116 protein-coding genes (2 of these 116 only partly in view) are annotated in these 114358 nt (G+C 45.6%); 62 read left to right on the forward strand and 54 right to left on the reverse strand.

Annotated elements, in window-relative coordinates; all coding sequences use genetic code 11:
• The 3 genes from HMPREF1222_RS08195 to HMPREF1222_RS08205 form a co-directional block, all read right to left on the reverse strand.
• A protein-coding gene (locus tag HMPREF1222_RS08195; RefSeq protein WP_016519019.1) for a hypothetical protein crosses the window boundary here: on the reverse strand, positions 1-676 show its 5' portion. The gene continues 206 nt to the left of window position 1, outside the view; only the first 676 of its 882 coding nucleotides appear in the window; its start codon is at positions 674-676; its stop codon lies beyond the left edge, outside the window.
• A 2-nt stretch (positions 677-678) separates the two neighbouring features.
• On the reverse strand, positions 679-1467 hold the full coding sequence (locus HMPREF1222_RS08200) for a hypothetical protein (protein ID WP_016519020.1): 789 nt from the start codon (positions 1465-1467) through the stop codon (positions 679-681).
• A 99-nt stretch (positions 1468-1566) separates the two neighbouring features.
• Entirely contained in the window at positions 1567-3567 is a 2001-nt protein-coding gene (locus tag HMPREF1222_RS08205; protein WP_016519021.1) for a DUF4139 domain-containing protein, read from the reverse strand.
• Positions 3568-4154: 587 nt separating this feature from the next.
• Here HMPREF1222_RS08205 and tuf point away from each other — a divergent pair.
• The 34 genes from tuf (at position 4155) to HMPREF1222_RS08370 (ending at position 22568) form a co-directional block, all read left to right on the forward strand.
• A complete protein-coding gene (gene tuf / locus HMPREF1222_RS08210) occupies positions 4155-5342 on the forward strand; it encodes an elongation factor Tu (RefSeq protein WP_016519022.1) in 1188 nt (395 codons plus the stop codon).
• A 59-nt stretch (positions 5343-5401) separates the two neighbouring features.
• The gene (gene rpsJ / locus HMPREF1222_RS08215) at positions 5402-5710 is read left to right on the forward strand and encodes a 30S ribosomal protein S10 (RefSeq protein ID WP_016519023.1); all 309 of its coding nucleotides are present in this window, start codon (positions 5402-5404) and stop codon (positions 5708-5710) included.
• 73 nt (positions 5711-5783) lie between these two features.
• Positions 5784-6410 carry a 50S ribosomal protein L3 gene (gene rplC, locus HMPREF1222_RS08220; RefSeq protein ID WP_006188370.1) on the forward strand — a complete coding sequence of 209 codons (627 nt, stop codon included), beginning with the start codon at positions 5784-5786 and terminating at the stop codon, positions 6408-6410.
• 15 nt (positions 6411-6425) lie between these two features.
• Positions 6426-7061 (forward strand): 50S ribosomal protein L4, encoded by a 636-nt coding sequence (gene rplD / locus HMPREF1222_RS08225; protein WP_006188371.1) that lies wholly within the window; start codon positions 6426-6428, stop codon positions 7059-7061.
• On the forward strand, positions 7061-7345 hold the full coding sequence (locus HMPREF1222_RS08230; protein ID WP_006188372.1) for a 50S ribosomal protein L23: 285 nt from the start codon (positions 7061-7063) through the stop codon (positions 7343-7345). The genes rplD and HMPREF1222_RS08230 overlap by 1 nt, the downstream gene beginning before the upstream one ends.
• A 33-nt stretch (positions 7346-7378) precedes the next feature.
• The gene (gene rplB, locus HMPREF1222_RS08235; RefSeq protein WP_016519024.1) at positions 7379-8200 is read left to right on the forward strand and encodes a 50S ribosomal protein L2; all 822 of its coding nucleotides are present in this window, start codon (positions 7379-7381) and stop codon (positions 8198-8200) included.
• 10 nt (positions 8201-8210) lie between these two features.
• On the forward strand, positions 8211-8501 hold the full coding sequence (rpsS, locus tag HMPREF1222_RS08240) for a 30S ribosomal protein S19 (RefSeq protein WP_006188374.1): 291 nt from the start codon (positions 8211-8213) through the stop codon (positions 8499-8501).
• Between the two features lie 9 nt (positions 8502-8510).
• On the forward strand, positions 8511-8876 hold the full coding sequence (rplV, locus tag HMPREF1222_RS08245; protein WP_006188375.1) for a 50S ribosomal protein L22: 366 nt from the start codon (positions 8511-8513) through the stop codon (positions 8874-8876).
• A gap of 2 nt (positions 8877-8878) precedes the next feature.
• Positions 8879-9619 (forward strand): 30S ribosomal protein S3, encoded by a 741-nt coding sequence (rpsC, locus tag HMPREF1222_RS08250; protein ID WP_006188376.1) that lies wholly within the window; start codon positions 8879-8881, stop codon positions 9617-9619.
• Positions 9620-9622: 3 nt separating this feature from the next.
• Positions 9623-10042 (forward strand): 50S ribosomal protein L16, encoded by a 420-nt coding sequence (rplP, locus tag HMPREF1222_RS08255; RefSeq protein WP_006188377.1) that lies wholly within the window; start codon positions 9623-9625, stop codon positions 10040-10042.
• Between the two features lie 15 nt (positions 10043-10057).
• On the forward strand, positions 10058-10264 hold the full coding sequence (gene rpmC / locus HMPREF1222_RS08260; RefSeq protein ID WP_006188378.1) for a 50S ribosomal protein L29: 207 nt from the start codon (positions 10058-10060) through the stop codon (positions 10262-10264).
• A 10-nt stretch (positions 10265-10274) separates the two neighbouring features.
• A complete protein-coding gene (gene rpsQ, locus HMPREF1222_RS08265) occupies positions 10275-10547 on the forward strand; it encodes a 30S ribosomal protein S17 (RefSeq protein ID WP_006188379.1) in 273 nt (90 codons plus the stop codon).
• Between the two features lie 21 nt (positions 10548-10568).
• Entirely contained in the window at positions 10569-10937 is a 369-nt protein-coding gene (rplN, locus tag HMPREF1222_RS08270; RefSeq protein ID WP_006188380.1) for a 50S ribosomal protein L14, read from the forward strand.
• A 13-nt stretch (positions 10938-10950) separates the two neighbouring features.
• Positions 10951-11265, forward strand: a complete 315-nt coding sequence (rplX, locus tag HMPREF1222_RS08275; RefSeq protein ID WP_006188381.1) for a 50S ribosomal protein L24 — start codon at positions 10951-10953, stop codon at positions 11263-11265.
• On the forward strand, positions 11265-11816 hold the full coding sequence (rplE, locus tag HMPREF1222_RS08280) for a 50S ribosomal protein L5 (protein ID WP_006188382.1): 552 nt from the start codon (positions 11265-11267) through the stop codon (positions 11814-11816). The genes rplX and rplE overlap by 1 nt, the downstream gene beginning before the upstream one ends.
• An 11-nt stretch (positions 11817-11827) precedes the next feature.
• Positions 11828-12013, forward strand: a complete 186-nt coding sequence (locus HMPREF1222_RS12555) for a type Z 30S ribosomal protein S14 (protein ID WP_039925666.1) — start codon at positions 11828-11830, stop codon at positions 12011-12013.
• A 10-nt stretch (positions 12014-12023) separates the two neighbouring features.
• The gene (gene rpsH / locus HMPREF1222_RS08285) at positions 12024-12422 is read left to right on the forward strand and encodes a 30S ribosomal protein S8 (protein WP_006188384.1); all 399 of its coding nucleotides are present in this window, start codon (positions 12024-12026) and stop codon (positions 12420-12422) included.
• A 9-nt stretch (positions 12423-12431) separates the two neighbouring features.
• Positions 12432-12974 carry a 50S ribosomal protein L6 gene (gene rplF / locus HMPREF1222_RS08290; RefSeq protein ID WP_006188385.1) on the forward strand — a complete coding sequence of 181 codons (543 nt, stop codon included), beginning with the start codon at positions 12432-12434 and terminating at the stop codon, positions 12972-12974.
• A gap of 11 nt (positions 12975-12985) precedes the next feature.
• The gene (gene rplR / locus HMPREF1222_RS08295) at positions 12986-13348 is read left to right on the forward strand and encodes a 50S ribosomal protein L18 (RefSeq protein ID WP_006188386.1); all 363 of its coding nucleotides are present in this window, start codon (positions 12986-12988) and stop codon (positions 13346-13348) included.
• Between the two features lie 8 nt (positions 13349-13356).
• Positions 13357-13878: a 30S ribosomal protein S5 gene (gene rpsE / locus HMPREF1222_RS08300; RefSeq protein ID WP_006188387.1), complete on the forward strand. Its 522-nt coding sequence runs from the start codon at positions 13357-13359 to the stop codon at positions 13876-13878.
• 3 nt (positions 13879-13881) lie between these two features.
• Entirely contained in the window at positions 13882-14067 is a 186-nt protein-coding gene (rpmD, locus tag HMPREF1222_RS08305; RefSeq protein WP_006188388.1) for a 50S ribosomal protein L30, read from the forward strand.
• The gene (gene rplO, locus HMPREF1222_RS08310) at positions 14067-14519 is read left to right on the forward strand and encodes a 50S ribosomal protein L15 (protein ID WP_006188389.1); all 453 of its coding nucleotides are present in this window, start codon (positions 14067-14069) and stop codon (positions 14517-14519) included. The genes rpmD and rplO overlap by 1 nt, the downstream gene beginning before the upstream one ends.
• Positions 14520-14536: 17 nt before the next feature.
• Positions 14537-15856, forward strand: a complete 1320-nt coding sequence (gene secY, locus HMPREF1222_RS08315) for a preprotein translocase subunit SecY (protein WP_016519025.1) — start codon at positions 14537-14539, stop codon at positions 15854-15856.
• Positions 15857-15898: 42 nt separating this feature from the next.
• Positions 15899-16012, forward strand: a complete 114-nt coding sequence (gene rpmJ / locus HMPREF1222_RS08320) for a 50S ribosomal protein L36 (protein WP_002672206.1) — start codon at positions 15899-15901, stop codon at positions 16010-16012.
• A 16-nt stretch (positions 16013-16028) separates the two neighbouring features.
• A complete protein-coding gene (rpsM, locus tag HMPREF1222_RS08325) occupies positions 16029-16394 on the forward strand; it encodes a 30S ribosomal protein S13 (protein ID WP_016519026.1) in 366 nt (121 codons plus the stop codon).
• A 16-nt stretch (positions 16395-16410) separates the two neighbouring features.
• The gene (rpsK, locus tag HMPREF1222_RS08330; RefSeq protein WP_006188392.1) at positions 16411-16794 is read left to right on the forward strand and encodes a 30S ribosomal protein S11; all 384 of its coding nucleotides are present in this window, start codon (positions 16411-16413) and stop codon (positions 16792-16794) included.
• A gap of 15 nt (positions 16795-16809) precedes the next feature.
• A complete protein-coding gene (locus HMPREF1222_RS08335) occupies positions 16810-17865 on the forward strand; it encodes a DNA-directed RNA polymerase subunit alpha (RefSeq protein WP_016519027.1) in 1056 nt (351 codons plus the stop codon).
• Entirely contained in the window at positions 17855-18298 is a 444-nt protein-coding gene (gene rplQ / locus HMPREF1222_RS08340) for a 50S ribosomal protein L17 (RefSeq protein ID WP_006188394.1), read from the forward strand. The genes HMPREF1222_RS08335 and rplQ overlap by 11 nt, the downstream gene beginning before the upstream one ends.
• A gap of 3 nt (positions 18299-18301) precedes the next feature.
• The gene (locus HMPREF1222_RS08345) at positions 18302-18490 is read left to right on the forward strand and encodes a hypothetical protein (RefSeq protein ID WP_006188395.1); all 189 of its coding nucleotides are present in this window, start codon (positions 18302-18304) and stop codon (positions 18488-18490) included.
• 204 nt (positions 18491-18694) lie between these two features.
• Positions 18695-18976 (forward strand): type II toxin-antitoxin system RelE/ParE family toxin, encoded by a 282-nt coding sequence (locus HMPREF1222_RS08350; protein ID WP_016519028.1) that lies wholly within the window; start codon positions 18695-18697, stop codon positions 18974-18976.
• A gap of 13 nt (positions 18977-18989) precedes the next feature.
• Complete coding sequence (locus HMPREF1222_RS08355) at positions 18990-19289, forward strand: HigA family addiction module antitoxin (RefSeq protein ID WP_016519029.1); 300 nt, start codon at positions 18990-18992, stop codon at positions 19287-19289.
• Between the two features lie 90 nt (positions 19290-19379).
• Complete coding sequence (locus HMPREF1222_RS08360; RefSeq protein ID WP_016519030.1) at positions 19380-20522, forward strand: SAM-dependent methyltransferase; 1143 nt, start codon at positions 19380-19382, stop codon at positions 20520-20522.
• A gap of 45 nt (positions 20523-20567) precedes the next feature.
• On the forward strand, positions 20568-21917 hold the full coding sequence (mgtE, locus tag HMPREF1222_RS08365) for a magnesium transporter (protein WP_006188398.1): 1350 nt from the start codon (positions 20568-20570) through the stop codon (positions 21915-21917).
• A 24-nt stretch (positions 21918-21941) separates the two neighbouring features.
• The gene (locus HMPREF1222_RS08370) at positions 21942-22568 is read left to right on the forward strand and encodes a diacylglycerol/polyprenol kinase family protein (RefSeq protein ID WP_006188399.1); all 627 of its coding nucleotides are present in this window, start codon (positions 21942-21944) and stop codon (positions 22566-22568) included.
• A gap of 20 nt (positions 22569-22588) precedes the next feature.
• Here HMPREF1222_RS08370 and HMPREF1222_RS08375 read toward each other — a convergent pair whose 3' ends face one another.
• Complete coding sequence (locus HMPREF1222_RS08375; RefSeq protein WP_232502075.1) at positions 22589-23371, reverse strand: hypothetical protein; 783 nt, start codon at positions 23369-23371, stop codon at positions 22589-22591.
• Between the two features lie 607 nt (positions 23372-23978).
• Between HMPREF1222_RS08375 and HMPREF1222_RS08380 the strand changes: the two genes are divergently transcribed.
• The gene (locus HMPREF1222_RS08380) at positions 23979-25277 is read left to right on the forward strand and encodes an NCS2 family permease (protein WP_006188402.1); all 1299 of its coding nucleotides are present in this window, start codon (positions 23979-23981) and stop codon (positions 25275-25277) included.
• 138 nt (positions 25278-25415) lie between these two features.
• Positions 25416-26351 (forward strand): NYN domain-containing protein, encoded by a 936-nt coding sequence (locus HMPREF1222_RS08385; RefSeq protein WP_006188404.1) that lies wholly within the window; start codon positions 25416-25418, stop codon positions 26349-26351.
• A 154-nt stretch (positions 26352-26505) separates the two neighbouring features.
• On the opposite strand, the gene HMPREF1222_RS13295 is transcribed toward HMPREF1222_RS08385, so the two are convergent.
• Positions 26506-26790 (reverse strand): CC/Se motif family (seleno)protein, encoded by a 285-nt coding sequence (locus tag HMPREF1222_RS13295; protein ID WP_264175339.1) that lies wholly within the window; start codon positions 26788-26790, stop codon positions 26506-26508.
• Positions 26791-26970: 180 nt separating this feature from the next.
• Between HMPREF1222_RS13295 and HMPREF1222_RS08390 the strand changes: the two genes are divergently transcribed.
• Complete coding sequence (locus HMPREF1222_RS08390; RefSeq protein WP_016519033.1) at positions 26971-27783, forward strand: hypothetical protein; 813 nt, start codon at positions 26971-26973, stop codon at positions 27781-27783.
• 5 nt (positions 27784-27788) lie between these two features.
• On the opposite strand, the gene HMPREF1222_RS08395 is transcribed toward HMPREF1222_RS08390, so the two are convergent.
• From HMPREF1222_RS08395 to HMPREF1222_RS08410, 4 genes are all read right to left on the reverse strand, one after another.
• Positions 27789-29144, reverse strand: a complete 1356-nt coding sequence (locus tag HMPREF1222_RS08395) for a glycoside hydrolase family 3 N-terminal domain-containing protein (protein ID WP_016519034.1) — start codon at positions 29142-29144, stop codon at positions 27789-27791.
• Positions 29145-29183: 39 nt separating this feature from the next.
• Positions 29184-31058: a sodium-extruding oxaloacetate decarboxylase subunit alpha gene (gene oadA / locus HMPREF1222_RS08400; RefSeq protein ID WP_016519035.1), complete on the reverse strand. Its 1875-nt coding sequence runs from the start codon at positions 31056-31058 to the stop codon at positions 29184-29186.
• Between the two features lie 184 nt (positions 31059-31242).
• On the reverse strand, positions 31243-32754 hold the full coding sequence (gene gltA / locus HMPREF1222_RS08405; RefSeq protein ID WP_006188412.1) for an NADPH-dependent glutamate synthase: 1512 nt from the start codon (positions 32752-32754) through the stop codon (positions 31243-31245).
• Between the two features lie 55 nt (positions 32755-32809).
• On the reverse strand, positions 32810-33655 hold the full coding sequence (locus HMPREF1222_RS08410; RefSeq protein WP_196799957.1) for a sulfide/dihydroorotate dehydrogenase-like FAD/NAD-binding protein: 846 nt from the start codon (positions 33653-33655) through the stop codon (positions 32810-32812).
• A gap of 138 nt (positions 33656-33793) precedes the next feature.
• Between HMPREF1222_RS08410 and HMPREF1222_RS08415 the strand changes: the two genes are divergently transcribed.
• Positions 33794-35281 carry an HDOD domain-containing protein gene (locus HMPREF1222_RS08415; protein WP_196799931.1) on the forward strand — a complete coding sequence of 496 codons (1488 nt, stop codon included), beginning with the start codon at positions 33794-33796 and terminating at the stop codon, positions 35279-35281.
• An 87-nt stretch (positions 35282-35368) separates the two neighbouring features.
• On the forward strand, positions 35369-36031 hold the full coding sequence (locus tag HMPREF1222_RS08420) for a metal ABC transporter ATP-binding protein (RefSeq protein ID WP_196799958.1): 663 nt from the start codon (positions 35369-35371) through the stop codon (positions 36029-36031).
• 43 nt (positions 36032-36074) lie between these two features.
• Here HMPREF1222_RS08420 and HMPREF1222_RS08425 read toward each other — a convergent pair whose 3' ends face one another.
• The 19 genes from HMPREF1222_RS08425 to HMPREF1222_RS08525 all read right to left on the reverse strand — a co-directional run bounded on the left by HMPREF1222_RS08425 (position 36075) and on the right by HMPREF1222_RS08525 (position 63517).
• Positions 36075-36617, reverse strand: a complete 543-nt coding sequence (locus HMPREF1222_RS08425) for a 4'-phosphopantetheinyl transferase family protein (protein ID WP_016519037.1) — start codon at positions 36615-36617, stop codon at positions 36075-36077.
• Between the two features lie 220 nt (positions 36618-36837).
• Positions 36838-37104, reverse strand: a complete 267-nt coding sequence (locus tag HMPREF1222_RS08430; protein WP_016519038.1) for an RNA recognition motif domain-containing protein — start codon at positions 37102-37104, stop codon at positions 36838-36840.
• Positions 37105-37388: 284 nt separating this feature from the next.
• Positions 37389-39020 (reverse strand): hydroxylamine reductase, encoded by a 1632-nt coding sequence (hcp, locus tag HMPREF1222_RS08435; RefSeq protein WP_016519039.1) that lies wholly within the window; start codon positions 39018-39020, stop codon positions 37389-37391.
• A 304-nt stretch (positions 39021-39324) separates the two neighbouring features.
• Positions 39325-40959 carry a chaperonin GroEL gene (gene groL / locus HMPREF1222_RS08440; RefSeq protein WP_016519040.1) on the reverse strand — a complete coding sequence of 545 codons (1635 nt, stop codon included), beginning with the start codon at positions 40957-40959 and terminating at the stop codon, positions 39325-39327.
• 325 nt (positions 40960-41284) lie between these two features.
• Positions 41285-42706, reverse strand: coding sequence for an alanine/glycine:cation symporter family protein (locus tag HMPREF1222_RS08445; protein WP_016519041.1), 1422 nt, complete (start codon positions 42704-42706; stop codon positions 41285-41287).
• A 175-nt stretch (positions 42707-42881) separates the two neighbouring features.
• Positions 42882-44615 (reverse strand): AMP-binding protein, encoded by a 1734-nt coding sequence (locus HMPREF1222_RS08450; RefSeq protein WP_016519042.1) that lies wholly within the window; start codon positions 44613-44615, stop codon positions 42882-42884.
• Between the two features lie 100 nt (positions 44616-44715).
• Positions 44716-46644 (reverse strand): DNA topoisomerase IV subunit A, encoded by a 1929-nt coding sequence (locus HMPREF1222_RS08455; RefSeq protein ID WP_016519043.1) that lies wholly within the window; start codon positions 46642-46644, stop codon positions 44716-44718.
• Positions 46645-47116: 472 nt separating this feature from the next.
• Positions 47117-48112 (reverse strand): LacI family DNA-binding transcriptional regulator, encoded by a 996-nt coding sequence (locus HMPREF1222_RS08460; RefSeq protein ID WP_016519044.1) that lies wholly within the window; start codon positions 48110-48112, stop codon positions 47117-47119.
• Positions 48112-48993, reverse strand: a complete 882-nt coding sequence (locus tag HMPREF1222_RS08465; RefSeq protein WP_016519045.1) for a DMT family transporter — start codon at positions 48991-48993, stop codon at positions 48112-48114. Before HMPREF1222_RS08465 ends, HMPREF1222_RS08460 begins: the two co-directional genes overlap by 1 nt.
• A 70-nt stretch (positions 48994-49063) precedes the next feature.
• Positions 49064-50353, reverse strand: a complete 1290-nt coding sequence (locus HMPREF1222_RS08470; protein ID WP_016519046.1) for an ABC transporter substrate-binding protein — start codon at positions 50351-50353, stop codon at positions 49064-49066.
• 41 nt (positions 50354-50394) lie between these two features.
• Entirely contained in the window at positions 50395-51222 is an 828-nt protein-coding gene (locus HMPREF1222_RS08475) for a carbohydrate ABC transporter permease (RefSeq protein ID WP_016519047.1), read from the reverse strand.
• Positions 51219-52094: a carbohydrate ABC transporter permease gene (locus HMPREF1222_RS08480; RefSeq protein ID WP_016519048.1), complete on the reverse strand. Its 876-nt coding sequence runs from the start codon at positions 52092-52094 to the stop codon at positions 51219-51221. Before HMPREF1222_RS08480 ends, HMPREF1222_RS08475 begins: the two co-directional genes overlap by 4 nt.
• On the reverse strand, positions 52087-55188 hold the full coding sequence (locus HMPREF1222_RS08485) for a glycoside hydrolase family 2 TIM barrel-domain containing protein (RefSeq protein WP_016519049.1): 3102 nt from the start codon (positions 55186-55188) through the stop codon (positions 52087-52089). The genes HMPREF1222_RS08480 and HMPREF1222_RS08485 overlap by 8 nt, the downstream gene beginning before the upstream one ends.
• A 251-nt stretch (positions 55189-55439) precedes the next feature.
• Entirely contained in the window at positions 55440-57143 is a 1704-nt protein-coding gene (locus tag HMPREF1222_RS08495; protein WP_016519050.1) for an amylo-alpha-1,6-glucosidase, read from the reverse strand.
• Complete coding sequence (locus HMPREF1222_RS08500) at positions 57140-57961, reverse strand: carbohydrate ABC transporter permease (RefSeq protein WP_016519051.1); 822 nt, start codon at positions 57959-57961, stop codon at positions 57140-57142. Before HMPREF1222_RS08500 ends, HMPREF1222_RS08495 begins: the two co-directional genes overlap by 4 nt.
• A gap of 171 nt (positions 57962-58132) precedes the next feature.
• Complete coding sequence (locus HMPREF1222_RS08510; RefSeq protein ID WP_016519052.1) at positions 58133-59041, reverse strand: carbohydrate ABC transporter permease; 909 nt, start codon at positions 59039-59041, stop codon at positions 58133-58135.
• 16 nt (positions 59042-59057) lie between these two features.
• Positions 59058-60287, reverse strand: coding sequence for an ABC transporter substrate-binding protein (locus HMPREF1222_RS08515; RefSeq protein ID WP_016519053.1), 1230 nt, complete (start codon positions 60285-60287; stop codon positions 59058-59060).
• 224 nt (positions 60288-60511) lie between these two features.
• The gene (pepT, locus tag HMPREF1222_RS08520) at positions 60512-61720 is read right to left on the reverse strand and encodes a peptidase T (RefSeq protein WP_016519054.1); all 1209 of its coding nucleotides are present in this window, start codon (positions 61718-61720) and stop codon (positions 60512-60514) included.
• Positions 61721-61735: 15 nt separating this feature from the next.
• A complete protein-coding gene (locus HMPREF1222_RS08525) occupies positions 61736-63517 on the reverse strand; it encodes a DEAD/DEAH box helicase (RefSeq protein ID WP_016519055.1) in 1782 nt (593 codons plus the stop codon).
• 243 nt (positions 63518-63760) lie between these two features.
• Between HMPREF1222_RS08525 and HMPREF1222_RS08530 the strand changes: the two genes are divergently transcribed.
• Complete coding sequence (locus HMPREF1222_RS08530) at positions 63761-66160, forward strand: adenylate/guanylate cyclase domain-containing protein (protein ID WP_016519056.1); 2400 nt, start codon at positions 63761-63763, stop codon at positions 66158-66160.
• A 174-nt stretch (positions 66161-66334) separates the two neighbouring features.
• Here the strand turns inward: HMPREF1222_RS08530 and HMPREF1222_RS08535 are convergent, their stop codons facing one another.
• Positions 66335-67837 (reverse strand): Do family serine endopeptidase, encoded by a 1503-nt coding sequence (locus HMPREF1222_RS08535; protein ID WP_016519057.1) that lies wholly within the window; start codon positions 67835-67837, stop codon positions 66335-66337.
• Between the two features lie 205 nt (positions 67838-68042).
• On the opposite strand from HMPREF1222_RS08535, the gene HMPREF1222_RS08540 reads away from it, so the two are divergent.
• Together HMPREF1222_RS08540 and HMPREF1222_RS08545 are read left to right on the forward strand one after the other, a co-directional pair.
• Complete coding sequence (locus HMPREF1222_RS08540) at positions 68043-69044, forward strand: methionine ABC transporter ATP-binding protein (protein ID WP_016519058.1); 1002 nt, start codon at positions 68043-68045, stop codon at positions 69042-69044.
• Complete coding sequence (locus tag HMPREF1222_RS08545) at positions 69041-69703, forward strand: methionine ABC transporter permease (RefSeq protein ID WP_006188441.1); 663 nt, start codon at positions 69041-69043, stop codon at positions 69701-69703. Before HMPREF1222_RS08540 ends, HMPREF1222_RS08545 begins: the two co-directional genes overlap by 4 nt.
• Before the next feature lie 62 nt (positions 69704-69765).
• Here HMPREF1222_RS08545 and HMPREF1222_RS08550 read toward each other — a convergent pair whose 3' ends face one another.
• Positions 69766-70947 (reverse strand): coproporphyrinogen-III oxidase family protein, encoded by a 1182-nt coding sequence (locus HMPREF1222_RS08550; protein WP_016519059.1) that lies wholly within the window; start codon positions 70945-70947, stop codon positions 69766-69768.
• Between the two features lie 15 nt (positions 70948-70962).
• Positions 70963-71676, reverse strand: a complete 714-nt coding sequence (lepB, locus tag HMPREF1222_RS08555) for a signal peptidase I (protein WP_006188443.1) — start codon at positions 71674-71676, stop codon at positions 70963-70965.
• Positions 71677-71802: 126 nt separating this feature from the next.
• Between lepB and smpB the strand changes: the two genes are divergently transcribed.
• Genes smpB through HMPREF1222_RS08575 form a run of 4 tightly spaced genes read left to right on the forward strand, consistent with a single transcriptional unit; the run spans position 71803 to position 76017 of the window.
• A complete protein-coding gene (gene smpB, locus HMPREF1222_RS08560) occupies positions 71803-72267 on the forward strand; it encodes an SsrA-binding protein SmpB (RefSeq protein ID WP_016519060.1) in 465 nt (154 codons plus the stop codon).
• An 8-nt stretch (positions 72268-72275) separates the two neighbouring features.
• Positions 72276-73127 carry a TP0183 family DNA metabolism protein gene (locus tag HMPREF1222_RS08565; protein WP_016519061.1) on the forward strand — a complete coding sequence of 284 codons (852 nt, stop codon included), beginning with the start codon at positions 72276-72278 and terminating at the stop codon, positions 73125-73127.
• A 6-nt stretch (positions 73128-73133) separates the two neighbouring features.
• The gene (locus HMPREF1222_RS08570; protein ID WP_016519062.1) at positions 73134-75254 is read left to right on the forward strand and encodes an ATP-dependent DNA helicase; all 2121 of its coding nucleotides are present in this window, start codon (positions 73134-73136) and stop codon (positions 75252-75254) included.
• A 10-nt stretch (positions 75255-75264) separates the two neighbouring features.
• Entirely contained in the window at positions 75265-76017 is a 753-nt protein-coding gene (locus tag HMPREF1222_RS08575; RefSeq protein ID WP_006188448.1) for a lysophospholipid acyltransferase family protein, read from the forward strand.
• A gap of 29 nt (positions 76018-76046) precedes the next feature.
• Here HMPREF1222_RS08575 and HMPREF1222_RS08580 read toward each other — a convergent pair whose 3' ends face one another.
• Positions 76047-78032: an ATP-dependent helicase gene (locus HMPREF1222_RS08580; RefSeq protein WP_038076625.1), complete on the reverse strand. Its 1986-nt coding sequence runs from the start codon at positions 78030-78032 to the stop codon at positions 76047-76049.
• Positions 78033-78579: 547 nt separating this feature from the next.
• On the opposite strand from HMPREF1222_RS08580, the gene HMPREF1222_RS08585 reads away from it, so the two are divergent.
• Together HMPREF1222_RS08585 and HMPREF1222_RS08590 are read left to right on the forward strand one after the other, a co-directional pair.
• Positions 78580-78807 (forward strand): hypothetical protein, encoded by a 228-nt coding sequence (locus HMPREF1222_RS08585; RefSeq protein WP_016519064.1) that lies wholly within the window; start codon positions 78580-78582, stop codon positions 78805-78807.
• A complete protein-coding gene (locus tag HMPREF1222_RS08590; protein WP_016519065.1) occupies positions 78804-79190 on the forward strand; it encodes a PIN domain-containing protein in 387 nt (128 codons plus the stop codon). Before HMPREF1222_RS08585 ends, HMPREF1222_RS08590 begins: the two co-directional genes overlap by 4 nt.
• A 149-nt stretch (positions 79191-79339) precedes the next feature.
• Here HMPREF1222_RS08590 and HMPREF1222_RS08595 read toward each other — a convergent pair whose 3' ends face one another.
• Together HMPREF1222_RS08595 and HMPREF1222_RS08600 are read right to left on the reverse strand one after the other, a co-directional pair.
• On the reverse strand, positions 79340-79792 hold the full coding sequence (locus tag HMPREF1222_RS08595) for a hypothetical protein (RefSeq protein ID WP_244870139.1): 453 nt from the start codon (positions 79790-79792) through the stop codon (positions 79340-79342).
• Positions 79779-80243, reverse strand: coding sequence for a DUF3990 domain-containing protein (locus HMPREF1222_RS08600; RefSeq protein WP_016519067.1), 465 nt, complete (start codon positions 80241-80243; stop codon positions 79779-79781). The genes HMPREF1222_RS08595 and HMPREF1222_RS08600 overlap by 14 nt, the downstream gene beginning before the upstream one ends.
• Positions 80244-80648: 405 nt before the next feature.
• Here HMPREF1222_RS08600 and HMPREF1222_RS08605 point away from each other — a divergent pair, with 405 nt between their 5' ends.
• Complete coding sequence (locus HMPREF1222_RS08605) at positions 80649-81101, forward strand: hypothetical protein (protein WP_016519068.1); 453 nt, start codon at positions 80649-80651, stop codon at positions 81099-81101.
• Between the two features lie 172 nt (positions 81102-81273).
• Here the strand turns inward: HMPREF1222_RS08605 and HMPREF1222_RS08610 are convergent, their stop codons facing one another.
• Both HMPREF1222_RS08610 and HMPREF1222_RS08615 read right to left on the reverse strand, forming a co-directional pair.
• Entirely contained in the window at positions 81274-81657 is a 384-nt protein-coding gene (locus HMPREF1222_RS08610; protein WP_016519069.1) for a type II toxin-antitoxin system HicB family antitoxin, read from the reverse strand.
• Positions 81658-81660: 3 nt separating this feature from the next.
• Positions 81661-81954 (reverse strand): LysE family translocator, encoded by a 294-nt coding sequence (locus tag HMPREF1222_RS08615; protein WP_016519070.1) that lies wholly within the window; start codon positions 81952-81954, stop codon positions 81661-81663.
• A 434-nt stretch (positions 81955-82388) separates the two neighbouring features.
• Between HMPREF1222_RS08615 and HMPREF1222_RS08620 the strand changes: the two genes are divergently transcribed.
• Entirely contained in the window at positions 82389-82613 is a 225-nt protein-coding gene (locus HMPREF1222_RS08620) for a YdbC family protein (RefSeq protein ID WP_016519071.1), read from the forward strand.
• A gap of 75 nt (positions 82614-82688) precedes the next feature.
• Here HMPREF1222_RS08620 and HMPREF1222_RS08625 read toward each other — a convergent pair whose 3' ends face one another.
• Complete coding sequence (locus tag HMPREF1222_RS08625; protein ID WP_038076628.1) at positions 82689-84287, reverse strand: methyl-accepting chemotaxis protein; 1599 nt, start codon at positions 84285-84287, stop codon at positions 82689-82691.
• Positions 84181-84912, reverse strand: coding sequence for a hypothetical protein (locus HMPREF1222_RS08630; protein ID WP_016519073.1), 732 nt, complete (start codon positions 84910-84912; stop codon positions 84181-84183). The genes HMPREF1222_RS08625 and HMPREF1222_RS08630 overlap by 107 nt, the downstream gene beginning before the upstream one ends.
• A gap of 69 nt (positions 84913-84981) precedes the next feature.
• On the opposite strand from HMPREF1222_RS08630, the gene HMPREF1222_RS08635 reads away from it, so the two are divergent.
• Both HMPREF1222_RS08635 and HMPREF1222_RS08640 read left to right on the forward strand, forming a co-directional pair.
• Positions 84982-86793: a hypothetical protein gene (locus HMPREF1222_RS08635; protein ID WP_016519074.1), complete on the forward strand. Its 1812-nt coding sequence runs from the start codon at positions 84982-84984 to the stop codon at positions 86791-86793.
• A gap of 88 nt (positions 86794-86881) precedes the next feature.
• Positions 86882-88939 (forward strand): hypothetical protein, encoded by a 2058-nt coding sequence (locus HMPREF1222_RS08640; RefSeq protein WP_016519075.1) that lies wholly within the window; start codon positions 86882-86884, stop codon positions 88937-88939.
• A gap of 91 nt (positions 88940-89030) precedes the next feature.
• Here the strand turns inward: HMPREF1222_RS08640 and HMPREF1222_RS08645 are convergent, their stop codons facing one another.
• Positions 89031-90470, reverse strand: coding sequence for an aminoacyl-histidine dipeptidase (locus HMPREF1222_RS08645; RefSeq protein ID WP_016519076.1), 1440 nt, complete (start codon positions 90468-90470; stop codon positions 89031-89033).
• A gap of 220 nt (positions 90471-90690) precedes the next feature.
• Between HMPREF1222_RS08645 and HMPREF1222_RS08650 the strand changes: the two genes are divergently transcribed.
• Positions 90691-91974 (forward strand): GAF and HD-GYP domain-containing protein, encoded by a 1284-nt coding sequence (locus HMPREF1222_RS08650; protein WP_016519077.1) that lies wholly within the window; start codon positions 90691-90693, stop codon positions 91972-91974.
• Here the strand turns inward: HMPREF1222_RS08650 and HMPREF1222_RS08655 are convergent.
• The 7 genes from HMPREF1222_RS08655 to HMPREF1222_RS08685 all read right to left on the reverse strand — a co-directional run bounded on the left by HMPREF1222_RS08655 (position 91913) and on the right by HMPREF1222_RS08685 (position 95544).
• Positions 91913-92371: a YaiI/YqxD family protein gene (locus tag HMPREF1222_RS08655; protein WP_016519078.1), complete on the reverse strand. Its 459-nt coding sequence runs from the start codon at positions 92369-92371 to the stop codon at positions 91913-91915. The genes HMPREF1222_RS08650 and HMPREF1222_RS08655 overlap by 62 nt on opposite strands.
• Positions 92368-92706 carry a cell division protein ZapA gene (locus tag HMPREF1222_RS08660; protein ID WP_006188470.1) on the reverse strand — a complete coding sequence of 113 codons (339 nt, stop codon included), beginning with the start codon at positions 92704-92706 and terminating at the stop codon, positions 92368-92370. Before HMPREF1222_RS08660 ends, HMPREF1222_RS08655 begins: the two co-directional genes overlap by 4 nt.
• 2 nt (positions 92707-92708) lie before the next feature.
• On the reverse strand, positions 92709-93185 hold the full coding sequence (locus HMPREF1222_RS08665; RefSeq protein WP_006188471.1) for a cell division protein ZapB: 477 nt from the start codon (positions 93183-93185) through the stop codon (positions 92709-92711).
• Between the two features lie 3 nt (positions 93186-93188).
• On the reverse strand, positions 93189-93548 hold the full coding sequence (gene rplT / locus HMPREF1222_RS08670; protein WP_006188472.1) for a 50S ribosomal protein L20: 360 nt from the start codon (positions 93546-93548) through the stop codon (positions 93189-93191).
• 26 nt (positions 93549-93574) lie between these two features.
• On the reverse strand, positions 93575-93781 hold the full coding sequence (rpmI, locus tag HMPREF1222_RS08675; protein WP_006188473.1) for a 50S ribosomal protein L35: 207 nt from the start codon (positions 93779-93781) through the stop codon (positions 93575-93577).
• Between the two features lie 15 nt (positions 93782-93796).
• Positions 93797-94318: a translation initiation factor IF-3 gene (gene infC / locus HMPREF1222_RS08680; protein ID WP_006188474.1), complete on the reverse strand. Its 522-nt coding sequence runs from the start codon at positions 94316-94318 to the stop codon at positions 93797-93799.
• 98 nt (positions 94319-94416) lie between these two features.
• On the reverse strand, positions 94417-95544 hold the full coding sequence (locus HMPREF1222_RS08685; protein WP_006188475.1) for a glycosyltransferase family 4 protein: 1128 nt from the start codon (positions 95542-95544) through the stop codon (positions 94417-94419).
• A 180-nt stretch (positions 95545-95724) separates the two neighbouring features.
• Here HMPREF1222_RS08685 and HMPREF1222_RS08690 point away from each other — a divergent pair, with 180 nt between their 5' ends.
• The 9 genes from HMPREF1222_RS08690 to HMPREF1222_RS08730 all read left to right on the forward strand — a co-directional run bounded on the left by HMPREF1222_RS08690 (position 95725) and on the right by HMPREF1222_RS08730 (position 105825).
• On the forward strand, positions 95725-96918 hold the full coding sequence (locus HMPREF1222_RS08690; RefSeq protein WP_016519079.1) for a DEAD/DEAH box helicase: 1194 nt from the start codon (positions 95725-95727) through the stop codon (positions 96916-96918).
• A 344-nt stretch (positions 96919-97262) separates the two neighbouring features.
• The gene (locus HMPREF1222_RS08695) at positions 97263-98216 is read left to right on the forward strand and encodes a beta-ketoacyl-ACP synthase III (RefSeq protein WP_016519080.1); all 954 of its coding nucleotides are present in this window, start codon (positions 97263-97265) and stop codon (positions 98214-98216) included.
• Positions 98217-98256: 40 nt separating this feature from the next.
• On the forward strand, positions 98257-99231 hold the full coding sequence (locus HMPREF1222_RS08700) for an ACP S-malonyltransferase (protein WP_016519081.1): 975 nt from the start codon (positions 98257-98259) through the stop codon (positions 99229-99231).
• Positions 99232-99240: 9 nt separating this feature from the next.
• Complete coding sequence (gene fabG / locus HMPREF1222_RS08705) at positions 99241-99987, forward strand: 3-oxoacyl-ACP reductase FabG (RefSeq protein ID WP_016519082.1); 747 nt, start codon at positions 99241-99243, stop codon at positions 99985-99987.
• A gap of 15 nt (positions 99988-100002) precedes the next feature.
• Positions 100003-101250: a beta-ketoacyl-ACP synthase II gene (gene fabF, locus HMPREF1222_RS08710; protein ID WP_016519083.1), complete on the forward strand. Its 1248-nt coding sequence runs from the start codon at positions 100003-100005 to the stop codon at positions 101248-101250.
• Between the two features lie 14 nt (positions 101251-101264).
• A complete protein-coding gene (gene fabZ, locus HMPREF1222_RS08715) occupies positions 101265-101690 on the forward strand; it encodes a 3-hydroxyacyl-ACP dehydratase FabZ (protein ID WP_016519084.1) in 426 nt (141 codons plus the stop codon).
• Between the two features lie 283 nt (positions 101691-101973).
• Positions 101974-102939, forward strand: a complete 966-nt coding sequence (locus HMPREF1222_RS08720; protein WP_016519085.1) for a metal ABC transporter solute-binding protein, Zn/Mn family — start codon at positions 101974-101976, stop codon at positions 102937-102939.
• A gap of 184 nt (positions 102940-103123) precedes the next feature.
• The gene (locus tag HMPREF1222_RS08725; RefSeq protein WP_016519086.1) at positions 103124-104458 is read left to right on the forward strand and encodes a Na+/H+ antiporter NhaC family protein; all 1335 of its coding nucleotides are present in this window, start codon (positions 103124-103126) and stop codon (positions 104456-104458) included.
• A 32-nt stretch (positions 104459-104490) separates the two neighbouring features.
• A complete protein-coding gene (locus HMPREF1222_RS08730; RefSeq protein ID WP_016519087.1) occupies positions 104491-105825 on the forward strand; it encodes a tetratricopeptide repeat protein in 1335 nt (444 codons plus the stop codon).
• Between the two features lie 9 nt (positions 105826-105834).
• Here HMPREF1222_RS08730 and murJ read toward each other — a convergent pair whose 3' ends face one another.
• The 8 genes from murJ to HMPREF1222_RS08775 all read right to left on the reverse strand — a co-directional run.
• Positions 105835-107421, reverse strand: a complete 1587-nt coding sequence (gene murJ, locus HMPREF1222_RS08735) for a murein biosynthesis integral membrane protein MurJ (protein WP_016519088.1) — start codon at positions 107419-107421, stop codon at positions 105835-105837.
• Positions 107422-107501: 80 nt separating this feature from the next.
• A complete protein-coding gene (pheS, locus tag HMPREF1222_RS08740; RefSeq protein ID WP_016519089.1) occupies positions 107502-109049 on the reverse strand; it encodes a phenylalanine--tRNA ligase subunit alpha in 1548 nt (515 codons plus the stop codon).
• A gap of 302 nt (positions 109050-109351) precedes the next feature.
• A complete protein-coding gene (locus tag HMPREF1222_RS08750) occupies positions 109352-110641 on the reverse strand; it encodes a glycine/betaine/sarcosine/D-proline family reductase selenoprotein B (protein ID WP_081636888.1) in 1290 nt (429 codons plus the stop codon).
• Between the two features lie 10 nt (positions 110642-110651).
• Positions 110652-111941 carry a glycine/sarcosine/betaine reductase component B subunit gene (locus HMPREF1222_RS08755; protein ID WP_006188491.1) on the reverse strand — a complete coding sequence of 430 codons (1290 nt, stop codon included), beginning with the start codon at positions 111939-111941 and terminating at the stop codon, positions 110652-110654.
• A 96-nt stretch (positions 111942-112037) separates the two neighbouring features.
• Positions 112038-112490, reverse strand: a complete 453-nt coding sequence (locus tag HMPREF1222_RS08760) for a threonine/serine exporter family protein (RefSeq protein WP_006188492.1) — start codon at positions 112488-112490, stop codon at positions 112038-112040.
• On the reverse strand, positions 112490-113230 hold the full coding sequence (locus HMPREF1222_RS08765; protein WP_232502077.1) for a threonine/serine exporter family protein: 741 nt from the start codon (positions 113228-113230) through the stop codon (positions 112490-112492). The genes HMPREF1222_RS08760 and HMPREF1222_RS08765 overlap by 1 nt, the downstream gene beginning before the upstream one ends.
• A gap of 110 nt (positions 113231-113340) precedes the next feature.
• Complete coding sequence (locus HMPREF1222_RS08770) at positions 113341-113853, reverse strand: Smr/MutS family protein (RefSeq protein WP_016519091.1); 513 nt, start codon at positions 113851-113853, stop codon at positions 113341-113343.
• 86 nt (positions 113854-113939) lie between these two features.
• A protein-coding gene (locus HMPREF1222_RS08775) for a hypothetical protein (protein ID WP_016519092.1) crosses the window boundary here: on the reverse strand, positions 113940-114358 show its final stretch. The gene runs 1447 nt beyond the window's last position; the window shows 419 of its 1866 coding nt (coding positions 1448-1866); its start codon lies beyond the right edge, outside the window; its stop codon occupies positions 113940-113942.

The raw sequence follows: 114358 nt of genomic DNA on the forward strand, positions 1-114358 counted from the left end.
AGTAGTGCGCAGTGTAAAAATCATATTTGTTCATAAACCGCTTGCTGATAAATAATGCGCCTTCCGCCGTTAGGTTTTCGGGGTCGGCAGTTTCATAAACGGTTTCAACGGTATGCGCTTCTTTTCCCCTCTCGATTGTATGCGATTCATACAACACCTTCGCTTTATCTAAAAGCTCCAGTGCATCAGGGTTGTTATTCCAAATTCCAAGAGCGGACTTTGCCTTATCATACGCTCGTTCTGCATCTTCATTTTTTAATGAGATGCCGGCGTCCTTTATGTAATCGTAATAATCATGCGTTTTAAGCTCGCTGTAGCGCCGGTAATTAAACAATAGGGGTGAAACTATTTCTATAAATACGATATAAACGGTGATACAAAACAGCAGAATAATAAATACTTCTTTTAAGTAGCGCAGCAATATGTCGGAAAATCTCGGAACGGTATTTTGCCCGCATGTACCGAAGATGACGGCATATCCTATCAGAATAGCGGAAACCAGTAAGCCCGGCATAATCCGTATAAACAAAATTCCTGTTTCGGCCAATTTCCGATTTACTAAAAATTGCGGAAGCACTTCGATATTTTTAAAGAAAAACACATATATTAAGCAACAACCTAAACCGATTGTAAAATGAATAAGAACGGATAGCCATCCCTTTACCATCTCATGCATTTTTATGCGGCGCTCCTTTTTTTTGTCTTTGAAGATATCAGCAGCATTTTTAATCCGCCTATAGAATGGAATATAACGGCAACAATACAAAAGAGCAGCGGAGTTCTGAATGGGGTGCTCCCCGTATTCATTAAAAGAAAATTAGAAAGGGCTGTATGGAATTCCCCTTGCTGAATATACGGGTAGACGAGCAAAAAAGTCCCTGACAAGAGGAATAAGAAAAGGAGATTAAACAGATTCCACCGTGTTATGGCACATACAAACCAAAATGAGCTGACACAGAGAAAAAATGTGCATACGAAAAAAAGATACACTCCAAAATTCAGCGTATAGGCCGCATATATGTCATAAAAAAGCTTATCGGCTCCCTGCCGCAATAAGGTTAAAAAAGGAGGCTTATTTATAAAGGCGGTCAGTGTTTTGTCGGCAGGCACGGTTGGTGTATAAGCGGTTAATGCCTTTTCGATGGAAGGAAGTTGCGCATAACAGGCCGGTATAATGACTGTTACGGTAAATAGTGCGCAGACAAGAAACAAGCTGATGGCAACAATCCGTTTAGTGTGATGTCTCATTAGAAATGCGTATACGCCGATAACAGCCGACATGAGCGCAACCGGAAAAGCATAACATGCTCGCTGCACCATACAGATAAGCAGAAGACGTGCCGACCCGGATTCGAGCGGAGCGGCAAGTTCATAGCGCAATGCTATTCCACCGAAAAAGGCAAAGATAATAATTGCGCTTAAAAGGCTTAAGAAAAAAACGCCGGGAACCAGTAAAGCATTCTTCATAGGTATGCTTAGAGTACCATGTTATAGCTACAACCGCAAGTCCGCTTACGAAGGGTGTTGCTTACGCGAGGCATTGCCGCCGCGCAGGCGGCGGTGAGGCTATTCTACCCTGATGTTTTTTACAAATGCGGTAAAGTTTTGCTGCGCTTTGTTGAGCTGCTCAACTGCCGCAGCGATGCCGGTTTTTAGCTCATCCAGTTCACTTTCAAGGTTAAGCAGCTTTGTTAAGAACGCCTTTCCTTGTTGACTTTCCGAGCCGACCGCTTCGAGGTTTCTCCGCACCCTGTCTTGTTCCTTTCCGATTTCCGTCTGGCGATCCTGTAAAGCTTTGAGCGAATACTCCGCTGCGGTAACCTTGTCTTTCTCCGTTATAATAGAGGCAAACGCTTTTCGTATCTTTTCGGGAATTTCGGCATTGGTTGTATACGAAACAAACGTATTAGAACTCATATCGAACACTTTTTGCGCCGATTGATAGATTCTTGCTTCTTCTACTTTTAACTCTGAACCGGCGTTAGCGGCGGCTGTAAGTTTAAACCGGTATTTGTTCACGGTCGTTTCTGTAAGAGCTCGTTTGGTTGTCAGTTCATACCCAGTATTCTTTATGTGTTCGATGATGACTGTCCGCTCTTTTTTGTCGGTATTTTTTATCAGGTATGTTGTACTTTGAACTTGACGGTATGATGTTGTCATAATCCCGTCAGCCAGTTTTACGGTTTCGATCGTGCGTGAGGAATCTCCCCGCCGTGAACCGGTTACTTCAATATCGTCTCCGTAAGCGATAAGGCGCTTTTCGGATTCGGGCAAAAACTCCAGTAAGGCATCGCCGGCATATTCTCCGCCGTCAAAAACCGTAATGGGGCCGGCAGGCAGTTTTAGTCCAGATGTGTTTTCGATGCTGATGCAGAATTTTGGATTAACGTTCCGATTATATGGAATGGATGAAAATACGGAATATTTTTCTGCAGGAAGCGCAGCGATGGTCAGGGGAATCATCGTACTTTGCTGCCGCTCAAGGGTGATGGGCTTTGACGGCGTAAAAGCAAACATTTCGCCGGCCTTACCGGACGCCGCTTGATTTTCAAAATAGGCGGAATTGTTTTCCTCGGCGGCTTCATAGGCCGTATCGGACGCTTCTGCCATTTTCATCATTGCCCGTTCCTGTCTCGCCATAGGCGCTGTTGCGGCGCCTATGTATTCGGCAGATATATCGGCCGAATCAAAGGTTTCCGCTTCGGCCGCCTGCGCAATGGCGAGCGGAACTTCGGGGCGGTATGTGTAATAGGGCGCATAGAGATTTTGCGTAAATCCTACCGGCTTCCCCGTCGTTAAGGTAAGCGTAATATCTTTCCAATCAAGGTCGGTCGAATTATCGATAATCGCCCATGCCTGAAACGCGGCTTTGCCTGCCCCCATGTCGAGCCGGTAGCTTGCCTTCCACACCGGCGCTTCCATAACGTAAGAAAGTCCGAGTTTCCGCTCGCCTTGAGCGTCGATCTTGATATCGAGCTTTTTGCGGTTTTTTGCCGAAGCGTCAAGGATGAGCGCCAAGGCCGTATTCAAATCTTCATTCCGTTTTTCCTCGGTGAATTTGAAGGATTGAATATCCGAAAAAGCGATAATATGAATGCCGTCCTTTGCTGCAAGCGAAATAAAAAAAGAATCCGTTTCTTTTGAACTGTTTTTATCGACGCTCAAAATTTTTCCGGTAATCTGATGAGGCGTAAATAATTCCACCTCTGCGCCCTTTTGCGCTTTTAAGATATCGTACAGCGTCGAGGCGGCGGAAAGGTCTATTTTTAAGCTTTCCAATGTTTTGCGCAGCGTATCCTCGGACTGATAATTAACCGTCAAATTTTTTGCACCGGGATCCGTTACGACAAGGGATTTGAGCACGTCGTTAATTTGCGTTGGAGAAAAGAGCAGCTCTATATCGCCTGAACCCGATACCGTCCCTTCGTGAACGTAATGGGCGACACCGGATGAATACAAAGTGACCTTTTTAAGCGGGATGTCGTCTCCGCTAAAGGTGTTTGTAGGTTCTGCCGCAGCTCCTGCAACACAAACCGCAGATAAAATAGTAAAAATCATGGCCTTCATTAAAATTTCCTTTCCATATTAAGATTATACTGGTCGATGCGGAAAAAAGAAAGGGCTGATAAATCTTCGGGCATACGCATCAGACTCCTTTTGAATATTACCCGTAAAATAAATAGGCTGTTCAACCGGAATCGCCATGAGATAAATCTTTTTCGATGCTTGACATTTATTATTCAAAATAGTATAGTCGTTCCGTTCAATTGGATAAATGGGTGAATACTGTTTATCCGGTATTCTTTAAGAGTTTTCCGGTACCGTAAAACCTTTTTAAGGCAGGTTTCCGTGTTAGCCTTTTTTAAGTGCTAAGGGGTGTGCCCTATTACTCTGTAGGATGCCAAACCAGTCATCGGAATAGAATTTCTGATGATGATCAGGTGGATCCGAATAAGGCTTGCCGAATTGCTATGGCTGGCTTACGCAACACGTCTTTTTGTAACGGTGTTTACTGTCTGATTATCCGCATTCTATTCTTTTCTGTCTTTTGGTATCCTGTTTTGAAACATTTTTTTCATTTCAATATGGAAATGGTCTCGCTGTTTGATGGGCGGGGTTTTGTTAGTTGCCTATTGTCTGTTAGGAGGATTTACATGGCAAAGGAAAAGTTCGAAAGAACAAAAGTTCACATGAATGTTGGTACCATCGGTCACGTTGACCATGGTAAGACAACTCTTTCGGCAGCGATCACTACTTATTGTGCAAAAAAGTATGGTGATAAACTTCTGAAATATGATGAGATCGATAACGCGCCGGAGGAAAAGGCTCGCGGTATTACCATTAATACCCGTCACTTGGAGTATCAGTCCGACAAGCGTCACTATGCACACATCGACTGTCCCGGACATGCTGACTATGTTAAGAACATGATCACCGGTGCTGCTCAGATGGATGGTGCAATTCTTGTTGTTTCCGCTCCGGACTCGGTTATGCCTCAGACTAAAGAGCATATCCTGCTTGCTCGCCAGGTCGGTGTTCCTTCTATCATTGTGTTCCTTAACAAGATTGACCTTGTTGACGATCCCGAGCTTATCGAATTGGTAGAAGAAGAAGTTCGTGAAACGCTCGAATCTTACGGCTTCCCCCGCGATACGCCGATTATCAAAGGTTCTGCATTTAAGGCATTGGCTGACGGTGCTTCCGTTGAAGACACTGCTTGCATCGAAGAATTGCTGAAAACGATGGATAGCTACTTTGCCGATCCTGTCCGTGATGATGCAAAGCCCTTCTTGATGCCGATTGAAGACATCTTTACGATTTCCGGACGCGGTACCGTTGTTACCGGACGTATTGAACGCGGTGTTATCAACCTTAACGAAGAAGTTGAAATTGTCGGTATTAAGCCGACGAAGAAGACTGTTGTTACCGGTATCGAAATGTTTAACAAACTGCTTGATCAGGGTATGGCAGGCGATAACGTCGGTCTCTTACTCCGCGGTATTGACAAGAAAGAGGTTGAAAGAGGTCAGGTTTTGGCTAAGCCGGGTACCATTCAGCCGCACACTAAGTTTGAAGCACAGATTTATGTTCTTTCTAAGGATGAAGGCGGTCGTCATAGCCCGTTCTTCTCGGGTTATCGCCCGCAGTTCTATTTCAGAACTACCGATATTACCGGAACCATTACACTTCCTGAAGGCGTCGATATGGTTAAGCCCGGTGATAATACCAAGGTTATCGGTGAACTGATTCACCCGATTGCTATGGATAAGGGTCTTAAACTTGCTATTCGTGAAGGCGGCCGGACTATCGCCTCCGGACAGGTTACGGAGATTTTAGCGTAATAAAAAACAAAGCGGCCGGGTAGCTGATATTCGGCCGTTTGTTTTTGTACGGAGGAAATATGGCTAAGGAAAAGATTCGCGTTAAGCTTCGCGGATTTGATGTTGAGTTGGTTGATCAGAGTTCTAAAGCGATTGTACAAGCTGTTCAGAAAGTCGGAGCAAAGGTGTTGGGTCCGATTCCGCTTCCTACGCGCATTAACAAATTTACTGTGCTTCGTTCTCCGCACGTAAATAAAAAATCGCGCGAGCAGTTTGAAATGCGGACACACAAACGATTGATCGATATTATTGAACCTTCTGCAGAAGTGATGAATGCGTTGATGGCATTGGAGCTTTCCGCTGGGGTTGATGTAGAAATTAAACAATAAAAGAACGGTAGACGGCATTTAATCAGGATGTGCGTACCGGAGGAGCGATGAGTTTCTCAAGGAGTTATGAGTTATGGTTGGTCTGATTGGTAAAAAAATCGGCATGACCCAGTTATTTGATGAAGAGGGGCGGCTGACACCTGTTACCGTTTTGCAAGTAGTGCCGAATACGGTGGTCGCAGTAAAAGATGCGGATCACTTCGGGTATGAAGCGGTTGTTTTAGGTACGGGTGAATTGAAGGAAGGGCGTGTTTCAAAGGTGTATGCAAATCAGTTTGCAGAAGGTGTAGCGCCTGTCCGTCTTTTAAAAGAATTCAGAGGTTTTGATAAAGAAGTTGCTGTTGGTGCAAAAATCGGCGTCGAAGTTTTAGAGTCTGTCCGGTATCTTGATATAACCGCAATTTCAAAAGGAAAAGGCTTCCAGGGCGTTGTAAAGCGCTGGGGGTTCGGCGGCGGACGTGCTTCTCACGGTTCAAAATTCCACCGGGAAGCCGGTTCTACAGGACAGTGTACCAGTCCGGGGCGATCGTTTAAAAACGTTAAGATGCCCGGTCACATGGGTGCCGAACGAGTAACTGTACAAAATTTGCGGATTGAAAAAATAGATCCCGAATTGGGTGTCGTTATGGTGCGTGGTTCCGTTCCCGGTAAAAAGGATGCGGTTGTGTTCCTTAAATCCGCTGTAAAACGGGAAAAATAACGGCAGGAGAAGAGAATGGAAAAGAAAGTCTATTCGATTGATGGTAAGGAATTGCGGACAATTGAACTTAACGATGCGGTGTTCGGCTTGCCTGTTAATGAAGATGTCATTTACTATGCCATTACAAATGAATTAGCAAATATGCGTGTCGGTACGGCATCTACCAAAGGCCGCGCCGAGGTAAACGGTTCCAATGCGAAACCGTATAAGCAGAAGGGTACCGGACGTGCCCGCCGTGGTGATAAAAAATCACCGCTTTTACTCGGCGGCGGTACGATTTTCGGTCCGAAACCGCGTGATTACAGCTATGCGATTCCTAAAAAGGCAAAAAGACTGGCGATGAAGTCTATTTTGAGCTTAAAGGCTCAGGATGATCGCCTTGTTGTTATAGAAGATTTTACGGTTGAGACCGGTAAGACGAAAGATCTTGCAAAGATATTGCAGGCGTTTGTTCAAGATGAGCGGACGGTGCTTGTGCTGAAGGATGACGATGCAATGTTAAAGCGTGCGGGAAAAAATATCCCGACATTGTCGTTTTTAACCTATAACCGTTTGCGCGCACATGATTTGTTCTACGGACGGAAAGTGCTGATGCTTGAATCTGCTGCGAAAAATCTTTCAAGCTTTTATGCGGCTGAGGGGGCTGAGTAATGCAATATACTGATGTTATTATAGCGCCTGTGCTTACGGAAAAATCGAACGAGATGCGTGAGCAGCGTAAATATGTTTTTAAGGTTGATCCGCGTTCTACAAAGGTGCAGATTAAGGAAGCAGTACGGAAGCTTTTTAATGTAAAAGTGCTTAATTGTGCTGTTGTAAATGTCGACGGAAAAATGCGTCGAGTTCGCTATCGGGCAGGTAAGACTGCAAGCTGGAAAAAAGCTATTGTAACGCTTGCCGAAGGTGAATCGATTAAAGTTTTTGAAGGTGCATAACAGCACTTAACGTTGCTTTGAAGGGGAAGATAAATGGCTCTTAAATTATATAAGCCTATAACACCGGGTATGCGCGGGCGAATTGACTTGCTGCGTGATGAAATCACTGCGCAAAAACCTGAAAAAAGCCTTACAACCGGAAAGAAGTCCAATGCAGGGCGGGATAGCCATGGGCGTATTTTCGTTCGGCATCAGGGGGGCGGTCATAAGCGGAAGTATCGTGAAATTGATTTTAAACGCAATAAGTTCGGTATTCCGGGTACCGTCCGGACTATAGAATATGATCCTAACCGCAGTGCAAATATCGCATTAATCTTCTATGCCGACGGTGAAAAACGCTATATCCTTGCTCCTAAAGGGTTGAAAGTCGGTCAGAAAATTATGAGCGGAACAATGGCTGCGCTTGAGCTTGCTAATGCTTTGCCGCTTGAATCCATACCGGTCGGTTTTACCGTTCATAATGTTGAACTGACACTCGGTAAAGGCGGCCAGATGGCACGTTCCGCCGGGGCAGCTGCTCTTATTGCTGCAAAAGAAGGTGACTATGTAACGCTGCGGCTTCCTTCCGGTGAAACCCGGTTGGTGCATAAAAAATGCTATGCAACGATCGGCGAAGTCGGAAATGCCGACCACATGAACATTAATTTAGGAAAGGCGGGGCGTGCGCGCTGGCGCGGTATTCGTCCTTCCGTACGCGGTATGGCGATGAACCCTGTCGATCACCCGCTTGGTGGTGGTGAAGGACGCGGAAAGGGACGTAATCCCGTTACTCCGTGGGGACAGCCATGTAAGGGATATAAGACCCGTAAGAAGAAGAATACTTCGGATCGGTTTATTGTTTCACGGCGGAAGTAGGGAGTAGAGAATGTCAAGATCTGTTAAAAAAGGCCCTTTTGTAGAAAAAAGCCTGTACAAAAAGGTTGTTGAAATGAGCAAGACGGGAGATCAGAAAACAAAAAAAATGGTTAAGTCTTACTCCCGATGCTCCACGATTATACCTGAAATGGTCGGTTTTACCATTTCGGTATACAACGGTAAATCATGGATCCCTGTGTACATCACAGAGGAATTTGTTGGGCATAAACTTGGCGAGTTTGCTCCTACCCGTATTTTCCGCGGGCACGGCGGCTCGGACAAGAAAGTGGCGAAAAAATAGGTGGATGCAATGACTGAAACGACTAAAAAGAACGGTTACCGTGCTACAATAAAGTATTTTATTGCGTCTCCGACGAAGGTTCGGCCGGTTGCAAATGTAATTAAAAGCAAGTCTTATGCCGACGCTATGGCGATTTTGGAGCATATTCCCAATAAGGGAGCTGCGCTGATTTCACAGACTGTAAAATCGGCCGCCTCGAATGCTTTGAACGGCAATAAAAAATTGGATGAGGATATGCTCTATATCAAAGAGATCCGTATTGATGAAGGACCGAGACTCAAGCGCTTATGGTGCCGCGGCCGCGGGCGTGCGGATGTTCAATTAAAACGAATGTGTCACATTACGGTAATAGTTGACGAAAAGGCGGGAGCGTAAGTATGGGACAGAAAGTAAACCCTATCGGGTTAAGACTTGGAATTAACAAAACATGGTCGTCTCGCTGGTATGCAAGTCCGAGAGAATATGCGGATTTATTGCATGAAGATTTAAAGATCCGTGCAATGCTTCAGACGCTGCCTGAGTGTAAAAATGCGGATGTTGCCGATATCGAAATTATCCGCCATCCTCAGCGGGTAACAATTGTTATTCATACTGCACGGCCGGGTGTTATCATCGGAACAAAAGGTGCCAATATTGAAAAAATCGGTGCTATTATTCAGAAAGAACTGAATAAAAAAGTTCAGATTAAAATCAAAGAAGTAAAGCGGGCTGAATTGAACGCTTCGCTTGTCGCCCAGAATGTTGCTCGTCAGCTTATGGGGCGTGCTTCTTTTAGAAAAGCCTTAAAGCAAGGGTGCTTTTCTACGATGAAAGCCGGTGCGCAGGGAATAAAAATCCGTGTTTCCGGCCGTCTCGGCGGTGCGGAAATGTCCCGGACTGAAGAAATGAAGGAAGGGCGGATACCGCTTCATACGCTCCGTGCGGATATTGATTACGGTTTTGCGGAGGCGCATACGACCTACGGGAAAATCGGTGTAAAAGTTTGGCTCTACAGCGGTATGATGTACAGCAGCGATCAGAAGGATGACGCCGGTTTGTTGTTAAAAAAACAGCGCAAGGAACGCGCACCTCGGTCTGAAAAAGGCCGCGGCGAACGTGCCGAAGCGGGGAGGGATTAAGCAATGGCTTTAAGTCCTAAGAGAGTAAAATATCGTAAGATTCAGCGCGGTAGAGTTAAGGGAAACGCAACGCGGTGCAATCATATCGACTTCGGTGAATTTGCATTGGTTTCGCTTGAACCCTTTTGGCTGACTAACCGCCAGCTCGAAGCTGCTCGTGTTGCTTTAAACAGAAAGGTAAAACGCGGCGGTAAGTTGTGGATACGCGTATTCCCCGATAAGCCGTATACGAAAAAACCGGCTGAAACACGTATGGGTAAGGGTAAGGGTGCTCCGGAATATTGGGTTGCAGTTGTAAAACCCGGAACGGTGCTGTTTGAGCTTACCGGTATTGACCGATCGCTTGCGGAAGAGGCTATGCGCTTGGCAGGAAGTAAGCTTCCGTTTAAGACGCGCTTTGCTGAACAGCCGCGCGATAACTAAGATGGAGTTTGCCGAATGAAAAAGCCGAACTATAAAGATTTATCCCTTGCCGAATTGCAGGCAAAGCGGAGTGAACTTAAACAAAAGTATATGGATTTGAGGTTTCAGTTCGTGGTTGGACATGTAGAAAACCCGCTGCTGAAACGATCTATGCGCCGTGAAATTGCGGCGTTGAACACATTTATCCGCCAGAAAGAACTGGCCGGTGTAAGTGCAGAGTAGGAGCAGGCCCGTGGAAGAAACAACGGCAAAAAAGAAATCCGGGAACCGCGAGTTTGTTGGTTTGGTAACCAGCGATAAAATGGATAAAACCATCGTCGTGCAGGTTGCAACCAAGAAACTTCATCGGCTGTATAAAAAGTATGTGTTGAATACAAAGAAGTATAAGGCGCATGACGAACAAAATACGGCTCATATTGGGGATACGGTACGAATTGTAGAGAACCGTCCGATCAGCAAGGAAAAATGCTGGCGTTTGGCGGAGATTATTGAGCGTGCAAAATAACGAGTAAGGAGCGTCTACATTATGGTTCAAGTAGAAACAAGATTAAACGTTGCCGATAACTCGGGTGCAAAAATTGTAGAGTGTATTAAGGTAATCGGCGGAACTCATCGCCGGTATGCCGGTATCGGTGATATTATTGTAGTAGCGGTAAAGGATGCGCTTCCTACTTCTACGATTAAAAAGGGTTCTGTAGAAAAAGCGGTTATTGTCCGCGTTTCTAAAGAATATCGCCGTCCTGACGGGACATATATTCGCTTTGACGATAATGCTTGTGTGTTAGTCGATGCGAATAAAAACCCCAAGGGTAAGCGTGTTTTCGGACCTGTCGCGCGCGAGCTGCGTGATATGGATTTTATGAAAATCGTATCGCTTGCGCCCGAAGTTCTATAAGGAGATTGAGTGTATGGAAGGAAAAATCAAGATCCGTAAGAACGATACGGTAGAAGTGATTGCAGGTAGCGAGAAGGGAAAGCGCGGCGCCGTATTGCGTGTTCTGCCTGAAAAGAATCAGGTGATCATTCAAGGCATCAATATGGGCAAAAAAGCTATGCGCAAGCGTTCTCAGCAGGATCAGGGCGGGATTGCCGAAATCGAAATGCCGATACATATTTCCAATGTAATGATAGTCGGTAAGAAGAGCGGCGTATCCCGCATCGGTTATAAGATGGACGGCGATAAAAAAGTGCGTTTTTGCCGTAAGGGTGGAGAAGTATTATAATGAGCAACTATGTACCACGGCTTAAGAAAATCTATACGGAAACGATAACGCCTGAGCTTACAAAAGAGTTCGGCTATACCACGGTTATGCAGGTACCGAAGCTCGTTAAAATCGTGCTCAGTATGGGGGTTGGCGAAGCATTGACAAATAAAAAATTGCTTGATGCTGCGGTAACCGATCTCGGTACTATTACCGGTCAAAAGGCGGTAAAAACAAAGGCAAAGAAAAGTATTGCTAACTTTAAACTTCGTGAAGGGCATGAAATCGGGGCGATGGTAACATTGCGCGGCGCAAAAATGTATGAATTTTTGGATCGTTTTATCAATGTCGCGCTGCCTCGTGTTAAAGACTTCCGCGGTGTCAATCCGAACGGGTTTGACGGTAGAGGAAATTATTCATTAGGCGTTACGGAACAGATTATCTTCCCTGAAATCGATTTCGATAAAATCGAAAAGATTGCGGGATTGAATATCAACGTTGTAACGACGGCAAAAACCGATAAAGAAGCGCGGGCGCTTCTTCTAAAGTTCGGCATGCCCTTTAGAAAGTAAGAGAGGTTTTCATGGCAACAACAGCAATGATAAATAAGGCAAATAGCACGCCGAAGTATTCCAGCCGCAAATACAACCGCTGCAGAGTATGCGGCCGTCCGCGCGGATATATGAGAAAATTTCAGATGTGCCGTATTTGTTTCCGCAAATTAGCAAGTGAAGGCCAGATTCCTGGCGTTACAAAATCAAGTTGGTAGGAGGTAAAAAATGAGCGTTTCAGATCCCGTCGCAGATATGCTTACAAAGATTCGGAATGCAGCGGCAGCCGGTCATGAGAAAGTCGATGTGCCTTCTTCAAAGTTAAAACTTGAAATTGTGAAAATTTTGAAAACCGAAGGTTTTATTAAGAATTTTAAAAGACTTAACGAAGCCGGCGAAAGTACAATCCGGATGTTCTTAAAATACGATGATAATGAATTACCCGTTATCCATGGTATTGAAAAAGTATCCACACCCGGACGCCGGGTATATTCAGGATATAAGATGCTTCCCCGCGTATATAACGGGTACGGCACTCTTATTCTTTCAACTTCGGTGGGCGTTATAACCGGCAAGCACGCAAGCGAAAAGCAGGTCGGCGGCGAGCTTATCTGCAAAGTTTGGTAGGAGGCGAGTGTGTCAAGAATTGGAAAACTTCCGGTAGCTGTTCCTGCCGGAGTAAAAGTCAATATCGCCGACGGTTCGTTGACCGTTGAAGGCCCCAAAGGAAAGCTTTCCCGTACCTATAATTCATTGGTGCAGGTAAAGTTTGAAAATTCGGCAGTTTCCGTGTCGCGGGTAAACGATACTAAAGAAGCCCGTTCGTTTCACGGTTTGTATCGGAATTTAATTCACAATATGGTTTTGGGCGTCAGTCAGGGCTTTTCTAAAACCTTGGTGATTAACGGCGTCGGTTACCGTGCCGAAGTGCAAGGAAAACTGTTGGTAATGGCTTTGGGCTATTCAAACGATTTTATCGCGTTGATCCCCGAAGGCATTGAGGTAAAGGTTGAGCCGCAGGGAAATAAAGTTATTATCTCCGGTATTGATAAGGAAAAAGTCGGCGAATTTGCAGCGCAGATCCGTAAACTCAGATTACCCGAACCCTATAAAGGAAAGGGTATCCGTTATGAAACCGAAGTCATTAAACGCAAAGTCGGTAAGACCGGTGTTAAATAAGGATAGGTACTATGTTTAAAAAGCGAATCGAGAAAGATAGAAAGAGATTTAAGCGTAAAGTTCATATCCGTAAACGGATTTATGGAACAGCTGAACGTCCTCGTATGACTGTGTTCCGCAGTAATAAAAATATTTCGGTGCAGGTTATCGATGATGACGCAAGCGTTACTATCGCTTCGGTGTCGACACTCGAAAAAGATTTTAAGCCGTTAAAGGCAAATATCGAATCTGGGGCAAAGATCGGGGAAGAACTCGGTCGCCGCCTCAAGGAAAAGAATATTACTGCGGTTGTTTTTGATCGAAACGGTTATCTGTATCACGGTGTGGTGCAGGCAGTTGCAGACGGTGCCCGTAAAGCGGGAATAAATTTCTAGGAGCGGATATGGATCGTCAGAAAGATTTTAACAGAGACAGTTCGCATCGTGAGAAGGAACTGGTAGAAAAGCTGGTTAAGTTAAACCGGACTGCAAAAGTTGTAAAAGGCGGCCGCCGTTTCTCTTTTTCCGCTTTAACGGTTGTCGGTGATCAGAACGGACATGTGGGATACGGCTTCGGTAAGGCGAATGATGTGAGCCAAGCCATTAAGAAGAGTATTGAAAGGGCAAAAGCGAATATGATTCATATTCCGTTGAAAAACGGTACCATTCCGCATGAAGTGCAGGCTAAGTTTAAGGGTTCTTCCGTATTGCTTCGCCCTGCCCGTTCCGGTACGGGAATTATCGCAGGCGGTACTATCCGGGCGATTATGGAAGCGGCCGGTGCAGCGAATGTTCTTTCAAAGTCCTTGGGGTCAAACTCCGCAGTAAATGTCGTGCGGGCTACTTTCGAGGCTGCATCGGAATTGATGGATGCTAAAACGATTGCTAAGAACCGCGGAAAGTCTATTACGGATGTCTGGGGGTAAACTATGGCAAAGAAAATTCGGATTACGTTAGTTAAAAGTACCATTGGACAAAAAAAACCGGTTCGCGCAACCGTTCGTTCCTTGGGACTTGGAAAATTGCATTCCGTAGTTGAGCACTCCGCTTCTCCCGCCATCTTAGGTATGGTACGGGCGGTTTCTCACTTAGTTGAAACAGAGGAGCTTGATTAATGTCTGATTTTATATTGAATGCGCCGAAAGGGGCAAATAAGAAAAAGCGCATTGTCGGCCGCGGTTCTTCATCCGGTCGGGGAACGACATCAGGTAAAGGAAATAAAGGCCAGAATGCGCGCTCCGGCGGTAAAACGTATATCGGTTTTGAAGGCGGACAAATGCCGCTCTATCGCCGTGTTGCGAAAAAGGGCTTTTCCAACTATCCCTTTAAGGAAGAATATTCGGTAGTAAATTTATTTATTATCGATGAAAAATATTCCGATGGGGAAACCGTTAATAAAGAAACGCTGAAGGCAAAAGGTCTTGTAAAGAAGCAAACTTCTTTGGTAAAAGTGCTTGCTTCCGGAGAGCTTACAAAAAAATTGACGGTTGATGTAGATAAAGTTTCCGCACAGGCTCAGGCAAAGATTGAAAAAGCCGGCGGGACGGTCGTTAAGCAGAACGGCTAAGCAGGCGGGCTTCATACATGGCTAACAATGCATTTGTAAATGTATTTCGGATAAAAGAATTACGCGACCGTATCCTGTTTACGATTGGAATTTTGATAGTGTTCCGACTCGGTTCGGTGCTGACTATTCCCGGTATTGATCCCCATGCGCTATCGGCATACTTCCAATCGCAAGTGCGTGGTAATGCCTTTGTCGATTATATGGACTTCTTTGTCGGCGGGGCATTCTCCAACTTTTCCGTATTCATGCTTGGCGTTATGCCGTATATCTCAACTCAGATTTTGATGCAGCTTGCGTTATTTGTGTTTCCGAGTTTGAAAAAGATTGCGGAAGATGACGGCGGTCGGAAAAAGATACAGGTATGGACGCGGATCCTTACGGTATTTGTGGCATTGATTCAATCCTATGCAGTAACCTTCTATGCCTATTCGATACCCGGTGCTATCGTGCTTCAGAGCAGATTTATGTACATCTTTGTTACGATGCTTACCGTAACGACGGGTACGATGATAACGGTCTGGCTTGGCGAGCAGATTACAGCGCGCGGTATCGGAAACGGTATTTCGATGATTATCTTTGCCGGTATTATTGTCCGGTTACCACACGCCGTTTCTCAGATGATCCGACTGGTGCGGCTCGGCGAATTAAACCTTGTCTTTGTCGTTATCGCATTGATTATGTTCGTCGGTATTATCGTTCTGGTTGTTTATGAACAGCAAGGACAGCGGAAGATACCGGTGCACTATGCAAAACGGGTTGTCGGACGGAAAATGTACGGCGGACAAAACACCTACATTCCGTTTAAAATCAATCCGTCGGGTGTTATTCCGATTATCTTTGCATCATCGTTTTTGACGTTCCCGATTTCGATTGCAACAACGATAGGGCCGAATGTCCGCTGGCTGAACAGCCTTGCGCAGTTCCTGCGTCCGAACGGATTGTGGTACAATATCTTCTATTTGATCCTTATTGTGTTCTTTGCATATTTTTATACACAGGTTTCATTAAACCCCACGGAAATTGCAAAGCAGATAAGGGAAAATGGCGGCTCTATTCCCGGCATTCGAACCGATAAAACCGAGGAATACTTGCAAAGAATTTTAAATCGTTTGATTTTACCCGGTTCTTTGTATTTGGCACTGATTGCCGTCTTACCGACTGTGATACAGACCATTTTCGGCTTCCCTCAGTCGATTTCGATGCTGATGGGCGGTACCTCGCTTCTCATCTTGGTTGGTGTTGATCTTGATACCATGAGTCAAATTGAAGCGCAGCTTAAAATGCACCACCATGAGGGATTGGTAAAACGAGGAAAGCTCAGATCACGGAATCTGTAGTATTTCGGTAAAGGTTATTCTTTTGTTAAGGAGAAAAACAATATGAAAGTAAGAACCAGCGTAAAGCCTATTTGCGATAAATGTAAGGTTATTAAACGCAACGGAATTGTGCGGATTATCTGCACTAATCCCAAACATAAGCAGCGCCAAGGCTAATGGAGGAAACTGAAGAATGGCTCGTATTTCTGGGGTCGACCTCCCCAATAAACATGTTAATATCGCGTTGACGTATATCTATGGAATATCTCACTCATCTGCAAAAGCAATTTGCGAAAAATCGAAAATTGATCCGATGCGGATGATCAACGATTTAAATCAGGATGAGCTTGCCGCCATCCGTGCCGTTATCGATCAAGACTATAAGGTTGAAGGCCGGCTTCGTACCGAAGTTGCTTTGAATATCAAGCGCTTGATGGATATCGGCTGCTATCGCGGTTTGCGGCATCGCAAGGGCTTGCCCGTTCGCGGACAACGTACAAGAACTAATTCCCGTACTCGCAAAGGTAAGAAAAAGACCGTTGCAGGTAAGAAGAAGTAATTTTGGAGGATAAGCTGTGGCTACAACCGCAAAAAAACGAAAAGAAAAGAAGAGCGTATATGAAGGAAATGTCTATATTCAGGCAACCTTTAATAATACCATTATTACGATAACCGATTTGAAGGGCAATGCGCTGTCTTGGGCATCCTCCGGCGGATTGGGATTCAACGGTGCTAAAAAATCTACCCCCTTTGCTGCACAGACAGTCGCGGAAACGGCTGTGCAGCGGGTTCAGCAGTATGGATTACGGGAAGTTCATGTGTTTGTAAAGGGCCCCGGCGTAGGTCGTGAATCCGCAATCAGAACACTTGGCGTTATGGGACTGAAAGTTCGGTCTATTAATGACGTAACCCCTATTCCTCATAACGGCTGCCGTCCCCGTAAGACCCGCCGCATCTAATAAAAAGGAGTTTGAATGGCTCGTAAAAATCTTTTGAAAGGATTCAAAAAACCAAAAGGTCTGGAATTTGCAGCGGATGTCTCAAATGACAGCTATGGTAAATTTACGGCGTCTCCCTTTGAAACAGGCTTCGGCACAACGATCGGCAATTGTTTACGGCGTGTTTTGTTGTCTTCAATACAAGGGTATGCTATTTCCGCTGTAAAAATTACCTCTTACGGTGCTGATGATGTGCCGCATAGTATATCAAGCGAGTTTGAAGCAATTCCAAACGTAACCGAAGACACGATGGAGGTTTTGAATAACCTTAAACAAATGCGGCTGCGGCTGCCGAACGAGATTGAACAAGATACCTTTTTGTTTGATTTCAAAGGCCCCTGCTCCGTTAAAGCAGCCGATTTTGCGAAACCCGGTCAGCTTGAGATTTTATCCGGTGATCTCCATATTATGGAGTTGATGGAAAATGCTCATGTTGAATTGGAGGTTCAAGTTGATTTCGGCCGCGGTTATGTACCGGCGGAAACCAATGAGAAATACGTTGAAGTTGTCGGAACAATTTCGCTGGATACTATCTTTAGTCCGGTACGGAAGGTTAGCTATGAAATTCAGCCGTGCAGAGTAGGGCAGCGTAACGATTACGATAAGCTTGTGCTTGAAATCTGGACGGACGGAACCATACGGCCTGAGGATGCATTAGCGGAAGCTGCTAAGATCGCAAAAGAGCATTTTACCGTTTTTGTGAACTTCAACGAAAATGAGTTACTCAGCGACGATGAAGCGGACGAAAGCGATGAAATGATAAAGCAGCTGCTTGATACGCCGATAACCGAACTTGATCTTTCCGTGCGGGCTTCCAATTGTTTGAAAAACGCAAACGTTTCAACAATCCGCGATTTGACAATGATGACCGAGGATGAAATTTCGAAAACTCGAAACGTTGGAAAGAAGAGTTTGCAGGAAATACAAGAAAAATTAGCGGAACGTAATTTGAGTTTGGGTATGACTGATTACAGTCATTTAAAAAATTCGATCAAGTTATCGAGACAGAAGGAAGAAACAGATGAAGCATAAAAACGGCTTTAATCCGCTTTCACGTACCAGTGCACATCGCCGCGCATTGCACCGTAACATGGTTACATCACTGTTTAAGTACGAGCGGATTACTACGACAAAACAGAAGGCGATGGAAATTCGGCGCACTGCAGAAAAACTTATTACCCGTGCTAAAGTCGATTCGGTTCATAACCGGCGGCAGGCTGCAACCTATATTTGGGATGAGGCTATCTTGAATAAATTGTTTACCGACATCGGTCCGCGTATGAAGGATCGGAACGGCGGATATACTCGCGTACTTAAATTAGGGCTGCGTGAGGGTGATGCCGCACAGGTCGCAATTTTAGAGCTGGTTGACTATACGCTCGATAAGAGCACAAAGAAGTCGGCAGATGCAAAGAAAGACGGTGCAGACAAGAGTGCTGCAAAGTCAAAGGCGGCGGAGGGCTAAACTATGTCGAAAGCGCATCGCGGAAAGGGAATTAAAAGCGTTCCCAATCATGGACGGGGAACATGCCCCGTAACCGGTCAGACCGGTGTTAAACTGTTGTACGAGCAGGAGATTGACGGAAAAAAGGTCAATATCTCTAAAGTCGGCCGTGCAATGCTGAAAAACAAGAAGGCTGCGGAAGCCAAGGCGTAAATAACGCTACGCTCTAAAAAACGCTCGCTCTGCCGAGCGTTTTTTTATGCCCTATTGTTTTGCCGATACGAAAGAAAATGTCTTTATATGCAGTCGATGTGTTTTTTCTGCCTGTTTATGAATTGGTTTGATAGTATATCTTTTTTTCGATGCTACTCGATATAGCTACTTGACAGATATATCTTAACAACAGATAATAGAATTATGATTAAATCATTTGCAGATTCAGAAACGGAAAAAATCTGGAAAGGCTATAAATCGTCTAAGCTTCCGCCTGAAATACATAAGAGAGCATTTGCTAAATTATTGATTATTAATTCAGCGGAAAAAGAAGATGATTTAAGAATTCCACCGGGAAATAAATTTGAACATCTGCTTGGAGATTTAAAAGACTATTATTCCATAAGAATAAATAATCAATGGAGAATACAGTTTAAGTTTCTAAACAATGAAGCTTACGAAGTACAGATTGTGGATTATCACTAAACGGAGGTGCGCTATGGATGAAAGATTTGAATTACCAACAGTTGGTGAAATTTTACTAGAAGAGTTTCTCGAACCTTTAAATATTACTTCGTATAGACTTTCAAAAGATTTAGGGGTTTCTTCCAGTTCAATTTTGGATTTAGTTCATGGGAAAAGAAAAATAACCGTTGAAATGGCTCTAAGGTTTTCTAAATACTTTGGAACAACTTCTAAGTTTTGGCTTAATATGCAGAATGAATTGGATTTAAGAGAAGCGGAGTTAAAACTTGTACATGATTTGGAGAAAATTCCACATTGTAAGCAGATAGCATAATAGCCGTTTTCAACCTGATGACTGGGCGAGTCCGGTTGCAGGTTATATGAATGTCCTATTGTTTTTGCCGATACGAAAGAAAAGACTACTATGATGATGGATTTATGTAAGATCGCCGCTGCAGAGGTATATGGTGCCGTTTGTAAGCTGACCGGTAAGGCATGGATACCGGTAAAAGGTTTTGAGCGGCATTTGGATGAAGAGTTGGCTTTGCAGGCGGGCGGTGTGGCTGGGCATACCCGGCGCTTTCTTTCTAACGGCTCTGCCGATTCCGGATTAAACGATACGGCCGCTCCAGTGAGCAGGCTTGTGTATTGTGAAGAGATAGAGCGGGAAGTATTTTGGAAGCAGCTGTGCTGGGAAGAACCGTTTGTGATGCGTTTCCGCAGTATCGGAGAAGCGGCGGAATTGTTGCGGGCTATTCAGCGGAATTGGGCGCACTATCCGCTCAACTGCTTTAGACGGGCGGAACTTATCGGGGAAAAACTTCCGTACATCAGTAAAAAAGAAAAACAGTACCCCTATACGGTGCCGCTTACCGGCATGGGGGTGTGGTCGCTGTTGGATGAACATACGCTGATTGCTTCCGCAAAAACATCGTCGCCGTTTCCGCTCGGGGTTATCCGCTTTGCCGAAGATCATCAAAATCCGCCGAGCCGAGCCTATCTTAAATTATGGGAAGCCTTAACACTGTTGGATTTTTACTATCGGCGTGCTGCTGAAATCTCTTTCCAGCCTGCAAAAACACGCGTCGCTGAAGCGCACCTACTGTCTACGCCATCGGTACCGGCGGATTGGGCATTACCGCAGGCGGGGGCGCGTTGCGTTGATGCGGGGGCTTGTCCCGGCGGCTGGACATGGGTGCTGAACAATCTGGGGGCGGAAATAACCGCTATAGACCGGAGCCCGCTGGCGGATTTTTTGATGCGGGAACCGCGGATTACGTTTATGCAGCATGATGCGTTTACGTTAAACCCGGAAAGCCTCGGCACGCAGGATTGGGTATTTTCCGATGTGATCTGCTATCCGCCGCGTTTACTTGAATGGGTTGAACGGTGGCGGGCGAGCGGTCTTTGTTCAAAATTTGTCTGCACCATTAAAATGCAGGGCGCTCCCGATTTTGATACGATACGGCGATTTGCGCAGTTTCCTCATTCAAAAATCGTCCATCTTACTGCAAACAAGCACGAACTGACATGGCTGTGCGCACCGTTTATCGATATCAATAAATAAGACTATAGAAAAAAATATCCGTTTTAAGTATACTACCGGTTAATTATGGAAGATAAAACGCAGGAAATGGAGCGGATTCAAGAACTGCTCGACAATAAGCACTATACAGCCTTAATTGCGGAACTCGCCGAGATGAATGCGGTCGATGTGGCTGAGATATTAGACAAAGAAAATGCGGCAAATGCAGTGATTCTTTTTAGAATGCTTCCCAAAGATCTTGCGGCAGAAGTATTTGCCCTTCTTTCGAGCGAACAGCAAAGCGCGTTTATTTCATCGATTACGGATAAGGAACTCGGCCCTATTTTAGATGAGCTTGCTTTTGACGATATCGTCGACCTTGTGGAAGAGATGCCCGCCAATGCCGTACGGAAAATTTTAGCGAACTCCGGAGAGGAGGAACGCAAGCTTATTAATCAATTCCTTAAATACCCGCCCGACTCTGCTGGCAGCCTGATGACAATTGAATACGTCAGCCTTAAAAAAAATATGACGGTGAAACAGGCGCTGGACTATATCAGAGAGACGGGACTCAAAAAAGAAACGATTTATACCTGCTATGTTACCGATGCCAATAGGGTACTTGAAGGTATCGTGTCATTAAAAGAGCTTGTATTGGCGCCCGAACAGGAGCTTATCGAAAATATTTTTGAAAGCGAGTGTATCTATGTGAATACGCATGACGATCAGGAGAGCGTCGTCGCAGTTTTTAAAAAGTATGCGTTCCTTGCCCTACCCGTTGTCGATGCCGAAAAACGGCTGATCGGTATTATCACCGTTGACGACGTGATGGACGTTATGGAGCAGGAGGCTACCGAAGACTTCCAGATCATGGCCGCTATGCAGCCGTCAGAGGACGCTTACTTGAACACCGGTGTATTTACGCTTGCCAAGCACCGTATCGGATGGCTGATGCTCCTGATGGTTTCGGAAACTTTTACCGGTAGGATTATCGAACATTATACCGAATTATTGGCGCGTTTAACCATTCTTACTTCTTTTATTCCTATGCTGATGGATACCGGCGGAAATTCGGGAAGTCAATCATCGACATTGGTTATCCGCGGACTTGCAACCGGCGAAATCCAGTTGCGCGATTGGGCAAAAGTATTATGGAAAGAATTACGCATTGCGATCATGGTAGGCTCCCTGCTTGGACTAACTATTTTTGTAAAATCGTATTTCTTAGATAGAAAACCGCTCCTCATTTCCGCAAGCGTCGGGTTAACTCTTATCGTAACCGTTACGATTGCAAAACTTACCGGCGGCCTATTACCTATTCTTGCAAAAAAACTCCACATGGATCCCGCAATTATGGCAGGCCCGCTCATCACTACGATTGTGGATGCGGTCAGTCTTATCGTGTATTTTAGAATTGCAGGGCTCTTGTTGTTTTAGGACTTGAGTATTTACCGGTCTTATATGAAATGGTTTGAACGCTTCCGCTACCGTACTTTTTCTCAGACAGCCTCTGTAGAGGAACTGTTGGTGGAAGTTTTTAGAAAGACTATCCACTTATCATCGGCTTTAACGGTTGTTTTTGCGGAGCGCTGGTATACGCTTACTATTGCCGGTATTGTTGGTATCAGTATACTCTACTGCGTTTCGGAATTTCTCCGTATGCACGGACATGGACTTTACATCATCTCGAATATTACCCGTTATGCCTCCCGTGCACGCGATAAGGGGCGATTCGTTTTAGGCCCGCTGACACTTGCCGGAGGGGTTCTTGCAGCATTGCTCCTTTTCCCGATACATACGGCAAAAATCGCTATCTTTGCGCTTGCATTTGGGGACGGTCTTGCAAGTCTTGTTGGGAAGCGGTTCGGCAAAATCCGCTTAGCATTTTTTAAGGACAAAACGGTTGCAGGAAGTTTAACCTGCTTTGCAGCTGTGTTTCTTTCGTCCCTTGCCGTCAGCGGGAGTTTTTGGAAAAGCCTGTTGCTCGGTATCGCGGGCGCCGGTATCGAAATGCTTCCGCTTAAAGATTACGATAATCTTTTAATACCGATAATCATCGGCTATATTGCCTTATTTCTCCATGCCTAATTTTTGCAAAGCCTCGCCCGCTATTGCCATAGATAAAATTGATGAATTGCCTTGAGAAAAAAGAATCCTCCTGCCAAGAGCACTGCAATACCAACCGCGGTAAAAAACCACGAACCGGCGTATAACACTGCGGTATACGCTATTAACATTGCCAACAGCCGGAACGCAGCTTTCCGATATTCGATAATACTGCGATAAATACCCACCAGCAAAAAAGATAGTACGGCTAATACGCAGACAATCCCGCTGAATGAATACAGAAGATAACGATAAGAGCGGGAAAATGAAAAAAACGACACTATATGGACGGTATCGATAGGGATGATATGGGATAGTGCAAAAGCGATAAAACTCAGCAAGAAAATAATGGAACCCGTTTCCCTCGTAAAAGTCTTATGGGCAAAGAGGCTGGAAGTTAAAAGCGCTAAGCAGGCGCCAAAACGAAAAAAGAAAATAATCCGTGCAATAGAGGCTGTAAATATGGTCAGTAACGGATAACGGATTTGCAGCGGAAAAAGGAGCTGCAGCGCCTCGACGGAAAGTGAAAAAACAAACAGACTGAAAAACGAGATTTCAAGTGCATGAGTTTTTTCAAAGAGAAAAAAGACGCATATCAGCAAGGCCAATGCTATCACTGGGAACGAGGCAACGCCGACCATAACTGCATAGTTATTATAGGCAAAAATCGGCAGCCTTAATAACCCAAAAGAACTTTCCGGCGCTGCCGGAAGCTCGGCAAGCAAGTTATGCGTAACGATAGCGATACAGCAGCTTACACTGCCGATTGCTATGAGCGCAGCCATACAAATAGCGAAAATTAAAATTCTATTACGTCCGGCTATTGTCATACGTGCCAGTATAGTTTGAAATCCGCTTCTCTGTCAAATATATGTCTTTTGAAAATATGCGGGTATCTCCTTCGTTGCTTGTTCAGCGAAGTACGTCCATGTACTTCGCTGAACACAAGTTTGACAATGGTCAAACTTGTTTCTGCTTAATACGAGCGGCATCCATGCCGCTGCTGAAAATGCTCAACGTATCAGAACGGACATGGATGTCCGTGAAGTTGAGCAGCAGCAAGTTTTTCGAAAGAAAACTTGTCGTTAAAAAGCGTACATGGAAGTACGCTTTTTAACAGGCCTGCGGTTAATTTTTTCTCGCGCCTCGGATCTATCTCGCCTATTTTCAAAAACTCCGGCTCTGCAGAATCACCATGGGCGGTGGGGAATAAATCGGTAGTGTGTTTTTCCTTGTAAGCGTTCGATGCGGTTGCGCTTCTTCTCAAAGAAAACGATATAACCTAAAAAAAAGTAAGGAGAAAAAAAATTTTTCTTGCGGAAACAATTATTCCGTGTTACACTAAAAGTAATCGCTGATTGGTACTCATTTATTCTAAAAGGAGGCTACTTTATGGAAAAACTCTTTCAGCTTCAAGCGCACAAAACCACTGTGCGCACCGAAATCATTGCAGGGCTGACGACATTCCTTGCAATGGCGTATATCCTTGCCGTTAACCCGCTTATTTTAAGTGATGCCGGATTAAATCCCGGCAGTGTATTTACGGCAACCGCATTATCTGCAGCAGTTGCAACATTGATGATGGCTGTTCTTGCCAATCTTCCCGTTGCTCTGGCTCCCGGTATGGGCTTAAATGCTTTTTTCACGTATACCGTTGTTATCGGAATGAAGTATTCGCCCGCTACGGCATTGACGGCAGTATTCCTTGAAGGTTTGCTGTTCATCCTTCTGTCTTTTTTCAATGTACGCGAAGCGATCGTAGAATCAATTCCGATTAACCTGAAAAAAGCCGTTGCAGCAGGTATCGGTCTTTTCATCACCTTAATCGGTATGAAAAATGCGGAAATTATCGTTGATAACCCTGCGACATTAGTCGGTCTCGGCAATGTTACTTCAGGTCCTGCCCTTTTGGGACTTATCGGTTTGGTTATTACCGCAATCCTGTATGTCATGCGTGTTCCCGGTTCAATTCTTCTTGGAATTTTGATTACCACGGTAATCGGTATTCCAATGGGCGTTACAGCGCCGGTAGGCGGCTGGGAAAATTGGTCGATCGTAAGTGCACCTGCAGCTCCGGTATTCTGGAATTTCGATTTCAGCAATATCTTTAGCTTCCAGTTCTTTACGGTATTCTTTTCATTCCTTTTTGTTGATATTTTTGATACGGTCGGTACCTTAGTCGGTGTTACTAACCGTGCAGGTCTTATCGACAAAGACGGCAATATTCCGCGCGTAAAGCAAGCGCTGCTCTCCGATGCTATCGGAACGGTTTTCGGAGCTATGATGGGTACTTCTACCGTTACCAGCTTTGTCGAAAGCACTTCCGGTGTAGCAGCCGGCGGAAGAACCGGTTTAACCGCTTTTACAACCGGTATATTCTTCTTAATCGCTTTGATTTTCTCGCCGATTTTCTTGCTTATCCCGTCGGCCGCAACAGCCCCGGCACTTATTATCGTCGGATTCCTGATGTTAAGCGCAACAGCGGAAATTAATTTCCAAGATCCTACGGAAGGTATTCCTGCGTTCTTAACCATCGTTATGATGCCGTTTGCTTACAGTATTGCTGAAGGTATCGTATACGGTATCCTTTCGTATGTTATTTTGAAGGCGATCACCGGCAAATTCAAGCAAATCCCGATTGTTACATGGGTATTGTTTGTCATCTTTATATTAAGAATTATCCTGCATTAAACGATAGTAAACTTAATATACCGGATAGGCCGGGCATTCATACACCGTATGGATGCCCGTTTTTTTTCATACCCATCTTTTGCGGCACTGTTTTTTTGAATGCTTGCAAAAGATACAAATAAGGATACAATAGTCCCCATGGATAGAAAATATGTATTGCTGATCGACGGCGACAATATCCCGCCGAGTTTTTTGGAAGCTATTATCACCGAAGTTTCTAAAGAAGGTGAATTACTGATAAAGCGCTTATACGGCGACTGGACAACGCCGAATATGAACGGATGGAAAAACTGGCTGGAAAAAATTCCCATCCGCCCGGTGCAGCAATTCCGTAACGGTCCGAATGCGACCGATAATACCATTATCATGGATGCCATCGAATTGGCAAATACCAACAAAAGTATTAACGCCGTTTGCATTGTTTCTACGGATTCCGATTACTATAGCCTCGCGCTTAAATTACGGGAATACGGGCTTTACGTACTCGGTATCGGCAAGCAAACTGCTAAGGCTCTTTGGGTAAATGCGTGCAATGAATTTAAGTATCTGGAAAACCTTGACAGTACCACGACCACGGAAGAAGAAAGTCAAGATTCCCCGTTTGATTCTCTGGAAAAACTGCTAAGCCATGCCTATAAGAATTCCAGAATGACGGAAGACGGCTGGGTCAGCCTCTCCGATTTAGGAAAATCCATCAGACGGAGTATGCCTGAGTTCGATCCCCGGTCATATAATCACAATACTTTGCGTGAAATTCTTGAAGCCTTTCCCGATCAATATGAAATGACAACGGATAAACTGGTTCCTCCCAATCATTGGATTAAGGCATTGGAGCGTCAAAATAGCGGCACGTTAACGGGTCGTATTAAACGCTTTAAGGGAAATTGGGGAATTATCGAAACGGATGATCACGGCGATTTCTACTTTGGTCTTACGAATCTCACAAAATCGTCCCGCCGTAAAAAGATTACGGAGGGTATGACGGTGCGCTTTAAAGTATTTAAGGAACCGAACGCGAATGGTGAAAACTTTGCCGAAAGGAACGGCAAAGCAACGGATGTGGAACTCCGGTAAAAAAAAGGTTTGTAAAGAGACCTTAAAATCGATACGGAGTGTTCGGCAACATCAGTACCGGCTTTCTACGGTACTGATGTTGCCATGCTTATGCCGCCCATAAGCGGAGTGTATGGCGTCTCTATCGTATTACGATAATTCCTACACGCTCCTTTTAATAGGCCATCCCTTCCACTGCTAAAGAGTCCATCCACAGCATTTTTACTACCGTAATAGTAAGCGTACCGTTTTCGGTCTGCGTTCCTTTGCGTACATAGACTGTAATGCCGTCGGCGTTAAAGGAGTCGTAATTATCAACTGAATCGGGCGAACCGGCAAACACGGCCGGTTGAGGTACTACGCCTCCTCACGTACGGCATCCGCCCAAATAGGTATACACACTGCTTTCGTTGTGCTTTGCAAGAAAAGCCCTTGCTTTTTCATCGACAGTAACTGTCATAGTTCCTCCTTGAAGATGTCTCAAAAGTCGGTTACTTTTTCGCATCCTCATTTTTAATAATATAGGATTCACTCCTAGTTTTTTTAATATAAAAAATTTTTATGTTTTCGTCAAATCTATTAAAAAAAATATAATTTAAAAATAGCTTGACACGATACGAAAATAAGGGAAACATACCGTATGATTTATAGCAAAGGTTTATTATACCCCATTATTTTATCCGTCTATATTGCAGGAAACCTTGCCTCCCTCCATAGTGCAGAATCACAGCCTTCCATGAACTCAATAGATGAAACGGAAAATCAACGGAAAACAGCACTTTTTACCGATGTCCCGCAGACTTCTCCTTTTTCGGAACAAGAATACGATCGGCTGATTTTAAAAATGTATGTTGGTCCTACCAATACACCCTCATATTGGTTTGAAAAAGGAGAATGGCAATTAAAAGGCGATAATTGCTGGGTCTCCGGCGGAGAGAATGAAATCGTCTCTCCCTATCAATTTAATATGATAAAGCAAGTGCATTATTATCGATACAAAAACTTGCACCCGCTTGATTCTACATATTATATGCAAGATAAAGATACTACGGATTTTCTTAAAAGGTTTTGTTTTTACCGCTTTACCGGTAAAACGGTTCTCCCCTCTCTTGATGTATATCTATTTGCCTTGGATATGTATACCGGACTTATCTTTTACTATGCACTTCCGACTCGGTTTGATAAAATTTTAGGGCACAGTATTCCTCAAGATTGGGTTTCACTTGAAAATCATCCTTATGTAAAAAGAAATTTTCCAAATAGAAAATTTTACGAATTCGATCCTGTCGGTATTATGCAAGCAAATGGGAAGATTCTTTTATATGATTGGATTATTGAACAGAATAAACGAAAAGACAGCGATATCATCGTGTATATTCCGCATTTGGATACAAAATATGAAAACAGCGCTTCAAAAGCCAATCCGGGATATTCCCCGTATCGGATAAAATAAAGTTTTTAGGGTGTTTTATGTTGATATACGGCGGCGCTTTCTTTTGCCTGCCGGAACTTTTCCCAGTCCGGCGTATGAGGTATAAAAAATCCGTCTGTGCCGATAGTTTTTTGCGTATCAATAAGTCCCGCTTGCTGCTTGGCGGTTAAAACCCTCAGTACCGCCTCATCAAGCCTTGCCGCAAAATCGGTATCGGCCGCCGCTTTCTCCGCAAGCGCTTCGATAAGCGGATAGGTCTTAGACAGCGAGCACATAACCATATCGCAGCCGGCAGCGAGTGCCCGCACGGCGTTTTCTTCGGGAGCGGCTCCGTTTTGCCGTAACGCCTGCATTGCAATATCGTCGGTGATGATAAGACCGGAAAATCCCAATTTGTTGCGGAGTAGCGCAATCCCTTTTGCGGAAAAACAGAACGGCGCCGCTTCGATTACCGGTACCGTAATATGAGAAATCAGTATGGCCGCCGCACCGTCCGTAATTGAAGGCCGGAATGCCGCGCAATAGCGGTTAAGGAAGGTATCATAGTCGACGGTTAATTCCGCAGTACCTTTGTGTAAATCTGCAGCGCTGTTGCCGGGAAAGTGCTTAACCGCCGCAAAGATGCCTGCTTTTTGCATTCCGCGCACTGCCGCCGCAGCGTATTGCCCTGCTTGTTCAGGCTCCGAGCTGAATGTCCGTGTACCAAGTGCCGCCGCAGTTTCTTCCGTTCCGGCCTCCGCCACCGGTGCAAGATTTAGGCGGAGTCCAAGTTCCCGCATCTGCTGCCCCAGCAGACGGTAAAGTTCTTCCGCTTCTTCGGCGGAAAAACGCGTGCCGATTTCCTCCGCAGCGGGTACCGGTACGGTAATGCGGCGGGTGCGGTATACGGTACCGCCTTCGTTATCAAGTGCAAAAAGCGGCGGGATAAAAGTATGGCCGGAACGGTGCGCCGTATCCTGAAAGCCATGCACAGCCGATTCTAAAAAATCTGCGACTGCTTGCGGCGTATCCGCAATATTATATCCGAATAAGAGGATTGCCCCCGGTACGGTTCCCTTAAACGATGCGATGCTGTTTACATCTGCCGTTTTGCTGCCGGCGATATTAATCATCAACACCTGCGCCGCTTTTTCTTCAAGAGAAAGCCGGGAAACAACGGCTCGGAGGGCTTCCTCATTTTGAGATGCGGGCGCCGTAGCTTGAGATGCCGCCGGTACGGCAATGCTTCCGGTTTGCGCTGATGAGGAAGCGGTTTGCGTAGATTGCGCGGATGTAGGTTGCGTAGATAAAGCAGAACCTTGCGCAAATAAATTGGGGATAATAAAAAAGAAAAAAGCTGCAGCGGTAAAACAACTGCAGCCCATTTTTTTTGTTGCTAACATAAAAAAAGCGTTACCGGAAGCGCATCTATAACTAGGCTGTTAGCGTATTTCCGCAAGCGTGTCGCCTTCCGCAATCTGCGCACCGACTGCTGCCAGAAAGTGAATAACGCCCGCCTTAGGCGTATTGATTTCCAATTCCATCTTCATCGATTCAAGTATAATGACGGTTTGCCCTTCGCTCACCCGTGCGCCTTCCGCAACGCTGTACCGCAGGAGCGTGCCGGCAACAGGAGCGGGGAGTTTTTCGCCGCCCGTGCCTGTTTGCGCCGGTGCAGCGGACTGCTGTGCCGCCGGTTTTGAGGCCGATGCAGCTTGTGCCGGAGCCGCCGCAGCGGATGAAGCCGTTACCGGTTTAGCTGATACCGGCGCAGCAACCGGCGCTTTTTGAGCAGATGCGGAACCGGCATTTTCTTTTACGCTGACTGAGTATGCCGTACCGTTTACCGTGAATGTTCCGTTGGATGAAGAAACCGCATAATCGGTGCCGTTTACCGTTACCGTGTAGACGCCGCTGCTTGCACCGCTTGCCGGCTTTTTCTCGGCGGACGGTGCGGTAAACACAACCGGCCCTTTAGAGCGCTCTTTAAAGAATTTAGGCGCAACTTTGGGGAACATTGCATAGGTTAATACGTCTTCGATGGAATTGCCCGCACCGTTTTCCTTTGCTTCGGCCTTTATCTTATCCAGCTCATTGGGAATAAGATCTGCGGGGCGCACGGTAATAGGTGCGTCCATCTTCGCTTCTGCAAGGGCGGCCTTAACGAGCTCAGGATTGCAGGGGGCAGGTGTTTTTCCGTATTTACCGGTTAAAAGATCGCGTGTTTCAGCTGTCAGTTTTTTATAGCGGCCGAACAGCACATTGAATACCGACTGCGTACCGACAATCTGGCTGGTCGGAGTAACAAGCGGAATATAGCCGCAGTCTTTTTGTACAATCGGAATTTCTTTTAAGACCGCATCCATTTTATCGGAAGCTTTAAGGTCGCGCAGCTGATTTTCAAGGTTGGAAAGCATACCGCCCGGCACCTGCGATACGAGGATACGGGTGTCCGCACCGAGGAAGCTCGATTCAAACTGAGCGTAATGCTTGCGCACTTCTCGGAAATAAGCGGCAATTTCAAGGAGCAGGTTAATATCCAAACCGGTATCCATTTCGGTACCGCGGAAAATTTCTACCATTGTTTCAGTCGGACTATGAGAGGTTCCCATCGACATCGATGAAATAGCGGTATCCAAAATATCCGCGCCCGCTTCCGCAGCTTTAAGCAGTGTCGCGACCGAGAGGCCTGTCGTGGCATGGGTATGGATATTGATAGGAATACTTGTCTTTTTCTTGATAGCCGTTACTAAATCGAACGCATCAAAAGGTTTCAACAGTCCGGCCATATCTTTAATACAAATGGAATCGGCGCCGAATTCCGTATAGGTTTTGGCCAATTCCGCATATTTATCTATAGTGTGATACGGAGTTGTTGCAAAAGAGATTGCCATTTGGACGTGCTTGCCGGTTTTTTTTGCGGCATCAGCTGCACGTTTCAGGTTGCGAGGATCGTTGAGTGCATCAAAGATACGGAATACGCCGACTCCGTTATCGGCAGCGGCTTTTACGAATGCATCGACTACGTCATCGGCATAGTGCCGGTAACCTAGCAAATTCTGACCGCGCAGCAGCATCATAATGGGAGTATTCGGCAAGGCTTTATGCAAGGAACGCAGCCGCTCCCACGGATCTTCATTTAAAAAGCGGATACATGCATCAAAGGTTGCACCACCCCATGCTTCGAGGCTCCAATACCCGACACTGTCCAGTTTGCTGCAAATAGGCAGCATATCGGCGGTTGTCATGCGCGTCGCATGTAAAGACTGATGCGCATCCCGTAATACTAAATCGGAAATCCGAACTTTGTGTGCCATACATTACTCCTAAAAAACTTTCATAAGAGTAATGATATTGTTTATCGGTGCTTTATGCAAGATATTTTTATCAACTGGGACGAGCCGGACGTATCAACGGCTTTTGTAAAAAGCTTATGAAACTTTGTACGGAAGAAGGGCATCTCTAAAAACGGCTTGCCGATTCTTAGAGATGCTTTATTTTTTATTTTGCTAAATATTCGTTAATACTCGCCGCTGCCTTGCGCCCCTCGCCCATAGCGAGGATGACGGTTGCGGCACCGAGTACGATGTCGCCGCCCGACCATACTTTTGGGAGGCTTGTTTTCTGGTTTTCATCGACAATGATATTACCGTTCTTGGTTACCTGCAAGCCTTCCGTCGTCTTTGCCATCAGCGGGTTGGAACTGTTGCCGAGCGCGACGATGACCGTGTCGACCGGAATTTGATGCTCCGTACCGGGAATGGCGACGGGGCTGCGGCGTCCGGAAGCGTCCGGCTCACCCAACTCGTAGTTCAGCACTTCGACCGCGCATACCTTACCGTCTTTGTCGCCGATAAACCGCGTCGGGTTTTGCAGAAAGCAGAACTCGACGCCTTCTTCTTCCGCATGTGCGATTTCTTCCGCGCGGGCGGGCATTTCCGCACGGGTGCGGCGGTAAATACAATACACCTTGTCCGCGCCGAGCCGGTATCCCATACGGGCGGCATCCATCGCGACATTTCCGCCGCCGATAACTGCGACAACCTTGGCGGGGTACAGCGGAGTATCCGCCTTATTTTCCTGATAAGCTTTCATCAGATTGGCGCGGGTTAAGTATTCGTTTGCACTGAACACGCCGATGAGGTTTTCCCCTTCGATATTCATAAATTTAGGGAGCCCAGCGCCGGTACCGATAAAGGCGGCGTCGAAGCCGTCATCATTGAGCAACTGTTCCAGCGTCTCCGTCCTTCCGACTAAAAAGTTGGTTTCAAACTTGACTCCCATCTTCTTGAGGTTTTCCACTTCCTTTGCGACAATGTCTTTCGGAAGGCGGAATTCGGGGATGCCGTATACCATAACGCCGCCCGTTTTATGGAAGGCTTCGAATACGGTTACCGCATGACCGGCGCGGCGGATATCGGCGGCGGCGGCAAGACCTGCAGGTCCCGATCCGATAATCGCAACCTTCTTTCCGGTGTCGGGAGCAACCGGCGGTATTGTTGTTTTATTGTTTTCCCGTTCCCAATCTGCAACAAAGCGTTCCAATCTGCCGATTGCAACCGCCTTATCCACTGATTTATGCATTTTGCCGACGGTACATACCAGCTGGCACTGCTTTTCCTGCGGACATACGCGGCCGCAGATAGCGGGGAGTAAGTTGGTTGTCTTAATAGTGTCGACGGAGGCCTTAAAATCTCCCTTCTGGATGCAGCTGATAAATTCCGGGATGGGTATACCGACAGGGCATCCTTGTACGCAGGGGCGGTTCTTGCAGTTTAAGCAGCGTTCCGCCTCGATCCGCGCCTGTTCTTCGGTATAGCCGGTCGCCACCTCATCCATAAGGCGGGCGCGGGCATGCGGTTCAAGCACCGGCATTTCCTGTATCGGGATAGCTGCGCGATCCTTCATTTTTAATTCTTTATCTTTTAATTCATCCCAATATGCTTTCGCCTGTTCTGCGAGTTTTTCGCGGGGGACATAGTGGTGTTCCGTAGTTGTCTTTTCAGTTTCCATTCCATACTCCTCTGCACGGCACATCCGGAGAAATGCCGGCATTCCTCTATTCAGGTTAGTTGCTGCCGTTAGACAGTCCGATTCTGCATACGTGACGGTCGTGATCTTCCCGTTCCTTGAACGCCTTCATCCGCATCATCATATTGTCAAAATCGACTTTATGCCCGTCAAATTCGGGGCCGTCCACGCAGACAAACTTGGTTTTTCCGTCAACGGTAACACGGCAGCCGCCGCACATTCCGGTACCGTCGATCATAATGGTGTTTAACGAAACAACCGTATGGATACCGAAGGGGCGGGTTGTCGCTGCGCAGAACTTCATCATAATCGGCGGGCCGATTGCAATAACCTCTTGAGGCGGCGCGGAGCTTTCGCAAATTTCCTTTAACGGTTCGGTAACGAGCGCTTTCCGGCCGTAGCTTCCGTCATCGGTTACGATAATGAGCTCATCCGCTATCTTGCGCATTTCTTCTTCAAAGATAACGAGTTCTTTTGTGCGTCCGCCGATGATAATGACAACCTCATTGCCCGCACGCTTATATGCCTGCGCAATCGGATGTAAAGGCGCCGTGCCGATACCGCCGCCGACGCAGACAACCTTGCCGACTTTGGCAATATGCGTGGGATTGCCGAGCGGGCCGAGTATTGCGGCAACCGAATCGCCGACTCCCTTCTGGCAGAGTTTAATCGTGGTTGCGCCGACTGCCTGAACAACAAGGGCTATCCAGCCTTCGGTTGGATCGGCATCTGCGATGGTAAGTGGGATACGCTCTCCGTAGTCGATATCAAGCTGGATAATAACAAACTGCCCCGCCTTTCTTTGGCGGGCAATTTCCGGCGCAGCAACGCGTAAGTAAAAGACATCTTTTGAGAATTGCTTCTTCTCTAAAATTGTGTGAATCATTAGGCCTCTTTAATATGGGGAAATATAGTATCAATTTATAACTGATACGTATTTCGTGTGATTTTACTCGAAATAGTATCGAATATCAATATGCGAAGCATTGCGAAAATTATCACTTTCTCTTATACTGAAGATATGGACAATGTTACAACTATACCGGTAGATAAGAACAAAATCAAACAAGCTGTTCAGATGAATATCCCCATCTCAATTAACACCTATACGCTTCCTAAGGAAACTGAAACCTATATTGTCGATGTCGCCAAAGTTTTCCTCGGAGTGGTTCATCAAGATGGAATTCAAGACTATATTGTCTATTGCCTCAATGAGCTGACTACAAACGCGAAAAAGGCGAATACCAAGCGGGTCTATTTTAAAGAGAAAGGCTACGATATTTATGATCAAAAGGCCTACGACGAGGGAATGCTCAATTTTAAGCAAGAAAGCCTCGGTAATATCGATTACTATCTGCAGCAGCAAAAAAAAGAAGGTCTTTACATTAAAGTCATTATGCAGGTAAAACAGGGGCATATTATTTTTGAAGTACGCAATAATGTTCAGATGGTTGCAACGGAATTTAAACGTATCTTTGACCGTATGGTTGTTGCACGGGACTATGAAAATGTAGATCAGGCCTTTATGCAGGCAATCGATGATACGGAAGGAGCCGGGCTCGGTTTAATTATCATGCTTCTTATGCTTAAAAAAATCGGGTTGCACGAGGATGCTTTTGAACTGATTACCGAAAAAGACCTAACGATTAACCGGATTACCATCCCGCTCGATTTTGAAGCAAATAGGCATCTGGTGGAATTGACAAAGACAATAGTCGATTATATTGACGACATTCCCCAGTTCCCCGAAAAAATCATGCAAGTACAGCATCTTATCAATGATCCGAACGCAACTATGGGAACGATTGCTTCGCTTATCAGTGATGACATTGCGTTAACGACCGATTTGTTAAAACTCGTCAACTCGGTTGCATTCGGACTTTCCAAAGAATGTATGAGTATTACCGAGGCGGTTAAAATGGCGGGTCTGCGGGGAATCCAGCATCTGTTATATTCCATCGGAACGCTGCAAGTTTTAAAAGTAACGAGTGACGAACAAAGAAAACTTTGGAATCATACGTATCGGTGTGCTTTTTTTGCGTACAATCTTGCTAAAACGCAAGGAAAGAACGACCTTCTTGAAGAAATATATGTTTGCGCCCTCTTGCACGATTTAGGTAAGATCGTATTCAGTGCGATTTATCCTGAAGTGCTGGCGAAAATCAGAGACTTGCAAGCCGAAAAAAATATTCCGGAGCAGGTAATTAAAAGTGTGATGTCGGGGATGGAACACCAAGCAATCGGCGTTGCGGTTGCCGAAAAATGGCATTTACCTGCAGCTATTGTTAATACGATAAAATATCAATATGAACCGGAATCTGCCCCTAAAAAATATTATAATCTAATTTCCACCGTCAGTTTTGCCGAATTTATGCTGCAGTTCTTTGATGGAAATATCAGCTACTATCAAATTCCTCCGGTTTTGCTCAAGCAGCATAATATCGAAAATGAGGCACAGCTTCGCGAACTATGCGGACAGCTTAATGCAAAATTCCATGAACCGGAGTAATTCTGTATCTCTATGAGCGAACAGCAATCTATCATTCATCAACCGCTTCCCGTACACGAACCCCATGAACATGACGAATCGTGCGGGATGGTTTGTATCCAAGATTTGTCGTTTAAATACGGCGCCGGTAAGAAAGCATTATTTGAAAATCTCTGTCTGACTATTCAAAAAGGGGCATATATTTCGATTGTCGGTGAAAACGGTACGGGCAAAAGTACGCTGATAAAGCTGATACTCGGACTGTTAACTCCCGATACGGGAAATATCCGGTGCGGAGCAACGAGTATCGGCTATGTACCGCAAAAGAAAGCCGCAATAACGGGCTTTCCGATTACCGTATACGAAGCTTTAAACTCGTATCGGATATTGCGTAAACAGCACGACAAAGGTGTTATCGACCGTTATCTGTCGGATGTCAGGCTACTCGACTATAAATATGCTTTAGTGGGAACGCTGTCGGGCGGGCAGCTGCAAAAAATGTATATTGCCCGTGCGCTTATCGGGGATCCTGATTTGCTCATCCTTGATGAACCGTCAACAGGGATTGATATACAAAGCCAACAGGAAATTTATACCTTTATTAAAAAGCTGAACACCGAGCAGGGATTAACGGTTATCTCCGTAGAACATAACCTTGACGCAGCAGTGCTCAATTCAACGGATATTTTCCATCTGGCAAACGGATGCGGACATCTGTGTAATCCGCAAAAATATGCTGCAGAGTTTCTTCACTTCCGCCGCCCCGTATAATTCGGGCATCTTCTCAAAATTCTATCGGACTTTAGCGGCCTTATCAGTTTAAAGAAACTTTATAAATTGAAACAGGATGTACATCCCGGCCGCACAACGAAATTATCATATCGTCATCCGTCAATGTATAAAGGCAGTCCCGTATAGGCAAGGATAAAACATCGACGCTCTGCGGGGAGCAATAAAAACCTTGCCCCGTATATTTTAGATATGCTTCTTTTTGTGTCCATAATTCGTAAAACCGCCGATCGCACTGCTTCATATCTTGGTAAAGATAGCGCTTTTCGGAATCGGTGAAACAGCGGCTTGCAACATGAGGTTTAGCAGCCCGCAGCCGTTCGATATCTGCCCCGATTTCACTATCGGATAAAGCAATGACATACGCACCATGCGTATACGATAAATTGAATTGCAGCGCCTTATTTTTTAGATGGGGTTTTCCATACTTTCCATATTCAAACAGGAGTTGTTCAGGAGAACATTGCGGAATCCGTTCGGCGAGCACGGTTTTCAGCAATTCTTTTGCCTGTGTGCGCTTCTGCTCAGAGGATAATCCGTTATGCCGGCAAATCCACAGTTCCGTCATTGTTCTTATCTCGACCCTATGTTGAGTGTAGGACAAAACATCCTCTCTGTCAAATATAGGGACATTATTTAGAGACTAAAAACTAAGAGGCCTTTTATTATATGTCAGCGATGGGATTGTATTACAGTTGATGCATCGGAGATGTTTGTTGCACTATGGGGATGTCTCAAAAGTTAGTAACTTTTGAGACATCCCCTTCTCTATTCTTTGTATAAATCGATTAGGGATAGGTGCGGCGGGGTTTCTCCTGAGCAACATTAACGCGGAGACGGCGTCCTTCGAATTCCTTCTCGTTTAATTCTGCGATAGCATTTTGTGCGGCGCTTTCATCGGCCATTTCAACAAATCCAAAACCCTTTGAACGATTGGTGAACTTGTCTTTTATTACAGCTGCCGAGACGACTTCGCCATAAGTTCCAAACAAGTTTGACAAACCCTCTTCCGTGGTTGCGTAGTTTAAATTCCCTACATAGATTTTCTGAGCCATACTCAAATCCTTTTTACCTTTTGCGGTACTAAATAATGAATCCATACGGAAACAAGTTCTATGAGACCTTTATTTGATTATGTAAGCTGAACTTTCGGCTCTATCATTAATGGAAACAACGATCACGTAGATAAGCTACTGTAACATAGTTTCGCTAAGCGGTCAACCGACCAATACGCGGATAAAAAAAGGCTTACGCACTTTTGTGTGTAAGCCTTCATTAAAATACAATAGCCGAACAAAGTATGAGCTCAGAGCTTTGTATAATCACCTGCCTATAAATGCTATGCAAAAAAGCGTTTAAGGTCTTCGTCCACAGAGGTAATTCCCGCAAGCCCGAATTTGCTCACCAAGACTTCCGTTACATTTTTTGACAGGAAGCCCGGAAGCGTCGGACCGAGATGGATATTTTTTACCCCAAGCGATAAAAGCGCTAAAAGAACAATAACAGCCTTTTGTTCATACCACGCGATATTGAAGATAATCGGCAAATCATTGATATCGCTCAATCCGAAGATTTCTTTCAGCTTTAAGGCAATCAGCGCAAGCGAATAACTGTCGTTACACTGCCCTGCATCCAATACGCGCGGTATACCGTTTATATCGCCGAGATTCAGCTTGTTATAGCGGTACTTGGCGCAGCCTGCCGTTAAAATAACCGTATCTTTTGGGAGGGCTTGCGCAAAGTCGGTATAATATGACCGCGCTCCCTGCCGTCCGTCACAGCCGCCCATGGCGATAAATTTTTTAATAGCACCGCTCTTTACCGCTTCGACAACTTTATCGGCGAGGGCAAACACTTGTGCGTGGGCAAAACCGCCGATGATTTTCCCCGTTTCTATTTCTTGAGGCGGTGGACAGGTTTTTGCCTGCGCAATAATGGCGGAAAAGTCCTTGTGTCCGTCTTTATCGGCTTCAATATGCACACAACCGGGATGCCCTGCAGCGTTTGTCGTATACATTCTTGTTACATAAGGAGCTTTTGTGGGAATAATACAGTTGGTTGTCATCAGGATGGGGCCGTTGAAATTCGCAAAGTCGGAAGTTTGGCGCGCCCATGAACCGCCGTAGTTGCCTGCCAGATGCTTGTACTTCTTGAGCTTGGGATAGTAATGTGCAGGAAGCATTTCGGAATGAGTATAGACGTCAACGCCCTGTCCCTCGGTTTGCTCAAGAAGCATTTCAATATCACGCAAATCATGACCGGAAACCAATATACCGGGATTTTTCCGTACCCCGATAGAAACCTCCGTCATTTCGGGGTTGCCGTAGGTTCCGCTATTGGCGCCGTCCAATAAAGCCATACCCTGTACGCCTGCAGCTCCCGTTTTCAGTGTGAGTGCAACCAACTCATCAACGGAAAGAGCTTCGTCGATTAATACGGAAAGCGTTTTTTGGATAAACGCATCTACTTCTTCATTCTCATGCTTTAGGATATTGGCGTGTTTCATATACGCACAAAGCCCTTTCAGCCCGTAGATAATCAACTCTTTAAGTGCCCGCTTATCTTCATCCTTGGTTTGTAAAATACCGATAGTCAACGCCTTTGCAAGCCGTGCAGAGGTATCGGCACCGATAAGAGTATCGATTTCGGCGTCCGCTTCAAGTTTTGCCTCTTTTCGCAAAGCGGCAATTGTTTCAAGGGTAAGCGTATTTTTTTTCTCAATCGCATCGGGATCAAAGTTGGCATTGGTAATTGTAACAAAGAGGTTGGTAGTTACGAGGTGGTTCACCTCTGTTGTTACCTTCATCCCATGCTCGCGCATATAAGAGGTAATAACAGAGAGCTTCTTTGTCGCCCAGATAAGGAAATCCTGTAGTCCTGCGACAACGGGATTCTTTCCGCAAACGCCGACTTTTATACAGCCGGTATTCTTAAACGTCTCCTGACATTGAAAACAAAACATCGAATCCATACATAACTCCTTGTGTGAAATTCTGAATGATATGGACTAAAGGCGAGCTTCTGTAACTTCGGCTTTTTACAGACCGTCTACAATAATCTCGATTTTAATCCCATACTCTGTAGCTATTGTATCGTAAGGTGGTATGCCGGTCGGTAACATGGGTTACGGTATGGCCGATATTTTGGTTTATAGGGATAAAAAAAGGCTTACGCACTTTTGTGTGTAAGCCTTTGTGTTATGCACGGGATTGATGTGTGCGGAGACTTTAATTCCCCGATGCTCTTCGTCTATGCGCTGCGTCGGGGGTTGTTGATTAATACATTCCACCCATACCGCCCATGTCGGGGGCGGGAGCCGCCGGAGCATGTTTTTCAGGGAGATTGGTGATAGCACACTCGGTGGTCAGCAGGAGGCTCGCAATGGAGGCTGCGTTCTGCAATGCGGAGCGGGTTACCTTTGCGGGGTCGATAATTCCGACCTTCATCATATCTACCCATTCCATTTTTGCAGCGTCAAAGCCGATACCACGCTTCTCTTTTGCTTTTTCTGCAACGACAGCACCGTCAACACCGGCATTTTCCGCAATCTGACGGATCGGTTCTTCAAGCGCGCGCTTGACAATCTTAAAGCCGATCTTTTCATCTTCGGTCAGTTTGGAAAGATCAGCCTTGTTGAGCGCTTCCGCAGCTTGAATCAACGCAAGACCGCCGCCCGGTACGATACCTTCTTCGATAGCGGCACGGGTCGCATTCAAGGCATCCTCTACGCGGTGCTTCTTTTCCTTCATCTCAACTTCGGTAACGGCGCCGATCTTAATAACCGCAACACCGCCGGCAAGTTTTGCAAGGCGTTCCTTGAGTTTTTCGGTGTCGTATTCGGAAGAAGAATTTTCAATCTGCTTCTTAATCTGGGCAACGCGGTCGCCGATGTGCTTTTTATCGCCTGCGCCGTCGATAATGGTTGTATTCTCTTTATCGATTTTAATGCTCTTAGCCTGACCGAGCTGGCTGAGATCTGCTGTTTCCAGCTTTAATCCCAATTCTTCGGAGATAACCTGTCCGCCGGTCAAAATAGCGATATCTTCGAGCATTTCCTTGCGGCGGTCGCCGAAACCGGGAGCCTTTACCGCACAGGTCTTTAAGGCGCCGCGGAGGCTGTTTACAACTAAGGTTGCCAATGCTTCGCCTTCAACATCTTCTGCGATAATCAAAAGCGGGCGGCCTGACTGTGCGACTTTTTCCAAAAGAGGCAGCAGATCTTTCATCGTAGAAATGGTCTTGTCGTGGATTAAGATATACGGATTGTCGTATACGGTTTCCATGCGGTCGCGGTCGGTTACGAAATAGGAAGAAATATAGCCGCGATCAAACTGCATACCTTCAACATATTCGGTAACGGTTTCCATCGTCTGAGCTTCGCCGACATCGATAACGCCGTCTTTTCCTACACGGGCGATTGCATCGGCAAGGATTTTACCGATTTCCTGATCGTTGTTCGCGGAAACGGAAGCGACATGGGCCACTTCTTCGGAACCTTTGATCTCTTTTGCGTTTTTCTGAATGTCGTCTACGGCGATTGCAACAGCCTTATCCATACCGCGCTTTAATTCAAGCGGGGTCATACCGGCAGCAACGGCTTTTAAGCCTTCGCGTACCATAGAGTAGGCCAGCACGGTTGCAGTCGTGGTTCCGTCACCGGCTACATCGTTGGTTTTTGTCGCAACTTCTTTTAAAAGCTGTGCTCCCATATTCTCAAACGGATCTTCCAATTCAACTTCCCGGGCAACCGATACACCGTCTTTGGTAACGGTCGGAGCGCCGAAGCTCTTGTCGAGCAGGACATTGCGTCCCTTAGGTCCTAATGTTACTTTTACCGCACTTGAAATTTGTTCAACACCGGAAAGCAGTTTTTTCCGTGCTTCTTCATTAAACAGCAGTTGTTTTGCCATCTTATGAACTCCTTCATCATTATAAGTGAAATTATGCTACGTACTGTAGTTTTTAACGATACAACGTCCACTTGGTTCAAAAATCACGTAAACGTTTAAAATGATATGATAGTAAAATACAAAAAAAAAGGTAAACCGGCAAGTGATTCATGTTGATTCAAGAAAAACGTACCAAACGTTTTTGAATAGCTCCGCACACAAAGTTCTTCTATACGGATAAAAAATGCGCCGGTTAACCTGTATTCCGATTAGCCGGCGCATTTATGTGTTTTGAAATTTGAGGGTATTGCTCAAAACCCTGTCAGTTTTTTAGATGTTTGCGCAATTATTTTCTAATATAATTATTGACGTCGTAGGGCTTGCCCGCATTATAATCGCGTAGGACTGCTGCGACCGTACCGCTCAGGAACAGTAAGCTGATGAGATTCGGGATAACCATGATACCGTTAAAGAAGTCTACCAATTCCCATACCAAGTCGATTTTAAGTAAACTGCCCAAGAAGATAAATGCCACTACCAGCAGCTTATACGGAATCAAGCCTTTTGAGCCGAATAGGTACCGGATATTGGTTTCGCCGAAATAATACCAACCGATAATCGTTGAAAATGCAAAAAAGAACAAGCAAATTGCAATAAAAAGATAGCCGAACGAGTGTCCGAATAGGTGCTGTGAAAACGCTTCTTGAACCAGCTGAATACCTTTCATTACCGGCTGATCACCTTCAAATCTGATAATATCGGCGCTAAGTACCGTAAAGACGGTAATATTGAGGCCGACAAAGGTGTCGATAAATACGGCTACAATTCCCAATACGCCTTGTTCAACGGGATTATTTACATTTGCAACCGCATGAGCATGCGGGGTAGAGCCCATACCTGCTTCGTTGGAAAAAAGGCCGCGCGCAATACCGTAACGGGCAGCACGTCCTATACCGAATCCCAATGCTCCGCCCCAAACGGATCTCGGATTAAAAGCTCCCTTAAAAATCATAGCGAACATCGCCGGAATGTTGGATGCATTCATAAGAATAACAATAACACCCACTACGATATAAACAAGAGCCATCAACGGAACAACTTTTTCGGTAACGGAAGCGATACGCTTTACACCGCCCATAAAAATGATACCGGCAATAATTGCAAGCCCGATACCGGTTACCCATGTCGGCAGAGAGAATGCGTTTAAGAACGCATCGGAAATTGAGTTTGCTTGAACCATGTTACCCATAAATCCGAGTGCCAAAATAATTGCAACGGAAAAGAACGCCGCAAGGAACTTGGAAAATGCGGTATTCCCCAAACCGCGGGAAATATAATACGCAGGGCCGCCGACGGTTTGTCCCGAATTATCTTTTGTTTTGTATACTTGTGCGATACAGGCTTCGGCAAAGTTTGTTGCCATACCGGCTAATGCAGCCAGCCACATCCAAAAGATTGCGCCGGGACCGCCCATAATCAAGGCAGTCATTGCTCCTACAAGGTTTCCGGTACCGACCTGAGCTGCGATCGCGGTTGCAACAGCTTGGAAAGAACTCATACCGTGCTTTCCGGCTTTTTCTCCCTTGAGCGAAAAATTATTGAATAGTCTGTTCCATCCTGCTCCGAATTTTGTAAATTGTACGCCTTTTAGCCGGAGCGTAAAGAATAGCCCTGTTCCGCAGAGCAATGGAATAAGGAAGTATGGCCCCCATACAAAGCTGTTTATACTTCCGAATACGTTAGTAAGATTTTGTAAAAACGCTTCCATATAAATAGCACCTCCAATTAATAATCTTGATATTATGGTATCATACATTATCGGTGCTAGCAAGGATATAATTATTTATTTATCTATTTATAGATTTTTCTAATAAAACTTAAAAATGGATAATAATTCACAATTTTTAATTATGAATTATGAATTATGAATTATTATCCGCGGGCTATGTCGATTTCCCCGTTGAAGCCTCTATATCTTTCTTTCCCCGATTTGTAAAATTATAGAGATATCGTTTAATCTTTTGGCTTGCGGTTTTTTCAAAGGCCTCTACCGATTCGATCTTATCGATTCTCGACATTTTATTTACGCTGGAATTAACGAAAAATTTAATCTCGTTTAAGATTTCTGCTCGTTTATAAGCCATCGCATCCGTCAAGCCGGAAACAGCACCCGCTACGGCAGATTGCCAATTTTGGATTGCAGTGCCTTCTTTGTTTTGACTTTGCTCTTTTTGCACGGCAGCAGCAAGTTTTTCTTCATCAAGCTGTACGTAGGCGACAAGTGAAGATTTCTCCCCTTCGACAACGAGTGATTCCGTTACAAGCGGATGCTGATTCAGCACAAACTCAATATCTTCGGGGTAGATATTTTCGCCGCTGGCTCCGAGGATCATGTTTTTTGAGCGGCCTTTAATAGCGAGATGGCCTTTCTCGTCCATCATAAAAAGGTCGCCGGTTTTAAACCAGCCGTCTTCGGTAAACGAATTCTTTGTGAGTTCAGGGTCGCGGTAATAGCCTTTCATCACATTCGGCCCTTTGACCAACAGTTCGCCGATACCGGTTTTGGGATCCGGGTTATCGATTTTAACCTCGACATCAGGGATTGGGTAACCGATCCAGCCCGGAGCGCTTTGGCGAACGGTTGTCCCGGCAATAAGCGGCGACGTTTCCGTTAAACCGTAACCGATGGCATAGGGAAACTTCGCATCTTTCAGGAATTCTTCAACAGTTGTATCGGTTTTCGAGCCGCCCAAGCCGAAAAACTTCAGGTGTCCGCCGAATGTTTTTTTCAGCTGCTTTCCGGCAAGACGGTTTAGGATTTTCTTACCGAGTTTCGTACGATACAGCCATGCGCGGAAGGGTGAGGAAGTAAAAGCGGGGTGTATCTTATTTCGGTAAATTTTTTCCATAACGATCGGAACGCTCAGCATCATCGTCGGACGTATCTTTAGCAAGGCCGGAAGCAGAATTCTCGGAGAAGGGATTCCTTCGAGATAGTACACGCAGGCGCCGTTTAAAAAGAACATCAAAAAACCGATCGTAAATTCATATACATGAGAAAGCGGCAGAATGGAAAGCGCCCTGTCGTATTCATTTATACGCTGGCAGGATTGCCCTGCGATTGCATTGCAAACAAGGTTTTTATGCGAAAGCTCTACCCCCTTGGAACGCCCGGTCGTACCGGAGGTGTAAATAACGGAAGCGGTATCCTCCTCTTTACAGGTATGAGGCGGCGGGGTGCCGTCTCTTATTTCCGTACCTTTTTTAACCGAAAAGTCTTGAATATCGATGAGTACCGAAACGGTTTCGGGTACTCGACTCATCAGTTTTTCCGAAACAATAATTATCGTCGTTCCGGAATGTTCCAGACAGGTTTTAACTTCTTTGTCGGTAAAATCCGGCAGCAGCGGAACGGCGATTGCGCCCATCGTAACGATTGCAAAATAGGCGATTCCCCAATGAGGAACGCTGTGGCTGTAGATTGCTACCTTATCGCCGGGATTGACGCCGAGCCGGTATAAACGCTGCTGCAGCTGTTTTATCTGCTTATCGGCCTCGTTGTATGAAATCGGCTCTCCCGACACAAATGAAAGCGCAGGGCGTTCCCCAAACCGCTTGATGCTATTTTCCAGCATCGCTTGAAAGGTATAATTTCCCAGTTCATTGATTGTTTGCATAGGTAGTTTTCCCCCTACAAGGTACTGAATTATCCGGACAAAGACAACTCAGCATAACCTTTGGTCATCTCTAAAAACTCACATTTTTAGAGGTACATCGTTACTTTTTACTATTTCTTTTCGCTACCGGAGCGGCTGATTCCGCTTCCCGTTCTGCGAGGCGTACCCCCTGCGCCTTTAATCCCTTTTCGGGATAATCTGCAGTTTTAAAGCGTGCCTCATTTTTCTTTGTCCGAGGCTTGGGCACATATTGTACCGTAAATTCAAAATTTTCGGCAGTGCTTGCGTAAAGCACTGTTGCAGTATCCGGCACGAACAGATAATCGCGGTTCAGAATATAGGATTCAACCCGCGCCCGCTTGATATACGGATACTGTGTTTTTTCATCCTTATAAATAACCGTAAAGAGAATTTGTGACAATAATTCTTTTTCGGCAAAGCCGCAGTACCACATACCGGTATCGACAAAGAGCCGGTCGGGTACGTCCATAACGGTATACACTCCGCTTTTACGCAGGATAAAGATGCGGTCATACGGAGAAACTTTGAGTATTTCTTTTCCGGTAGTAACGGCAGTGCCGAGGTAACCGGTCGCTTCATCATAGCGGAGCGACAGATCGCGGTTAACCGCCTCTTTTACGTCTACTTTGGTAAAGCCGGTAATCTCCGTTTTGCGCGCCGTAATTTCCGGCGGCAGCTTTGCGAGGATTCCGTCAAGGACGCTGAGCGCATATTTTTTTAGGTTTTTTAACAGGCGGGCAATTTCTTTAAGCCGGGCGGAAATTTCTTGTACTTCGGCACGGTTTTTTTGGATATCGTAGAGCGAAATACGCCGAATGGGAATTTTGAGGAGACGGTCTACATCTTCTTCCGTTATGTCCCGTATCAGTTCCGCTTTGAACGGTTCAAAGCCCTTGATAACCGCCTTAATAACCGACTCGGCGGTTTTCATCGTTTCAATCTTTTTATAAATCCGCTCTTCGATAAATATCCGCTCAAGCGTTCTAAGGTGCAGCCGGTCGGTAAGCATCTCCTGCTCATACATGAGTTCGTCTTTCAGCAAAGCGGTCAGCTGTTTTGCGTGGGTTTTAATCACTTCGGTAACAGTCGTTTGAACCGGCAGATTGTCTTGAATAACCAGCAAATTACAGGAGATAGACTGCTCGCAGTCGGTAAAGGCATAGAGCGCATCGACAACATCCGATGCGTACACGCCGCGCGGCAGCTTGAGTTCTATTTCTACCTGTTCCGCTGTATAGTCGTTAATTTCCGAAATCTTTACCTTTCCCGACTTCGACGCCGATTCTATAGAAGCAATTAAACTTTCGGTAGTGCTGCCGAAGGGAAGTTCGCGGATAACGATACGTTTATCGTCGGATGTATCCAGCTTTGCCCGCACCAGCACCTTGCCCTTTCCGTCCTGATACTCGGACACGTCGATAAGCCCGCCGGTTTGAAAGTCGGGATAGAGCGTAAAGGGTTTGCCGGAAAGGCAGGCTTTTTCCGCCTCGATGATTTCGCGGATATTGTGCGGAAGTATCTTGGTCGACATACCGACAGCGATTCCCTCCGCTCCGATGAGCAGCACAACAGGCAGCTTGGCGCGGAATACGACCGGTTCCTTATTCCTGCCGTCATAAGAAGGAACATAGCGCGTAATGTGCGGATTAAAAAGGATATCTTTTGCAAATTCGGTGATACGGCATTCGATATACCGCGGTGCGGAGGCTTCGTCTCCCGTAAAGAGGTTACCGAAGTTGCCCTGCTTATCGATAAAGAGGCTTTTATTGGCTAGTACCGTTAATGCGTTCCCGATGGAAGCGTCCCCGTGCGGGTGATACTTCATACAGTAACCGACGACATTGGCAACCTTATGGAACTTTCCGTCATCCATCTCAAAAAGAGAATGTAGAATACGCCGCTGTACCGGCTTGAGGCCGTCCTCTACATCGGGAATTGCGCGGTCACGGATAACATAACTGGCATACTCTAAAAAATTCGTGTTAAATAAACTTTCTACATAATCCATACAAGAGCGCCAAGCATAACGGAAAACCTCGAGATTGTCCAGATTCGCCAGCAGGGTAAACGCATCAGCCTCTCTTTTTAACACCCCGCAAAATCAGGAGGTCGTTCAAGCAGAACTGCCAAGGATGGCAGTGGTTCCATGCAACAGCGATGTTTTGTGCACGCACAAAACTCGCCTTCCACTGTTGTACACGGATGTACAACAGTGGAAGATGGTTCAAATGCTTGCCCAGCCTCCTGATTTTGCGATTTATATTTATTCGTCTGATGCGTTTACCTTTCCTCTAAAAAATAAATTGTACGAAATTTTATTCGTGCGGAGGGTTTAATACCCCGACGCTCTGCGTCGTAACAAAGGGTATTAAAGCCGACTGCAACCACCTTATGAGAACATACAGTGCGAAACGTTGAGCACTGTACCCCGACGCTTGGTCGGGGTATGTTGATTTAAAATTTCGTACAGAAGGAATAGCTTACCGTGAAATATTCCGTACACTTTCCCGCACGATTAATTCACACGGAATAACAACTTTTACCGGCACTTCTCTATCCGAACGGATACGGTCGGATAAGATACCGACGGCTTGCCTCCCCATTGTTCGCATATGCAAACCGACGGTAGTAAGCGGCGGAACCATGTATTTTGCTGAAGATATGTCGTTAAACCCGACGATACTGATGTGATCGGGAATCTTCCATCCCAGCTCATGGGCGGCTTTATATGCGCCTACCGCAATGGAGTCGTTTACAACAAATACGGCGGTCGGAGGATTGTCTTGTGATAAAAGCTTTTTCATAAAGGCATAGCCGCATTTCGGTGAATAATCACCTTTACATAAATATTCTTGCCGCCAGATATTATATTTTTTCATATAATTTATATATACATCGGAGCGGATGTCCTGCACCTCTTTTCCATCGGAATCAATTTCCATGCCACCTACAAAGGCTATTTTTGAATGACCGTTTTTGCGCAGATAATCAAGTACGCCGATCACGGCTTTTTCCATACCGATGACTACGGAATCAAAACGAGTCTCATCGGGATTGCAATCCGCAAAGACAACCGGTTTTTTTAATGCGGTGATTTTTTCAACGGTGGAGCGGCTAAAAGTTCCAAGACAAATCAGACCGTGTACCGGCGGTATGGAACCGGTGAGTGACGATACCGGAATAGTAATCCGTACGAAACCCTCGTCTTCCATTTTCTTTTCGGCAGCCACGCGCACTGCCAAATAGAACGGATCGGCCAATTCTTCTTCATGCGAATACGAACACACGAGTCCTATCTTTAATTTAATCTTTTTTCTTTTTTTGTTATTCCGTTCATATTCAAGGCTTGCTGCCGTTTCAAAAATACGTCGGCGCGTTTCATCAAGAACGCTTATGGTTTCATCGTAATTTAAAACGCGCGAAACGGTAGCAGCCGATACTCCCGCTTTTTCGGCGATATCCTTTATTGTTGCCATCACTTTACCGTATCATATATCTTCGTTTTTTTCAATTTCAGCTCCGATATTAATACGGCACTTAAAATCAATACGGCTCCGCACAGCACCCGAAACGAAAGTCTTTCATGTATCAATAAAACGGAAAAAATAGTCGCAAATACCGCCTCCAACGATAAAATAATAACCGCTTGTACTTGTTTTACATACCGTTGCGATGCAGTTTGTAAAAAATACGTAATTGCCGTGCTGACAATACCGAGATATAAAATCGATAATAAAGCATTTTTCCCCCACACTATTCCCGCCATTCCACCGGTAAACGGCAAAGAAATACAAGATAAGACAAAGGCAGTTGTTATCTGGACAAAGCTCAGGATATCAGTTCGATAATGGGGAGCATATTTACCGGTAAAAAAAACTTGACAGGCAAAAAAGAATGCACCTGCAAGCGAGAGCGTATCTCCAATGCCGATAGTAAAATCTTTTGTCAATGTTAAAAATCCCGCCCCAGCCATCGCTAAAATCATACCGGCGAATTCACGCAGTGCAGGACGCTTTTTATATGCACCCCACACGAGGAAGGGAACAAAGACAACATTAGTCGCTGTTAAAAATGCGTTGTTAGACAGTGTGGAAAACTTTAAACCGATCGTTTGTAACGTGAACGCAAGAAATAAGCATAGCCCCATAATAATACCGGCTATCACCTCTTGTTTTAAAACGCTCTGCAAACTTTTACGCGCAGCAAAAAACATAATAATTGAAGCTAAGAAAAAACGCACCGCCATAATTTGCATCGGCGTAAATGCGGTTAAAGCAAGATCTACAGCAAGGAAACCTGCTCCCCACAATATGGTAGCTGATAATAACCCAACAACGCCTAGAAGCTCTTTATTCATAATTGTAATCCTACGGGAAACCTATAACCTATCCGAAGTTATCGGATAGGTTATGACCGGTAACTATAAGTTACTTTGCAAATTTTGTCGATAAATCTCGCTGTAAATTAGCCATTGTCGTATCTATATCTTCATTTTTCAGTAAAATACGGGATACGGCGGAACCTATCATATCATTTGCTTCGGCAATATTCGGATTTTGCGGAAAAGCAGGAATCTTTTTTCCGTTTTCTATAAATACCTTATAGATTTTATCGCCGCCGAAAAAATCATCTCCCTGCTCGAATACGGATTCGCTGTAGCTGGGAATAAACGACGGATATAAACCGTATTTTTCAAAACCTTCCGCCTGCAATGCGTTATCGGTCATAGCGAATTTTACAAATTCTTTTACCAGATCGGGAGAAGCGGTTTTGGCATGAACGGCAAGTATGGAACCGCCGTTTGCACAGCTTGAGGAACCGTTTGCGCTTATCTTAGGTAAGTCTATGACACCCCACTTACCGGCAGTGTCGGGGGCTTTATCTTTTATCGTTCCGATCATCCATACTGCTTCGGGAATTGTTGCAACTGTTTGATTAACTACCGTTCCTTCATATTCATCCCAACCGTTATAATTTTGACCGATACCGGAATCATAGATCTCTTTGAAAAGGTGCATCGCTTGAAGCGATTGAGCTGTATCAAGCAGAGGTTTCCCTTCCGCATCAAATACCGATTGGCCGAGTTCCGCACAGAGGACGGCATAGAGTGACGGTTTAGTCGGCCGTATAGGCAGCATCTTAACCGCTTTCCCCGAAGGTGTTTTACATACGGCGCTTATTTTTTTTCCGGCATTAATAAAGTCGGCCCATGTAACAATATCGGATGCCTTTACACCGGCCTGTTCAAAATAATCCTTGCGATAAAATAATCCCATAGGTCCCGCATCCCACGGGAACGCATAAATTTTTCCGTTAAATTTTACTTCGCCGATTTTTACCGGTAGGAAGTTCCGCTCGTCGACAATATCCGTCAGGTCAAGGAATCCTTGTGGAAATTTATCGACATAACCGGCAAATACATCGCCTTCAATCGAAACGACATCGGCAATACCGTTTCCGGTTGCAAGAGAAGTAGACAGCTTATTGTAAATTTGATCCGTTCCCATTTCTTCGAATTCAAACTCTACGTTAGGATGTGTCAACTTAAATTTTTCCGCTGCGCTCTGCAGCTGCATTAAGGCAACATCCCATGACCAAACGGAGATAGTCACGGTTTGAGGTTTGTCTTTATCTGCAGTATTTTTTTCACTGCAGCCGGGTAAAAGCATCATGACTGTAGCGGCGATACATAAGCCGCTTATAATACTCTTTTTCATTTTTTCCTCCTAATATTTAAGAATCGTTTTCCGAACGATTTCTATTCTTTTACAGCGCCGCCCATGACACCGGCAATAAATTGTTTTTGAAAAATAAAAAATATCAACAACACAGGGAGTGTTGCAATAGCAGCCGCCAAAAGTATCACTGCATAATTTTTATTTGTAGGATTCCCGTCAAGCATTGCAAGGCTAACCGGTAGGGTATATAAACGTTTACTTCCGAGAATAATAAGCGGCCACATAAAATTGTTCCACATACCGGTAAACATATAAATAACAAGCGCACCTAAAGCAGGTCTGACATTCGGCAATACGATTTTAACAAAAATTCCCAACTCACCGACACCGTCTATCCGTGCCGCTTCAAGTAAAACCGCCGGAAAATGCAGCATATTTTGACGCATCAGAAAGATACCGAATGCATTTGCCAAAAGCGGCAAAACGACACCTGCATAAGTATCCGTTAAATGAATTTTAATCATCATTTCGAAAAGCGGTACATACATAACCAATGAGGGAATCATCATGGAAGCCAAAATAAAACCGAAAATAATATTGCGCCCTTTAAATGAGAATAACGCAAGTGCATAACCCGCTGCAGAAAATAAAATCGTACTTATGACAGTATATATAACGGAAACGGCTAATGTATTCCATATACTGCGCAATAATCCTATTTTCCCGTTTAGCAAACGGAAATTATGTGCTAATTCAAATCCCGGTATAAGGCGTGGCGGTACGGCAAGAATATCGGTATTAGTATTTGTACCTGCAACAAACATAAAATAAAAAGGGAATAAGGCTAAAAAGGCGGCGATAATTAAAATGATTAAACACAGGAACTTTCCTGTTTTTATATTTTTCATATCTCGCTCCTGTTTGTTATCTTAAATTGTAAAATGGACAATGCAGCAATAAGCAAAACAAGGATATAACCGACAGCGGAAGCATAGCCGAATTTTAAATAAGTAAAACCGTTATTAAATAAATACTGTCCTGCAGTTAATGTCGCATTATTCGGTCCTCCCTCAGTTAAAATAAAGGGTTCATCAAATAATTGGAGCGTACCGATGGTAGAAGTTATTGTGCAAAATAAAATAACCGGTTTAATAATGGGAATGGTGATATAAAATAATATTTGAAAAAACGATGCTCCGCTCATTTGAGCTGCTTCCGTTAATTCTTCTGGAATTGCTTGGATGCCCGCCAATAAAATAATCATATTATAACCGAGCCACCGCCACGTTATCGCGATAATAATTGCAAATCGCGCACTCCATTCGCCGTAAAACCAATTAACCGGCGGCAAGCCTATGGCTTTTAACACATAATTAATTAAGCCGTAATCGGAATTCATTAGTACTTTGAATACGAGAGCATACGCTACCAATGCAGTTACCGAAGGCAAAAATACCGCTGTGCGGAAAAAGGCTTTTGCACGAATGAATTTTTGTTCGATAAGCACTGCAATCAATAAAGCTCCTGTTACCATGATAGGTACTTGAATAAGAAGATATACAAAAGTATTAAAAAGAGACTTAAAAAAAGTACCGTCTTTAAATAATTTTATGTAATTTTCCCAATGAACGAATTCATAGTTGCCGCCGCGATATTCATAAAAACTTAAATATAAGGAACGGAATACGGGATAAACCATAAATACGGCAAATATAATAATTGTCGGTGCAAGGAGAATATAAGGAATATTATGACGGGTAATAATATTTTTTTTAATCATACGGCCTCCAATTCATCGGATCAACGGGACGGAAACGCATCGTAACGGTAAAATCGTTAATGTGGGTTTTATTTTTATATAGTTGCTCTTCCCCGCAGCTGTTGGAACCGAGTCCGCTGTGTTTTGCATCGATATGTATCACTACCTTGTCCGCTTTTTTTATATCGCCGATATGCCCTGCTTTTTCCAATGCATCGATCGTATAATCGTGAATATTGATTCCTACCGGTTTTTCAAATGTGAATACCAGACCTTTACCGGCGCCGCTCAGTAAAAGCCATTCAACCTCTTCACGATGTCCGTTTTCTTGCGGCTTAACATATTCGGTGTGCATTTCCTGGACGGATGCGGAGTACACGCTTTTTTGAACATGAGCTTTCATATCGCAATAATTTTCCGTAAAACCTAATCCATACCATTTAACGCGGTCGAATTGCAGCGGTACGCTGAATTCGATTCCTGCACGGGGAATCATTTGGGGACTAAAGTCGGTATAGGAAAATGAACGCGCTTTTAAATCAAGTTCAATTTCGCCGCCGGAAAATATACGGTAACGGTATTCGCATTTAAATCCGAACGCTTGGTTTAAAAAGGAAAAATGAGTGGAGATATGTACTGCAATATAATCCTTTTCGGAACTGTAAGTAAAAGATTCCAACTGTTCCTGCTGCTTATGTATAAAATATTTTTCTTTCCAGTCCCTGATTTTGTACATATCGTTATCTATCAGCGCACGCCGGACATTCGGTGCAAAGCCTTCACGCAGATAGCTTATTCCGTCGAACGTATATTCAAGCAGCCTACCGGTTACCTTGCAAAACACTACTTTTACCGTATTGCCTACCGCATCGTTGCACACGGTAAGTTTTGTTTTTTCTTCAATTATCCGTAAGCCGTGTTCTCCTTTGTGCGGCCGTTGTCGGGGCTTTCGCTCAACAGGCAATAAGAACTGCCGCTTTGCAACGGTAAAACCTGAATCCGCATATAAGGTGCTGTGCTTGTAGTTGAATTGTATATTTACATAATATGATTCATCCGCTGCTTCCGGCAAGGAGTAGGGAAGGTAAACAGTTTCTTCTTTTCCCGCTGCGGCGTTTAACGTATCGATAATGCCGCTTTCATATACCGTACCGTTAGATACAACCTGCCAACATAAAGTAATATCATGCAAATCCGTAAAATCGTAGCGGTTCCGGATTGTAATCAACCCTTTGGCAAGATCTGCCGGACAGCAATCTACCGGAGCAATAACTTCTTTATAACACAAAAGGCCTGTGGACGGCGTTCTGTCCGGCATTAATAAACCGTCGATACAAAAATTGGAATTATTAGGTTCGTCGCCGAAGTCGCCGCCGTAATAATACGTTATGCGCCCGTCTTCTCTTGTTATTTGAATCCCGTGATCGTACCATTCCCAAATAAAACCGCCCTGCAGTCTTTTATATCGGCGGAACAATTGTTGATATTCTTCAAGGTTGCCCGGTCCCGTTCCCATCGCATGGCCATACTCGCACAGAAGATGCGGTTTACCGTGTGCATCATTGCTTTCGGCAATTTCTTGAAGCCGGTTTAAACGGGTGTACATCGTCGAATACACATCCATTATCTCGGCATTGCCATCACCCTCATAATGCAGAAGTCTTGTTTTGTCGAGGTGGCGGATACGGTCGGCGGTTTTTTTAAAATTGGTGCCCATGCCCGACTCATTTCCCAGCGACCACATCAGGATGCACGGATGATTGTAATGAGCTTTTACCATCCGTTCGCACCTATCGATATAGGCTTGCTCCCATGATGCCGTTTCATTCAGCCAATTCGGCGCTTGCACCCATTCAAAGCCGTGCGATTCCAAATCGGCTTCGTCGATAACATATAAACCGTAGGTATCGCATAGGTCATAAAAGTAATCGGCCTTGGGATAATGGGAGCAGCGAACGGCATTGATGTTATGCCGCTTCATCAGTATGATATCCTGCTCGATAACAGCCTTATCTACGGTGCTGCCGCCTGCAGGACTGAAGTCGTGCATATTGACACCATTCAGCAAAACCGCTTTTCCGTTTACCGTAAAATTCCCGTCGATAATTTCTATTTTTCTAAAACCGACGGTCAGTTCCGCAGTGTCGAATATTTGATTGTCTTTTTTTAGTTCCAACCGTAAACAATATAAAAAAGGAGTCTCTGCACTCCATGTATGCACCGAGGAAATTTCTTCGCGTATCACTCTGAGCATTGAACTGCAGTTGTTCGAGCAGAATACCGTACCGCCATTTTGAACACCATCCTGCATTGTATTACAGGTACTATCTTGAACGGCAGCGCAACCGTGCGCTATTTCCCGTCCGCCGCCCTTTTCCGACAAATGGTATTCCACCGTGCATCCGACCTCTTCGACGTCTGCGCTCAAAAGAACATCAGCCTGCAGCACGCCGTCTTTGTATCCGTTTTTTAAATCGCCGGAAACAAAGCACGTAGAAATTGAATATGCCCTTTCGCGATAAACACTTACATTGCGGAAGATGCCGCTGAACGCCCACATATCCTGCCGTTCCAAATACGATCCGTCCGACCATTGATATACGCGCACCGTTATTTGGTTGTTTCCTGCAATAACGCAATGTGAAATATCGAATTCGGAGGCAAGCCTGCTTACCTTGCTATATCCGCAATGAATCCCATTTATCCATACATCAAACGCGCTACCGACACCCTCGAATCGTAGCACCGTTTTATCTTCCTGCCGTACATCCTGCAGCATAAAAAAACGGCGGTATATCCCGGTGGGATTCTCACTCGGTACAAAGGGCGGATTAACGGGGAAAAGATACCATACATCCGTGTAGTGCATCTTTCCGTAACCGTGCATCTGCCAACACGAAGGTACCGGTATCGTATCCCAGTTTTCCGTATTGAAATTTTTTTCAAAAAAGCCTTCCGGTGAATATTCCGGCGCACGTAGGTATAAAAAATCCCATTCGCCGTTTAATGATACATCGGTACCGGCCGTGCTTTCGTGCACAAGGTGCGGCTGCGCTCCTCGGCGTCCAATGTGTAAAAGCGTTTCATCTTCCCATCTTTTCTTTTGCCGTTCCATCTACTTCCTTCTTCAGAGCAATCACATCATGCACTTTTGGGGATATTCCCGCAGAATAATGGAGTCTGTCCAACCAGAGTTGAACCTGCGGTTCAAATGGTTGTCCAACCTCCATTATTCTGCGGCATTTGATCCACAGATCTGATGCGATTGCTCTTCTTTTAAAATAAATTGCGTGAAATTTTTTCAAAATTTCGCGCAAAAGGAAGACAACCGCCTGAAATGTTCTTGTTGCGGTTGTCCTGTTTTTTTTATACGAATTCTTTTTCGAGTTGCAAAAATACGCAGGCGGGCCATGTGAAGGCTTGATCGTCGTACCCGCAGCCCGTAAACGCATCGTAATTTTCTGCCATTAAACCGATTTTTGTTACCTCAAAAAAACGGTAAGCTAAACGTTTTGCAAAATCAGGGTATCCGTTAGCTCTCAGTGCGTCGATAAACAAATACGTTACGGGCGCCCAAAGGGGGCCGAGCCAATAGCCGCCAGCCTTATAAAGCGGACTGTCTTTTTGTTCGGTGGTAAGTCCGAACGGGGCTTCAAAGTTTTGTTCCAAATCATGCACTAATGCATCGGCAATCCGTTTATCCATGCGGTAGGCAATAACCAACGGCAAATACATCAGCAGCGAATACCCCGTTCCAATTCTACTGCCCGTGCCGGTATTCCATGCATGAAAAGCGCCATCCTCATAAAACCTGTCCATAAAGCCGTCAAAGAGTTCATTCGCCCGCCGCTTCCACTGTGCAGCCTCCGTATCATTGCCAAGCCTTTGCGCAAAGGAGGATAAGATATCCATTTTTTGAATGAGGAAGGCGCTTAAATCGGGAGATTCCACCGGAACACCTTCATGGAAAACGGAAGCGTTATCCCAGCCTGAATCGTTACCGTGGTAGTACAACGGAAAAGCGCTTCCGTTCGGACGGCGGCGGTCAAGCCAATTTAGAGCGACGCGGCAAAAACTTTTATACGCCGGTAAAAAGTATTCCTGCCGGGAAAAAAGCGGATCAGCTTCCAGCAATTTATTATATGCCCACGCATGAATAGGCGGTTTTAAACAGTTAAATGATGCGAATGCATTATTAACATAGTCGGGATATGCACCGAATACATCCTGTGTGTCAAAAAAGATTTTCAGCTGTCCGTAGGCCGTCTCCGGATATGCTCCTCCCAGTGCAAGCGCCGTAAAACAATTATCCCAGCTCCAAATATTAAACATGGTGTTTTTAGACATATACACGGCATCGCACGTTAACGCTCCTTGCGCATGTACGGTATTGTTCCATACAATATAGCGGGCAAGCGAATGGCTCTCCTTATATGCATCAAGGAGGGAGGGAAAGCGGCGTTTCCATTCATCATATTCGGATATAAGCTGTTGCTTCGCTTTATCAAAACAATCTTCCGTATCCGTATCGGAATGGCACGAGACCATAGTGCTTTTAAGCACGGCGCAGGCAGCTTGCCCATCGGCATTAACCGTAAGTACAGGACAGGCGCTTCCTCGTACCGTCCATTTCGATTCGGCGGTACAAAGTCCTTTCAAAACCGACATACATATTTTTAATTGTTTATCGTATAACTGATGTTCATATTCTTGTTCGGAAATCTGCACAAGCGTATCGTATGCGCCGTTCGTAATTCCTTTTACGCTAATCGTAACACCGGAGACTTTGATAAACAGTCGGTCATCCGCAGTGCATAAGAGCGTAACAAAACAGGCGGCAGAATCTTGAGTATGGAACGTAAGAATGGTTTCAGTCCTTTCGCATATCAAGTCTTTCCATAAATAGCCCTCTACCGAAAGTTCGTATATATTAGAAATGGCACCGTCTCCTCCGTGAAGATCCCGTATATAAACTTTTCCATCCCGTGCGTTTTCCGAAACGGCAAAATACGAACCGCATGCGCTGAACGGTACCGTATCAATCCCATAGGCAAATCCGTATGTCTTCATTTTATTGCTCCGGAAGTGCCTTCGATAATGTATTTTTGTGCGATCATAAACAACACAATGGGCGGAATGATCATAATGACGGTAATACACAAGATCGGAATAATTTGAGTATCATGTACACCTTTAAACGATGCGAGTCCCAAAGCAAGGGTATACTTTGCTCTGCTCTGTAAAAAAATAAGCGGGCCGAGGTAGTCGTTCCATACCGTCAGCATATTTAATACGGCAACTAAAATAAGCTGAGGTTTTAATATCGGCATAAAAATCAGCGCATAAATCTGGAACGCATGAGCGCCGTCGATTCGGGCTGCTTCCTCAAAATCGCGCGGAACGCCCGCTAAAAATTGGTGCATCAAAAAAATATAATAGGCCGAACCGAAGAAGGCGGGCACAATCAACGGCTTTAACGTATTGATCCAACCGAAAAGATTAAATTCCATATAGAGCGGAATCATTGTTACATCCCACGGAATCATCATCGTTGAAAGCATAATAATAAACAGGACGGTTTTACCTTTAAACCGATATCGCGCAAAACCGTATGCGGTTAAAGAACAGGCAATCAGCTGTCCGATCGTTGTCATGACAGTTATGAGAACCGAATTGAAAAAATACAAACCGAACGGCTGGGACTTCCATGCAGCAGCAAAATTACCCCAACGCCATTCTTTAGGGAAAAAGCGGGGCGGATATGCATTTGCCTCTGCTTCCGTTTTAAACACGGTTAGCAACATATATATAAACGGAAATAAAAAATAGAGAGCAATTGCTATCAACAGAATGTATATCAGTATTTTACTTTTTTTCGACAGCCTCATGTTTCCCTTCTTTTAAAACAAGCAACTGAAAGGATTTTCAAATCCTGAAGGTGCTTGTTTCCCGCCGTTTCAGAATGAAATGAGAAACGGCATACAATAAGCAAGTTTTCGGAAGAAAACTTGACAGTGTTTTTCAGCCGCGCTATTTTAGCGACTGAAAATAAACCTTCCTTACAATTCAACAGTCCCACGTTTCCCTTTCTTCATTTCTGTTTCATAAAACACCCATGCGGAAGAAGACTTAAACACCAACATCGTCAATATCAAAATAATGATGAACATAACCCATGCATTCGCGGAGGCATAACCCAAACGGTGATGTTTAAATGCATTGCGGTACACGTACAATCCGTAAAAGTACGTTGCATTTAACGGACCGCCGCCGGTCAGCAGCATAACCAGTGTCAACTGTTGGAATGCCGTTATCAACGAAGTTATCAAATTGAATAATATGGTCGGTGTAATAATCGGAAGAGTGATACTGAAAAACTGACGCGCAACGCCCGCTCCGTCCAAATCGGCAGCTTCATATAAATCCGCAGGAATAGTTTTAATATTTGCATAAAAGATGAGCATCATCGTACCGACCCCGAAGGCACTTGCTAACACAACGGCAACCAATGCCCACGACGGATCTAACAGCCACTTAGGGCCGGAGACACCTATTAAAGACAAAAGATAATTGAAGATGCCGTAATCGGCATTCAACAGCCATCCCCACACAATCGAAACGGCAACGCCCGAAATCACGGTGGGGATATAAAAGACTGTCCTAAAAAATTTAACGCCCGCGACCGGCTGAGAAATCAACAGTGCCAAAAACAACGCAAGGCACATATTCAGGGGCACAAAAATAACGGCATATTTTAATGTGATAAACAGCGAACGGTAAAACTGCTTATCCCGCGTGAACATCGTAATATAATTTTTAAAGGCGGAAAAGACAGGTGGCTTTGTAATAGACCAATCAAAGAAGCTCATAATAAGCGACATCAGCAAGGGACCCGCTGTAAAGGCGATAAACCCAATCACCCATGGAGATATAAAGAGATATGGAGCTATTACATTTTTCTTGTTCATTTTCCGCCCTGTATATTTATTTTCTTTTGCTTATTTCGTTTAAAACACTTCCACTGTTTTCCAATGTAGTCGGATTAAAAATCCTTTCAAACGCCAGCGATAACTCATCCGATAAATCAGACCATGTAGGACTTATAAAGGCGGAAGGAGTATAACCCGCGCTATGTTCGAGCATCGTATAAAAAGGAGCGGTCTTTTCATCGGTCATGATGTTTGCTTCGGCAACAACCGACTTTAAAACCGGCAGTTCATACCCGATACGTTCTTTATTTAATTCAGTTCCCGTCCAGTATTTTATGAACTCCCACGCAGCGTCCTTATGTTTTGAACTTTTGGCAATCGATACTCCCGAACTGCTGAGGATGCTGACAGAATCTTTGCCTGCTCCTGCAAAGGCGGGAATTTCGACAATACCGTAATTCAAGTTTTCTCGATTAAAACGTGCAATCGCCCAACCCCCGTAAACATACATAGCGGTTTTACCGCCGCTCATTTCGTCCGAACCGCCTTTTTCGGTTGCAATAGCCCATCCTTGTTTTTCCATATTTTGGAACATATCGAATACGGCTATACTCTTGGCAGAATTCAAGTATCCGTCGGTATTTCCGTTGTTATCCATATAGCTTGTTCCGTTGCTCCACAGATACATTTCAAAATCGTACGGATCTGCCTTTAACTGGAATGAGAATCCTTTTACGCCCGGAACTTTTTCGGTAATAAGCTGAGCATTTTTTTGCAAATCATCCCATGTCCAATCGGAAGAAGGATATGCCAGCCCCGCTTTATCGAAAATATCTTTATTAAAATACAGACAGTGTGTGGTAAAACCGACCGGCATACCGTATATTGTTCCTTTCATTTGATTGTACGGCCACAGGGCTTCATAGAAATTTTCTTTATAGGCCTTACCTTCTTTTTCGATATACGGTTCCAAATTTTCCAAGCCTTCATAATAGGCTGGGTAGTTCCACATATACATAACATCCGGTGCGTCGCCCGAGCCCATACCGGCGCTGATCTTCGTATCATAATCGTCTCCGTAGGCTTCCAATGAAACTTTGATATCGCTATGAGTTTCATTGAAGCGGTCAACCAGTTTTTGCTGAGCTTCCAAAGTTTCGGCGCTGTCCCACGAAGCAAATCTGATTTCCGTTTTACCGGAGGTTTTAGAGTCCTGTTTTGAACAGCCTGTAACGCATACGGCACAGGCAATAATGCACGCCATTACAATGAATAGTTTTTTCATACCTTTCTCCATAAAAGTTTTTGCAGGAAACATTGGTTTCCAAAAAAGTTTTTAGCCGTGCGCATTATGCACACACGTCAATTTACTTAGTAAATATATTGTAAATTTACCAAGTAAATTTGTCAAGTTTTTATTTCTACATAAATAAAAACCCCGATGCGGGATTATATCCGATCATCGGGGTTTGGGTGTGCACACCTTACGCAGCGAATAAATATGTAAAACTATCCTATCGAATTTTCGATAATACGGATGAGTAAATCGATCCCTTTATAGATAGAGCTTACGGGGATGCACTCAAAACGGCCGTGGAAGTTAAAGCCGCCGGCAAAGATGTTCGGACAAGGGAGTCCCATAAACGAAAGCCGTGCGCCGTCCGTCCCGCCGCGGATGGGATGGATAATCGGCGTGATGCCGATCTCTTCCATAGACTTCTTCGCAAGGTCGATAATTTCGATATGCGGTTCAATTTGTCCGCGCATATTATAGTAGCTGTCTGTAATGGAAAGCGTGATGATGGCGCCATATTTTGTGTTCAAAAAAGCAACGGCATTCCGCAGCAGCGTCTTCTTTTGCTCAAATTTTTCGGTAGAATGGTCGCGGATAATGTACGACATGGAGGTGTGATCCACTGCGCCGTTAAGGTGAGTAAGGAGGAAGAAGCCTTCATACCCTTCCGTATATTCGGGCTTTTGTTCTACCGGCAGCATAGCGTCCAGCTCGCCGGCAACTCGCAGCGAATTGATCATGATATTTTTTGCCGTGCCAGGATGGACGTTCTTCCCTTGAATTTCGATTTTAGCGCTTGCAGCGTTAAAGTTTTCGTACTCCAACTCGCCGATTTCTCCGCCGTCGATGGTATACGCAAAATCCGCACCGAATTTTATTACATCGAAGAGGTCTGCACCTCTGCCGATTTCCTCATCGGGGGTAAAGCCGATTTTAATCGTACCATGCTGCACCTGCGGGTTGTCGCGGAGGTATTCAACCATGCCCATGATGATGGTGATGCCCGATTTATCATCCGCACCCAAAAGCGTGGTGCCGTCAGTGGTGATAATGTCTTCGCCGATAAGTTTGTTGAGGAACGGAAATTCCTTTACCGTCAGCGAATAGGTCTCGTTCAGTTTAATATCGCCGCCTGTGTAGTGCACAATTTTCGGATTGACACATTTTCCGTCCAAGTCGGGCGCGGTATCCATGTGTGCAATAAATCCGATAACCGGCGCTTTTTTATCGGTGTTGGCAGGGATTGTTCCGTAGACATATCCGTGCGCATCCTGTTCGGCATCGGCTACGCCCAGCTCGTGCAATTCCTGCACTAACATCTTTCCAAGCTCAAGCTGTCCCTTGGTGCTGGGGCATTCGGGATTATCTTCATTCGATTTGGTATCGACTGCAATGTATTTAAAAAAGCGTTTTACTGCATCCATATCTCTCATCACTCCTTACTTTCCGGTAAACAGTTTTTTCAGCATACCGAGTATGCCTGTTTTTTGCTTTGCCGGCTGAGTCTGCGTTGCAGATTGCTGCGGTGCTCTTGCAGAGCGTACCTGCTGTTCGGATGAGCGGTCTTGGCTTGCCCGTTTCTTAGGTCTTGCCCCCTGCCTCGTATCGCCTGCTTGTGCGGGAACATATTTATCGCCCTTGCGCCGTTTTTTCTCGGGCTGCCCCTGCCGGTTTTTAGCGCGGGTAGATGCCGCCCCCGTTTTTGCTTTCTTTTCGGAGGTTTGCGCAGTGCAGGCTGTTTTAGCGCTTTCCATATTTTCGGCAGCATCCGCAAAAGCGGCGCTCTCGTGTTCGGCAAGCTTTTTCCCGTACTGGTTTTTATAGTAGGCCATCCGCTCTTCAAAACTCAAGCCGCCGAGGGAATCGGCTGACTTTCGGCCGTTTTTATCTTCTGCCGGCGTACCTTTCTTTTTACGCTTTGAATCGGCAGTGCGGGAGGCGGGGCGTGCCGTTTTAGTGCCGCGCCGTGCGTCTTTATCTTCCCGCCGGGATTTTTCTCCGGGGCGCGGCTTGCGTCCGAACCGTCCGCCCCGTTCTTCGTCAGCGGAGTCGCGGTCAAGCCGGATATATTGGTCGGCGCTGCGGTCTTTTTCAAAATCCTCTTCGCCGGGGATAACAACCGGTATTTTGGCCTCTATATATTTTTCTATATCGGGCAGGTTATATACGTCCTGTTCCGAACAAAGGCTGTATGCAGCGCCGGTTTTCCCCGCCCGCGCCGTTCTGCCTATTCGGTGGACGTAGTTCTCGGCCTCATTCGGAAGGTCGTAGTTGATAACCATTGCAAGGTCGTTGATATCGATTCCCCGCGCCGCGACATCGGTTGCAACCAAACAGGTGAGCTTTCCCGCCTTAAACGAATCGATAATGTGCAGCCGCTTCGGTTGCGGTAAATCGCCGATGAGGAACTCCGTTGCATAGCCGTTAATGCGCAGCCGCTTTGCAACAATCTCCGTCGTCTTTTTGGTGTTGCAGAAGATGATGGTATTCTCCGGTTTTTCGTTACGCAGGATGCCGAGCAGCAGGGACATCTTTTGATCCGCCGCGACGTGGAACAGTTTTTGATTGATTTCGTCCACCGTTACATTATCCGCATCGATTGTGATTTCTTTTGCATCGATGGTGTATTCCCATGCAAGGTTTTTTACCCACGTGTTTAAGGTTGCGCTGAACAGCATCGTCTGCCGTTCTTCCGCCTTGGATAGTACCGAAAGGAGGCTGCGCAGATCGGGATAAAACCCCATGTCGAACATTCTGTCCGCTTCATCGATCACTAAAAAGCCGACATGTTTCAGCTTCATCGTCTTTGATTTTTCAAGGTCGATGACCCGGCCGGGCGTACCGATAATAAGGTCTACTCCGTTTTTAAGCGCTTCTTCCTGCTGCTGATACCCGACGCCGCCGTAAAAGCTCGCGGCACGGAGCCCCGTGTATTTACCCAATTTATGCGCTTCTTCTTCAACCTGTACGGCAAGCTCCCGTGTCGGAACAAGGATTAAAGCGGGGCGGCGGCTTTCGGTTCCTTGGGCAAGCATCCGCTGCATCAGCGTTACCAAATACGCAGCCGTTTTCCCCGTGCCTGTTTGCGATTGTACATAGAGATCGGAACCGTCCATCCCTGCGGAAAACACCTGCTCTTGAACCGGTGTGCATTCAATATAACCGGCCTCTTCAAGCCCCTGTAAAAGATGAGAATCAAGATTAAAATTAGAAAAATTCATTTGCGGATAAGTATAACACACAGACACAATCATGAATAGCTGCGGATTAACGGCTCTGCAGATTAACGGCCGATTAAAGGATTTTTACGCCGGGGTAAAAATTTCCCTGCCATACCCTGATGGCTTTCCCTTGACAAAATATGTCGAGAATATAAACTATAGGCCGGTCATATAAAATGACGGCAGGCTGCTGAAAGGCGATTGTTTCGAGTATAAGTTATTATCAAAATATAGGACACCGTGATGAGTGAAATCGAAGGCGAAGAATTAAACACAGTAGAAGAGTTAGACACAGAACATAAACAGGTAGCTGATTACCCCTATAAGCTGCAAGTTATCACACTGATTATTTTGGCTGCATTGATGGCCTTACCGTTCGGCATGGATAAATTAGATCTCCTTAATTATGAACAGCCTTCGCAGCTTTTATACCCTTTTACGGTTCTGTTCTCCGGTTTGGTACAAAAAGATTTTTATTTTTTTTATATCAGCTGTTTTTCCTTTTTTTTACTGCCGGTTGCATTTCTCATTATTTTAACTTCAATTTTCTGTAAAAAAATTACGCAAAACATTGTTATGATAACCGCGCTTATTGCGGTAACATGTTATCTTTCTACGGTTGTTTCAGGAATGACGGTATTTGCCAACACTATCCGTTGGTTCCAGTCTTTAAGCATTTTAGTATATGCCGCTTTTTTTATAGCGCTCATCTTTCATATCTTCTTAATCAGCCGCGGCATTTCCATTATAAAAGAAAATAATGAAGCCTATGCCGAATATAAGCAGTTGATTCTTGATACCGAAAAAACGGAGCGGTCGGATAAACAGCACGAATATGAGAAAACGGAAATAGCTGTAGACGGGCAGCCGGAAGAGAAAAAAAAATTCGGTATAAATATAAAAGGACAAGTTCAGCATCTGATAGGCGGACTGAATGATCCTGAAAGAAAGACACACTTAAAAAATAAAATAACCGGTGTCATTCTTATCGCAATTATTGTTATTATTTCAACTTTTATCTATACGGACTTAAAGAACTACAAATTGCTTTTGACGCAAAATGTCAATACGACCGGCACGAATCAAGCCGAACAGGTTGCAGCAATTTATGATTTTTCCGATGGTCTCCATGCAAAAATCAGCGCCTTTCTCGAAGGTATAAAAAAGACAAATGCTTCTTCCCCCTTTCCGCACCGCCGCGTAGATATTATTACAACAGACAGTAAAACTCCTGTTTTTCTTGAGAAAATCGATGATACGGCAGAGCTTCCGGATTTCAATGTGTTCTCTTATACAACGGAACCCGGATCGGTGGGCGATATACCGGCAGAAGAAAAACGCATTACTGCGGAAGAAGCGGCTCTTTATATAAAGCATTTTAAAAACCAAAGTACCAGAAATCAGCCTATTTATAATCCCGAAAAGGGAACGTGCCTTTATGTATATCCCATCACCTTTTCGCGGAAAGACGGGCAAAGACTCGTCGGGTTTTCAGTTGTAACATATATGCAAGAGATACTTGACAGGCCGTATTTTCAAGCAAAGGTATTTATATTTTCGCTCGCAGCGGTTTTTTTATATGCTGCAATAATTATAACGCTTTTTCTTGCGGATTTTATTGCCGCGCCTATTATTCAGCTTTGTGTAAATATTAGAAAAACAACCAATATATTAAGCGGAATATTTTCGGGTAATGCAAAAATTGAAGCAAGCAAGCTGGTCTTTGAGGATAACCTTAATACGCGGGATGAAATAAAAACGCTCTCTCAAGAAATAAAAAACATTATTACGCTCGTGCGCAGAATACTTCCCTATCTGTCGCTTCACACACTGCAGAGTGCAGAGAAGGATACCGAAGCCAAAGGGATTACGAGGAATCTTTGTTTCCTTTTTACCGATATCAGAGGTTTTACGAAGCTTTGTGAAAAACTTCCGGCACGGGAAGTTATCATGATTTTAAACCGGTATCTTAATATTGAAACTAAGATTATTTTTGATAACGGCGGTGATGTTGATAAGTATGTCGGTGATGAAGTAATGGCTTTTTTCTCGGGGCCTCAAAAAGAAATAAATGCCTGTAAGGCTGCGATGGAAATACGGGAAGCGCTCTACCATGAACAACAGGCTGCAATGAAGGTCGGTAGAGAAACAATCTCACTCGGTATTGGAATTAACACAGGATATGTTATATTCGGTCCCGTCGGTTCAAAGACAAGAAAAGATTTTACCTCCATCGGTGATACGGTCAATTTAGCGGCGCGGCTCGAAAGCGCGAACAAAGAGTATGGCTCAAAAACCATTATTTCGGAATCCGTTTATAAAAACCTTAATGATTCTTTTATTTGCCGTGAACTTGATTATATAACCGTACAGGGAAAAACGGAAGTCGTCCGGATTTTTGAAGTTTTACAGGATATACAAAAAAATACCGGAGATAAACTTTATGATCTAAAGGAGGTCTTTGAAAAAGGACTTGGGTATTACCGGAAACGGAAATGGAAGACTGCCGAAAAATATTTTTTGGAGTGTGTGGAAAAATATAATGATCAGCCGTCTAAAGTTTTCTTGGATCGAATAGCGCATTATCAAAGTTCTCCGCCACCTGCCGACTGGAAAGGCGTTTTTGCCATGCATATAAAATAACCGGTTTATGCAACCGTTAGATTGATGTAACCGTTAGCAGCGGCATAAAGCATAAAAAAAGCACCGATAAACCAATCCGGTTGTTCGGTGCTTTTTTATGCCGAGCGGTTACTTGGGAATGTCTCAAAAGTTGGTTACTTTTTCGACATCCCCAGCCGATGTTTCAGTTCTTACCTAGAACTTATACCGCATAGTTGATAATGTCTGCCCTTCACGCAGCACATCGAACCATACTTCTTTTTTGACCTTTGATAACTCGCGATAAAACTCGCGCATATTAGCTACCGGCACATCATTTACCGCAGTAATAATATCGCCCGATTTAAGCCCGATAATCACGGCCGGTGTTTTATTGGTAATGTTGGTTACCAGCACTCCGGTTTGTTTTTTATCCAGCTTTAATTTATCCCGTATTTCGGTATCCAGTTCGTAACCGATAAATCCCGGCCACAACTTTGACGAATCCGTAACGATCTTCTGATCGCGCTCTTCAATTTTCACGGAAAGCGTTTGTTCTTTTCCGTCGCGGATAACGACAAATTCTGCGGTAGTACCGCTGCGGAGATCGCCGACATCGCGGACAAGCTGATCGACACTCTTAACTTCTTTGCCGTTCAGTTTGATAACGAAGTCTCCCGGACGGATACCGCCTTTGAAAGCAGGAGAGCCGAGGAATACGTCGATAGCCAGAGCGCCGGCTTTGTCGCCGACACCGAGCGCCTTCATAACCGTTTCGTCAGCGCTCGTCAATTGTACGCCTACCCATCCGTATTTCAGCTTTCCGTCGGAAATGAGCGAGTCGATTGCCGTTTTGACGTTGTTAATCGGGATGGAGAAACCGAGCCCTTGAGATCCTCCGCTTGATGATGCAATCCACGTGTTAATACCGATAACCTGCCCATAGATATTGACGAGCGGGCCGCCGGAGTTTCCTTGATTGATGGCCGCATCGGTTTGGATAAAGTCGTTGATGTTATCATTCGGACCGCCCGACCGTCCTACGGCGCTGACCATACCGCGGGTAACCGTCGATACGTATCCGAGCGGGGAACCCACAGCAAATACGATATCGCCGACTTCTACCGCATCGGAATTTCCCAATTCGGCAATGACAATATCCTTTTCGGTAGATTCAAACGAAACCAACGCAATGTCGCGCCGCTGGTCGCCGCCGACAAGTTTTCCTTCTGCGGTGTGTCCGTTATATAATTTGACAATAATCTTTTCCGCCGTGCCGGTAACATGCTGATTGGTCAGCACATAATAGGTATTACCGCTCTTACGCACGATAACGCCCGATCCCATGCCTTCGGACTTATATTCCTGCTCTCCGTTGTCGTTCCCGTCGGATTTTTCTCCGTTATTCTGATTAGGCATTCCAAAAAAGAACCATGGGAAACCTTCGCCCGAAAGCGGGTTGCGGACTTTCTTAATTTCGGTAACCGAAAGCGTTACTACCGACGGCAAAATTGCGGCAGATACCTGTCTGTTAGCGCTTTGCAGTCCTTCCAATAGGGAAATTGTTTCTTTTGTAATTGAGTCCGAATGCTTTGTGTCGGCATAAACCGTTGCCGCCGAAGCGGGACTTGCAGAGCAAGATGATACAAAAATCATCACGGCCATACTCAACAGTACAGTAAATGCCAGTGCCGTTTTAAACTTTCGTTTTAAATACATGAGTTTACCTCCAATATAAAGGGCTCCGAAAAGATGTACGGCTCGGAAGCCCTCTTTATTCCGTGTATTTGGAATCTCTAAAACCTGCAGCTTTTTAGAGGCTTTCCTTAAATTAACTGTTTCTTAAACATATAAAATACTATTATGATACATCGGTCGGCAATAATAACTTGACAGAGATTTTATATTTTGTTTGTATGTACGGATGATACGGTTAGTAAATGTGAACAAACGGTACGGGGAGCTTCAGGCGGTGGATAATATCAGCCTTGAAATTCCTTCAAATACGATTTTCGGAATTATCGGAAAAAGCGGCGCAGGAAAATCAACGCTTGTGCGGCTGATAAGTCTTTTGGAGCCGGCGGATTCGGGAGAGATTTACTACGGGGACTCCCGCGTAGATACATTAACCGGCAAGCTCTTACGGAATCAGCATAAGAAAATCGGGATGATCTTTCAGAATTTTAACTTATTTGCATCGCGGACAGCGGCGGGCAACATCGCCTATCCGCTTGAAATTGCAGGGATGCCGAAACGTGCCATTGCTGCAAAGGTGGAAGAAATGCTGCAGGTCGTAGGGCTTGAAGGCCGCGGCGATGCACGGGTGAGCACCTTATCCGGCGGACAAAAGCAGCGGGTAGCGATTGCCCGCGCCTTGGCGGTTTCTCCCGATATTCTCTTTTGCGACGAAGCGACCAGCGCGCTCGATCCGCAGACGACACGCTCAATTTTGGAACTGCTTAAACGGCTGCAAAAAGATATGAATTTAAGCGTTGTGATGATTACGCACCAGATGGAAGTTGTGCGCGACTGCTGCCAGCAAGTTGCCGTTATCGATAACGGCGCCGTCGCAGAAACAGGTTCCGTGCGCCAAATCTTTTCCGCGCCCAAGTCGGAAGTAACCAAAGATTTCTTAATGCATATCAACCCGTTAAATCCCGAAGACACGCAACTTATCCGATGGTCTAAAAGCGGCGGCGCCTATACTCTCCGCTTTTCCGGCGAATTGACGAGCGAGCCGGTCTTGAGCAAAATTTCCCGCGATTACGGTATTGAATTTAATATCTGCGCAGGCGGTATGCAGAAAGTCGGCGACACCGTTGTCGGAACCCTTTTTGTCGATATAAACGGTTCGCCGGAGAATATGCAAAAAGCCTTTGCCTATCTTAATCAAAATGGCATCAAAGTAGAGGAGACGCACAGATGAGTTCATGGTCAACATTATTGCAGCTGGTAGGAACGGCGACGGCGCAAACGCTTATAATGGTATTCTTTTCTACGTTGTTTTCATTTATACTCGGGGCGCCGCTCGGCGTGTTGCTGTGTATCACGGCGGAAGAAAATTTGATGCCTAAGCCGGTACTGCACCAGCTTATCGATAGGGTTGTAAATGTGCTGCGTTCATTCCCGTTTATCATATTGATGATTTTGCTTTTTCCGTTTTCGCGGATTATTATCGGTACCAGCATCGGAACCGCTGCAACGGTTGTTCCGCTATCCATCGCCGCCGCCCCTTTTGTTGCACGGGTTATCGAAAGCGCCTTGCTGGAGATCGACCGCGGCGTTATCCAAGCGGCTGTTGCGATGGGCTCTTCCACGGCGGAGATTATCTTTAAAGTGATGATACCGGAAGCTTTGCCGCCTCTTGTTGCAGGCATTACGCTTACTATTATCAATCTTATCGGGTATTCGGCAATGGCGGGTGCAATCGGCGGCGGCGGTCTCGGCGATTTGGCAATCCGGTACGGGTATCAGCGGTTCCGCAGCGATATTATGCTGGCAGCGGTAATCGTTATCTTAGTGATGGTAGAGCTTATCCAATTTTTCGGCACAAGGCTCAGCACAGCGCTCGCAAAACGCCGGTAGGGGAAAGTGCGGGCATAGCAGACAGCGGCTTTAACTTTTCTGCAAGTTAGTGCGGCAATCTGTCATCGTGCTGCATTTGTATCCAGCTCCAACAGCGCATCCACTAAAAAGCGGTTGAGGAATAAAAGCCCCTCTTCCGTAAGATATGTCCGCTCAGGTTCGATGCGGCACTGTCCGCTTTTTTCCCAGCGGCTTAGGGTGTTGCCGATATAGGCGGTAATATCCGCACCGAACCGCCGGGAAAAGTCTCCGCGGTTAATCCCTTCCGAAAGCCGAAACCCCATCAGCAATACTTCTTCCAAAAAGGTCTTTCGACTGATGCGCTCGTATGTATATACCGATGTGCGGTCGGGTGCTGTCATCCAGCGTCCGATATCTTTTATTCCTTCAAACCGTTCCGCTGCGGTAAAGCCACCGCTCGTATCTTCGTGTACGAGGGTGCCGCATGCAGCAGGGCCGATGCCGGCATACGGTTCCATCTTCCAATAGATTTGGTTGTGAACGGATCGGTGTTTATCTCGGTACGAAAAATTCGACACTTCATATCGGACGTACCCGTTTGCGGCGAGGAGTGTGGTGTTTTGCTGTAAAAGCTCCGAAATAAAATCTTCGCGGGTTTCCGGAAGCGGTTCGCTGCTGCAAAGTCCGTAGAGGGAAAGGTGTTCGATGCGGTAGTCTATCAGCCGCCGGACATCGTCGGAAAGGCTTTGTGCGGTTTGTCCGGTTAACCCTGCAATTAAGTCGCAGGAAAGCTTGCCGTGCCATCGGCTTTTGATAGCCTCCAAGGCTTGTATTGTTTTTTCCTTTGAACCGCGCCGCCCGTTTGCAGCCAGTACGGTATTGTCAAAAGACTGTACGCCGATGGAAAGCCGGTTAATTCCGCCTTCGCTGCAGGCTGCAAGCCATTCTTCGTGAATGTCTTCGGGATTCGCTTCTATTGTGAATTCTTCAACCGGCAGCATCTGTCCCTCGCGGATGCCGGCGGCAAGGGAGCGTATATCGCCGGGGTGCAGCAGCGAAGGAGTTCCGCCGCCGATATAGATTGTTCTCCATGCTTCAATAGCATAGCGTTCTTTAAAAAAACGGATATCCTGCAGCAGCCGTTCGATAAAGTGAGGATTAGGATGATATGGGTGAAAGCCTGTCTGTTGCGCTATCGAATGCTGGGTTAACGAGTAAAAGTCGCAGTACCGGCATTTTTGTGTACAAAAAGGAATATGGATGTAAAGACCGGAAGGCTTCACGATTACCGATTTAGTTTAAAAAATTGAAATATGGGAGAACGGCCAGTAGCGCATCAATATATGCCCCTTAATCTGTGTAGCCGCCTGTAACGGTCCCCAAAGACGGGAATCGCTTGAGGCTATCCGGTTATCGCACAATACGAAATATTCCCCCTCTTTGAGTGTGATTTCCGGGTATGAGCCCGAAAACGGCAGCGACGTATCCCAGTTTTCCGGAAGGTTTTCGATTTTAACGTTATAGTCGTTGTCGGCTACTTCAAACTCGGTTAAGAAATGCCCGCCGTTTTTTGTTTTAATATGCAGTACAAACCCTTCCATATATACCGTATCGCCGGGAATGCCGACAACCCGCCTGATAAATGGTTTTGCTTGCGACGGCTGATGGGCGGCAAACGGATTAATGAGCTGAAAGGTAAAGAATGTAATGATTTTTTGCGCTGTTCTTTCAAAAAAATTTTGATGAGGCCTTGCAATCGGTTCGACTGTTACGAGCGTTCCCCGCTCAATATCTTTTTGAGCCGAATAAAAAGGGGCGGTGATAATCATATCCCCGGAGGAAAAAGTCGGCTGCATCGTATCGGCTTGAATGCGGTAGGTGGTGATAATATATGAGCTGATAAGCTGATATATTATGAAAATTAAGAAAATAATAAAAAAAATACGGAGAGTTTTAAACCGCTTTTCCCGCCGTTCAGTATATGAAGTAAATTTGTACCGTTGAAAAAACATAAAAAACCTATTTTATCATCAAAATCGGCATATTCCCGCATAAAGGATGCCGTCCCATCTTTTGGGAATACAGTATCATTTTGCCTCTACGTTGACAAGTATTTTCAGATGAATATAATAGGTTCAATGGACGGAGAGCCGATAAAAATTATCGCAAAGAACAAAAAAGCGCATTTTGACTATTCTATTGAAGAAACAATAGAGTGCGGCATTGCGCTGCAAGGCACCGAAATTAAATCGGTTCGGGACGGGCGAATTTCATTTCCCGACTCGTTTGCCGAAATTATACGGAATGAGGTGTGGCTGAAGAATTTTCATATTTCGGAATATGTTTACTCTTCGATATTTAACCATGATCCCGACCGTCCTAAAAAACTGCTGCTGCATAAAGATGAAATTAAACGGTTAACCCGAAAAACGGAGGAAAAGGGATACACGCTTATTCCTCTTGAATTTTATTTAAAACGGGGACGCATTAAGGTCATGCTTGGCATCTGTAAAGGTAAAAAGCAGTTTGATAAGCGAGCCGATATAAAGGAGCGGGATATTAAGCGGGATATGCAACGGGAACTGCACCTAAAAAACAGGTGATAACAAGCATGAAACACGGAAGAAAAAAGGCGTCATATATAGCGCTTCTACTGCTTATCAGCCTACCGGCGATGCTTTCGGCAATACCGGGGGTTGCCGTTTATCAGTTACAAGCTCCGGCAATACCTGAGCAAACCGCCCAAACAGTCGATAATCTCGTCTTTTCGTTTATTAAAGAACTTAAAACATATACAATCTTTGACCTACGCAAGGAGCCCGTACCGGCGGATTTCCCCGCGGATACCGCTATCGATTATATTTTCTTCGGTGTATTGGAAGAAGTTCCTGAAGGGCTTAAACTTGAACTTATTTTAAAGGGAAGAAAGGATCAGTTTACCCGTATTATTTCAAAAGTATACGGTAGTATTAACAAAATCCTGCTCGATTCCCGGCTTTTGGTGTTTAACCTCTTTGATTTTTCGGTGCCGTTGGAACAAATTGCAAGCACTGCGCCTCAGAGCGAACCTGCCGCCGAATTCGGATATGTCGAAACCGTTGATTCGCTTGCCGGTTCATGGAAGGGTGAGCCGGGACTTGACCGTGTGATGATTTTGCGCGGCGGCCGCGGTATGGCGGTGTTTTCAAGCGGCGTATCCGTGTCACTTGAGTTAAAAATAGATAACGGATACTTGCTGGTAACGCAGAAAGGAAGTTTGCAGCCGCGTCAATTTCTTAATTTACCGGATGCAATTGCACAGCAGGCAGTTCAGCAAACCAATCCTCCTCAGTGGCGGTTTTTGGTATCGCCCGATAAAAAAATTCTTTCAGGCACAAAGGTCGATGCGCAGATCCAATACAATGAGACGGCTATTATCAGCGTTAAATACGGTACTGCAACGGTCGAATGGCTGCGCGATTAAGTTCCCATGAATTACGATGATGAAACGGAAGAGCGGGTATACCACCGCCTTAATGCCGATAAAATAGCCGGCTACCTTGAAGAAACCGGCAGTTTTGCGTCTTTTTTTGACCGTTATGAAGAGCGTCCTCCTCAGCTTGATCTTACCCGTGCTATAACCCATTGTTTTAACGACAGCGCTATCGGGGTGTTTGAAGCGGGAACCGGTGTCGGAAAGAGTTTGGCATATTTGCTGCCCGCCTTTGAATGGGCGCTTGCCAACAAAGTCAGAATAGTTATATCAACCGGTACTATAAACTTACAGCATCAGTTAATCGATAAGGATGTCCCCGACGCCTTAAAAATACTCGGCGAAAGACCCGAACAGCCTCAGGCGGTTCTCATTAAGGGGCGGCAGAATTATCTGTGTTTGCGGCGGCTCGTGCAGACGATACAGGAGCCGGATCTTTTTAATCAAGAGGCGGAAGAGCTTGCAGCCATCCAAAAATGGGCGCAGACATGCGAAGACGGCGCACGATCCGCCCTTCCGTTTATGCCGGCGGCGGGGCTGTGGGCAAAGATTTGCTCCGAATCGGATAACTGCCTTGGCCAGCGCTGCCCCTTTTATACCGACTGTTTTGTAATGAAGCTGCGTAAAAAGGCGGAAAAAGCGGCGCTCTTAATTGTAAATCATCATCTGCTCTTTGCAGACCTTGCCAGTAGAAAGGAAGGGGCTGGCTATGCTTCTACCGCCGTCTTGCCGCCGTTTAATGCGGTTATCTTTGACGAAGCGCACACGATTGAAGAGGCGGCAAGCGGATTTTTTTCGCGTACTTTTTCCCGCTATGACCTTACCCGCAGCATTACAACGCTTTCGCGGACTAAAAAAGGAAAGGCCGCCGGCTGCCTCGAAAAAATTACAGCCGTATCGACGAAAGCCGAGTTGATGCCTGCTATTCTCGATGCACTTGCCAAAATGCAGTCCTCTTATTCCGCATTGGAGGCGCAGGCGCTTTCGTTCTGCGGAAATGTCGGCAGCCTCAGTTTTACACAGGTGCCGGCATCGAAGACAGCGGCCTTGCTTACCGCCTGCAAGGATTTTTATGCGGAGCTGAATATCCTTAACGTCAAGCTGGCGGTGCTGATTACCAATGCCGAACCCGATGAAGGTTCTCCGTATGAAGAAGCTGTCCGTGAGGGTTCGATTGCGCTTCATCGTTTACAGGAAATTTCCGAAACGCTCGAAAACTTCTTCCGCTGGAAGGAGCTGCCCGATTATGTCTTTTGGGTAGAAAAGTATCAAAGCGCCGCAGGCGAAGTTCCGTATTTTAACCAAACGCCGGTTGATATGTCGGGTTTACTGAGGCAGGCGGTGTTTACGCCCTTCGATACCGTCATTGCGCTTTCCGCAACGCTGAAAATCGGCACAAGCTTTTCGTATTGGCTGGGGAGAGTAGGGCTGCACTCTTTTTCGGATAAACCTGTTCGCACGGGTACCTTTGAATCCCCTTTCCCCTACGATAAAAATGTATTGCTCAATATTCCGACCGATGCGCCGGCCCCCGACGACGAGCAATTTCAGCAATTCGTAAACACCGCCGTTACTAAATTGATCGAGATGACCGGAGGAAAAACACTCGTTCTGTTTACTTCTTACGAGTCGTTAAAACAAACCTGTGCACACGCCCGCAAGCAGCTTCCCGATATGGAGCTTTTGCAGCAAGGTGAGGACGACCGGAGTCGCCTCTTACAAACCTTTAAGGAACACATAGACAGCAGCTTGTTTGCAACCGCATCGTTTTGGGCGGGAATCGACGTACCGGGAGAGGCGCTCAGTCATGTTATTTTGGTTAAACTTCCCTTTGCCGTTCCGAGCGCTCCGCTTTTCCGCGCCCGTGCGGATGCCATCGAAAAGAGAGGCGGCAGCTCGTTTATGCAGTTGAGCGTCCCCGAAGCGGTTGTGCAATTCCGGCAGGGGTTCGGCCGGCTGATGCGTTCGCAGACCGACCGCGGCATTGTAACGCTGCTCGACAAACGGGCTCTTGTGAAGCAGTACGGCAGAATATTTATAGACAGTATCCCGCCGACAAAACAATGCTTTGCATCTTTGCAAGAAATAGTATATACTATCGAAAACTTTTTGTATTGACGGAGTTCCCATGCTTGGAATTTTTTGCATAATATGCTGTATCGGCGCGATAGCAGGATGGGCCTTATTAAACCGTGTTTTTTATGCCGTTTACCGCCCGTGGTGTAAAAAAATCAATATACATATTTCAACCGTTATAGCTCATCGTATTTTTTCAATTTTTGCCGCTTATTTGAATTTCCGCTTTAAAGGCGATTATACTCTCGTACCGCAGCTGCCGGAACAATATTTGCTGATTTCCAATCACCAAAGCATACTCGATATTGTCGTATATATGAACTACCTTGGCGGTAAGCGGGTGCGCTTTGTTGCAAAAAAGGAACTTGCAGATTACGTGCCCTTGGTTTCCGTTATGCTGAAAAGCGACGAGCACTGCATTGTACAGCGCACCGGCAGTCCGAGTCAGGCGATGCAGGCAATGGATTTATTTGCACAGCGGGTAATACGTAATGATTGGATACCCATCCTCTTTCCCGAAGGTACCCGATCGAAGAACGGCGAGGTCGGAACCTTTCATTCTGCAGGCTTTAGGCGGTTTTTGTCGAAGGCGCCGATGCCGGTGGTTGTCGCTGCGGTGGACGGAGGGTGGAACATTTCTTCGATAACGAGGCTTGCAACGAACTTGCGCGGAGGTGCATACCGGGTAAAAGCCCTTAAAATATATCCTGCGCCTACCACAAAAGAAGCGCAACTAAAAGTTTTGGCAGAAGGCAAAGAACTGATACAAGAACAGCTTCAGCGTTGGCGGGAACAAAAGAATTAATTGCCGATAGTGTTTACCGTTCAATAACCTTACATGGAAAACTTCTTTTTCATCTGTGCAAACATCTTGGCGATGTCTTCTTCCTCCGGTTCCGTTTCCGGCTCATGGTACTGCACCAGCTCCGCAGGAATTTCTTCCAAGAACGGCGAGGGGCTGCACTCCAACAAACCAGCCTGCCTGCGCCGAGTCCGGCAGCTCGTAATGATCAGCTTGTCGCGGGCACGGGTAATGGCGACATAGAACAGGCGGCGCTCTTCTTCCACATCTCCCGCATTTTCTTCCATACTACGGGCATGGGGGATAATGCCTTCCTCAGCGCCTGCAATAAACACCACCGGGAACTCCAACCCCTTCGCTGCGTGAATGGTCATGATATTCACCTCGCCGGTATCTTCCTCATTTTGATCATCGCGGCTCAACAGTGTGATGCGATTGAGGTAGGTATACAGCGAAGGGTCAAAGTTGTCAGGGTTTGTCTCCCACGTATCGATAGACTGCAAAAGGCTTTCGATATTCAAAAACTTAAAGCGCGCTGCTTTTTCGTTTTTCTGAAATTCCTGCGTCAGATAATCAAAATACTGAATGCGCTCCACGAGTTTCCGCACCTTGTTTGCCAAGCCCTTTCCCGAAAGCAGCTGTTTCCGCTCGGAACTTATCAGCTCAACAAATTCCTCCAAATCGGCAAGGCTCTTTTCGCGGAAGTCATCAGGCGGACGCTCAAGCAGCGCATGAATCGCCATGCGGATAGAGCACTCCTTTTCCGTTGCGATTGCGGAGAGCACTTCCAGTGTTTTCTTCCCAATGCCGCGCCGCGGTGTGTTGATAATCCGCAAGAGGTTAATATCATCGTCGGGATTCGCAATCACCCTCAGATAGCTGATAATGTCTTTAATTTCTTTGCGCTGAAAAAAGCTCGTGCCGCCGGACATTCGGTACGGAATGTTGGCATCAAGAAAGGCTTCTTCAATCGCGCGTCCCAAGCCGTTGGTGCGGATCAAAACGCCGAAGTCCGCATAGCTCCGGTTCTCGCGCATCTTCTCCGTAAGGATAGTGTCCGCAATAAAATCCGCCTCTGCCGCCTCATTCTCCGGGATAAAAATTTCGATGGGCTTACCGGAGCCGTTCCCCGACCACAGCGCTTTTTCCTTCCGATTAGTGTTGTGCGAAATCACTCCGTTCGCAGCCGCTAAAATCGTACCGGTGGAACGGTAATTTTGCTCAAGCTTAATCTCCACCAGATGCGGAAAGTCCTTTTCAAACAGGCGGATATTTTCGTAATTCGCCCCCCGCCACGAATAAATAGACTGATCATCATCACCGACCACGCAGACATTATCATCCGCAATCAAATGCATCATCTGATACTGCTGAATACTCGTGTCCTGAAACTCATCCACCATCACATACCGGTAGCGGTTCTTGTACACCGCAAGCACATCGGGATGTTCGGTAAAAAGTTTAATCGGCAGCATAATCAAATCGTCAAAATCCACCGCATTGAATAGCTTGAGCCCCGCCTGATATTCGTTGTACAGCGGACGATACACCGCCGTCTGCGCCGTAAAGTTTTTCTGCCCCGTCTTTATCTGAGAAAACAACGTCCCCACTCCGTACACATCGAGCGTTTCCGTCGAAATTTTCAGTTCCTTTGCCGACTCCTTAATCAGCTGATTGCGGTCTACCTCATCGTAAATGCTAAAATTCTGCCGCCATCCCAGCCGGTCAATATATTCCCGCAGGATTTTCACCCCCAGCGCATGAAAAGTACTAATCGTTAAATTCTGTAACTTCTTACCCGTCAGCTCTTTAATCCGCTGCTCCATCTCCCGCGCCGCCTTGTTCGTAAAGGTCAACGCCAAAATCTGCGACTGCGGAATCCCGCTTTCCAGCATATGCGCAATCCTAAACGTAATCACACGCGTCTTCCCCGACCCCGCCCCCGCAATAATCAGCACCGGCCCGTTAATCGTGTTGACCGCCTTCGCCTGCTCAGGATTCAAATTTTCCGTATTCATAAGACTGGGGAGTATAGCATAAAAAAAGAGAAAAAGGAACGGAAGAGTTAGGGCTTTTTGTTCGTTTAGTCGGTTATTTGGTGGGGGAAGTCTCCCCCTGCGCTCCATAAAAGTACGCCTTTTCTGTAATATCCGGGTAACGTTTTTCCGCTGCGCTGCAAAAGTTACTACTGTGTAGAACAAGCGGCGCACTTGTTATTGCGCTACCCCCTCGTCAAAAGTGTACATCCATGTTGCTTCTGAATTGACATCCTTGTCAATTTTTGAACGCGAGTTTCAGCTCAATACCGCCATGGATGGCAGAAAAATTATGAAATCTTTATTCCATTGCAAAAGAAGATCCATTATTACAGCATATTGATGATAATCTTGAATTAGTTCATGATGGAGAAATGACTTGGGAAGTTTTTGTAGACGAAACAGTTATAGATTTAAATAGTATGAAAATGAATAATATTACTCTGAATTACCTATTTTAATCTAAAAAGCATTATGATAGTATAATGGAAACCAATAAATTATAATTACAAAAGGAGGAACTTCCCCAATGTCTTATGAAACAGTTATTAATCAAGTAAAAATGCTGCCGGAGCCGCTATTGGTGTCAGTGTCAGCTTTTATTAAATTGCTTGAAGCAGAGCAAAATTGTGGGGTTACGGAAAATTATACTAAGCAAACAAAACCGAAAGATAAGCAAGCATTCTTTGCGTTAGCAGGGAAAATCCATCTGGATCAAGATGCAGTAACCGAATTACGCGAGGCAAGTTTGATATGATTCTGGTAGATACAAATATTATCATCGATTTTTGGAATAATCCTACAGCTGCTTCCGCAAAAATATTTTCTGAGAATGATATTGCACTTTGCGGTGTTATCAAAACAGAACTTTTACGCGGAAGTAAATCTGCGAATGACTTTGTACAAATACAAACAACTCTCGAAGATTTTTATTATCTGAATTTTGTAGAAAATGATTGGATTGCACTTGCAAAACAGTTTATAACGCTTAAGAAAAATGGACTTGTAGTTCCGTTTCAAGATGCTATAATTGCGTTTCTTGCAATAAAATATGATTGCGAAGTCTGGACAAATGATAAACATTTTAAATTGATGCAAAAGGTTCTTCCTGAACTTAAACTTTTATTGATAAGCAGATAAATAAGGCCGTATACCATCTCTAAAAAACCTCAGTTTTTAGAGATGCCTTCTAGTATTTATTATATAAGCCTTTTTTGATTTCTTTTAAAAGGAGATAAAAAAGCGAATTTTAGCCACTATAAAGGTGCCTGCTAGGAAGTTTGGTTTTCTTATTCCAGCGGAGCACCCTCTTTCCACGATTCAAAAATATACTCACGGGATTGATAAAAAAAATCCGTATTATAATTTGAAATTGCTCCGTCAATCCATGACGAATAAACGGAGACCAATGTGTCAATAATAAAATCAAGAGAGTTGTTCTCTGCACAAATATCTTCAATAAGGCGTTCGTATACTGCGCCGATTGTCCAATAATCCGGAACTGCATAACGGCACCGTAAAACATTATCAAAGTCTCCAGATGTTATATTATAAATGGATATAACTTCATCGGCAATTTTTTCAATCGGTTCGCAATGAAGCGCGTCTGCATCTTTATACAGTCTTTTTATATTGTTTTTCCCAAGTTGATTTACCAGTTTTGACCGTTCAATTTTGCAGAGGCGGCCGATATATTCCAAAAGACTGCACACATAAAATAACGAACTATTATTTTTCATCATATACCTCGTAAGCCGTCTTGAAAGTCAATGTCTCCAATGCTCGCGCTGTATGAAAACTTATCTGATGGGTAGGCTTTTTGAACTTTGCAAGTTCCCAAAATGCAGATCGGGAGATTTTACCATCAATGAAATCCTGAATATAATTGAAGATAGTATCGTTCGCCATAGGGCCTTCCACTATGTCATAATCATGAGATTTTCCTCTCCGGCAATCAATGATAAAATCAAGCCATTCTTCTGTCATCTCCGGAAAGTTCAACATTTTGAGAGAGAAATTCTGAACATATTCATATTCGTTCACTATCCCTTTTCCGGAGAATCTCACTGCCCATCTTTTGGCCTGCTCGCGCATGAGCGTACAATAAAACCCAAAGTAAAAGTCTTTACTATACCGGAGAATGCGGATTTCCGGGGTTTTTACAACTTCCCTGCTTCCGTGATACAGTATCATAAAACAGTTTCCTTAAAATTCGACAGCCGAACAAAATATCAATTTTGGAGGCGGGCGAATTGGTACGCGGTAGCGCACACGTCAATAAGCGATGTTTGCCGAACGGCAAACTCGACGGTTAACGAGGCAGCCTTATTTTGCTGCAGAAGTTATACCTTCCCTTTCTAAGTATTATAATTGAGATTTGTCTTTCTGAAAACATACTGTATTATCTGTAAAAAGGAAAGGTATCCCCATGATGGTATCTTACTTTCTGCTGGTATGTGCTGAAACTAATCTATAACTTCATTGTCTAATAAAATGGTAATCTTTTTAGGCGATCGGCAGAGGGGTTTCTTATACCATATTTTGATGATATAGCTATAATTAGTGCCGAGTAGGTTTATTATTCAGGAGGATAGCATTATGAGCAACCCATTAGTATTCATTTTAGAAAAAGCAGACCTTGCAGGGTTTCAAAAAGAATTGGAGAAAACGCAGCAATCAGCATTAGATATCCGTCTTGACGGTGTTAATCTTTTTACCGCGATTATTTTGTGTAATGCGCCGATCGATACAAAATTGAAACTATTTACGGCTGCTAAACGGCGGTACCTTACCGAGCATGATGATATTCAGCGGTATATCGATGAAAAACTTGAAGCAATGACACCCGGCATGAAAGAGCCGATAATCTGTAAAGCGATACCGTTTATGTGTCGGCATTTACCTTTTATGGATATCGAAACGCTATTGACCGGATTAAAACAAGAAGGCGTTGTTTTATCAGAAGAAGATAAAACAGTAATCAAAGATCACTCTGTAGCGCATAATCAATTTGCGCAAGAACGGATTAAAGATTTCTTTGAGCAGTTATAGCAGTATATAAAGTATCTACACGTAGAAGCATCCTGAACCACTGCTGGGACTGCCCGCAACGCCCCGTCTTTATTCGTGCGGAGAAGAGAATAGATATGCTATGCGCCCTGATCAGAATTGTAATTGAAAAAACCGTACCATAATTATGCGGTACGAGCGTATTTTAATAAAATTACAATGCTATTTGCAGCCTTTGTTTTAATGCGTTTTGCAACTCCTGTGAAAAATTGAGGTTTGCATTTTCCGCCGCCTCTGCAAGCCATGCCGGTAGCGTTACATTTTTACGAATACTTTTGTCTTGTATCAAATATTTCTTATCGGTTTTTATAAGAGTAACGAAATCAGCATCTTGCGGTTTTGTTATATTTTCAATTTCCGTAGCTGCCGGTAACGTTTCACCATCTTGCAGCATAAGATACACTCTTCCCGTTAATGCTTCCTCAGCCATTAGTAAGGCTTCTTGTAAAGTAGAGCCGCCGGTCGCCAGTTCTAAATCTTTGAAAACAACTGAATAACCGTCATCATCTTTATAGAAAAATGCAGGGTATATATACATTCTTTACTCCTTTAAGCCTGCTTGTTTCAAAATACTATTTACAACATAAAGGTAGAGCATATATAATGCACCGCCCGTTAAAAAGAAAGGTTTAATTGCAGGGATCGTTTCATAGAGAATTGAAGAAAACACTGCACAGCACAGCATAAGGCATAAAAAACCAATCAAACATCCGAAAACGAAGAGAACTCCTTTGCGGAAGCCATATTTGCTGGAATACATCATTGCGGCAATATTATTCGGTCCCGGAGTAATCGAAGTAAAAAATACAAAACTAAAAAAGGCAATGTAATTCATAGCTGGCTCCTGTTGTATTTGCGGATAGCTGCATATATTGTTATCCTAGCAGGCATCTTCTATATTATATATCACCGGAGGCAAAACAGCTTGAAAAATCACTTTTTTTTTGATTCATAATTGTCATACGATAGGGAAATAGCGGGGAGGAGCTGCCGTTTAGGCAAAAAAAAACCGCTCCAGGAGTATGCAAGATGGAGCGGTTTTAAAATAGAGTATAAATCATTCACACTTATCAATACTTTTACGAACGCCTTTGACTTATAACGACCTCCTTACAAGGAACTTCTTGTATGATTATATGTTAGCAAAAGATTACATTTATGTCAAGCAGATATAACAAAAAAGTAAAATAATTTCAGTTTTCCAAAAACGATTTCAATTCGCTAGCCCTATCGATGAGATTATGCTATAACACATATATGGAGGGAATTATGGCAGATGAATTCAGCTATGAAATTACGCAAAAATATGGGATTCTTTCTACTTCAAAAAGCGGATGGACGATGGAATTAAACTCGGTGGCATGGAACGGGCGCAGCCCCAAATACGACCTCCGCAGTTGGTCTCCCGATCACGAAAAAATGGGAAAAGGGGTTACGCTCACTACGGAAGAACTGACCGCGCTTAAAGCGCTATTGAACGGTATGCAGCTGTAACATCTTCCCTATAAAGAACCTCAAAAGCGAGCGGAGCTTTCAGAGGTTCTCCCGACTCAACAATCTCAAAAACATCTATTCTAAGGTAGAAAAGTGCATTAAAGCCGTTTTTGCCTCGTCGCCGGTTTTTTCAATCATTGATGAAAAGTCAACCAGCGAGGTATAGATAGCGTCCGTTTGCAAGTGGATTTTTTCAAAGGATTGGTCAAGTTCATCACTGGTGGCTCCAATGCCCGTAATGACGGTTACTACTTGTTTTATGGTTCCGCCGATATCGTGAGAGCTTTCCAATGCAGCAGCCGCAAGCCGGCTCAGTTCTTCCGCAACAACGGCAAAGCCTTTACCGGCATCACCGGCATGCGCAGCTTCGATCGCTGCATTCATACTGAGCATCTTTGTTTGTTCTGCAATACTTTCGATAATTTCAGACATTTCTTGAATTTTTGAAACGTTTTGGATGATAAACTGCAGATGCTCATGGGTTGTTTTGAACAGCTGATGGCCGGTTTTAAATGTTTCCACCAACTTTTTTGCCGTTTCAGAATCAGTACGGTGATTTTCAGCGGTTTGCTGTACCGAAGAAAGAACCTCTTTCATCTGAGCTGCCGATTGACGGTATCCGGCGCCTTCTTTTTCGGCTGCAGCCTGCATATTTTTATAGGTTGTTTGCAGATCGGTATGTTTCTTTTCCAGTAAATCATAGCTGCGTTGCAGATCGGCGATGTTTTGCTCCAGCTGCGTATTCCGTTCTATAAGCTCAGCCTTTTTTTCGGTAAAACCGGCATCTTTTACATCGGAGTGCATATTTAAATGAGAAGGATGAGAAGTTCTTTCGGTGCCTGCATAGTTATTCGATATTCCCATCGATGTCGGTATTCCCGCTTCATGGCTTCCGTCCGCATCGAGTAATTCTATGCCCGCTTCCTTTTCCTTAGCATATAACCCGGTATATAATCCGTTGCTGCCGGCTCTATTTTGTGCCGAATTGAAACCGATAGGACGTCCCGATTCGGCAGTATCGGTTTTAGGCCCTGCCTTGAGCACAATTTTCTTTTTTGCATTACGGGCGAGTAAGATTGTATAGACTGTTTGTATCAATGCCCATGTTACAAAAAGCCCCAGCAGCCATGTTACCGAAATCAGTATCCCTGAAAGAATTGTTGCCTGTTTCCGATAGCGAACGGCAGCACTGTGTAATGCGTTATACACCGTTTCAAAATTATTAACATGCGTCCCGAGCAGCACTTCAATAGCGTCCAGTTTTGTTTGATCAAACGGTTTCGGCTTTGCCGCGCCGAGCTGATTATAATCGTTAATTAAGTTGGTATATTCCGCATTTATTGAACGGGCTGAATCAAAATAACCCGCAAGACTGTTGCGCAGCGCCGCATCATTCTTCATATATTTTTCTGCGGCATATTCTACGGCAATCAGTGTAGGTTCATGTTGACTTAATGAGTTGATAACGGAGGAGGGAATATGCGTGTCGGCTATGCCGTAACGATAAATAACGCCGCGGATATAAAGCATATTACGTTCATAACTTGCGAGCTGCACAATCTGATATTCAAGCACATCCGCCGGTTTTGACATTTGCATAAAAGTTCCGGCAGCGATGAGCAGTAATAGCACCAGTATGCCCGATAAAATCCCGATTTTCAGTTTTATGTTCACAACAATATCCCTCAGCATAAGTATCGGAACATAATACGTTATTGATTAAAGAAAACTGATGTGGAGGGAGTTTGTCGGTTGTTTCAGCACTGATGTAACGGTCGTTTTGACGGGCAAGCGTATTGCCTTGTTTTCCAACCGTATAGCGGATAGACGGCTTTACACTATCTACAAGAACACTGCCGTTTACCGTCCAGCATACACTGGAGTAACCTACACAGGAGTCTGATTTATCTCCGCCTTGTACCCACAGCTCAATTTCGGTATGTTCAGGTACAATACTTTGATGTGGAATAAGAGCACCGGAAGCTGTGCGGCAGATCAGTTCCTTTTCATCATACTGTATTTCTATAGCTGCGAGTCCGTGAAATGCCTGTAGTAAAAGCCGGTATAACTCGTTATAGCTTCCGTAACTGCCTGCCGGATGATAGTAATCGATGACATACACCGGTTTACCGCCAATAAGCACCGTGTAAACCCGCTCGCCTACCTGCTGCACATTTGACGGATAGATATACCGGCTCTGCTCAAAGGTGCCGGCACAGTACAGTATCTCCGGAGCCTGACAAAGACTGTCGGTTATTTCGGTTTGAAAACCCGTTATATAAATAAAAAAGTTTGACAATTGCTAAGTACCCATGCAATAATAATAAAATAATGTAGATAAAAAAAAATTGATTAAGGAGGAAGCTCTATGCGAAAGATTCTCTGTATTCTGTGCGGACTGGTGATGTCAGCTGCACTGTTTGCGGAACTCGGCGCACCGAATTCGCTCGAAAGTGCCTTAACAAGCGGCGTATTCGATAATGAATTCGACACCCAGTTTACCCCGAATGCAGACTTCGGTACCTATGACCAGCATTTTATTTACGGCGGTTTAGGCAATCCGTTTGCAGGAAAGGACGCGGCAGATAAGACATCATCGCGCTCAGGAATACAGGCATGGACAAAACAACTGTTTGATGCGGAAGGTCCGATGAGGTTCGGCTATTATATGCCGGGCAAATTACCGATGTCCTTTTTTGCATCCTTCGGTGCAGGCGTTGTTGATAATTTGGGTAATTACAGCAAACTTATTACAGAGCGCCCCAAGGCAAAAACCGAAACCGAATGGACGGACGAAAGCCGTACACAGTTGGTATCTGTTACACAGACGGGATATTACCTAAAGCCCTTGTTTGAAAAGAGCCGTTTCAATTTTCAATACTTAATCGGCGTCGGTACAGGGTTGAATTTGGTAACCGGTTTGCAGTTTGAGTACGAACGCGGAAATTGGCAAACAGGTTCTACTCCCCATAGCGGCGGAAATTGGCAGTGGTGGGACAATGCCTATACTAAGGTTACCCGCAACAATGCCGATGACGCGGCGCTCAGTTATACCGAAAACAAGAAAGGTTTGGATGCAAGCGTTGCACCGAGCATTATCGACACCTCGTCGCTATTGAATAACCTACGTATTGCACCCTACAAGGCAGCAGCTTCAACAGGCGATGCCTTTACCATTAAGATTCCCGTTGCATTTTCTCTGGCAGGCTTAAATCACGTTGCTGCCCTATCCGTTAAAACCGATTTGGAAAATGCCGGCGGCGCGTATTACTTTAAACAGAACGGTGAAGAAAAGAACTATACCTCAACTATCACCAATCTTAAAAACGAAATACGCGGCGAATACGGTATCGAAATTCCTGCAGCAGACCGCGACAGCGATAGCTGGTCGGTAAACGCCGGTATCGAGTTTGACATAAAAACGAAGATGGAGCGCTGGAATTACAATTACACAGCCTCCGGCGTAAATGTTACCGGTAAGTATGCTGCCGATCAAAAGCCCGCCTTTGCTTTTAAGTTTGATGTGACAGGTGCCCGTATGTTAAAGTTTGTTTCTCCTCAGCGGTCAATACGCTTTAACATCAAACCTACCCTTAAATTTGAAGTAATAACCGGAATGGCTAAAAGACGTATTGCCGGACATGATTTCCGTGACGAAGGTTATGATACCACAGTAACTGCATCGGGCAGCGTAAACGGAACTAAGGTAACACACAGCAGAATTACCAAAGGTGAAAGAGGAACAGCTATAATAAGAACCGAATTTACATCTACCGCTTCCGTCCCGATGGGGCTTAAAATTTTACCGGAAGGTTGGAAAGTCGGATTCTTACTGGGTGCAACACCGGAGTTCTGGTATAAGGTAACAACGGCTTTCGATGATTCAAGCAAATATCAAAATCCTTCTATAACAGAACAAAATACCGTGAACGGAGCCGATGACGGAACCGGTTATACCAACGAAGCAAAATATCCCGGTAATATTGCGATAGGCGAATCGCTTAATACCGACTATACGTGGGGCTTTTCGGAAAGGCACACAATCGGGTTAACCGTACCGTTTGAAGGAGGCGCTCATCTGGATATCAGGGTTAACGGCAACTTGTTGGATATTGAAGGCTTTGCGGTTCAGGCATTTATCCCGCTTGGTACCGGTAGAAAAACCGCTGCTGCAGAATAGCAGAGCGTAATAGAGGATAACGCGCCGCTATCGGCGTACAAAAAACGGCTCGTATAAAAGAGTTAACATACCCTAAGGAGGTAAGATTATGAAGAAATATGTCGCAGGTATAGGGTTGCTGCTTGCCGCCCTTATTTTATTCGGTTGTAAAAATCCGCCTGTTCAGACACTCGGTAACATTTCAGCGCACGAAACTGTCACAGTGACTAAAGATGAGTTTGATGGCGCTTCTTATAAATTTAAATCGGGATGGACGGCCACTACCACCCCCGCTTCCGACATCACGCACATACAGGTTTATGCGGTGCGTGCAGATTCTATCGAAAAATCAGAAGCGGTAAGTAAAGTATTTAGCGACGGGTACTATGTCGACGACACAGCTGCTGACGGTACTATCGCTGCATCTGCGGTTAAAGCAGCGGTCGGTAATGGGGCTGCCGTCGGCGACAGCTTTTACATTGGGTATCGTTTGGTAAAAACAGCAAATAATGAAATCAAACGGAGTAAGATTGTTGCGGTAAAGATCGAAGCTGCCAGCCGGCACTATGTAACGGTAGACACCGCAGAGCTCAAGTATATATTCAAGAAGTGGTATCTTATTGCTACGGTAAAGGGTAACTATCCGTCGTTAAAGGCCACACTCAAGCTTGGCAGCAATGAAGCAGCTGCAGCTGTCGGCGAATCGAAAAAAGGTGTTGTAACGGATGATGGTTCCGGTAACTATACTACTACCTTTACATGGGAAGTTCCGCAGGATAAACTTACTTCCGGTATACCGGTGCATGCGTTGTTCTCGTTTACGGATGTAGAGTATGGCGACGTGGCTGCAAATTCCGATACGGTAGTGCGCGTAAAGGGCGGCAATGTACTTAATTCTAACAATCCTACTACTGACGATTGGGAGTTTAAAACCTCGGTACTGCAGGACGGTAATTCGGTACCCAACGTTAAGCTTCTAAGCGTTGCCAATCCGGCGGTTCCTTCGGCCAAACCGGTAATTACCATTGCTAATTTAGTAAAAGCTTTTGATGATGTTGATGATACAATCGATGTGAAAAACCTTACCTACAGCTATGCTTTTAGCACCGTTGCAAACAAAGCAGAGCTCCCTGCAGAGACAAAATGGAAGATCACAACGCCGACCGGAAATACTTTTACGGTTACACCGGATGAGAACTTGGATTATAACCAAACCTATTACCTCCATCTCAAGGTAAAATATACTGAAGAGAGCACGGCAGAGCCTAAAACCGTTAAAACGGTAAGCGAAGAAGATTTTGAAAAGCTGGGTGCAATTCCGTCGCCTTCTTTCACAACTCCTGACGGCTTAAATACTGCGGGTTTGGTTTACGACATGAAATCTGCAAGCACAAAAATCGATGATAGTCAATATCTACTTCCCGGACATGCCGTTGGAGACGTTCCTGCAGCATTAAAGACGGATGCAGATGTGATTGGTTCTGCGTTAGACTTTGACAACGGTTCGACAATCGACTCTTATGCCGGTATGTACTACTCGCAGGGTGACCTGTCCTTTAAGTTCCGCTTACCCGGTGAATCTGAAATAAAAACGGATATTTTGGGCAGCACCAATGGTAAAAAATTTAAGCTGATCAACACAAACTATGAGCCTCTTTATAATTACTCGAATGCGGGAGAAGTCTCCTTGGTTGAATTTACTGCCGGAACTGTAACGGTAGCGCTCAAGTATTATGCGCCTACATATAAATCCGATAATACTGATAGAACCGGTAGCGTATCTGCAAAGTGGCAATTACACGAACAGGGAAAGGTTAACATTGTCGTAACCGCTAACGGGGATAACACTATCACTACGCTGTTTACCACATCAGGAGATAAATTACCCAATACTACTGCGCTGGACAATATAGACGGCGATAATGTAGCTAACCAAGTTACAGGAATGACATTTGATGCAGATAAGTGGGTTGCCTATCAGGATAGCCTGATTACCTTTACTAAGCAGAAAATTACGGTAAAGGTCGGCGATGCCGCTTCCTCTGAAATTACTTTGGAATATCCAAAACACAGCGATATTTGCGATGACGGCTACCGGAGCTTTAGATTAGAATCAAAATTTAATGATCTTCGTGTTAAAGACGTTAAGTATGTCGTTACAAAATAACCGTATCCGTTAAAACTATAAGCGCCTCGATATGCAATGCATACCGAGGCGCTTTTTTTATGCAGCGGTGCGTTAAACACCTCCGCCGCGGTTACCGCATATTTTCCAACAGCTTAACGATAAATTTCCACATCCGTTCGGCTGATGAAATGCTCAAATGCTCATTCGGGGTATGTACATCGTATAAATTCGGACCGAAGCTGAGAGCGTCGATATCGGGGATGGTTTTCTTGATAAGACCGCATTCAAGCCCTGCGTGGACGGCGGACACAACCGGTTCTTTGCCGGTGAGTTCCTTGTATGTTTTTACGGCAACATCTCGGGCGTGCGACTCAGGCGAGTACTCCCACGCGGGGTATTCCGACACCTTGCTGAATACACCGCCGGTACGTTCGGCGCACAACTGCAGCACTTGTACAATCTCATCTAACTCACTCTTTACCGAACTGCGTACCGAAATCGTAAACGTCAGAGTGTCCCCGTCAAGGGCGAGGATACCGTTGTTCAAGCTGGTTTGCACCAGTCCGGGAATATCCATACTCATGTATTGCACCCCGTCGGGATCCATCGTCATAAAGTCTATGATGCCGGTGCTGACCGTCCCGTTGTACATCATCTTAGGTAAGGCCGTTGCCGGTTTTGCCGTAATGCGGATATCCTTGTCGGCGACACGGTATTCCGCTTTGATTGCCTCGGCAAGCTGTGCAATGACAGCCTGTGCGCGGGCGGCATCTTCGACGGTGATGATTGCTTCCGCCTCTTTTGCAATGGCATTATGTTTTGAACCGCCTACAATCGACACGATATGCACGGGCTGCTCCGCTTTTACTGCGGACAACACCCGGCCCAACAGCTTTATCGCGTTTGCACGCTGCTTAATAATCTCCATACCGGAATGCCCGCCGAGCAGCCCGTCGACTTTAATAGCCAATGCCTGCTCTTTTAGCGGCTCCGTTTCAATCTTAAAATCGACGTGGATATTGGCGCCGCCTGCGCAGCTGACTAAAAAGACTCCTTCCTCTTCGGAATCGACATTAAAAAGGATTCTACCTTGTAAATGATCCGCTTTTAAAGCGCGCGCTCCGTCCATGCCGACTTCTTCGTTCGTAGTAATTAATACCTCAAGCGGAGGGTGCGCAAGCGACTTTGAATCGAGGATAGCCAGCGCGTAGGCAACTGCAATACCGTCATCTCCGCCGAGTGTTGTCCGGTCGGCATGCAGATTATCTCCTTCTACAATCAGTTTGATTGGGTCTTTCAAAAAATCATGATGCGAATCGGCCGTCTTTTCGCATACCATGTCCATGTGCCCCTGCAAGATAACCGTCGGGGATTTTTCGTATCCTGCCGTCCCGGGCTTTTTGATAATGACGTTCAGCGCCTCATCTTGATATACTTCAAGCGAACGTTCTTTTGCAAAGCGTACCAAAAAATCGCTGATTGCTTTTTCGTTATTTGACCCACGCGGTACCGCCGATATTTCGGCAAACCAATGGAATACTTCTTTAGGCTGGATGTGTTCTATGCTCATATAGCGCTCCTTAGCAGGGATAAAGGTTTTCTCTAAAACATCAAAAAACGGTTTTAGAGTTCTTTCGTATATATCGATTATAGCATAGTTTTATGAATGTTACAGTAGAAGGAGTCTTTGGTATATTTTTAAGACATTTCGTATTGTATTATTGCATTTTAGGTGATACTATCAGAGCCCCTACATTGTTAATTATAATTATAGGAAGAGAGGAAGCATTATGAATAAGATTCCGGCAGTAAGAACACGGGAAGAAATTCTGTTTGACATTATGCAGACAACTTCCCGCTTATACAGTATTCGCGATAAAGATATTCTTTTGGAAAGGATATTAACCGAGGCGCGGCAGGCGCTGAATGCCGACGCCGGATCCATTTATCTAGTAGAAGGTAAACAACTGGTTATCCACTATGCGCAAAATTCAACGCTGCAAAAACGGTTAAAACCGGGAGAAAAACTGCCGTTTCATATTTTTTCATTTCCAATCAACGGTACTACTATTGCAGGATTTGCAGCATTAACCAAGCAGCTGGTCAATGAACCTGATGTCTACGCAATTTCTTCCGATAAACAGTATAAATTTGGGAGTATCAGCGATGAGGCAACCGGTTATAAAACCGTCTCTACGTTGACCATTCCGTTGATTGCTATTTCCGGCGACGTCTTGGGTGTTCTCCAGATGATTAATGCGCTCGACATACACGGCCGCATCCGCGCTTTTACCTCCGACGACGAAATGTTTCTCTCCCATTTTGCGGCAAACGCTGCGGCAACACTCATGCATGCCTCATTAACACGGGAGATGATTCTCCGTATGGTGCAAATGGCGGAATTACACGATCCGCGCGAAACGGGACTGCATGTGCATCGCGTTGCCAACTATGCAGTGGAAATTTACGACCGTTGGGCATTTAATCATAACATTCACCGGCATGAGCGGGAAAAATTCCGCGATGCTCTCAAAATTGCCGCCATGCTGCACGATGTCGGCAAAATCGGTATTTCCGATACGATACTTAAAAAGCCCGGCAAACTTACCCCCGAAGAATATCAGATTATGCAGAGCCATACATGGCGCGGTTCAAAACTGTTCTTATCGGGCAATTCGGAAGTCGATACCATGTCGCGGGATATTGCGCTGCGGCACCACGAAAATTGGGATGGAACCGGTTATCCCGGGCATATCTCGCAGGAAACGGGAGAAATAGTCAAATACAACCGCACTCATACCGCAGCGCAGGGGCTTATCGGTACGGAAATTCCGCTTGGCGCCCGTATTACCTCGCTTGCCGATGTTTACGATGCGCTTTCCTGCAAACGGGCATATAAAGAAGAATGGACCGAAGATAAAGTTTTAGAAGAGATACGGCGGCTGCGCGGCGTAAAATTCGACCCCGAAATTGCCGACGCTTTTTTTGAAATTGCACCGCGGATTAAAGAAATCAAAGAACGTTTTTCAGAAGGAGCTGCGTTTCCCGATCAAGGGCTTGGGCAAATTCCATAACTTCTTTCTTTCCGAATGCTTTTGTACGTTCGGGAGCAAGTCCGTTTACGGACAATTCATACATAAAGTTTCTAATAGACAACCGTTCACCGATATTTTCAGGCGTATATACAACGCCGCGGTCATTGATAACTTTTATATGCGCATCGACAAGCTGCTTAGCAAGGGGAATGTCGCGGGTAATAACCATATCGCCCTGTACCGCATGCTCAAGAATATACATATCTGCCGCTTGGTCATCAGCTTCGGTTACAATAGCCGTACAATAGGAATTTTTAGGAATAGGAATAGGCCTGTTTGCTGCAAAGACAGCCGGCAGTTGCAGCCTCTTTGCCGTTTTGCAAATAATCTCCCGGATTCTTACCGGGCAGGAATCCGCATCAACAAAAAACGTCATGCGTGTTCATCGGTTGGCGGCGTAAGCGAATAAATAATTGAATCAATGTCTTCGATCATTTTTCGTGCCGACTGCTCGATTAAGAGTTCGGTTTCTTGCTGCGGAATCGCTGCTTGCGGATTAAGCCGCTCTTTGCTCAATTCGTCCGACAGCAAAATACCGGCAATAATCGCAACGCGCAATGAATCGTTAACGCCGGAAGTTTGTTGGACTTCGGAGACGACTTTTTTATAATGGTTGTAGATTGACTGTAAATATTCAGCGGGTTGATCGGCTTCAAGCGCAAATGACGTACCCAACAAATCGATTTGCAGCCGCCCTTTGCGTTCTGGCATCGTTAAAAAATATCCAGCTGATTTGAATGGTTTACCGTTTCTTGCGGGGCGGTTTCCGGTACAACGGCAGGCTGCGGTGTTATTTCAGAATCGGCGGTAGACGATTGAGATTCCGCCGTTTCTTCGTGTACGGTTTCCGGCTGTGCGGCTGTATTTACCGTTTCTGCCGATGTTCCCGAAAATTCGCCGGCTGCAGTTCCGCTTGTTGTAGGAGCTGCGGACGCAGCCGTTGAAGTTGCTGCTTGGTACACAGTGTCTTCAAATGCGCTCAAGTGATTGAGCGCATTGATGATGCCTTCCTCGATCTTAGCTTGATCGTTTCTAAAGACAAGAACTATATTCTCCAACTCTTCGATTCTCTGTTGGCGGTCATGCAGTTCAAGTTTTAATAGGTCATTCTCATCTTTGAGCGTCTGCATCAGCTCAATTGCTTTAGAGACCCTTGCTTCAAGCTGTTTAATTTGATCGAGGTTTAACATACGTTAGGCTCCTAGTGCTTTTTTAGACTGTTCGACAACGCTTTTAAAAGCGGCCGGATCTTCGATAGCCATATTGGATAAGGCTTTGCGGTTTAAAGCGATGCCTGCTTTAGCCATCCCGTTAATAAAGCGTGAATAGCTCATTCCTTCCGCACGTACGGCTGCATTGATTCTGCTGATCCACAAGCGGCGCATATCACCTTTGCGGTCGCGGCGTGCTTCAAAGCTATGGGTAAGAGCTTTTACAACGGCGTCTTTTGCCGCTTTATAGTTCGTACCTCTGCGTCCGCGGAAGCCTTTTGCTAACTTTAAAATCTTCTTGCGTCTATGGATGCGTTTATTTGAACATAACGATCTCGGCATTGTATTCTCCTAAATATAACTAAAATTTAATGTGTGCCGTAAGGAAGCAGCTGTTTTCTGACCTTTTTGCTGTCAACTTCGGCTAAAATTCCGCCTTTGCGCAAATCGCGTTTGCGTTGCGGGGATTTCTTGGTCAAAATATGGCGCAAGTTCATTTGCTTATACTTTACCTTACCGCTGCCGGTAAGTTTAAACCGCTTTGCTGCGGCGCTCTTACTCTTCATCTTAGGCATAATACACCTCGTAAATTATTTCTTTGATTTAGGCGCCAATGTCATAGACATTGTGCGTCCTTCCATTGCCGGAGGTTTTTCTACCGTTAAATCTCCGCCGAGTTTTGCCAGTACGTTGTTTAATACATCCAGCCCCAGCTCGGTATGGGCTAACTCCCGCCCCCGAAAGCGGATTGTTACTTTTACTTTATCGCCGCCATCAAGAAAATCCTGTATATGCCGTGCTTTAAAAGACAGATCATGGTCATTTATCTTAGGCTGCATACGGATTTCTTTAAGAACTTGCAACTTTTGTTTTTTCTTGGAATCACGGAGCTTTTTTTCCAATTCAAAACGATACTTTCCATAATCTAAAATCTTGCAAACGGGAGGATCCGCTTGCGGAGCCACTTCAACGAGGTCAAGATTAACGTCTTGAGCCATCCTAAGAGCTTCAAGGGTGGAAACAATGCCCTTTTGCTCCCCTGCATCATCAATTAAACGAACCTCGCGGACACGGATCTGTTCATTAATCCGCAAACCTTTATTCTCCGCCAACTATTCTCCTCCAGTACACTTTTCTCAATGCACATAAAATAAAGCTATAGATCATAAGTATATCGAATTTTCTTTGAATATGTCAAGGTTACGCTTAATTATTTGATCGTTTCCAAATAAGCGATTGTTTCTTCCGCTGTTTTTTTCCAGCTGTATTGTTTTACCCATTCCGTTCCGGCATCGATTAGTTTTTGTCTCCGTTCCTTATTTGCACCGGCGCTATCGTTGATCAAACTGCCGATGACAGAGGCAATCTCTTCCGGCTTATCGGGTTCAAAATAACAAGTGCAGTCGCCTGCAATTTCCGGCAATGCACCTGCGCGGACACAGGCCGTCGGAATGCCGCAGGCCATCGCTTCGATTACCGGCAAGCCAACCCCTTCGACAGGAGAAGGAAACACACATAGGTCGGCTGCGGAATAGAGCAGCGGGAGGTTTTCATGCGGAAAGTATCCGGTGAGCAGAATATCCGACGCAAAGGGAGAACGGAGCACCGCCTGATGCACTTGTTCCGCCTGTTCGCCGTCGGCTCCGGCAATGACCAGTCGATGCGGCGCTTTTGTTTTTTGTTTAAAGATGGAAAAAGCGTTGATCAGCTCGATATGCCGCTTTTCGGGGTGAATAATCCTCGAAGCATAGATAATATACGGCCGCCTAATGGCGAAGGGCTTAATGGTCAGCGCTTCCTGCGCTTGCAGGTTGTGCGGGTGGAATAAATCGGTATCGATCCCATTATGGATCACCCGTATCTTATCTTCCGCAATGCCGTTGTTAAGCAGATTATTCTTAATGTAGTTACTGGGACTGATGATCCCTTTAACGGATTTAAGCGTTAATTTTGAAACAAGCGATGATATGTTTTTTAAATACCCTTGGGAATTATCCGTAAGGATATTTTGCATTACAAGCACCGTAGGGACTTCAAAACGTATCGGCACGAGCTTTGTCCCCGATGGGAATAACACAATGTCATATTGCTGCTTACGGGCAAAGATATTAAAAGAGAGACTGTGCCATGTCTGTTCCGCAAAGGCGGAATCCCCTACGGAAACACAGGTATATTTGACACCTTCAACTCCTGATGTATAGGTATATTTATCCAATTCATGCCCGAAAAGCTGAATGCTATGTTCGGTCTTAGGTAAATTATGCACTAATGAAAGAATATAAGCTCCGATACCCGACCTGCCGTGATCGCACCCGAACGTATTAATCCCAATTTTCAAACGAAACCTCTTTTTTAAGTATCTTAGAGCAGTCTCACCGGATAAATAAATCAAAATCGCAGAATCTGGTTGAACAGCCTCGATTATTCTGCGGGGTTATATAAAACATCCGGTGAGACTGCTCTGCTGGATATTTTCACGATTATAGCATTTACCGTAACAATATGCTATCCTTGCGGAATGACTGATTTTTTGAATATACCGCTGTACAAGCCGTTCGTTGAAACGCTGGCAGCCGGAGGAATTATACACCCGACCCCTATTCAGGAAAAAGTGATACCGCTTGCCTTAGAAGGAAAAAGTATTTTTTTTGAATCCGAAACGGGTACGGGGAAAACTCTTGCGTTTTTACTGCCGCTTTTTACCCGGCTGATGCAGGATGAGAAAAAAACAATCGCTCCCCGCATCCTTATTTTAAGCCCGACGGTGGAGCTTGCATCTCAAATTAAAGAAGCGGCGGCGCAGCTGCAAGGAAGCGGCCCGCAGTATTTTAGGACATTGCTCTGCGTCGGCGGCAGTTCGTTAAAACGGCAAATAGAGGGGTTAAAAGAAAAACCTGCCGTAATTATCGGAACGCCGGCGCGGATTTCCGATTTGATCGGGTTGAAAAAACTCAAGCTGCAAGAAATAACCGCTGTGGTAATCGATGAAGCAGATAGGCAGCTCGCTCGTGAAAGTAGGGATGCGCTGCAAACCGTCCTTGCGACGCTTCCACAGGATGTACAGGCGCTTGCTTGTTCGGCAACGTTCAACGGTAAGAATATTGAATTGCTTAACGGATTTTTGCGCCGTTCGTCCGCTGCCGAATTGCCGGAATGCCTTTCGATTGCGCACACCGGTGTACTGCAAAACTCCATCGAACATTGGGCGCTTTTCAGCGAACGCCGGAACAAGGCCGATACCCTGCGTGCACTGATTCACGCATTGGACAATACATCGGTGCACAGCGCAAAAAAGATGCTCATTTTTACTGCGCCTGCACAGGAAGTTGAAACCCTCGCGCAAAAACTGCAGCATAAAAAAATCGATGCGGTGCCGCTGTACGGTAAACTGGAAGGTTCCGAACGGAAGCAAATTATCGCACGGTTCAGGTCGGGCAAAACACGGATATTAATTACCAGCGATTTGTCCGCCCGCGGGCTTGATATTGCCGACATCGATTACATTGTGCAAATGCAGCTTTCCAAGGATGCCGATGTCTTTATACATCGTGCCGGCCGTACCGGAAGAGCGGGAAAGAAAGGCGTTAACATCGTGATCGGGGATGAATACGAATTGCGCATTTTACAAGCCCTCGAAAAAAAGCTGGGCATCACGGTATATCCCAAAATTCTCACCGGCGGAAAAATCCAATCCCCCTCGGAAACCGCATAACAAAGAAACCGCATAAATCAGATGCTAATATGTTGAGGATTAATTTGTGCGCAGCGATGAAGTAGATATACCGTATATTTTCAAAAGGTAAAGGTTGACAGCGGAGAATTAAAAAATATACTAAAAGGATATAAAGAGCTGTATCAAAAGCGACTTGTGTAATTGCACTTGTACAGTTTGAAACGCTCTCATTTTTTATTCGTGCGGAGAGTTTAATACCCCGACGCTTGCGTCGTAACGAAGGGTATTAAAGCCGACTGCAACCATCTTATAGAACATACAGTGCGAAACGTTGAGCACTGTACCCCGACGCTCGCGTCGGGGTTGTTGATTGGAGATTAATTATGGCGATTGTTATTCAGGGATTGGGAAAAGCTCTCCCTTTAAAAGAGATGAAAAATACGGATTTTCCGCCGGAACTCGGCACATCCGATGAATGGATTAGGAGTCACACCGGAATCGGTGCGCGCCGGATTGCAGGAGCGGACGAAACCAGTGCATCGTTGGCATATCAGGCGTGTACGGATGCGCTTAAAAATAGCCGCACTTCCGAACCCGTAACGGCGGACAAAATCGACCTTATTATTTGCGGCACTGCAACGCCGGATTTTCCGGGTTCACCGTCAAATGCCTGTCTTATCCAAAATAAAATGCAGGCAACACACGCCGTGTGCTTCGACTTGACGGCGGGATGTTCCGGCTTTATTTATGCGCTCGACACGGCGGCAAGTATGCTGGAGCGTCATCATTGGCGGTTCGCGCTTGTATGCGGTGCGGAAGTGCTGAGCCGTATTATGGACTGGAACGACCGCTCTACCTGCGTTTTATTCGGCGACGGTGCGGGTGCTGCCTTGCTTGAAAACACGTTTGAACCTTCGGGACTTGGACTCGGTGCAATCATACTTGGGGCGGACGGAACAGGAGCGGATAAGCTCTATATTGCACCCGACCGCCGCGTACACATGAACGGCAGAGCTGTATATGATTTCGCAGTCAGCCACATCACCGAAACCGTTAAGACGCTCCTCGCTAAGGAACATTTGCAGGCTGACGATCTTGATTTAATAGTGTGCCATCAGGCAAACGAGCGGATATTGGAGGCAGCGGCAAAGCGGCTTAAAATCGACTTTAGTAAATTTGTCCGCAATATTGAAAACTACGGGAACACATCTGCCGCTTCTATCCCTATCACCCTTACCGAACTGACGGAGCAGGGAAAGCTGCATGAAGGCATGACCGTGCTCATTACCGGATTCGGCGCGGGACTGACATGGGGCGGAGCCATTATTCGGTTCTAAATATTTTGCCTGTTCTAATTATGTTAATAGAAGGAAAATGATGGAATACGTTTTTTTATTTTCGGGACAAGGCTCCCAGTTTAAAGGTATGGCAGAGGATATTTGCAAAGAATATCCGTCAGCCCGCGTCGTTATCGATAAAATGAGCGATGTTTCGGGAGAGGATATCGCTTCTTTTTTGTGGAATACGGAACCGCCAGAACTTGCCCGCAGCGACCGGAGTCAGATTGCAATTACCGCGATGCAGACAGCAATTGTCACAGTGCTGCAGGAACACGGTATTAAACCCGCCGCTGCTGCAGGGTTCAGCTTAGGTGAATTTTCTGCACTCTACGCAGCGAAGGTTTTCGACCTTGCTACAATGGCAAAGCTGGTAACCTTACGCGGGAAAATCATGCAGAAATACTGTGAAAAACTCGACGAGCAGAGTAAAGCGGGGAATGGAGCGTGCGGCATGGCAGCGGTACTCAAACTTGATCCCGAACGGATTGTCGAGCTTTTAAAGCCGTATTCCAATCCCGACACGGGGATTGCTTTTGCAGCCAACTTGAACAGTCCGATGCAGACCGTTGTATCGGGTACTGCCGAAGGACTCGATATTGCGGAAAAGCTCTGCAAGGAAGCGGGGGCAAAGCGCTTTGTCCGGCTTGCCGTAGCGGGGCCGTTTCATTCGCCGTTGATGCGCGGAGCAGCCGAGGAATTTTCCGCTGTCTTACAGGACGTACCGTTCAACAATCCGGCTATTCCCATTTTTTCAAATGTTACCGGAAAGCGGCTTTTAACCGGCGAGGAAGCAAAGAAGAATGCCGTACTGCACTTAACGCATCCTGTGCGCTGGCTGGAAGAAGAACGGGAAATCGCATCATTAATCGGAACAAAGGAACATCACTTACTGGAAATAGGGCCGGGCATGACGCTCTGCAATCTGTGGCGGGACAGCGGTTGTGCAGGAACCTGCCGTCCGACGGGCACCGCTGAACAATTGGCTGCTATCTTAGACGGCAGCCGTTTATAAGAGGTTTATATGTTATTACAAGGAAAAAAAGCATTGGTTACTGGCTCCTCGCGGGGAATTGGTAAGGAGATAGTGCGCCGGTTTCTGGAAGAAGGCGCCGAAGTGTGGGGACTTTGTACAAAGCCGTCGCAGGGCAAGGCTGAGATGGAAGCATTTGCGGCGCAGCATAACAGCACATTCCACGAGATATACGCCGACTGCGGAAATGCCGAAGAACTGACTACTACGGTAAAAGAGGCACTCAAGCAATCCGGTGGATTCCATATTTTGGTCAACAACGCGGGGATTACGCGGGACGGGCTGTCGTTCCGTATGCCGCAGGAGGACTGGGACGTTGTACTGCGCGTTAATTTAACCGGGGCTTTTTTAACATCGCAAATCGTCTCTTCCGATATGTTGCGGAAGCGGGAAGGTTCTATTATCAATATGGCCAGTATCGTCGGCCTGCACGGACAAGGCGGGCAGGTTAACTATGCGGCAAGTAAAGCGGGCTTAATTGGTATGACCAAAAGCCTTGCAAAAGAGATCGGCAGCAGAGGGGTACGGGTCAATGCGATTGCGCCCGGCTATATCGAAACGGATATGACATCGTCCTTACCGGAAGATATGCGGAAGAATTGGATAGAAACCGCTATTCCCTTAAAGCGCGGAGGAACGCCGCTTGATGTTGCAAATGCGGCTGTCTTTTTAGCATCCGATTTATCCGTGTATATTACCGCGCAGGTACTCGGCGTAGACGGCGGTATGGGCGCCTAATTGAAGGAGAACATAATGAGAAGAGTTGTAATTACCGGTCTTGGTGCCGTTTCCGCTTTGGGAAATACGGTTGCGGAAACATGGGAAGGAATAAAAGCAGGCCGCTGCGGAATCGAAAAGATTACCGTCAACTACGACCCCGGAGATGATAGGGTAAGAATTGCGGCTGAATGTAAAGAGTTTGATCCTACCGCATTTATGGATAAAAAGGATGCCCGTAAAATGGCGCGCTTTTCGCAGTTTGCAGTGGCGGCAGCGGTACAGGCAGTAGCGGATGCAGGACTCTCAAACGAAACGATAGAGGGCGACCGTACCGGCGTGATGATTGGAAACGGCATCGGCGGTTTTGAAATCCATGAAAGCTCGTTCAGAAAATACTTTGAGGCGGGGCATTCGCGGATTCCGCCGCTCGCTATTCCGCTGCTCATTCCGAACGAGGCGGCGGGCAACGTCAGTATGCATTTCGGTCTGCACGGGGTTTCGTGGACAATTACCACCGCCTGTGCCTCCGGTACCGACGCTTTGGGAAATGCGCTCGATTTAATCCGTTCGGGCAGAATGGATATGTGTCTTGCAGGAGGTACGGAAGCTGCGATCACGGGCTTCGGTATCAATGCGTTCAGCGTGCTGCAAACCCTTGCAGCGGATTACAACGATGAACCGCACAAAGCCTGCTGCCCCTTCGATAAAAAACGCTCCGGCTTTGTTATGGGGGAAGGAGCCGGCATTCTCATTCTTGAAGAATACGAACATGCAAAAAAGCGCGGTGCAAAAATATACGCGGAGCTTGCAGGCTACGGCGGTTCATCCGACGCGTATCATCTAACCAGCCCCGATCCTGAAGGTACAAGCGGCGCTTTGGCTATGACAAAAGCCTTGGAGGATGCAGGGGTAAAACCGGAAGACGTGCAATACTACAATGCGCACGGAACTTCCACCCCGATTAATGATCCGTCCGAAACCGCAATGATTAAAAAAGCATTCGGGAAGCATGCATATAATCTGAAGATTTCGTCTACTAAGTCGATGATCGGGCACTGTTTGGGTGCGGCCGGCGCGTTGGAAGCAATTATCTGCGTAAAAGCGATTCAAGAAGGTTTCTGCCCGCCTACCGTGAACTTAACGGAGCCCGATTTGGAGGCTGGATGCGACCTCAATTACCTACCGCAAAAAGGCGTTTCCTGCACGGTTGATTGCGCCGCATCCGGTTCGCTCGGATTCGGCGGCCACAACGGCGTGTTAGTGTTCAAAAAAATAAAATAACGAGGGAGAAAGCGATGAGTGTAAAAAATATAGAATCCTTGCTGCCGCACCGAAAGCCGTTTTTGTTCGTTGATGAAATTATCCGTGCCGACGAGGAAGGCAGCGAAAGCCGATACACCTTTAAACCGGAGGAGTTCTTTTTTAAAGGACATTTTCCCGAATATCCGGTTGTGCCGGGGGTGGTACTGGTAGAAACAATGGCACAGGCAGGAGGCGCTGCGCTTAGTTCTATGGGAAAGTTTGAAAACGGGGCGCTGTTTTTTTTGGCGACTGTCGACAAGGTAAAGCTCCGCGCGCAGGTACGCCCCGGCGACACGGTACGCATCGAGGTAAAAAACTTGCGCGTATCGTCCCAGATGATCAAGCAATCCGGTAAAATCTATGTCGACGATGCCGTTGCTGCGGAAGCCGAATGGATGTGTCTTGTCGGAAAGGCGTAAACCGGCGGGTCGTTGCCGTAATTTGTTATGCTGTTCTTCTTATTGCAATAAAATTATAGGTACCCACTAAACCTCGCCGGGCACCTCTATTCCGAAGGATGCGAAGCAGATCTAACCGAGTTTTTAGAGGTGCCCTATAGCTCATAATGTTTCTTTATCCTCATTTTGCTACTTGCAAATTTTTTGCATTTATGTATACTTGCAAGCGATTTGCAAATAACGAGTATCGCTGAAAACTCGATGCTTTTAGAGATACCCTAATATTGCAAGAGGAGTTTTATTGATGAAGAAATTATTTTTTACAGCAGTTTGTATGGTGTTCTTCGGCTCTGTTGCGGTAAATCTGTTTGCCGGCGGAAAGACCGAAAAGAACATGGACGGAAAAATTCCTGTCGCCGCAACTTTTGATGCGATGAAGGAGCTCACGGAAATTGTGGGCAAAGACAAGGTGTACATCCATACGATTATTCCGCCGGGAGTTGAAGCGCATGATTTTGAACCTAAAGCGGGGGATCTGAAGTTCTTAATGCAGGCAAAGGCTGTTGTGTATAACGGATTGGGCATGGAACCGTGGCTTACGGATGCTCTTCATGCGGTAAAGCGGGATACGATAAAGACTATCTGCGCAAGTAACGGCATTAAACCGCTCGAACTCGCAGAAGGGCACCACCATCATCATCACGAAGATGAGCATGACCATGATGATCATGACGAACACGATCATGATGATGACCACGATGAAGTTGATCCTCATGCGTGGCTTAGTCTTGAATCCGCTAAAGTGATGGTTAAGAATATTGCCGCCGGGTTAAGTGAAATAGATCCTGCAAATGCAGCTTTCTATAAAGGGAATGCAGAAGCCTTTATTTCAGAAGCCGATGCACTTTTGGCAAAATACCGCAGTAATTTTGCACAGGTTGCTCATCGCCGTTTTGTTACCGGGCATGCAGCTTTCGGATATCTCTGCCGCGATTTCGGCCTTGAGCAAAATAGTGTGGAAGATGTATTCTCCGCCGGCGAACCGAGCGCACAACAATTAGCAAAATTAGCGGATTATTGTAACCAATATGGAATTAAAGTTGTTTTCTCCGAAAATGCCGCAAGCCCCCAAGTTTCGGCAACTTTAGCAAAAGAAGTCGGCGCTTTGGTGCAAACAATTTATACGATTGAATCGGCAGAGGATGGTTTATCCTATATGGAACGGATGACCTCCAATATAGAAAAAATTTATAAAAGCTTGGCACAATAAGTTGAAAACTTAGATGTCGGCGTATTATCAGCAGTAACTGATCCCGGTGATAGTCATTGTACGGCCTTTACATCTCTCCTTTAGCCGTGCCGTGATTATCACCTTTTTTTTTTGCCGGAGCAGCCTCTCATTGACTCATTGACAGACACGCAGCTCTGCATAATAATAACTGAAAGGAAGGCTTATGCTTGAATTATTTATTCTGTTGCTGTTTTCCATCAGTTTAATTATCTGCGTTATTCTTCAATATTCGATTTTATACGCACTGATATTCGGCTATGCGCTTTTCTTTGTGTTCGGCCTTATCAGAGGTAAAACGTGGAAGGAAATGCTGGTATATCCCTTCCGCGGCATAATAACCGTAAAAAATATTCTGATAATTTTTATGCTGATAGGCACTATCACCGCGGTATGGCGCGCGTGCGGTACCATCGCTTTCATTGTGTACTATGCGTCGCTGGTTGCTGTACCGCAGGCGATGGTATTAATTGCTTTTTTACTGTGCTGCTTTGTGTCGTTTCTGATGGGTACCGCTTTCGGAAGCGCCGCGACCATCGGTGTTATCTGTATGACGTTGGCTAATAGTATGAATGTTCCCGTTATATACGCGGGGGGCGCCGTCATTTCGGGAATATTTTTTGGAGACCGCTGCTCCCCGATGTCATCCGGCGCTCATCTAATCAGCGAATTAACGGATACCGATATCTTCAATAATATCAAAACAATGACGAAAACCGCGCTGGTTCCCTTTATTGCAACGACAGTCCTGTACGGCATCATCGGCATTCTTATCAATCCCGGTACGGGGAGCGGTATGACATTTCATATTTTTGCCGCTTACTATAACCTTTCGCTTTTTACCATTATACCTGCCGTTATTATCATCCTTTTTTCGTTACTTAAAATCGATGCAAAAATAACGATGGCGGTAAGCTGTCTTACCGGTTTGCTTTCCGCCGTGTTTTTTCAGCATTTAGGTATGGCAGAGCTGATAAAAATACTGTTTTTCGGCTTCCATCCTCAGAATGCGGAACTGGCAAAGCTGATGGGCGGCGGCGGTATCGTTTCGATGATCCGTGTATCCGCAATTATCTGTATCTCGTCTTGCTATTCGGGAATGTTTAAAGGTACTCATTTTTTTGAGGGAATGCAGCAGCTTATGCGTAAACTCGGCAGCCGCATTACCTCATTCGGCAGTGTCCTTACCGCGTCGATATTTGCCTCGTCGATTGCATGTAACCAAACATTGGCCATTATGCTGACACATCAAATGTGCGACGGCCTTATAGACGATAATAACGAGTTTGCTTCTTACTTGGAGGATACCGCCGTCGTTGTTGCACCGTTGATGCCGTGGTCGATCGCTATAAGCGTTCCGTTGACTTCAATAGGGGCGCCTTCGGCAGCGCTTTTACCGGCCTTTTTTTTGTATTTAATCCCGCTATGGAACCTTTTGGTGAATATCGTATGGCAGCGTAGAAAAACTCGCTCGAATACTGCCGTTTCGGCCTTATCTTGACAGTTATCAAAATAGATAAGATAATACGGTATATGTCTGTTGTAATTATCTCTATTTTCATCATTATTGCTGTTGTTGCCGTTGTAACGGTTGCTATGACAGGCCTAAAAGGCCGAGGAACTTTATCGGTAGGAAAAAAGAATAAGGCTGCGATAATACGCGAGGCTACAAAACGGCTTGCACAAAACCCTAATGACAGCGCTGCTCTTTTAATGGTGGGAGATATATACTTTCAGGATCAAGATTGGGAAAAAGCTTATGCATCTTATGCGCCGCTTTTGGATCAGATGAGCGACCGGATTCCGTCGGAGCAATTTGAAATCAGTTTGCGGTACGGTATAAGCGCGATGAAAACCGACAGATTCGTAGAAGCTAAAAAAGGTCTTTTGCTGGCAAAGAACATTAATCCCAATCATTTTGAAATAAATTATAACCTCGGATATATCTACTATATTCAAAAAGAATATGAAAAAGCGGTACCGTTTTTACGGAAAGCATTGCTCTCTCAGCCCGATAATGTGATGGCGTTAAAATACCTCGGTTATACACTCCAAAGTTTACGGAAATATCAAGAGGCGCTCCCCAGTCTGAAAAAAGTATTGGATGTGCAGCCCGATAATAAAGATGCGCTCTTTGCAATGGGCGAATGTTTTTATGAAGTGGGCTCGAATGATCAGGCATTAAAGATATTTACTCATTTACGGGTGTCGCCTGAAGTAGGGCCGCGGGCAGCGCTCTATGCGGGATTAATCCGGATGCGTGCGGGGCAATTGGATAAGGCCATTGAAGATTTTGAAATCGGCTTAAAACATGACAGCATTCCGTTGGATATTTCAAATGAGCTGCGCTATAATTTGGCTTCTGCGCGGATTAAAACGCAAGACTTACAAAAGGCACTTATTCAATTAAAAGAAATACAGACCGTCAGTCCCGGGTATAAAGATGTTGCTTCCCTCATTATGAAGTATCAGGAGTTAAATCAGAATAAAAATCTCCACACCTATTTGATGGCAGGGCAGAGCGAGTTTGTCGGATTATGCCGCAAAATCGTTTCGCGTTTCTTTCCCAATGCTAAGGTTAAGATACTTGATATCAGCGTTCTTGCAACCTATACCGATATTGTTGCCGAAATCGACACGCCGAAATGGGCTGATCTCGTGATATTCCGCTTTTTCCGCTCTCAAGGTTCGGTCGGCGAACTGGTACTGCGCGACTTCCACGGTAGGATTAAAGAGATGAAGGCCGGCAAGGGAATTTGTATGACGGCAGGAACCTTTACGGAAGAAGCGCGCCGCTTTACGGAAGGCCGCCCATTGGATCTCTTTGACAAGAACCGCCTAAACAAAGTTTTAAACGCTATCGGGTAATCTAAGGTTCTACCGTCGCCGTATTTTTTGTACAACAGTCTTTACCAGAGAATCTCCCGTTACGAGAAGCAGCGTCAAAATAATGAGCGTAAAAAGCGCGGCGCTGATAAAAAGCGGCAGTCCCTGTGCGATGATGCGGGGATATTCTGCTAACGGGGCGTAGAGGCGTGTGCCGAAAAAGTAGAGCGGAGCAGCGGCAATCACCGAAAAAATCAGCATTTTAGCGGTAAAGCCTGCGGCCGACACAAGCAGGGTCCGTACATCGATTGGATCGCTTTTAGTCAGAAACCACAAAAGAAGGCCGGTGTTAACGGCGCTTGCGAGAGTCAGCGCTAGCGCAATGCCGCCGCCTTGCATAAAGCCTGCCAGAGCCGCCGCAAGCACGATATTAATTCCGAAACACACAATGCCTGCAACTGTGGGGCGTTTGGTATCGCTTTGCGCATAAAAAGCGGAAGTTAAAATCCTGTTTAGTGCGATAAAGAACAGCCCCGCGATATGCCACTGAAAGGCCTGTAAGGTCAGCCGGACGGATTCGTCGGTGAAACGGCGGCTCTTATACACCAAGATGATGATATGTTCCCCCGAACAGAGTAGAAACACCGTTGCGGGTACGGTTACGAGTGCAATAATCTTCGCGGCGTTGAGTAGGAGTTTTTGGAACACATCCCATTGCTTATTAACCGCATGGGCGGATAGGTCGGGCAAAATAACCGTGCCGACCGAAACGGCAAAGATACCGAGGATCAGCTCTTGCAAGCGGATTGAATACTGTAGACTCGCCGCGACTCCTACCCCTGCATACGTTGCAAGCGCCGTCGAAACAAGGTCGTTAATCTGATACACCGCCGTACCGATGAGAGTCGGCACAATCAGCCGCAGTATCTTCCGGGCTCCGGCGTTCTGCACACAGCGGAGGAACGGAATGAGCTTAAATGAAAAACCCGCGCGCAGTACGAAAGGAAGCTGGAACAGCATCTGAAAGGAACCGCCGAGTACCACGCCGATTGCCATCGCAAGTGCCGGATTCCCGCACGGTTTTGCAAGTGCAAAGGTGCAGCCGATAACGGATAAGTTGAATAAAATCGGCGTAATTCCCGTCGGCAAGAAGATACGGACGCCGTTTAATATCCCCTGAAAGAACGCTGCGATGGAGATCAGCAGCAAATACGGAAACATAATCCGCGTTAAAAGAACCGTTGCGGAAACGTCGCTGATTTTCGGAAAGAACAGCGCAACAATCAAACCGCTGCACAGAATACCGATGATAACGGTTCCCGTTACGGCAAAAGACAGCATGGTGAATGTTGCGGAAAGGAATTCCTTCATTGCAGCTTTTGCGCCAGGAGCATTGCGCTTTTCTTCCTCCAGATAGGTCTGAAAGGTGGGAATAAACGCAACAGTCATGCTGTTTTCGGCAAAGATACGTCTCAAGAGGTTGGGAATCATAAACGCAACGGTAAAGGCGTCCGCAAGGGGGCCGGTGCCGAGAAAGGCCGATTTCGTCATTTCCCGTATCAGCCCCAAAATCCGCGACACGAGGGTCAATACGGATAGGCTAATACCGCTTTTCAGTAAAGATGATGTTCGTTTCATATATGCCTATGCAGCCGGTAGGCGTTACCTGACAGCCTAAATATCTGTGCTCTTGAATATCCGCTTATCGGCACAGCAGCCTAGCGGCGGAGCCGGACGCCTTCGATATCGGTACTGAACAATTCGCGTAGATCATTCAAGCCCAACGCCATCAGCGCCATGCGGTCAATGCCGATACCCCATGCGAGCACGGGAACATCGATACCCATTGCCTTGGTAACTTCGGGCCGGAAGATGCCGGAGCCGCCCAGCTCAAACCAGCCGAGCACCGGATGCTTGATATGCACCTCTATCGAAGGCTCCGTAAAGGGGAAGTACCCGCCGACATACTTTACTTCGGTAGCTCCGGCAATTTCAACAGCAAACATCTTGAGGATGCCGAGCAGCGTCCGCAAGTTGACCTGTTCGCCGAGTACAATTCCTTCGGTTTGGTAAAAGTCGGAAAGGTGCGTTGCGTCGACTTTATCGTAGCGGAAGCAGCGTGCAATCCCAAAGTATTTGCCCGGAATTTTTGCCTTTGCCAGCTGATGAGCCGAAAGCACCGTACCTTGGCTGCGCAGTAACAGCTGACGGGTAAAGTCGCGGTCAAAATGATAGTTCCATCCGCGGCTTCCGCTGTCCCCGCCCGTTTCGTGAATTTCCGCAACGCGGGAAAGGAACGGTTCCTCGATTGATTTTGCGTGCGTGGGATGCTTTAAGTAATACACATCGTGAATGTCCCGGGCGGCATGGAACTGCGGCATAAAGAGCGCATCCGAGTTCCAAAAATCCGTTTCGACCAGCGGCCCGTCAAACTCCTCAAAGCCGAGCGAGGTAAGCTTATCCTTAACGCCCTCCAAAAAATCGACATAGGGGTTTGTCCTACCGGGGATAACGCGTGCGGGCGGCAGCTGGATATTGTAGCTGCGGAAGGTTTGCGTTTTCCATGCGCCCGTTTTCAGGCTTTCGGAAGTCAGCTGCCCTGTTTCATCGCCGGTAATACCCGCCGCATTCAGTGCTTTCTGTACTGCGGCAACCATATCCGTAAAAGCGTAGACAATCTCGTCCCGCTCAATAATCTTAAATGCGGAATCTGCCGCCCCGCGCTTTTTGGCAATATCGGCAATGCACACCTTCTCATCTTCCGTTAAGGAGTCTTCAGGCAATCGACTGTCTGCCGCCTCCGCAGCACGCAGCAGCAGCGCTTTCTTCAATAGAAAGCTTTTATCGTCCGGCTCTTTTACATATACCGCTTTTTTTTCATCATTCATCGCGGCGCAGCCTGCCTTGGAAAGTTCTCCGAAGGAAGAACCGACATCTTTATTCTGTAAACCGAGCTTTTGCGCAATTTCCGGTAGCTTGAGCGGTCCCGCCTCTTTCAGTAATAGGATAATCCGTTCGGCAGGCAGCCCGTTCTTGGCATAGTCCTTGCCTAGCTCCGTCAGTTCGTAGACAACCGTTGTTTTCCGGGTCTTTTCTTTTACCAGATCCTTGAGTTTGAGCCACGAAAAAGCCTGATTTGCATGACCTTCTTTATATTGCAAAACCTCTTGCAGTTTTTTTGCATATAATCCTTCGCCTATCTTAAAGTTTTTTAATACCTTGATTTCCAGCGGGTGCAGATTTTTTAATACCGATTGAATATCCATAACGGATTCCCCCTTTTTTTCATAAAACAGGTAAAATGATACCGCATTTAACAATTTTAGTGAATAGGATGAGCGGCTGTTGTTCAGATGGAAGGGGATAAAAGCCCGGGGATGTCTCAAAAGTTTGTTGCTTTTTTGCCATCCCCAAAGTGAAGCTTTTGGACACCCCCATACCCTATACGTTTTAGAGGGCTTTTACACGGGAACCGTTTTTTTAGGCATTGGGCATCACTAAAAATCCAATCGAATTTTTAGTGATGCCTGCTGATACTATCTAACAGCGGAAACTGTAAGATATTCCTTTAGAAAACAGTCTGTTCCGTGATGGGTGTTTGTAAGGCTTTTAAGGCTTTTTCGACAAGCGCACGGCGTAATTCTTTTTCGTCCTTTGCGTTCATCGTGGGGTTTCCGAGCGGGTGGGGAATTGCTACCGCCGGTACAATTCTGTTCGCTCCTACTGTTTTTGAAATCGGGACAACGGTTGCAATATGCACAACCGGCAAAACTTTTTCAATTTCTTTAACCATCGTTGCACCGCAACGAGTACAGGTGCCTCACGTAGAGGTAAGAATGACCGCCTGCACTCCGGCGTTTACAAGCTTACCGGCAATTTCGGATGCAAAACGCTTTGCATTGGCAACGCTGGTGCCGTTACCGACCGTTGTGTAATACAGATCATACAGCTTTCCGATTTTGTGCTCGCGTTCCATATCGCGCAGTACGTCAACCGGTAAAACACGGTTGGGGTTTGCATTACAGTAGGTGGGATCATAACCGCCGTGCGCCGTTTCGCTGTTTTCGGAAGTCAGTTCTGAAAGTCCCGCAATGGAATATTCACCGTAGTGAGAAGCGGAAGACGCTTCGATGTGATCGGGGTTGCCTTTCGGAACAACACCGCCTGAGGTAACCAATGCGATAACCGCCTTGGAAATATCGGCAATGGGTGCATGGGGTGGAACACGGTCGAACACCGGCATCGGATACTCGGTAACGAACGCTTCACCTTTGAGTTTTTGCACGAGCATATCAACCGCACGTTTTGCTCCGCGTTCTTTTGCAAAGTAGTTTTGGCGGATACCGCGCGGTAGTAAACCGTCGGCGGCAAGGTTGATTGCTTCGCCGTTTAATACTTTCTTTACAACAGCTGCGATTGCAGGTACCGCATGGCGCATATCGGCAGCAGAGTTTTTCGTTTTGACGGTATACATAAAGGCTTTGAATACATCGTAGCCGGGGTTTTCTTCATATAAACCGGAGACGGCAGGAATGCCAAGCGCAGCAGCAGCTTTTGCAGCGCCGCCGCACGCCATACCGTAACGGCCGGCGTTAAAACCGGGGCCGGCAATCAGCAAATCCGCTTCGTTTTTCTTCAAAACATCTTTAATGAAAGCCGTGCACCCATCGGTGTGGTCGTTAAAATAGTTATCACCGCAGATAATCGTCTTAACGATTTTTCCTCCATCGCCGAGCGCAGCCTGAATACCCATACCGGGTCCGGCATTTCCGTCGATTACTTCAATTTTGTAATCGGCTGTGTCTTCTCCGCCCTTTCCGGCAAAGAATTGGTTGATATAATGTACAATCTTTTTCATTGTTTACCTCTTATAGTCCGCATGCGGATAAATTCCAGAAGCCCAGCTCATTGGTTGCGCCGGTGATAACCTGTAATTCCGCTTCGATACTGCCGTCTTCGTGTAAGCTGCCGTCCCATGCGCCCGCAATAACATTTGCCTGTTGAGGATCGCCGATAACCAAGTCCATCTTAGGAAGCTTGATAACCTGATTAGCGTTCCCGTTCGAGACAACGGCATCTGCGGAAGGATGGGCATCTGCAAGCGACTGGCTGGCGCCGTCCTGACCTGCATATTCGTCAGTCAGCAATACGGTTTTAATACCCTTGGCTGCAATCTTACGGCAGTTCATCATCAAGTCGGCGTCGGGGTTACCGAAACCTTCCTCGGAGATAATAACCGCATCAAGATCAAGCTGTTCGGCAAGCCGCGCAGTCAGAGAAGAAGATCGCTCTTTATCCGCCAGCGTTACGTTCTCATTGGTTACGATAACACCGATAAAGTTGTAATCTTTTCCGTGCCGCTTATACAGCTCATGGATAACGGGGCTGTTCTGATGCACATACGTCGGATTTTTGTCGCAGGCGGAAACACAGTTACCGCTTACCACTGCACCGTCCATTGCTTCCGTCGGGTACATAATGGTAGGAACAATCTGCTTAACATCGATTCCGTAGTAGTAGGTGTCGTGCAGCAGTCCCTGACTCTGGAGTGCGTACACATAGCCGACTTTCGGCAAATTGGGATACTGCTTGGCTTGCTCGATCGGGTTTAAAGTCTCGTAGACTTCCGTTTCCGCCGGAGCAACCGACTTTGCTGCATTACCTAAATAGCGGGCGGTTTTAAGCCCCATCAAACGGAGTGATTTTTCTTTAACGGCACGCGTCGTGTCGTCTTTAACGGTACCCTTTACCACAAGGTTGACGGTGCGGGAGAACGGCGTATATTCTGCGCCGGGGCCGCTCATATCGATGATACCCTCCTGAAATCCGACAACCGTACCGGTGGTTACCACTGCTGCACCGCGGAGTACGGCAGTTTTACCGGAACCGACCGTGTCTTCCTCACCGGTAAAAAATCCCGGGAAGCACACGCCGCTTCCTTCGATTTTACAGCGCGGTTCAATTACATCTTTAACGGAAATAATGCGGGTTTTATCGCCCGGCTTTGCGATTGTCAACGAAACATCGGTAATAAGCGGATCTTCCTTAATAAGAGAGATAAGCTCATCTTTGTCGATTTCGAGACAAGTCCCTTTGATAGCAGTTTTTCCGGCAAACCGCATCTCATGAATAGGAATAATCCCCAGTTCAAGCTTCATATCGACCTCCTATACTTTTTTGCAAGGGGCAGACTACCCCTTAGTATACAGGGATATTTTATTGTAATTAGCCTAAGCTGTCAATTTATTCTATTTTTATCTTTTTCTTCTTATATATTCTTTGATGGGATGGCGGATCATGCGGACAATAGAGGTGGCAAGGATAATGCCGACAGCTATCGCAACCGCCATAAAACATGAATGAACGCCTTCGGCAATGCCCTTATCCAGATCCCCCCGTACAAAGAACAGCATTGAGCGGTACATACGAAATCCGGGCACTAACGGAATGACTCCGATAACGATAAAAGCGGTTGCGGGTGTTTTTTGGATAATGGCAAAGAGTTCTGCAAGAAGGCCAACTACAAGAGCGGCAAACAGGTTTGCAAAAATATAACTGACTTGAGGTATATCAAGGCTTAATAGGATGGTCCAGCCGATTGCACCGTTTACAGCAGCAAGCAGCAATGTCCGTTTTTGAACATTAAAGAGGATGCCGAAGCCGAGACAGCTAATAAAAGCGAGTACGGTATGCACATAAATCGGCATTAAAGCCCCCCTAAAATTGAATAGAGCATTAAGATACTGCCGACTCCAAATGCAATAGCGATTGCAACCAGCACGGCCTCTCCGATACGTGCAATACCGGAGAGCAAATCACCCGAAATAAAATCCCTAATTCCTGCAGTAAATGCAACTCCGGGGACAAGCGCGAGTGCAGCGCCTACAATGATATTGTCCAAATTGTCAACTAACTTAATTTCGAAGGATAGGATGGAAATAACGCCGACAAACATACTGGCGACAAAGTTGCCCGTAAAAACGGTGCGGGAACGTGCCATTATCTTATCACTGATAAACACGGCAATATATGAAGCGAAAAATGCCGCAACAAAGTCTCCGAATTTTCCACCTACTAATACCGCAAAAACACCGCACCCGATCCCCGTTGCAAATAAAAGGAAGCGGTAGGGATATCCCTTGTATTCATCGATTTGCCGCAAGCAATCCATTGCCTCGGATATATCGATATGTCCGGTTTCAAATTTACGCGAAAAATCGCTTACCAATGTAATTTTAGCGATATTGTTGCTTCGCTTCTTGATATTTCTTGTATAAAGGACGTTTTCGCCGTCGCCGTTTGCGATAAAGAGAATTGTGGGGGTTACAAAAGGGGTGATGTCATGTATACCGCCCGCTTCACTTATCCGCATAATCGTTTCTTCGGCACGGTACATTTCCGCTCCGTTCCGAATAAGAAGCTCTCCGGCATAGAGCGCTATCTGCATCACTAAAGCATGCCGAGAGAGAGTATTGTTTTCTTGCCTAGCTACAATATCCGACTGGGTATCCATAATAGCTGCCTATTTTAATTCTTTTTAGCTATTATGGCAATGGACTATTGCGGATATTTCAATATCACCCACGTTGATCCGGTGCCCCCGTCGCGTCCTTTGGGATGTCCGGTTTCGCCTGCATGGGCATTTGTTTCCAGAAATTTTTGTACAAACCGCGACAGTACCGGACCGTTTTGAGAATGGTTCCCCTTACCGTGTATAATGAGAACTTTTTGGTACTCTCTGCGCACGGCATCTTCAAAAAAGGTAACCAGCGCTCCGTAGGCTTCTTCAAGCGTCATACCGTGCAAATCAATTTCTGCCTGCGGACGCATTGCCCGTAAGCGGCGTTTTTCGGCCAGATTATCAAGAAAAGAAATATTTTCGGAATTATCAGCATCCTTATCATAGACTCCGTAACGTCGTACCCAATAATCCATCGGGTTTAGCGTTTGAGTATTTTCAATGGTATATGCGATCGCCATCGGACCTTTCGCCTCTTTGCGTATCCGCTTCTTGCCATAAGGATGTTGTGTTTGCGTTTCCCATTGATTCAGAATCTCTTCAAAATTCATAATTCAGCCTCGCAGGAATTAAAGATAAACGATTAAACAACGGAATATATAAAACGTTTCATTAAATTTTGAATTTAGAAACTTTTTTATAGAGTTTCCATCCTCGCCAGATAAATTCTGCCGCCCCTTACTCCCCATGCCGTGTATAAAAAAGAACTCATTTGCATCGCGGCTTGCATAAAGGCTTCCGCATTGGTGTCCCGCATGTATCGGCAAAGCGTCGGTTCCATTTCATTCATTAAACGGAATTGTGCAATCTGATTATAATATTGCTGAAGGAATCCGCTGCCTTGTTGAAGGAGATACGCCATAAATTCGTTTTGCAGCAGATAAGTATCGTCGGTGTTATACAGCAGCCTCGAATACAGTTCAAAATAGCGGCGTAAAAATAAAACCGCACGGGCGTCTGTCTGTTTAAAAACCTCGGCGGTCATGTTACGGAAGCTTTCTTGCGTAAAGTAAATACCGTGAAGACACTCATGGGTAATAAACCGGTACCGGAGAT

Source organism: Treponema vincentii F0403, from assembly GCF_000412995.1.
Taxonomy (GTDB): Bacteria; Spirochaetota; Spirochaetia; order Treponematales; family Treponemataceae; genus Treponema; species Treponema vincentii.

Excerpts from the sequence above, each read along its gene's own strand:
- HMPREF1222_RS08200 (WP_016519020.1), bottom strand. The coding sequence starts at position 1,467 with ATGAAGAATGCTTTACTGGTTCCCGGCGTTTTTTTCTTAAGCCTTTTA.
- HMPREF1222_RS08205 (WP_016519021.1), bottom strand. The coding sequence starts at position 3,567 with ATGAAGGCCATGATTTTTACTATTTTATCTGCGGTTTGTGTTGCAGGA.
- tuf (WP_016519022.1), top strand. The coding sequence starts at position 4,155 with ATGGCAAAGGAAAAGTTCGAAAGAACAAAAGTTCACATGAATGTTGGT.
- rpsJ (WP_016519023.1), top strand. The coding sequence starts at position 5,402 with ATGGCTAAGGAAAAGATTCGCGTTAAGCTTCGCGGATTTGATGTTGAG.
- rplC (WP_006188370.1), top strand. The coding sequence starts at position 5,784 with ATGGTTGGTCTGATTGGTAAAAAAATCGGCATGACCCAGTTATTTGAT.
- rplD (WP_006188371.1), top strand. The coding sequence starts at position 6,426 with ATGGAAAAGAAAGTCTATTCGATTGATGGTAAGGAATTGCGGACAATT.
- HMPREF1222_RS08230 (WP_006188372.1), top strand. The coding sequence starts at position 7,061 with ATGCAATATACTGATGTTATTATAGCGCCTGTGCTTACGGAAAAATCG.
- rplB (WP_016519024.1), top strand. The coding sequence starts at position 7,379 with ATGGCTCTTAAATTATATAAGCCTATAACACCGGGTATGCGCGGGCGA.
- rpsS (WP_006188374.1), top strand. The coding sequence starts at position 8,211 with ATGTCAAGATCTGTTAAAAAAGGCCCTTTTGTAGAAAAAAGCCTGTAC.
- rplV (WP_006188375.1), top strand. The coding sequence starts at position 8,511 with ATGACTGAAACGACTAAAAAGAACGGTTACCGTGCTACAATAAAGTAT.
- rpsC (WP_006188376.1), top strand. The coding sequence starts at position 8,879 with ATGGGACAGAAAGTAAACCCTATCGGGTTAAGACTTGGAATTAACAAA.
- rplP (WP_006188377.1), top strand. The coding sequence starts at position 9,623 with ATGGCTTTAAGTCCTAAGAGAGTAAAATATCGTAAGATTCAGCGCGGT.
- rpmC (WP_006188378.1), top strand. The coding sequence starts at position 10,058 with ATGAAAAAGCCGAACTATAAAGATTTATCCCTTGCCGAATTGCAGGCA.
- rplN (WP_006188380.1), top strand. The coding sequence starts at position 10,569 with ATGGTTCAAGTAGAAACAAGATTAAACGTTGCCGATAACTCGGGTGCA.
- rplX (WP_006188381.1), top strand. The coding sequence starts at position 10,951 with ATGGAAGGAAAAATCAAGATCCGTAAGAACGATACGGTAGAAGTGATT.
- rplE (WP_006188382.1), top strand. The coding sequence starts at position 11,265 with ATGAGCAACTATGTACCACGGCTTAAGAAAATCTATACGGAAACGATA.
- HMPREF1222_RS12555 (WP_039925666.1), top strand. The coding sequence starts at position 11,828 with ATGGCAACAACAGCAATGATAAATAAGGCAAATAGCACGCCGAAGTAT.
- rpsH (WP_006188384.1), top strand. The coding sequence starts at position 12,024 with ATGAGCGTTTCAGATCCCGTCGCAGATATGCTTACAAAGATTCGGAAT.
- rplR (WP_006188386.1), top strand. The coding sequence starts at position 12,986 with ATGTTTAAAAAGCGAATCGAGAAAGATAGAAAGAGATTTAAGCGTAAA.
- rpsE (WP_006188387.1), top strand. The coding sequence starts at position 13,357 with ATGGATCGTCAGAAAGATTTTAACAGAGACAGTTCGCATCGTGAGAAG.
- rpmD (WP_006188388.1), top strand. The coding sequence starts at position 13,882 with ATGGCAAAGAAAATTCGGATTACGTTAGTTAAAAGTACCATTGGACAA.
- rplO (WP_006188389.1), top strand. The coding sequence starts at position 14,067 with ATGTCTGATTTTATATTGAATGCGCCGAAAGGGGCAAATAAGAAAAAG.
- secY (WP_016519025.1), top strand. The coding sequence starts at position 14,537 with ATGGCTAACAATGCATTTGTAAATGTATTTCGGATAAAAGAATTACGC.
- rpmJ (WP_002672206.1), top strand. The coding sequence starts at position 15,899 with ATGAAAGTAAGAACCAGCGTAAAGCCTATTTGCGATAAATGTAAGGTT.
- rpsM (WP_016519026.1), top strand. The coding sequence starts at position 16,029 with ATGGCTCGTATTTCTGGGGTCGACCTCCCCAATAAACATGTTAATATC.
- HMPREF1222_RS08335 (WP_016519027.1), top strand. The coding sequence starts at position 16,810 with ATGGCTCGTAAAAATCTTTTGAAAGGATTCAAAAAACCAAAAGGTCTG.
- rplQ (WP_006188394.1), top strand. The coding sequence starts at position 17,855 with ATGAAGCATAAAAACGGCTTTAATCCGCTTTCACGTACCAGTGCACAT.
- HMPREF1222_RS08345 (WP_006188395.1), top strand. The coding sequence starts at position 18,302 with ATGTCGAAAGCGCATCGCGGAAAGGGAATTAAAAGCGTTCCCAATCAT.
- HMPREF1222_RS08350 (WP_016519028.1), top strand. The coding sequence starts at position 18,695 with ATGATTAAATCATTTGCAGATTCAGAAACGGAAAAAATCTGGAAAGGC.
- HMPREF1222_RS08355 (WP_016519029.1), top strand. The coding sequence starts at position 18,990 with ATGGATGAAAGATTTGAATTACCAACAGTTGGTGAAATTTTACTAGAA.
- HMPREF1222_RS08360 (WP_016519030.1), top strand. The coding sequence starts at position 19,380 with ATGATGATGGATTTATGTAAGATCGCCGCTGCAGAGGTATATGGTGCC.
- mgtE (WP_006188398.1), top strand. The coding sequence starts at position 20,568 with ATGGAAGATAAAACGCAGGAAATGGAGCGGATTCAAGAACTGCTCGAC.
- HMPREF1222_RS08370 (WP_006188399.1), top strand. The coding sequence starts at position 21,942 with ATGAAATGGTTTGAACGCTTCCGCTACCGTACTTTTTCTCAGACAGCC.
- HMPREF1222_RS08375 (WP_232502075.1), bottom strand. The coding sequence starts at position 23,371 with ATGGCTGCGCTCATAGCAATCGGCAGTGTAAGCTGCTGTATCGCTATC.
- HMPREF1222_RS08380 (WP_006188402.1), top strand. The coding sequence starts at position 23,979 with ATGGAAAAACTCTTTCAGCTTCAAGCGCACAAAACCACTGTGCGCACC.
- HMPREF1222_RS08385 (WP_006188404.1), top strand. The coding sequence starts at position 25,416 with ATGGATAGAAAATATGTATTGCTGATCGACGGCGACAATATCCCGCCG.
- HMPREF1222_RS08390 (WP_016519033.1), top strand. The coding sequence starts at position 26,971 with ATGATTTATAGCAAAGGTTTATTATACCCCATTATTTTATCCGTCTAT.
- HMPREF1222_RS08395 (WP_016519034.1), bottom strand. The coding sequence starts at position 29,144 with ATGTTAGCAACAAAAAAAATGGGCTGCAGTTGTTTTACCGCTGCAGCT.
- oadA (WP_016519035.1), bottom strand. The coding sequence starts at position 31,058 with ATGGCACACAAAGTTCGGATTTCCGATTTAGTATTACGGGATGCGCAT.
- gltA (WP_006188412.1), bottom strand. The coding sequence starts at position 32,754 with ATGGAAACTGAAAAGACAACTACGGAACACCACTATGTCCCCCGCGAA.
- HMPREF1222_RS08415 (WP_196799931.1), top strand. The coding sequence starts at position 33,794 with ATGGACAATGTTACAACTATACCGGTAGATAAGAACAAAATCAAACAA.
- HMPREF1222_RS08420 (WP_196799958.1), top strand. The coding sequence starts at position 35,369 with ATGGTTTGTATCCAAGATTTGTCGTTTAAATACGGCGCCGGTAAGAAA.
- HMPREF1222_RS08425 (WP_016519037.1), bottom strand. The coding sequence starts at position 36,617 with ATGACGGAACTGTGGATTTGCCGGCATAACGGATTATCCTCTGAGCAG.
- HMPREF1222_RS08430 (WP_016519038.1), bottom strand. The coding sequence starts at position 37,104 with ATGGCTCAGAAAATCTATGTAGGGAATTTAAACTACGCAACCACGGAA.
- hcp (WP_016519039.1), bottom strand. The coding sequence starts at position 39,020 with ATGGATTCGATGTTTTGTTTTCAATGTCAGGAGACGTTTAAGAATACC.
- groL (WP_016519040.1), bottom strand. The coding sequence starts at position 40,959 with ATGGCAAAACAACTGCTGTTTAATGAAGAAGCACGGAAAAAACTGCTT.
- HMPREF1222_RS08445 (WP_016519041.1), bottom strand. The coding sequence starts at position 42,706 with ATGGAAGCGTTTTTACAAAATCTTACTAACGTATTCGGAAGTATAAAC.
- HMPREF1222_RS08450 (WP_016519042.1), bottom strand. The coding sequence starts at position 44,615 with ATGCAAACAATCAATGAACTGGGAAATTATACCTTTCAAGCGATGCTG.
- HMPREF1222_RS08455 (WP_016519043.1), bottom strand. The coding sequence starts at position 46,644 with ATGGATTATGTAGAAAGTTTATTTAACACGAATTTTTTAGAGTATGCC.
- HMPREF1222_RS08460 (WP_016519044.1), bottom strand. The coding sequence starts at position 48,112 with ATGGCAACAATAAAGGATATCGCCGAAAAAGCGGGAGTATCGGCTGCT.
- HMPREF1222_RS08465 (WP_016519045.1), bottom strand. The coding sequence starts at position 48,993 with ATGAATAAAGAGCTTCTAGGCGTTGTTGGGTTATTATCAGCTACCATA.
- HMPREF1222_RS08470 (WP_016519046.1), bottom strand. The coding sequence starts at position 50,353 with ATGAAAAAGAGTATTATAAGCGGCTTATGTATCGCCGCTACAGTCATG.
- HMPREF1222_RS08475 (WP_016519047.1), bottom strand. The coding sequence starts at position 51,222 with ATGAAAAATATAAAAACAGGAAAGTTCCTGTGTTTAATCATTTTAATT.
- HMPREF1222_RS08480 (WP_016519048.1), bottom strand. The coding sequence starts at position 52,094 with ATGATTAAAAAAAATATTATTACCCGTCATAATATTCCTTATATTCTC.
- HMPREF1222_RS08485 (WP_016519049.1), bottom strand. The coding sequence starts at position 55,188 with ATGGAACGGCAAAAGAAAAGATGGGAAGATGAAACGCTTTTACACATT.
- HMPREF1222_RS08495 (WP_016519050.1), bottom strand. The coding sequence starts at position 57,143 with ATGAAGACATACGGATTTGCCTATGGGATTGATACGGTACCGTTCAGC.
- HMPREF1222_RS08500 (WP_016519051.1), bottom strand. The coding sequence starts at position 57,961 with ATGAGGCTGTCGAAAAAAAGTAAAATACTGATATACATTCTGTTGATA.
- HMPREF1222_RS08510 (WP_016519052.1), bottom strand. The coding sequence starts at position 59,041 with ATGAACAAGAAAAATGTAATAGCTCCATATCTCTTTATATCTCCATGG.
- HMPREF1222_RS08515 (WP_016519053.1), bottom strand. The coding sequence starts at position 60,287 with ATGAAAAAACTATTCATTGTAATGGCGTGCATTATTGCCTGTGCCGTA.
- pepT (WP_016519054.1), bottom strand. The coding sequence starts at position 61,720 with ATGGATGCAGTAAAACGCTTTTTTAAATACATTGCAGTCGATACCAAA.
- HMPREF1222_RS08525 (WP_016519055.1), bottom strand. The coding sequence starts at position 63,517 with ATGAATTTTTCTAATTTTAATCTTGATTCTCATCTTTTACAGGGGCTT.
- HMPREF1222_RS08530 (WP_016519056.1), top strand. The coding sequence starts at position 63,761 with ATGAGTGAAATCGAAGGCGAAGAATTAAACACAGTAGAAGAGTTAGAC.
- HMPREF1222_RS08535 (WP_016519057.1), bottom strand. The coding sequence starts at position 67,837 with ATGTATTTAAAACGAAAGTTTAAAACGGCACTGGCATTTACTGTACTG.
- HMPREF1222_RS08540 (WP_016519058.1), top strand. The coding sequence starts at position 68,043 with ATGATACGGTTAGTAAATGTGAACAAACGGTACGGGGAGCTTCAGGCG.
- HMPREF1222_RS08545 (WP_006188441.1), top strand. The coding sequence starts at position 69,041 with ATGAGTTCATGGTCAACATTATTGCAGCTGGTAGGAACGGCGACGGCG.
- lepB (WP_006188443.1), bottom strand. The coding sequence starts at position 71,676 with ATGTTTTTTCAACGGTACAAATTTACTTCATATACTGAACGGCGGGAA.
- smpB (WP_016519060.1), top strand. The coding sequence starts at position 71,803 with ATGGACGGAGAGCCGATAAAAATTATCGCAAAGAACAAAAAAGCGCAT.
- HMPREF1222_RS08565 (WP_016519061.1), top strand. The coding sequence starts at position 72,276 with ATGAAACACGGAAGAAAAAAGGCGTCATATATAGCGCTTCTACTGCTT.
- HMPREF1222_RS08570 (WP_016519062.1), top strand. The coding sequence starts at position 73,134 with ATGAATTACGATGATGAAACGGAAGAGCGGGTATACCACCGCCTTAAT.
- HMPREF1222_RS08575 (WP_006188448.1), top strand. The coding sequence starts at position 75,265 with ATGCTTGGAATTTTTTGCATAATATGCTGTATCGGCGCGATAGCAGGA.
- HMPREF1222_RS08580 (WP_038076625.1), bottom strand. The coding sequence starts at position 78,032 with ATGAATACGGAAAATTTGAATCCTGAGCAGGCGAAGGCGGTCAACACG.
- HMPREF1222_RS08585 (WP_016519064.1), top strand. The coding sequence starts at position 78,580 with ATGTCTTATGAAACAGTTATTAATCAAGTAAAAATGCTGCCGGAGCCG.
- HMPREF1222_RS08590 (WP_016519065.1), top strand. The coding sequence starts at position 78,804 with ATGATTCTGGTAGATACAAATATTATCATCGATTTTTGGAATAATCCT.
- HMPREF1222_RS08595 (WP_244870139.1), bottom strand. The coding sequence starts at position 79,792 with ATGATGAAAAATAATAGTTCGTTATTTTATGTGTGCAGTCTTTTGGAA.
- HMPREF1222_RS08600 (WP_016519067.1), bottom strand. The coding sequence starts at position 80,243 with ATGATACTGTATCACGGAAGCAGGGAAGTTGTAAAAACCCCGGAAATC.
- HMPREF1222_RS08605 (WP_016519068.1), top strand. The coding sequence starts at position 80,649 with ATGAGCAACCCATTAGTATTCATTTTAGAAAAAGCAGACCTTGCAGGG.
- HMPREF1222_RS08610 (WP_016519069.1), bottom strand. The coding sequence starts at position 81,657 with ATGTATATATACCCTGCATTTTTCTATAAAGATGATGACGGTTATTCA.
- HMPREF1222_RS08615 (WP_016519070.1), bottom strand. The coding sequence starts at position 81,954 with ATGAATTACATTGCCTTTTTTAGTTTTGTATTTTTTACTTCGATTACT.
- HMPREF1222_RS08620 (WP_016519071.1), top strand. The coding sequence starts at position 82,389 with ATGGCAGATGAATTCAGCTATGAAATTACGCAAAAATATGGGATTCTT.
- HMPREF1222_RS08635 (WP_016519074.1), top strand. The coding sequence starts at position 84,982 with ATGCGAAAGATTCTCTGTATTCTGTGCGGACTGGTGATGTCAGCTGCA.
- HMPREF1222_RS08640 (WP_016519075.1), top strand. The coding sequence starts at position 86,882 with ATGAAGAAATATGTCGCAGGTATAGGGTTGCTGCTTGCCGCCCTTATT.
- HMPREF1222_RS08645 (WP_016519076.1), bottom strand. The coding sequence starts at position 90,470 with ATGAGCATAGAACACATCCAGCCTAAAGAAGTATTCCATTGGTTTGCC.
- HMPREF1222_RS08650 (WP_016519077.1), top strand. The coding sequence starts at position 90,691 with ATGAATAAGATTCCGGCAGTAAGAACACGGGAAGAAATTCTGTTTGAC.
- HMPREF1222_RS08655 (WP_016519078.1), bottom strand. The coding sequence starts at position 92,371 with ATGACGTTTTTTGTTGATGCGGATTCCTGCCCGGTAAGAATCCGGGAG.
- HMPREF1222_RS08660 (WP_006188470.1), bottom strand. The coding sequence starts at position 92,706 with ATGCCAGAACGCAAAGGGCGGCTGCAAATCGATTTGTTGGGTACGTCA.
- HMPREF1222_RS08665 (WP_006188471.1), bottom strand. The coding sequence starts at position 93,185 with ATGTTAAACCTCGATCAAATTAAACAGCTTGAAGCAAGGGTCTCTAAA.
- rplT (WP_006188472.1), bottom strand. The coding sequence starts at position 93,548 with ATGCCGAGATCGTTATGTTCAAATAAACGCATCCATAGACGCAAGAAG.
- rpmI (WP_006188473.1), bottom strand. The coding sequence starts at position 93,781 with ATGCCTAAGATGAAGAGTAAGAGCGCCGCAGCAAAGCGGTTTAAACTT.
- HMPREF1222_RS08690 (WP_016519079.1), top strand. The coding sequence starts at position 95,725 with ATGACTGATTTTTTGAATATACCGCTGTACAAGCCGTTCGTTGAAACG.
- HMPREF1222_RS08695 (WP_016519080.1), top strand. The coding sequence starts at position 97,263 with ATGGCGATTGTTATTCAGGGATTGGGAAAAGCTCTCCCTTTAAAAGAG.
- HMPREF1222_RS08700 (WP_016519081.1), top strand. The coding sequence starts at position 98,257 with ATGGAATACGTTTTTTTATTTTCGGGACAAGGCTCCCAGTTTAAAGGT.
- fabG (WP_016519082.1), top strand. The coding sequence starts at position 99,241 with ATGTTATTACAAGGAAAAAAAGCATTGGTTACTGGCTCCTCGCGGGGA.
- fabF (WP_016519083.1), top strand. The coding sequence starts at position 100,003 with ATGAGAAGAGTTGTAATTACCGGTCTTGGTGCCGTTTCCGCTTTGGGA.
- fabZ (WP_016519084.1), top strand. The coding sequence starts at position 101,265 with ATGAGTGTAAAAAATATAGAATCCTTGCTGCCGCACCGAAAGCCGTTT.
- HMPREF1222_RS08720 (WP_016519085.1), top strand. The coding sequence starts at position 101,974 with ATGAAGAAATTATTTTTTACAGCAGTTTGTATGGTGTTCTTCGGCTCT.
- HMPREF1222_RS08725 (WP_016519086.1), top strand. The coding sequence starts at position 103,124 with ATGCTTGAATTATTTATTCTGTTGCTGTTTTCCATCAGTTTAATTATC.
- HMPREF1222_RS08730 (WP_016519087.1), top strand. The coding sequence starts at position 104,491 with ATGTCTGTTGTAATTATCTCTATTTTCATCATTATTGCTGTTGTTGCC.
- murJ (WP_016519088.1), bottom strand. The coding sequence starts at position 107,421 with ATGAAACGAACATCATCTTTACTGAAAAGCGGTATTAGCCTATCCGTA.
- pheS (WP_016519089.1), bottom strand. The coding sequence starts at position 109,049 with ATGGATATTCAATCGGTATTAAAAAATCTGCACCCGCTGGAAATCAAG.
- HMPREF1222_RS08755 (WP_006188491.1), bottom strand. The coding sequence starts at position 111,941 with ATGAAGCTTGAACTGGGGATTATTCCTATTCATGAGATGCGGTTTGCC.
- HMPREF1222_RS08760 (WP_006188492.1), bottom strand. The coding sequence starts at position 112,490 with ATGCCGATTTATGTGCATACCGTACTCGCTTTTATTAGCTGTCTCGGC.
- HMPREF1222_RS08765 (WP_232502077.1), bottom strand. The coding sequence starts at position 113,230 with ATGCAGATAGCGCTCTATGCCGGAGAGCTTCTTATTCGGAACGGAGCG.
- HMPREF1222_RS08770 (WP_016519091.1), bottom strand. The coding sequence starts at position 113,853 with ATGAATTTTGAAGAGATTCTGAATCAATGGGAAACGCAAACACAACAT.